General features: G+C 73.9%; 107 protein-coding genes, 1 tRNA gene, 1 pseudogene and 1 riboswitch (1 of these 110 cut by a window edge). Of the genes and pseudogenes, 62 read left to right on the top strand and 47 right to left on the bottom strand.

Going from position 1 to position 112978, the window contains the following annotated elements:
- Positions 1-1922, top strand: partial view of a glycoside hydrolase family 3 N-terminal domain-containing protein gene (locus J7523_RS08380; RefSeq protein ID WP_291884799.1) — the 3' portion only. 367 nt of this gene lie to the left of the window's left edge; 1922 of the gene's 2289 nt are visible here — the last part of the coding sequence; the start codon falls outside the window, past its left edge; its stop codon occupies positions 1920-1922.
- A gap of 113 nt (positions 1923-2035) precedes the next feature.
- Here the strand turns inward: J7523_RS08380 and J7523_RS08375 are convergent, their stop codons facing one another.
- Positions 2036-2623 (bottom strand): DinB family protein, encoded by a 588-nt coding sequence (locus J7523_RS08375; RefSeq protein WP_291884796.1) that lies wholly within the window; start codon positions 2621-2623, stop codon positions 2036-2038.
- Between the two features lie 140 nt (positions 2624-2763).
- On the opposite strand from J7523_RS08375, the gene J7523_RS08370 reads away from it, so the two are divergent.
- Positions 2764-3342: a 1-acyl-sn-glycerol-3-phosphate acyltransferase gene (locus tag J7523_RS08370; RefSeq protein ID WP_291884793.1), complete on the top strand. Its 579-nt coding sequence runs from the start codon at positions 2764-2766 to the stop codon at positions 3340-3342.
- Between the two features lie 34 nt (positions 3343-3376).
- Here J7523_RS08370 and J7523_RS08365 read toward each other — a convergent pair whose 3' ends face one another.
- Positions 3377-4468 (bottom strand): epoxide hydrolase family protein, encoded by a 1092-nt coding sequence (locus J7523_RS08365; RefSeq protein WP_291884789.1) that lies wholly within the window; start codon positions 4466-4468, stop codon positions 3377-3379.
- 95 nt (positions 4469-4563) lie between these two features.
- Here J7523_RS08365 and J7523_RS08360 point away from each other — a divergent pair, with 95 nt between their 5' ends.
- The 7 genes from J7523_RS08360 to J7523_RS08330 all read left to right on the top strand — a co-directional run bounded on the left by J7523_RS08360 (position 4564) and on the right by J7523_RS08330 (position 8738).
- Positions 4564-5196: a TetR/AcrR family transcriptional regulator gene (locus J7523_RS08360; protein ID WP_291884787.1), complete on the top strand. Its 633-nt coding sequence runs from the start codon at positions 4564-4566 to the stop codon at positions 5194-5196.
- A gap of 53 nt (positions 5197-5249) precedes the next feature.
- Positions 5250-6245: an RDD family protein gene (locus J7523_RS08355; protein WP_291884785.1), complete on the top strand. Its 996-nt coding sequence runs from the start codon at positions 5250-5252 to the stop codon at positions 6243-6245.
- Positions 6246-6327: 82 nt separating this feature from the next.
- Positions 6328-6750 carry an SRPBCC family protein gene (locus J7523_RS08350; RefSeq protein ID WP_291884783.1) on the top strand — a complete coding sequence of 141 codons (423 nt, stop codon included), beginning with the start codon at positions 6328-6330 and terminating at the stop codon, positions 6748-6750.
- 104 nt (positions 6751-6854) lie between these two features.
- On the top strand, positions 6855-7025 hold the full coding sequence (locus J7523_RS08345; RefSeq protein ID WP_291884781.1) for a CsbD family protein: 171 nt from the start codon (positions 6855-6857) through the stop codon (positions 7023-7025).
- Positions 7026-7160: 135 nt separating this feature from the next.
- Positions 7161-7679 carry a GyrI-like domain-containing protein gene (locus J7523_RS08340; protein WP_291884778.1) on the top strand — a complete coding sequence of 173 codons (519 nt, stop codon included), beginning with the start codon at positions 7161-7163 and terminating at the stop codon, positions 7677-7679.
- Positions 7680-7930: 251 nt separating this feature from the next.
- A riboswitch (cyclic di-GMP riboswitch) is annotated at positions 7931-8005 on the top strand.
- Between the two features lie 17 nt (positions 8006-8022).
- Positions 8023-8169 (top strand): hypothetical protein, encoded by a 147-nt coding sequence (locus tag J7523_RS08335; protein ID WP_203755657.1) that lies wholly within the window; start codon positions 8023-8025, stop codon positions 8167-8169.
- A gap of 191 nt (positions 8170-8360) precedes the next feature.
- The gene (locus tag J7523_RS08330) at positions 8361-8738 is read left to right on the top strand and encodes an SHOCT domain-containing protein (RefSeq protein ID WP_291884769.1); all 378 of its coding nucleotides are present in this window, start codon (positions 8361-8363) and stop codon (positions 8736-8738) included.
- Between the two features lie 66 nt (positions 8739-8804).
- Here the strand turns inward: J7523_RS08330 and J7523_RS08325 are convergent, their stop codons facing one another.
- Complete coding sequence (locus tag J7523_RS08325; RefSeq protein ID WP_291884766.1) at positions 8805-11375, bottom strand: flippase-like domain-containing protein; 2571 nt, start codon at positions 11373-11375, stop codon at positions 8805-8807.
- 236 nt (positions 11376-11611) lie between these two features.
- Here J7523_RS08325 and J7523_RS08320 point away from each other — a divergent pair, with 236 nt between their 5' ends.
- On the top strand, positions 11612-12199 hold the full coding sequence (locus J7523_RS08320) for an HdeD family acid-resistance protein (RefSeq protein WP_291884763.1): 588 nt from the start codon (positions 11612-11614) through the stop codon (positions 12197-12199).
- Between the two features lie 3 nt (positions 12200-12202).
- Here J7523_RS08320 and J7523_RS08315 read toward each other — a convergent pair whose 3' ends face one another.
- Positions 12203-12433, bottom strand: coding sequence for a hypothetical protein (locus J7523_RS08315; RefSeq protein WP_291884762.1), 231 nt, complete (start codon positions 12431-12433; stop codon positions 12203-12205).
- A 201-nt stretch (positions 12434-12634) separates the two neighbouring features.
- Here J7523_RS08315 and J7523_RS08310 point away from each other — a divergent pair, with 201 nt between their 5' ends.
- On the top strand, positions 12635-14515 hold the full coding sequence (locus J7523_RS08310; protein WP_291884760.1) for a M48 family metallopeptidase: 1881 nt from the start codon (positions 12635-12637) through the stop codon (positions 14513-14515).
- Positions 14516-14521: 6 nt separating this feature from the next.
- Here J7523_RS08310 and J7523_RS08305 read toward each other — a convergent pair whose 3' ends face one another.
- Positions 14522-15448: a CPBP family intramembrane glutamic endopeptidase gene (locus J7523_RS08305; RefSeq protein ID WP_291884757.1), complete on the bottom strand. Its 927-nt coding sequence runs from the start codon at positions 15446-15448 to the stop codon at positions 14522-14524.
- 108 nt (positions 15449-15556) lie between these two features.
- Between J7523_RS08305 and J7523_RS08300 the strand changes: the two genes are divergently transcribed.
- From J7523_RS08300 to J7523_RS08285, 4 genes are read left to right on the top strand one after another with little or no spacing between them, the layout of a single operon-like run.
- Complete coding sequence (locus J7523_RS08300) at positions 15557-16180, top strand: hypothetical protein (RefSeq protein WP_291884755.1); 624 nt, start codon at positions 15557-15559, stop codon at positions 16178-16180.
- The gene (locus tag J7523_RS08295) at positions 16177-16473 is read left to right on the top strand and encodes a transcriptional regulator (RefSeq protein WP_291884753.1); all 297 of its coding nucleotides are present in this window, start codon (positions 16177-16179) and stop codon (positions 16471-16473) included. The genes J7523_RS08300 and J7523_RS08295 overlap by 4 nt, the downstream gene beginning before the upstream one ends.
- Positions 16470-17450 (top strand): ABC transporter ATP-binding protein, encoded by a 981-nt coding sequence (locus tag J7523_RS08290; protein WP_291884750.1) that lies wholly within the window; start codon positions 16470-16472, stop codon positions 17448-17450. The genes J7523_RS08295 and J7523_RS08290 overlap by 4 nt, the downstream gene beginning before the upstream one ends.
- Positions 17447-18223, top strand: coding sequence for an ABC transporter permease (locus J7523_RS08285; RefSeq protein ID WP_291884748.1), 777 nt, complete (start codon positions 17447-17449; stop codon positions 18221-18223). Before J7523_RS08290 ends, J7523_RS08285 begins: the two co-directional genes overlap by 4 nt.
- Positions 18224-18329: 106 nt before the next feature.
- Here J7523_RS08285 and J7523_RS08280 read toward each other — a convergent pair whose 3' ends face one another.
- Genes J7523_RS08280 through J7523_RS08270 form a run of 3 tightly spaced genes read right to left on the bottom strand, consistent with a single transcriptional unit; the run spans position 18330 to position 21441 of the window.
- Entirely contained in the window at positions 18330-20882 is a 2553-nt protein-coding gene (locus J7523_RS08280) for a heavy metal translocating P-type ATPase (RefSeq protein WP_291884746.1), read from the bottom strand.
- Positions 20879-21112 carry a cation transporter gene (locus J7523_RS08275; protein WP_291884742.1) on the bottom strand — a complete coding sequence of 78 codons (234 nt, stop codon included), beginning with the start codon at positions 21110-21112 and terminating at the stop codon, positions 20879-20881. Before J7523_RS08275 ends, J7523_RS08280 begins: the two co-directional genes overlap by 4 nt.
- A gap of 29 nt (positions 21113-21141) precedes the next feature.
- The gene (locus tag J7523_RS08270; protein WP_291884859.1) at positions 21142-21441 is read right to left on the bottom strand and encodes a metal-sensitive transcriptional regulator; all 300 of its coding nucleotides are present in this window, start codon (positions 21439-21441) and stop codon (positions 21142-21144) included.
- Between the two features lie 63 nt (positions 21442-21504).
- Here J7523_RS08270 and J7523_RS08265 point away from each other — a divergent pair, with 63 nt between their 5' ends.
- The 3 genes from J7523_RS08265 to J7523_RS08255 all read left to right on the top strand — a co-directional run bounded on the left by J7523_RS08265 (position 21505) and on the right by J7523_RS08255 (position 23468).
- A complete protein-coding gene (locus tag J7523_RS08265; protein ID WP_291884739.1) occupies positions 21505-21963 on the top strand; it encodes an Rrf2 family transcriptional regulator in 459 nt (152 codons plus the stop codon).
- Between the two features lie 112 nt (positions 21964-22075).
- The gene (locus J7523_RS08260; protein WP_291884736.1) at positions 22076-23017 is read left to right on the top strand and encodes a sulfite exporter TauE/SafE family protein; all 942 of its coding nucleotides are present in this window, start codon (positions 22076-22078) and stop codon (positions 23015-23017) included.
- 217 nt (positions 23018-23234) lie between these two features.
- Positions 23235-23468: a hypothetical protein gene (locus tag J7523_RS08255; RefSeq protein ID WP_291884733.1), complete on the top strand. Its 234-nt coding sequence runs from the start codon at positions 23235-23237 to the stop codon at positions 23466-23468.
- Between the two features lie 35 nt (positions 23469-23503).
- Here J7523_RS08255 and hemL read toward each other — a convergent pair whose 3' ends face one another.
- The 6 genes from hemL to hemE form a co-directional block, all read right to left on the bottom strand.
- Complete coding sequence (hemL, locus tag J7523_RS08250; protein ID WP_291884730.1) at positions 23504-24859, bottom strand: glutamate-1-semialdehyde 2,1-aminomutase; 1356 nt, start codon at positions 24857-24859, stop codon at positions 23504-23506.
- Positions 24856-25821, bottom strand: coding sequence for a porphobilinogen synthase (hemB, locus tag J7523_RS08245; protein WP_291884856.1), 966 nt, complete (start codon positions 25819-25821; stop codon positions 24856-24858). The genes hemL and hemB overlap by 4 nt, the downstream gene beginning before the upstream one ends.
- 56 nt (positions 25822-25877) lie before the next feature.
- Positions 25878-26960 (bottom strand): uroporphyrinogen-III synthase, encoded by a 1083-nt coding sequence (locus tag J7523_RS08240; protein ID WP_291884727.1) that lies wholly within the window; start codon positions 26958-26960, stop codon positions 25878-25880.
- Positions 26957-27976 carry a hydroxymethylbilane synthase gene (gene hemC / locus J7523_RS08235; RefSeq protein WP_291884724.1) on the bottom strand — a complete coding sequence of 340 codons (1020 nt, stop codon included), beginning with the start codon at positions 27974-27976 and terminating at the stop codon, positions 26957-26959. Before hemC ends, J7523_RS08240 begins: the two co-directional genes overlap by 4 nt.
- Positions 27977-28332: 356 nt before the next feature.
- Complete coding sequence (locus J7523_RS08230) at positions 28333-29886, bottom strand: FAD-dependent oxidoreductase (protein ID WP_291884722.1); 1554 nt, start codon at positions 29884-29886, stop codon at positions 28333-28335.
- 7 nt (positions 29887-29893) lie between these two features.
- Positions 29894-30958 carry a uroporphyrinogen decarboxylase gene (hemE, locus tag J7523_RS08225; RefSeq protein WP_291884720.1) on the bottom strand — a complete coding sequence of 355 codons (1065 nt, stop codon included), beginning with the start codon at positions 30956-30958 and terminating at the stop codon, positions 29894-29896.
- 44 nt (positions 30959-31002) lie between these two features.
- On the opposite strand from hemE, the gene J7523_RS08220 reads away from it, so the two are divergent.
- Positions 31003-32253 (top strand): glutamyl-tRNA reductase, encoded by a 1251-nt coding sequence (locus J7523_RS08220; RefSeq protein WP_291884718.1) that lies wholly within the window; start codon positions 31003-31005, stop codon positions 32251-32253.
- Between the two features lie 236 nt (positions 32254-32489).
- Here the strand turns inward: J7523_RS08220 and J7523_RS08215 are convergent, their stop codons facing one another.
- A complete protein-coding gene (locus J7523_RS08215) occupies positions 32490-33344 on the bottom strand; it encodes a hypothetical protein (protein WP_291884853.1) in 855 nt (284 codons plus the stop codon).
- A 921-nt stretch (positions 33345-34265) separates the two neighbouring features.
- Between J7523_RS08215 and J7523_RS08210 the strand changes: the two genes are divergently transcribed.
- Positions 34266-34850 (top strand): hypothetical protein, encoded by a 585-nt coding sequence (locus tag J7523_RS08210; protein WP_291884716.1) that lies wholly within the window; start codon positions 34266-34268, stop codon positions 34848-34850.
- 9 nt (positions 34851-34859) lie between these two features.
- On the opposite strand, the gene purB is transcribed toward J7523_RS08210, so the two are convergent.
- Positions 34860-36335, bottom strand: a complete 1476-nt coding sequence (gene purB / locus J7523_RS08205) for an adenylosuccinate lyase (protein ID WP_291884715.1) — start codon at positions 36333-36335, stop codon at positions 34860-34862.
- A 119-nt stretch (positions 36336-36454) separates the two neighbouring features.
- Here purB and J7523_RS08200 point away from each other — a divergent pair, with 119 nt between their 5' ends.
- The 8 genes from J7523_RS08200 (at position 36455) to J7523_RS08165 (ending at position 42514) form a co-directional block, all read left to right on the top strand.
- Positions 36455-37174 carry a DUF4129 domain-containing protein gene (locus J7523_RS08200; protein ID WP_291884713.1) on the top strand — a complete coding sequence of 240 codons (720 nt, stop codon included), beginning with the start codon at positions 36455-36457 and terminating at the stop codon, positions 37172-37174.
- Positions 37171-37665 carry a hypothetical protein gene (locus tag J7523_RS08195; protein WP_291884711.1) on the top strand — a complete coding sequence of 165 codons (495 nt, stop codon included), beginning with the start codon at positions 37171-37173 and terminating at the stop codon, positions 37663-37665. The genes J7523_RS08200 and J7523_RS08195 overlap by 4 nt, the downstream gene beginning before the upstream one ends.
- On the top strand, positions 37662-38654 hold the full coding sequence (locus J7523_RS08190; RefSeq protein WP_291884710.1) for a MoxR family ATPase: 993 nt from the start codon (positions 37662-37664) through the stop codon (positions 38652-38654). Before J7523_RS08195 ends, J7523_RS08190 begins: the two co-directional genes overlap by 4 nt.
- Positions 38651-39940: a DUF58 domain-containing protein gene (locus tag J7523_RS08185; protein ID WP_291884707.1), complete on the top strand. Its 1290-nt coding sequence runs from the start codon at positions 38651-38653 to the stop codon at positions 39938-39940. The genes J7523_RS08190 and J7523_RS08185 overlap by 4 nt, the downstream gene beginning before the upstream one ends.
- A complete protein-coding gene (locus J7523_RS08180) occupies positions 39937-40491 on the top strand; it encodes a hypothetical protein (protein WP_291884705.1) in 555 nt (184 codons plus the stop codon). Before J7523_RS08185 ends, J7523_RS08180 begins: the two co-directional genes overlap by 4 nt.
- Positions 40476-40652 (top strand): hypothetical protein, encoded by a 177-nt coding sequence (locus J7523_RS08175; protein WP_291884704.1) that lies wholly within the window; start codon positions 40476-40478, stop codon positions 40650-40652. Before J7523_RS08180 ends, J7523_RS08175 begins: the two co-directional genes overlap by 16 nt.
- 90 nt (positions 40653-40742) lie before the next feature.
- Positions 40743-40988 (top strand): hypothetical protein, encoded by a 246-nt coding sequence (locus J7523_RS08170; protein WP_291884702.1) that lies wholly within the window; start codon positions 40743-40745, stop codon positions 40986-40988.
- Positions 40985-42514: a hypothetical protein gene (locus J7523_RS08165; protein ID WP_291884700.1), complete on the top strand. Its 1530-nt coding sequence runs from the start codon at positions 40985-40987 to the stop codon at positions 42512-42514. The genes J7523_RS08170 and J7523_RS08165 overlap by 4 nt, the downstream gene beginning before the upstream one ends.
- Before the next feature lie 61 nt (positions 42515-42575).
- Here the strand turns inward: J7523_RS08165 and J7523_RS08160 are convergent, their stop codons facing one another.
- Complete coding sequence (locus tag J7523_RS08160; RefSeq protein ID WP_291884698.1) at positions 42576-42956, bottom strand: phage holin family protein; 381 nt, start codon at positions 42954-42956, stop codon at positions 42576-42578.
- Between the two features lie 158 nt (positions 42957-43114).
- Between J7523_RS08160 and hisC the strand changes: the two genes are divergently transcribed.
- The 4 genes from hisC to J7523_RS08140 all read left to right on the top strand — a co-directional run bounded on the left by hisC (position 43115) and on the right by J7523_RS08140 (position 48337).
- Complete coding sequence (gene hisC / locus J7523_RS08155) at positions 43115-44182, top strand: histidinol-phosphate transaminase (RefSeq protein WP_291884696.1); 1068 nt, start codon at positions 43115-43117, stop codon at positions 44180-44182.
- A 268-nt stretch (positions 44183-44450) separates the two neighbouring features.
- Positions 44451-45608: a pyruvate dehydrogenase (acetyl-transferring) E1 component subunit alpha gene (gene pdhA, locus J7523_RS08150; RefSeq protein WP_291884694.1), complete on the top strand. Its 1158-nt coding sequence runs from the start codon at positions 44451-44453 to the stop codon at positions 45606-45608.
- Positions 45605-46639, top strand: coding sequence for an alpha-ketoacid dehydrogenase subunit beta (locus tag J7523_RS08145; protein WP_291884692.1), 1035 nt, complete (start codon positions 45605-45607; stop codon positions 46637-46639). The genes pdhA and J7523_RS08145 overlap by 4 nt, the downstream gene beginning before the upstream one ends.
- A 99-nt stretch (positions 46640-46738) precedes the next feature.
- A complete protein-coding gene (locus J7523_RS08140; RefSeq protein ID WP_291884690.1) occupies positions 46739-48337 on the top strand; it encodes a dihydrolipoamide acetyltransferase family protein in 1599 nt (532 codons plus the stop codon).
- 40 nt (positions 48338-48377) lie between these two features.
- Here J7523_RS08140 and J7523_RS08135 read toward each other — a convergent pair whose 3' ends face one another.
- The 3 genes from J7523_RS08135 to J7523_RS08125 form a co-directional block, all read right to left on the bottom strand.
- A complete protein-coding gene (locus J7523_RS08135) occupies positions 48378-48806 on the bottom strand; it encodes a hypothetical protein (protein ID WP_291884688.1) in 429 nt (142 codons plus the stop codon).
- A 3-nt stretch (positions 48807-48809) separates the two neighbouring features.
- Positions 48810-49265 (bottom strand): Rieske (2Fe-2S) protein, encoded by a 456-nt coding sequence (locus tag J7523_RS08130; protein ID WP_291884687.1) that lies wholly within the window; start codon positions 49263-49265, stop codon positions 48810-48812.
- A 189-nt stretch (positions 49266-49454) separates the two neighbouring features.
- Positions 49455-51275: an MDR family MFS transporter gene (locus J7523_RS08125; protein ID WP_291884685.1), complete on the bottom strand. Its 1821-nt coding sequence runs from the start codon at positions 51273-51275 to the stop codon at positions 49455-49457.
- Between the two features lie 282 nt (positions 51276-51557).
- Between J7523_RS08125 and J7523_RS08120 the strand changes: the two genes are divergently transcribed.
- From J7523_RS08120 to J7523_RS08095, 6 genes are all read left to right on the top strand, one after another.
- Complete coding sequence (locus tag J7523_RS08120) at positions 51558-52190, top strand: hypothetical protein (protein ID WP_291884683.1); 633 nt, start codon at positions 51558-51560, stop codon at positions 52188-52190.
- 107 nt (positions 52191-52297) lie between these two features.
- Complete coding sequence (locus J7523_RS08115) at positions 52298-53008, top strand: YcnI family protein (protein ID WP_291884681.1); 711 nt, start codon at positions 52298-52300, stop codon at positions 53006-53008.
- Positions 53005-53700, top strand: coding sequence for a copper resistance CopC family protein (locus J7523_RS08110; protein ID WP_291884680.1), 696 nt, complete (start codon positions 53005-53007; stop codon positions 53698-53700). The genes J7523_RS08115 and J7523_RS08110 overlap by 4 nt, the downstream gene beginning before the upstream one ends.
- Positions 53701-53704: 4 nt before the next feature.
- Complete coding sequence (locus tag J7523_RS08105) at positions 53705-55825, top strand: cytochrome c oxidase assembly protein (RefSeq protein WP_291884677.1); 2121 nt, start codon at positions 53705-53707, stop codon at positions 55823-55825.
- Positions 55826-56042: 217 nt separating this feature from the next.
- Entirely contained in the window at positions 56043-58073 is a 2031-nt protein-coding gene (locus J7523_RS08100) for an alpha/beta fold hydrolase (RefSeq protein ID WP_291884850.1), read from the top strand.
- Positions 58074-58164: 91 nt separating this feature from the next.
- On the top strand, positions 58165-58506 hold the full coding sequence (locus J7523_RS08095; protein ID WP_291884674.1) for a DUF6458 family protein: 342 nt from the start codon (positions 58165-58167) through the stop codon (positions 58504-58506).
- A gap of 63 nt (positions 58507-58569) precedes the next feature.
- Here J7523_RS08095 and J7523_RS08090 read toward each other — a convergent pair whose 3' ends face one another.
- Positions 58570-59274 carry an alpha/beta fold hydrolase gene (locus J7523_RS08090; protein ID WP_291884671.1) on the bottom strand — a complete coding sequence of 235 codons (705 nt, stop codon included), beginning with the start codon at positions 59272-59274 and terminating at the stop codon, positions 58570-58572.
- Between the two features lie 186 nt (positions 59275-59460).
- Here J7523_RS08090 and J7523_RS08085 point away from each other — a divergent pair, with 186 nt between their 5' ends.
- Positions 59461-60495 carry a hypothetical protein gene (locus tag J7523_RS08085; RefSeq protein WP_291884668.1) on the top strand — a complete coding sequence of 345 codons (1035 nt, stop codon included), beginning with the start codon at positions 59461-59463 and terminating at the stop codon, positions 60493-60495.
- A gap of 62 nt (positions 60496-60557) precedes the next feature.
- Positions 60558-60773 (top strand): hypothetical protein, encoded by a 216-nt coding sequence (locus J7523_RS08080; RefSeq protein WP_291884665.1) that lies wholly within the window; start codon positions 60558-60560, stop codon positions 60771-60773.
- A 210-nt stretch (positions 60774-60983) separates the two neighbouring features.
- On the opposite strand, the gene J7523_RS08075 is transcribed toward J7523_RS08080, so the two are convergent.
- Positions 60984-62363 (bottom strand): lytic polysaccharide monooxygenase, encoded by a 1380-nt coding sequence (locus J7523_RS08075; protein WP_291884663.1) that lies wholly within the window; start codon positions 62361-62363, stop codon positions 60984-60986.
- Between the two features lie 271 nt (positions 62364-62634).
- Here J7523_RS08075 and J7523_RS08070 point away from each other — a divergent pair, with 271 nt between their 5' ends.
- Positions 62635-64068, top strand: a complete 1434-nt coding sequence (locus J7523_RS08070) for a GGDEF domain-containing protein (protein ID WP_291884660.1) — start codon at positions 62635-62637, stop codon at positions 64066-64068.
- Between the two features lie 18 nt (positions 64069-64086).
- Here J7523_RS08070 and J7523_RS08065 read toward each other — a convergent pair whose 3' ends face one another.
- A complete protein-coding gene (locus J7523_RS08065; RefSeq protein WP_291884658.1) occupies positions 64087-65952 on the bottom strand; it encodes an NHL domain-containing thioredoxin family protein in 1866 nt (621 codons plus the stop codon).
- A 68-nt stretch (positions 65953-66020) separates the two neighbouring features.
- Here J7523_RS08065 and J7523_RS08060 point away from each other — a divergent pair, with 68 nt between their 5' ends.
- Together J7523_RS08060 and J7523_RS08055 are read left to right on the top strand one after the other, a co-directional pair.
- Positions 66021-66845: a patatin-like phospholipase family protein gene (locus tag J7523_RS08060; RefSeq protein WP_291884656.1), complete on the top strand. Its 825-nt coding sequence runs from the start codon at positions 66021-66023 to the stop codon at positions 66843-66845.
- Positions 66842-67966, top strand: a complete 1125-nt coding sequence (locus J7523_RS08055; RefSeq protein ID WP_291884654.1) for a 1-acyl-sn-glycerol-3-phosphate acyltransferase — start codon at positions 66842-66844, stop codon at positions 67964-67966. The genes J7523_RS08060 and J7523_RS08055 overlap by 4 nt, the downstream gene beginning before the upstream one ends.
- Before the next feature lie 82 nt (positions 67967-68048).
- Here the strand turns inward: J7523_RS08055 and J7523_RS08050 are convergent, their stop codons facing one another.
- The 3 genes from J7523_RS08050 to J7523_RS08040 all read right to left on the bottom strand — a co-directional run bounded on the left by J7523_RS08050 (position 68049) and on the right by J7523_RS08040 (position 71441).
- Positions 68049-69122, bottom strand: coding sequence for a lytic polysaccharide monooxygenase (locus tag J7523_RS08050; protein WP_291884651.1), 1074 nt, complete (start codon positions 69120-69122; stop codon positions 68049-68051).
- 196 nt (positions 69123-69318) lie between these two features.
- A complete protein-coding gene (locus tag J7523_RS08045) occupies positions 69319-70518 on the bottom strand; it encodes an RNA methyltransferase (RefSeq protein ID WP_291884648.1) in 1200 nt (399 codons plus the stop codon).
- 317 nt (positions 70519-70835) lie between these two features.
- Complete coding sequence (locus tag J7523_RS08040; RefSeq protein ID WP_291884646.1) at positions 70836-71441, bottom strand: TetR/AcrR family transcriptional regulator; 606 nt, start codon at positions 71439-71441, stop codon at positions 70836-70838.
- Between the two features lie 123 nt (positions 71442-71564).
- On the opposite strand from J7523_RS08040, the gene J7523_RS08035 reads away from it, so the two are divergent.
- Positions 71565-72875, top strand: coding sequence for a helix-turn-helix domain-containing protein (locus J7523_RS08035; protein WP_291884645.1), 1311 nt, complete (start codon positions 71565-71567; stop codon positions 72873-72875).
- Positions 72876-72962: 87 nt separating this feature from the next.
- Here J7523_RS08035 and J7523_RS08030 read toward each other — a convergent pair whose 3' ends face one another.
- Complete coding sequence (locus J7523_RS08030; RefSeq protein WP_291884642.1) at positions 72963-74111, bottom strand: right-handed parallel beta-helix repeat-containing protein; 1149 nt, start codon at positions 74109-74111, stop codon at positions 72963-72965.
- A 267-nt stretch (positions 74112-74378) separates the two neighbouring features.
- Between J7523_RS08030 and J7523_RS08025 the strand changes: the two genes are divergently transcribed.
- The 3 genes from J7523_RS08025 to J7523_RS08015 all read left to right on the top strand — a co-directional run bounded on the left by J7523_RS08025 (position 74379) and on the right by J7523_RS08015 (position 76999).
- A complete protein-coding gene (locus J7523_RS08025; RefSeq protein WP_291884640.1) occupies positions 74379-75902 on the top strand; it encodes an aldehyde dehydrogenase family protein in 1524 nt (507 codons plus the stop codon).
- Between the two features lie 111 nt (positions 75903-76013).
- A complete protein-coding gene (locus J7523_RS08020; RefSeq protein WP_291884638.1) occupies positions 76014-76403 on the top strand; it encodes a DUF779 domain-containing protein in 390 nt (129 codons plus the stop codon).
- Positions 76404-76459: 56 nt separating this feature from the next.
- Positions 76460-76999: a DinB family protein gene (locus J7523_RS08015; protein WP_291884636.1), complete on the top strand. Its 540-nt coding sequence runs from the start codon at positions 76460-76462 to the stop codon at positions 76997-76999.
- A 15-nt stretch (positions 77000-77014) separates the two neighbouring features.
- Here the strand turns inward: J7523_RS08015 and J7523_RS08010 are convergent, their stop codons facing one another.
- From J7523_RS08010 to J7523_RS08000, 3 genes are read right to left on the bottom strand one after another with little or no spacing between them, the layout of a single operon-like run.
- On the bottom strand, positions 77015-77701 hold the full coding sequence (locus J7523_RS08010; RefSeq protein ID WP_291884634.1) for a GntR family transcriptional regulator: 687 nt from the start codon (positions 77699-77701) through the stop codon (positions 77015-77017).
- Positions 77702-77754: 53 nt separating this feature from the next.
- Positions 77755-79101 carry a glycosyltransferase gene (locus tag J7523_RS08005; RefSeq protein WP_291884631.1) on the bottom strand — a complete coding sequence of 449 codons (1347 nt, stop codon included), beginning with the start codon at positions 79099-79101 and terminating at the stop codon, positions 77755-77757.
- An 11-nt stretch (positions 79102-79112) separates the two neighbouring features.
- Entirely contained in the window at positions 79113-79310 is a 198-nt protein-coding gene (locus tag J7523_RS08000) for a hypothetical protein (protein WP_291884627.1), read from the bottom strand.
- A 233-nt stretch (positions 79311-79543) separates the two neighbouring features.
- On the opposite strand from J7523_RS08000, the gene J7523_RS07995 reads away from it, so the two are divergent.
- Both J7523_RS07995 and J7523_RS07990 read left to right on the top strand, forming a co-directional pair.
- Positions 79544-80794 (top strand): nucleotide sugar dehydrogenase, encoded by a 1251-nt coding sequence (locus tag J7523_RS07995; RefSeq protein WP_291884847.1) that lies wholly within the window; start codon positions 79544-79546, stop codon positions 80792-80794.
- Between the two features lie 160 nt (positions 80795-80954).
- The gene (locus J7523_RS07990) at positions 80955-81872 is read left to right on the top strand and encodes a hypothetical protein (RefSeq protein ID WP_291884624.1); all 918 of its coding nucleotides are present in this window, start codon (positions 80955-80957) and stop codon (positions 81870-81872) included.
- Positions 81873-81888: 16 nt separating this feature from the next.
- On the opposite strand, the gene J7523_RS07985 is transcribed toward J7523_RS07990, so the two are convergent.
- Together J7523_RS07985 and J7523_RS07980 are read right to left on the bottom strand one after the other, a co-directional pair.
- Positions 81889-82812, bottom strand: coding sequence for a transglutaminase family protein (locus J7523_RS07985; protein WP_291884622.1), 924 nt, complete (start codon positions 82810-82812; stop codon positions 81889-81891).
- Entirely contained in the window at positions 82809-85421 is a 2613-nt protein-coding gene (locus J7523_RS07980; RefSeq protein ID WP_291884621.1) for a circularly permuted type 2 ATP-grasp protein, read from the bottom strand. The genes J7523_RS07985 and J7523_RS07980 overlap by 4 nt, the downstream gene beginning before the upstream one ends.
- A gap of 143 nt (positions 85422-85564) precedes the next feature.
- Between J7523_RS07980 and J7523_RS07975 the strand changes: the two genes are divergently transcribed.
- Together J7523_RS07975 and J7523_RS07970 are read left to right on the top strand one after the other, a co-directional pair.
- Positions 85565-85936 carry a nuclear transport factor 2 family protein gene (locus J7523_RS07975; protein ID WP_291884619.1) on the top strand — a complete coding sequence of 124 codons (372 nt, stop codon included), beginning with the start codon at positions 85565-85567 and terminating at the stop codon, positions 85934-85936.
- A 151-nt stretch (positions 85937-86087) separates the two neighbouring features.
- The gene (locus tag J7523_RS07970) at positions 86088-86237 is read left to right on the top strand and encodes a hypothetical protein (protein ID WP_291884617.1); all 150 of its coding nucleotides are present in this window, start codon (positions 86088-86090) and stop codon (positions 86235-86237) included.
- A gap of 39 nt (positions 86238-86276) precedes the next feature.
- Here J7523_RS07970 and J7523_RS07965 read toward each other — a convergent pair whose 3' ends face one another.
- The 3 genes from J7523_RS07965 to J7523_RS07955 all read right to left on the bottom strand — a co-directional run bounded on the left by J7523_RS07965 (position 86277) and on the right by J7523_RS07955 (position 88632).
- Entirely contained in the window at positions 86277-87656 is a 1380-nt protein-coding gene (locus J7523_RS07965; RefSeq protein WP_291884614.1) for an aminotransferase class V-fold PLP-dependent enzyme, read from the bottom strand.
- 85 nt (positions 87657-87741) lie between these two features.
- Complete coding sequence (locus J7523_RS07960; RefSeq protein ID WP_291884611.1) at positions 87742-88431, bottom strand: hypothetical protein; 690 nt, start codon at positions 88429-88431, stop codon at positions 87742-87744.
- Positions 88432-88561: 130 nt separating this feature from the next.
- Positions 88562-88632, bottom strand: a tRNA-Gly gene (locus tag J7523_RS07955).
- 125 nt (positions 88633-88757) lie between these two features.
- On the opposite strand from J7523_RS07955, the gene J7523_RS07950 reads away from it, so the two are divergent.
- From J7523_RS07950 to J7523_RS07940, 3 genes are all read left to right on the top strand, one after another.
- Complete coding sequence (locus J7523_RS07950; RefSeq protein WP_291884608.1) at positions 88758-89360, top strand: N-acetyltransferase; 603 nt, start codon at positions 88758-88760, stop codon at positions 89358-89360.
- A 107-nt stretch (positions 89361-89467) separates the two neighbouring features.
- The gene (locus J7523_RS07945; protein WP_291884605.1) at positions 89468-90451 is read left to right on the top strand and encodes a hypothetical protein; all 984 of its coding nucleotides are present in this window, start codon (positions 89468-89470) and stop codon (positions 90449-90451) included.
- A gap of 134 nt (positions 90452-90585) precedes the next feature.
- Positions 90586-90879 carry a hypothetical protein gene (locus tag J7523_RS07940; protein ID WP_291884553.1) on the top strand — a complete coding sequence of 98 codons (294 nt, stop codon included), beginning with the start codon at positions 90586-90588 and terminating at the stop codon, positions 90877-90879.
- Between the two features lie 54 nt (positions 90880-90933).
- Here J7523_RS07940 and J7523_RS07935 read toward each other — a convergent pair whose 3' ends face one another.
- Positions 90934-91926, bottom strand: a complete 993-nt coding sequence (locus tag J7523_RS07935; RefSeq protein ID WP_291884550.1) for an aldose epimerase — start codon at positions 91924-91926, stop codon at positions 90934-90936.
- Between the two features lie 28 nt (positions 91927-91954).
- Positions 91955-94423: a glycosyl transferase gene (locus J7523_RS07930; RefSeq protein ID WP_291884547.1), complete on the bottom strand. Its 2469-nt coding sequence runs from the start codon at positions 94421-94423 to the stop codon at positions 91955-91957.
- A gap of 318 nt (positions 94424-94741) precedes the next feature.
- Between J7523_RS07930 and J7523_RS07925 the strand changes: the two genes are divergently transcribed.
- The 4 genes from J7523_RS07925 to J7523_RS07910 are packed head-to-tail and all read left to right on the top strand — an operon-like array spanning position 94742 to position 98377.
- Positions 94742-95890: a histidine kinase gene (locus J7523_RS07925; RefSeq protein ID WP_291884545.1), complete on the top strand. Its 1149-nt coding sequence runs from the start codon at positions 94742-94744 to the stop codon at positions 95888-95890.
- A gap of 46 nt (positions 95891-95936) precedes the next feature.
- The gene (locus J7523_RS07920; RefSeq protein ID WP_291884542.1) at positions 95937-96605 is read left to right on the top strand and encodes a response regulator transcription factor; all 669 of its coding nucleotides are present in this window, start codon (positions 95937-95939) and stop codon (positions 96603-96605) included.
- 54 nt (positions 96606-96659) lie between these two features.
- Positions 96660-97235, top strand: a complete 576-nt coding sequence (dcd, locus tag J7523_RS07915; protein WP_291884539.1) for a dCTP deaminase — start codon at positions 96660-96662, stop codon at positions 97233-97235.
- A 2-nt stretch (positions 97236-97237) separates the two neighbouring features.
- Complete coding sequence (locus tag J7523_RS07910; RefSeq protein WP_291884536.1) at positions 97238-98377, top strand: hypothetical protein; 1140 nt, start codon at positions 97238-97240, stop codon at positions 98375-98377.
- A gap of 140 nt (positions 98378-98517) precedes the next feature.
- Here the strand turns inward: J7523_RS07910 and J7523_RS07905 are convergent, their stop codons facing one another.
- From J7523_RS07905 to J7523_RS07890, 4 genes are all read right to left on the bottom strand, one after another.
- Positions 98518-98778, bottom strand: coding sequence for a hypothetical protein (locus tag J7523_RS07905; RefSeq protein WP_291884533.1), 261 nt, complete (start codon positions 98776-98778; stop codon positions 98518-98520).
- Positions 98748-99293, bottom strand: a complete 546-nt coding sequence (locus J7523_RS07900) for a hypothetical protein (RefSeq protein ID WP_291884530.1) — start codon at positions 99291-99293, stop codon at positions 98748-98750. Before J7523_RS07900 ends, J7523_RS07905 begins: the two co-directional genes overlap by 31 nt.
- Positions 99294-99834: 541 nt before the next feature.
- Positions 99835-100191, bottom strand: coding sequence for a VOC family protein (locus J7523_RS07895; RefSeq protein ID WP_291884527.1), 357 nt, complete (start codon positions 100189-100191; stop codon positions 99835-99837).
- Positions 100192-100220: 29 nt separating this feature from the next.
- Positions 100221-102134 (bottom strand): ABC transporter ATP-binding protein, encoded by a 1914-nt coding sequence (locus J7523_RS07890; RefSeq protein ID WP_291884525.1) that lies wholly within the window; start codon positions 102132-102134, stop codon positions 100221-100223.
- A gap of 79 nt (positions 102135-102213) precedes the next feature.
- On the opposite strand from J7523_RS07890, the gene J7523_RS07885 reads away from it, so the two are divergent.
- Positions 102214-102648, top strand: a complete 435-nt coding sequence (locus J7523_RS07885; protein ID WP_291884522.1) for a MarR family transcriptional regulator — start codon at positions 102214-102216, stop codon at positions 102646-102648.
- A gap of 150 nt (positions 102649-102798) precedes the next feature.
- Entirely contained in the window at positions 102799-103410 is a 612-nt protein-coding gene (locus J7523_RS07880; RefSeq protein WP_291884519.1) for a hypothetical protein, read from the top strand.
- 4 nt (positions 103411-103414) lie between these two features.
- Here the strand turns inward: J7523_RS07880 and J7523_RS07875 are convergent, their stop codons facing one another.
- The 4 genes from J7523_RS07875 to J7523_RS07860 form a co-directional block, all read right to left on the bottom strand.
- Positions 103415-104308, bottom strand: coding sequence for a carbohydrate ABC transporter permease (locus J7523_RS07875; protein ID WP_291884517.1), 894 nt, complete (start codon positions 104306-104308; stop codon positions 103415-103417).
- A complete protein-coding gene (locus J7523_RS07870; RefSeq protein WP_291884844.1) occupies positions 104308-105171 on the bottom strand; it encodes a sugar ABC transporter permease in 864 nt (287 codons plus the stop codon). Before J7523_RS07870 ends, J7523_RS07875 begins: the two co-directional genes overlap by 1 nt.
- Positions 105172-105255: 84 nt before the next feature.
- The gene (locus J7523_RS07865; RefSeq protein ID WP_291884514.1) at positions 105256-106530 is read right to left on the bottom strand and encodes an extracellular solute-binding protein; all 1275 of its coding nucleotides are present in this window, start codon (positions 106528-106530) and stop codon (positions 105256-105258) included.
- A 135-nt stretch (positions 106531-106665) separates the two neighbouring features.
- Complete coding sequence (locus tag J7523_RS07860) at positions 106666-108351, bottom strand: glycoside hydrolase family 13 protein (RefSeq protein ID WP_291884511.1); 1686 nt, start codon at positions 108349-108351, stop codon at positions 106666-106668.
- A 103-nt stretch (positions 108352-108454) separates the two neighbouring features.
- Here J7523_RS07860 and J7523_RS07855 point away from each other — a divergent pair, with 103 nt between their 5' ends.
- Entirely contained in the window at positions 108455-109660 is a 1206-nt protein-coding gene (locus tag J7523_RS07855; protein ID WP_291884508.1) for an ROK family transcriptional regulator, read from the top strand.
- A 71-nt stretch (positions 109661-109731) separates the two neighbouring features.
- On the opposite strand, the gene disA is transcribed toward J7523_RS07855, so the two are convergent.
- Both disA and radA read right to left on the bottom strand, forming a co-directional pair.
- The gene (gene disA, locus J7523_RS07850) at positions 109732-110802 is read right to left on the bottom strand and encodes a DNA integrity scanning diadenylate cyclase DisA (protein WP_291884505.1); all 1071 of its coding nucleotides are present in this window, start codon (positions 110800-110802) and stop codon (positions 109732-109734) included.
- Positions 110803-110909: 107 nt separating this feature from the next.
- Positions 110910-112331 carry a DNA repair protein RadA gene (gene radA, locus J7523_RS07845; protein ID WP_291884503.1) on the bottom strand — a complete coding sequence of 474 codons (1422 nt, stop codon included), beginning with the start codon at positions 112329-112331 and terminating at the stop codon, positions 110910-110912.
- Between the two features lie 108 nt (positions 112332-112439).
- On the opposite strand from radA, the pseudogene J7523_RS07840 reads away from it, so the two are divergent.
- Positions 112440-112978: pseudogene (locus J7523_RS07840) on the top strand (hypothetical protein); the annotation flags it as partial.

Below are 112978 nucleotides of genomic sequence, written 5' to 3'. Positions count from 1 at the left end.
CCCTGGCGTGGGGTGCGTCGTTCGACCCGGAGCTCGTCACCGAGATGGGCGCCGTGATCGGCGGCTCGATGCGCGAGCTCGGCATCCACCAGGGGCTCGCCCCGGTGCTCGACGTCATCCGCGACCCCCGGTGGGGCCGGGTCGACGAGTGCATCGCCGAGGACCCGTACGTGGTCGGCACGCTCGGCACGTCGTACGTGCGGGGCCTGCAGTCGGCGGGCGTGCACGCGACGCTCAAGCACTTCGTCGGCTACTCGGCGTCGCAGGCGGGCCGCAACTTCGCGCCGGTGCACGCCGGTCCGCGCGAGGTCGAGGACGTGCTGCTGGTCCCGTTCGAGATGGCGCTGCTCGACGGCAAGGCCGCGTCGGTCATGTCGTCGTACAACGAGATCGACGGCATCCCCGTGGCGGCCGACCCGCGCTTCCTCACCGGCATCCTGCGGGACCGGTGGGGCTTCGAGGGCCCGGTCGTCGCCGACTACTTCGGTGTCGCGTTCCTGCAGATCCTGCACGGCATCGCGGCCGACCTCGGCGAGGCCGCGGGTCAGGCGCTCGCCGCGGGCGTCGACATCGAGCTCCCGACGGGCGACGCGTACCTCACGCCGCTCGCCGAGGCGGTCCGCGCCGGCAAGGTCGACGAGGCGCTCGTCGACCGGGCCGTGCTGCGCGCGCTCGTCCAGAAGCAGCAGCTCGGGCTCCTCGACGCCACGTTCGAGGACGAGCCGCCCAGCAAGGTCGACCTCGACGGACCCGAGCACCGCCGCATCGCGGCTCGGCTCGCCGAGGAGTCCGTCGTGCTGCTGTCGAACGACGGGACGCTCCCGCTGGCCGCGGGTCCCGCGACCGTCGCCGTGATCGGCCCGAACGCCGACCGTGAGGCCGCGCTGTTCGGCTGCTACTCGTTCGTCAACCACGTGCTCGCGCACCACCCCGGTGTCGAGAGCGGCATCGACGTCCCGACCGTGTGGCAGGCCCTCGCGGCCGAGCTGCCCGCCGCGGACCTGGTCTTCGCGCAGGGCTGCGCGGTCGACGACGACGACCGCAGCGGGTTCGACGAGGCCGTGGCGGCCGCCGCACGCGCCGAGGTGGCCGTGCTCGTGGTCGGCGACCACGCGGGCCTCTTCGGTCGCGGCACCGTCGGTGAGGGCTGCGACCGCGACGACCTGGAGCTCCCGGGCGTGCAGCGCGAGCTCGTCGAGGCCGTGCTCGCGACCGGTACCCCCGTGGTCCTCGTGCTCATCACCGGCCGCCCGTACGCGGTCGACTGGGCGCTGGACCGCTGCGCCGCCGTCCTGCAGGCGTTCTTCCCGGGCGAGGAAGGCGGCAACGCGATCGCCGGCGTGCTGAGCGGCCGCGTCAACCCGTCCGGCCACCTGCCCGTGAGCATGCCGCGGTCGGCCGGCGCGCAGCCGTTCTCCTACCTGCACCCGCAGCTCGGTGGCGACGGCGACGTGACGAACCTGCGCAGCACACCCGCGCTGCCGTTCGGTCACGGACTGTCGTACACGACGTTCACGCACACCGACCTGACGGCCGCCCCCGAGGTGCGCTCGGACGGCGAGGTCGTGGCCCGCGTGACGGTCACCAACACCGGGCAGCGTGCGGGCGACGACGTCGTCCAGCTGTACGGGCGTGACGTCGTCGGCTCCGTGACGCGACCCGTCGCGCAGCTCCTCGCGTACCGCCGCGTGCACCTCGAGCCCGGCCAGAGCGCGGTCGTCGAGCTCACCGTCCCGACGACCCGCCTCGCGTTCGCGGACCGCGACCTGCAGCGGATCGTCGAGCCCGGCCGGGTCGAGCTGTGGGTCGGCCCGTCGTGCTCCGCACGCGAGACCGAGACCGCCGTCACCGTCGTGGGCGACGTCCACTACGTGACCATCGCCGACGAGCGCTGGTCGCGTGCGGAGGTCCTGCCCGCCTGAGGCCCGCGAGGATCGTCCGGCGGGCTGGCCGGATGATCCGACCGGGCGGGCGACCCGGATGAGCCGACCGGGCGGGTCGGCTCATCCGGGTCTGCCGTCTGTGCCGAGTCCCGTCAGCGGGCCTCGGCCGCGGCCTCGCGGGCGGCGGCGTCGATCCGCGCGCAGTACGCCGCCCAGTCGTCGCCCGTCTTCCCGGGGATGTTCGGGTCGCCCGGCCCGTTCCCGATCGCGCCGTCGATGCCCTCCCGCACGATGTCCGCGTGGCCCGCGTGCCGCGCGGTCTCGACGGCCATGTGCACGAGGATCTGGTGCAGCGTGACCTGCTCGCGCTCGGGCGGCCACCACGGCACGTGCCCGACGGCGTCGAGCGGGAGCGCCTCGATCGTCGCGTCGGTGTGCGCGTTGGACCGCTGCCACAGATCGAGGATGTCGGCGCGTGACTCGGAGGCGGGTACCCACATGTCGGCGTCGGGCTCGGCGCCGTCGTCGTACCAGGGCATCGGGAAGTCGAAGGGCCGCCCGAACGTCTCGCCGAAGTACCCGACCTGGACGCTCGCGACGTGCTTCACGAGCCCGAGCAGGTTGGTGCCGGTCGGCGTCATGGGTCGCCGGACGTCGTACTCGCCGAGCCCGTCGAGCTTGCGCAGCAGGTCGTCGCGGCGGATCCGGAGGTAGCTGTGGAGGGTCTCCTTCTCGTCCATGCCCAGCCACTCTGCCGCACCCCTGTGACAGGCCGCCCGTCGAGACCGTCGTCCCACGCCTCGGGAGGACGACGCGCCCGGGAGCGTGCGTGGGAGCCGACGGGCCCGGCGACCCGTTACGGTCGCGCGGTGATCGATCGATGAGCCTGCGCCGCACCCTCGCCCGCGCCTACTGGCGCGTGAGCCGGTGGAACCTGGTGACCGAGCGCCTCCCGAAGGACGGTGCCGGGATCCTCGTCGGTGCCCCGCACACGTCGAACTGGGACTTCGTGCTGATGCTCGCGATCGGCGGCGAGGGCGACCTGCGGTTCAAGTGGCTGGGCAAGCACACCCTCTTCAAGGGGGTCGCCGGTCCGGTCATGCGTGGCCTGGGCGGCATCCCGGTGGACCGTCGGGACCCGGCCGGGCTGGTCGACGAGCTCGTGGCACGGATCTCGGCGGGGGACCGGTTCTACCTGGTCGTCACGCCCGAGGGCACGCGGTCCGGCGACGGCTGGAAGTCCGGGTTCTACCGCATCGCGCGCGCGTGCGACCTGCCGGTGACGCTCGGCTACGTGGACCGGACGACGAGGACGACGGGCTTCGGCCCGACGATCCGGCTCACGGGTGACGTGCGCGCGGACATGGACGTCATCCGGGCGTTCTACGCCGACAAGTCTGGTGCCGTGCCGTCCCGCCGGACCGAGCCGCGGCTGCGCGAGGAGCTGTCGGGGGACTGACGTCGCCCGCCGCGGCCCCGCGCCGCCGCGCGGGTCAGCGCAGCCCGTCGAAGAACGCCACGACGTCGCCCGCGAGCACGTCGGGTGCCTGGTGCGCGGCGTAGTGCCCGGGGGTGTCGTAGACGTTCCACCGCACGATGTTCGCGTGGTCCCGGTCGGCGAACCGCCGCATCGACAGGAAGTCGTTCGTCGACCCGGCGAGCGCGGTCGGGGCTGTCGTCGGTCCGGACGGGTGCGTCGTCGTGTGCGCCATCTCCCGGTAGAACCGCACGGACGACCCGGTGGTCCGCGTGAACCAGTAGACGGCGGCGTTCGCGACGACGAAGTCGTCGTCGAGCCCGACGAGCAGCTGCCCGTTCCAGCCGAGCAGCCCGGCGGGGGAGTCGGCGAGCCCGTGCGCGACGGTCTGCGGCGACTGCGACAGCATCACGTTGAACGCGCCGAGGTTCTCCCAGAACCACTGCAGGTGCTCGATCCCCGCCTGTTCCTCGGGCGTGAGGTCGACGAGCTCGGCGGGGTCGCCGGACGGGAACGAGAACAGCTGCGTGACGTGCACGCCGACGACGTGCTCGGGGTCGAGGCGGCCGACCTCGGGGGAGATCATCGAGCCGCCGTCGTTCCCGACCGCGCCGTAGCGCGCGTAGCCGAGGCGCGCCATGAGCTCGACCCAGGCGCGCGCGGTGCGGTGGACCTCCCAGCCGGCCTCGGTCGTCGGGCCGGAGAACCCGAAGCCCGGCAGCGACGGGACGACGAGGTCGTAGCCGGCGGCGGTGAGCGGGTCGATCACGTCGAGGTACTCGACGACCGACCCGGGCCAGCCGTGCGTGAGGAGGAGGGCCGTGCCGGACGGCTGCGGCGCGCGGACGTGCAGGAAGTGGATCTGCTGACCGTCGATCTCCGTCGTGAACTGCGGGTACGCGTTGAGGCGGGCCTCGAGCGCGCGCCAGTCGAAGCGGTGCTGCCAGTGCTCGGCCCACTGGCGGACCTGCGTGACGGGCACGCCGTAGGCGGAGCCGGCGTCCGGGAGCTCGTCGGTCCAGCGGGTGCGGGCGAGGCGGTCGGCGACGTCGTCGAGCTCGGCCTGGGGGACGTCGACGCGGAAGGGACGGATCTCGGTGCGGGACATGGTGACCTCCATTCAATCGGAACGGAACGCATCGTTCCGCGGCAGTTCGAGACTAACGGAACGAAGCATTCCGGTCCAGTGCTATCGTCGACCGCATGACGACGCCCCTCAGCGGCCGCCGCGCCCAGGCGGCCCGCAACGACGACCTGATCCTCGAGGCCGCCCGCGCGGTCTTCATGCGCACGCCCGACGCCCCGATCGCGGCCGTCGCACAGGAGGCCGGCGTCGGCGTCAGCGCCCTGTACCGCCGCTACGCGGGCAAGGAGGACCTCCTGGCGACCCTGTGCGCCGACGGCCTGCGCCGGTTCATCCAGGCGGCCGACGAGGCCGAGCGGATCGACGACCCCGCCGCGCAGCTCGACGCGTTCGTCCGCGGCGTCATCGCGCAGGACGTGCACTCGCTGACCGTCCACCTCGCCGGCACGTTCACCCCCACCCCGGAGCTCGGCGAGCTCGCCGCCGAGGCGACCGCCCGCGGCGACGCGATCTTCCACCGGGCGAAGGCCGCCGGTGTCGTCCGAGACGACCTCGAGACCACCGACCTCGCGATGGTCTTCGAGCAGATCACCGCCGTCCGCCTCGACGACCCCGCCCGCACCGCCGTCCTGCGCGACCGCTACCTCACGCTGCTGCTCGACGCCCTGCGCCCGCAGGCCGCCACCGGCCCGCTGCCGGGCCCGGCGCCGACCGCGGCCGAGCTCGGTGCGCGCTGGGTGCCCCGCCCGTGATCGGCCTTGTGAAAACGGCCCGCTGACCTGGTCCGACCTGTCACGATTCGGCCGTGACGATCCTCGACCAGACCCCGGGCGACGTGCTCGTCGGCGACGTCGACACCCCTGAGCTGGCGTCGTGGGGGAGCCGGGTCGTCGCCGCGCTGCTCGACTCCGCGATCCTCACGGGCACGGCCTACCTGGTGGACGGCCGGCTGCAGGGCGTCTCGTGGTGGCTCTCGTTCTCGCAGGACGACACCGTGCCCGTCGGCCGCACGGTCGTCGTCACCCTTGCCCTGCTCCTGCTCCTGCAGGCCTTCACGGGAGCTACCCCGGGCAAGCGGCTCGTCGGTATCCAGGTGGTCCACGAGGGCACCGGACGGCCCGTCGGCGTGCTGCGGACCCTCGGGCGCCAGGTCGCGCACGTCCTCGACGCCATCTGCTACATCGGCTACCTGCGTCCCCTGTGGAACGAGCGCCGCCGCACGCTCGCCGACAGCGCCGCCGCCACCGACGTGGTGCGCGGGCGTCCGGGGCCGCGCGTCCGTGGCATCGACGTCTGGACCGCGGCGTCCGCCGTGGTGTGCGCGGCGGGTGTCGGCTTCTCCGTCGGCGGGACCACGGGGTCCGACGCGGGCGGGTCGTTCGCGTGCACCGGGACCCAGGCCGAAGAGGCCGGGGTCGAGCTGGTCGACCTGCGGTGGTGGACCTCCGGCTCGACGCCGCGCCTCGGCGTCACGCGCGACGCGCAGCCGGCGGACGACCTGTCCGTCACGTGGACGTTCGCGCAGGACGTCGTCCCGCCCGACGGCACCGTGCTGTCCACCACGGTCGCGTCCGACGACGGCGCGTTCCGCGTCACACGCACGGGCACCGTCCAGAACGGGGCGCTCGTCGGCGAGGTCGGGGTGTCGAACCTCGCCGACGACTGGAGCATCCGTGTGCCGGCCGATGCGGTCGCAGGCGTCGGCCCGCATTGGCGGTGGACGGCGAGCCTCACGCCACCGGGCACCACCACCGAGGTGTGCCCCGTCGAGCGGACCTCGTCCACCCGCACGGGCGGCTGAACGGGCGGCCGTCCCGCGCCGTGGTTACCGTCGCACGGAAGGCACCGCAGCCGGCGGCGACCCGTCCGGAGGGAGCAGCATCATGACGGGAACCCACGTGGCACGCGCACGCACGACGATCGCGGCGGGAGCGGAGGACGTCTGGCGCACGCTCGTCGACCCCGACGCCCGGTTCTTCCTCGGCGCGACGGTCACGAGCACGTACGAGGTCGGCGACCCGATCGTGTTCGAGGGCGAGTTCCAGGGCAAGCAGTTCCGCGACCACGGCACCGTCGAGCAGGTCGAGCGCCCGCGCCTGCTGCGGTACAGCCACTTCTCGCCGATGAGCGGGCAGCCCGACGTGCCCGAGAGCTACCACCACCTCACGTTCACGCTGGACGAGCACGACGACGGCACGACCGTCACGCTCGTGCAGGACAACGCGGCGTCGCAGGAGGAGGCGGAGCACTCCTCGGCGATGTACCGGCAGATGCTCGAGGCGCTGGCGGAGGCCGTGACGGGCTGACGGCCGACCTCCGGATGCGGCCTCGCCGCCTCCGACATAACGTCGTGGGCACGCTCTGGAGGGTCAGGTAGAAGGCCCCCACCGACGGTCGGAAGGTGACACGCATGGGTCTCGACGACAAGATCTCGAATGCCGCCGAAGAGGCGAAGGGCAAGCTCAAGGAGGGCGCCGGCAAGGCGACCGACGACGAGCGCCTCGAGGCCGAGGGCAAGGTGGACCAGGCCAAGGCGAACATCAAGCAGGCCGGTGAGGACGTCAAGGACGCCTTCAAGTAGTCGGCACGTCCCCGGTCCGGCCCCCGTCGTCCGACGGGGGCCGTCGTGCGTCCCTGGTGCGTGAGCGCCGGTGGTCGTAGCGTTCGACCGGGCTCGTGCCCGGCGCTGGGGGGCGCCACGTCGACGGGAGGCGCCATGGAGCGGTCCGTGTCGGTACCGGTGCTCGTCTCGCGGCCGGAGGTCCCGTACGTGGGCATTAGGCGGTCGGTGACGATGTCGACGTTCTCCGAGGTGGCCGACCGGCTGCCGGACGTGCTGGCGTGGATGGACGCCCACTCGCTCGCGCCCGCCGGGCCGCCGTTCTTCCGGTACCACGTCATCGACATGGAGCGGGAGCTGCTGGTCGAGGCGGGGGTGCCGGTCGACGAGTCGATCGCGCAGCCGGGCGGCGACGTGGCTCCCGGCGTGCTGCCCGCGGGGACGTACGCGGTGACGACCCACGTGGGCCACCCGGACGAGCTGGTGCAGGTGACCGCCGACCTGCTGGCGTACGGCGACGCGCACGGGTGGGTGTGGGATCGGCACGAGACGCCCGACGGCGACGCGTGGGGCTCACGGCTCGAGCTTCTCCTCACCGATCCGCGCGTCGAGCCGGACATGTCCCGGTGGGAGACGCAGCTGGCGTTCCGGCTGGCGGACGTCCCGTCCACGTGAGGGCCGCCGCAGCGGGTGAACTCGTGACACGGTTCACCTGCCGCTGGGCCGTCCGGGTGACGTCCGAGAGTGTCGACACTTGGGCCCAGGAGGTGTCGGCGCAGGTGGAATCGTGACCATGACCAGGCGTTTCAGGCATATGCGCTGGACACGGGCGGCATCCGCCCGAGCGGGTGAAAGTGGACGGATGTCCGAGTTTGTGCCGTTGAACCGCTTCCGCGAGGTCTCATCTTGCTCTAATGTCGGCTCTGTCAGCGAAACGGCAAACCCTCCGCAAGGAGGGGACGCAAAGCCACGGGACCCACGAGGTCAGCCGGGCTACCGAACAGGACAGGACGGTCTCATGGACCAGCGCGGCTTCTCAGTCGACCCCACCCCGAACACCCCCTTCGTCCTCCCCACGGCGCGCCTGCAGGCCTGGGCGCAGCTCGCGGCGCACCGCAGCGTCTCGGACCTGGTGCCCGCGCAGCGCGAGCACCTCGCCGCCTGAGGGCGAGCAGCACCACAGCACCTCGAGAACGCCGGTCCCCATCGTCGGGGGCCGGCGTTCTCGCACGTCCGGGCAACGACGACGTCCGACTTCTCCGGTGCGCCCCTCTTGCGTCGTTCGTGCGGTTCTCGGCTAGCCTCCGAATCACCGGGCTCGCCACTCGGGGCGGCTCGCAACCGAGAGAAGGTCGCATGGACAGCTTCTGGAGTTGGTTCTGGCTGCTGATCTGGTGGTTCGTGTTCTTCGCTTATCTCGTGATCCTGTTCCAGATCCTCACCGACCTCTTCCGTGACCACACGCTCAGCGGCTGGTGGAAGGCCGTCTGGATCGTCTTCCTCATCGTCTTCCCGTTCATCACGGCGCTCGTGTACGTGATCGCGCGCGGCAACGGGATGGCCGAGCGCCAGGGGCGCGCCGTGAGGCAGGCCAAGGCCGACACCGACTCGTACATCCGCGAGGTGGCCGGCAAGTCGCCCGCCGAGCACATCAGCGACGCGAAGGCCCTGCTCGACGCCGGTGTGATCGACCAGGCCGAGTTCAACCAGCTCAAGGCCAAGGCCCTCGCCTGACCCGTCCACCCACCTGCCCCGGGCCGGCCGCGTCCGCGTGACGCGCCGGCCCGGTGGCGTGTCCGGCTAGAGGTCGCCGACCTTCTGCAGGTACCGCATCGCGGCCCACCCGAACGGGATGCGCAGCCAGTAGGTGAGCACGCGGAACAGCACCGCGATGGCGCCCGCGACACCCGCGTTGATGCCGGTGACACCGGTCAGGGCGGTGGCGAGCGCGAACTCGATGGTGCCGACGCCGCCGGGGGTCGGCACCATCGCGCCGGCCGTGTTCCCGGTGAGGTAGACGAGCGCGATCTGCACGAGGCTCGCCTGCTGACCGAGGGCGTGCATGGCCGCGTCGAACGCGAACACGTACCCGAGCGTCATCGCGAGGTTCCCGGCGACGGCGAGCGCCAGGCGCCACGGCTGGCTGAGCACCTCGATGAGCCGCGGCCACATCTGCTGCACCGTCGGCATCGTCTTCGACAGCACCCACTGCCGGACCTTCGGGATCAGTAGCGACGTCGCGATGAGCGCTGCGACGATGCCGATGACGAGCAGCACCGCGGGCGAGACGGGCAGCGGCGACTCCGACGTGCCCGACACGATCGACAGCACGAGCAGCAGCCCGAGGGTCACGACGAACTGGCTGACCTGGACGAGGGCCACGGTGGCCGCCGAGAGGCTCGTGCTGACGCCCCGCTTGGTGAGCATCCGCAGGTTGAGCGCAGCGGGTCCGATGCCGGCGGGGGCGGCGAGCGCGACGAACGACGCGGCGGTCTGCACGAGGGTCGCGCGCCACAGCGACAGCTTGACGGGCGAGAACGCGACGAACGCGATCGCGGCCCCGACGAACGTCGACAGGCCGAGCGCGAACGAGAGCGCCGACCAGCGCCAGTCGCCCTCGGCGAGCGCGTCCTTGATGACCTCGACGTTGACGGTCGTGAGGATGACGAAGATCGCGCCGACGGTGAGCACGATCGTGAAGACCGTCCGGGCGCCGAACCGGACCAGCTGCTGCGGCTCGACGTCGGCCTCGGGCATCCGGGCGACGAGCGCGGTCCGCAGCTCGGCGAGCACGGGCTTGTGGGCCCGCATCTCGTCGCGGGTCTCGCGGGGGAGCGTGACGGTCTGCAGCAGCGGGCCGATCGCGGCGATGTCGCTGTCGGGCAGCACCGCGACGGCAGACTCGAGCGCACGCGCGGCGCCGACCCGCAGCGCGAGGAGCGCGATGAGCTGCGTGACGTCCATGCGACGGGCCAGCTCGGACGACGCGACGTCGCCTTGCTCCCATCCGGTCAGCCACACCATGGGCTGCCCGACGACGGCGTCGACGAGCACCACGTCGCTCGTGAGCGCGCGGTGCGCGATGCCGGCGTCGTGCGCGAGCTGGAGCTGGGCCCAGATCTCCCGCAGCACCTGGTCGGTGAGCTGCTCGGGCGCGAGGTCGGCGAGCGGGACCGCGTGGCCGGGGCGCTCCTGCACCAGCAGCATCGACTCGTCGGCCTCGGCGATGCTCAGCAGCTTCGGGGTCCGGACGCCGGCCGCGCGTGCCGCGTACGAGAGCAGCGCGGCCCGCTCGGTGGCCTGCCGCAGCGGCATGACGGACCGGCCCTCGAGCCCGCGCATCCGGATCGAGCGCCACAGGCGGGCGAGCGAGCCGACCACCTGCCGGTCGCGGTCGATGACGAGCACGTCGAGCCGGTCGCCGGTGCTCGTCGACATCTGGTAGACGCGGTGCCGCGTCGACCGGGTGAGCGCGCGCGCCTCGGGCTCGCCGTCGAGGTGCGGCGGCTCCGCGCCCGTGCGCAGGAGGCGCTCGGCCTCGGCGTCGGTCGTGTCGTCGGGCACGCGCGTGAGGCGGACGGGGTCGAACCCCGCGCGACGGACGCCCGCGACGAGGCTCGTGCCGTACGCGCGCGCGGACTGGATGCCGGAGACGTACCGGACCGCCTGACCGGCCAGCCGGCCGGCGAGCAGCGCGATGAGCAGCCCGGGCAGCGACACGCGCGCGGTGATGAGCAGGACGCCCACGACGACCCAGACGAGGTTCCACGACCACATCACGGTGCGCCGGCGGTCGCGCGGCCCGACGGCCGTCAGGAGCGCCGCGAGCATCGCGAGGTACCCGGGCACGGTGAGCACCCACTCGCCGCCGTGCCTGATCGACAGCCCGTGCACCAGGTCCTCGGAACCCAGCTCCTGCACCAGCTCGAACACCAGGAAGTTGAGGACGAGCGCCACCGTCGCGGCCGCGAGCCCCTCGAGGACCTGCCGGCCGAGGCGGCGGATCGCCAGCTCGCCGAGCACGAGCAGCGGGACGGCGAGCGTCACGAGCCCCTCGAGCACCTGCACCGGGATGAACAGGATGCGCTGCAGCAGGGTGGCGAACCCCTGCACGTCCTCCGCGACACCGGCCGTGGTGTGCTGCGCGTACGTGGCCGCGACCATGACGAGGACCACGCCGACCGCGGAGACCACCATGCCGATCAGGTCGCTCGGGTGGTGCACGCGCGTGGCGGGGATGTCGTCGATGCGGACCTGGTCGTCGGGGGTCGGACCCGTGACGTCGACCGCGTCGATGGCGCTCGCGGCGTCGACGTCGTCCGCGACCGCGGGGTCCGCGGCCGCGCGACGAGCAGGCGTCGGCGCGGACATACCGGCGAGTCTAGGCAACCGGCCCGTGCGTGCCCGGGGGATCCGGCGTCGCCCCGGGTCGCGATCGCGTCACAGTCCGGAGCCCGCTCGCCGCGCGGTGCCCGGTGCGTCCGGTTCCGGCGCGTCCGGGGATGTCGGTGCTGGTCCGGAGGGCTAGCGTGGCCGGACGAGGGGCACCGTGGCCGGCGGGGGGTTCCCGCCCGGGGCTCCGCTGGGCTGACGCCCGAGGAGGTCTCATGACCGACGAGCTCGGCACCGACGTCGACGCCCGGCTGCGCGGGATCTGGTGGCTGCCCGTGGTCCGCGGGATCGTCCTGCTGATCGTCGGCTTCCTCATGCTCGCCCACCCGTTCGACACCGCCGTCGCCCTCGTGTGGGTGTTCGGGGTCTTCGCGGTGGTCGACGGCGTCCTCACGCTCGCGCAGTGGTTCTCGAACCGGCACGAGGAGGGCGGCATCTGGTGGGCCGTCCTCGGGCTCGTGAGCGTCGGGTTCGGCCTGGTCGCGATCATCTGGGCGCCGCAGACGGCGAAGGCGATCTTCTACCTGATCGCGATCTGGGTGCTCGTGATCGGCATCCTCGGCGTCATCGCCGCCGCGACGCTCTACCGGGCGCGCGACATCGGGTGGTTCTGGGTGCTCGCGTCCGGGCTGGTGGCGTTCCTCATCGGCCTGCTGATGCTCGTCAACCCGCAGGAGACCGTCGCCGTCGTGATGGTGATCTTCGGGCTGTTCGCGTTCGTCGCGGGTGTGCTGCTCGTGGTGAGCGGCTTCGCGACCCGGGCGTTCGCGCGCGCCGTCGGAAAGGGCTCGGCCGCGATCTGACGGCTACCTGCTGCCGACGTACGCGACGCCGAGGCCGCCGCACAGGAACGCCATCGTGCTGGTGACGACGCCACCGGTCGCGAGAACGGCCGCGGCGGCGTCCGGCCAGTAGATCTGGGCCAGACCGCTCGCGGCGAGCGTGACGGCGCCGAGAACGAGCGTGACGTAGTAGACGGTCCGCCGCACGCCCTCGGGGATGTTCGGCGCGTAGGTCTGTTCCGGGGCCGTGGTCATGGCCGGTCTCCTTCGGGTGGTCGCGTGCACGTCCCGCGGCTCGGGGCGCGTCGCGCGCTCGCTGAGGAGGAGTCCGCGCGCCGGGTCGTGATGCACCCCCGTGCGGTCGTGTTTGCGCCCCGCGCGTCACCGCTGCTCAGTAGGCTCCGCGCACGATCCTCGTGCGAGCGGCGCACGCAGGACGCGGTGCGGAGGACGACGATGGCGACATCGGTGCGGGCAGCGGTGTCGCTGCTCCTGCTGGCAGGCTTCTACGTGGTGGCGTTCGCCCTGGTCGCGGGGCTGGGGTGGCTCGCCGTGCTCGCCTACCGGAGCGGCTCGGAGACCGGCGGGGCCAAGCTCGGGTTCGTCGCGGCGGCCGTCGCGGTGGCGATCGTCGTCGCGCTCGTCAAGGTCGCACGGGCTCGCCCGCCCGCGGAGCCGGGGCTGCAGGTCTCCCGTGCGAACGCCCCCGCGCTGTGGGCGCAGGTCGACGAGCTCGCGGGCGTCGCGCAGACGCGCGTGCCCGACGAGATCCGGCTCGTGCCCGAGGTCAACGCGGCGGTCTCGGAGGACACGCGCATGCTCGGGCTGGTCGGCGGGCGCCGCCGGCTGTACCTCGGGGTGCCGCTCCTGCAGGCGCTCGACGTGTCGCAGCTGCGCTCCGTCCTCGCGCACGAGCTCGGCCACTACTCGCGCAGCCACACCCGGCTCGGCCCGCTCACGTACCGGGGGCGGGCGGCGATCGGCGCGACGCTCGACGAGCTGTCGGGGAACGTCGTCGGGTGGGTGCTGGCCGGGTACGCCCGCCTGTACCTGCTCGCGTCCGCGACCGTGAGCCGCCGCCAGGAGCTGGAGGCCGACGAGCTGTCTGTGCGCGTCGCGGGCCGGTCGGTCGCGCAGGCCACGCTGCGCGAGCTGCCGCTGATCGACCGTGCGTGGGGGTTCTACGGCGCGGCCTACCTCGACGACGGCTGGGAGGCCGGGTACGCGCCCACGGCCGCCGGGTTCTTCGGCGGGTTCGGCCAGTTCCTCGCGGCGCGCGGTGACGAGCTCCAGACGATGCGCCTGGACGCGCCGCCCGCCGAGCAGTCGCGGTTCGACAGCCACCCGTCGATCGCCGCCCGGGTCGCCGCGATGGACCGGATGCCGGACGTGCCGGTCGCGCGTGACGCACGCCCCGCGACGAGCCTGGTGCCCGGCTTCGACAACGCGGCGGCGGCACTCGCCGAGCAGGTCGTCGCGTTCGGCGACCGGGTCCGGCTCGACTGGGAGACGTTCACGGCGACGCGGCTCGCGGCGCAGTCGCAGCGCACCGCCGACTCCGTCTACCGGGTCGCCGCACGCGCCACCGGCCAGAGCCGCGCGACGCTCGCCACGGTGCTCGACCTCGTGGCCGCCGGCCGGCTCGACGAGGTGCTGCGCGGGCTCGGGCTCGACCCCGCCGCCGGTCCCGACGAGGACGGCGACACGCCCGCCGGGCTCACGCTCACGGTCGTCGTGCGCGCCGCGGCCCTCCAGGCGGGCGTCGCGTCGTGGCGGCACTCGTGGTCCGGGCCCGCGGTCGTCGTCGGCCGGGACGGCCAGGAGCTCGCGCTCGACGGCGTCGTCGCGCTCGCCGTCGACCCGGCCTCGGTGCCCGCTGCGCGTGCCGCGCTCGCGGGTCTGGGCATCGACGTCGACCGCGCCGGGCAGCAGTCCGCGGTGGCGACCGCGCACGGCGGCGACGTGGTAGGCGGCCTCGCGACGGTCGACGTCGACGGGACGCCGTCGGAGGTGCTCGTGCTCGACAACGGGTTCGTCGTCGTGCCCAGCACCAAGAGCACCGAGGGTGGCAAGGTGCGGCTCCTGGCGCTGGCCCAGGTGCCGGCCGCCGAGCTCGCCGCGCGCCACCGGTTCGTCTCGTACGAGGACGTCGCCGGCGTCGAGGTGCACAAGCGGACACCCGTGAAGGTCACGGTCACGCTGCACGACGGCACGACCGTCGCCCTCAAGGAGCGGTGGTCGGGCGAGCGGCTGAGCAAGGACAGCGACGACGTGCTGATCGGCGCGCTGCTGTCGGCCGCCCGGTCGGCGACGCTCGACGCGGACGTGCCCGTGTAGGCCCGCTCAGGACAGGTGCAGGGCGTCGCGCCACTCGTCGGGGATCGACGCGTAGCCGACGAACACGACCATGTCCATGATCGTGTGGGCGACGACGAGCGGCATGACGCGCCGTCGTCGGCGGTAGTACTCGGCGAACACCAGGCCCATGACGACGTTCCCGAAGAACGGCCCCCACCCCTGGTACAGGTGGTACGACCCGCGCAGCAGCGCCGACGCGACCACGATCAGCGGGGTCCGCCAGCGCAGGTCGCGCAGCCGCTCCATGAGGTAACCGACGGCGATGACCTCCTCGAGCAGCGCGTTCTGGATGGCCGCGAACAGCAGGATCGGGATCGTCCACCAGGCGGAGTTGAGCGCCTCGGCCTGCACCTGGACCGTGATCCCGAGCGCGCGGCCGAGGGCGTAGAGGCCGAGGCCGGGGACGCCGATCGCGGCGGCGAGGGCTGCCCCGACGCCGAGGTCGCGCCACGGCCGTGTGACGTCGAGGCCGATGCGCCGGACCGCCGAGCGGCCGTTCGCGGACAGCAGGTACAGGGCCAGCGCGACGGGGATGAGCGCGAAGCCGATCTGCAGCACCTGGTAGATCAGGTCGAGCCAGGGCCGGGCCGAGCGGCTCGGGTTGAGCGTGGTGGTCTGGTCGCCGAGCGGCGGGCCCGCGGTGAGGCGGTCGAGGATCGCGACCATCGCGTAGACGCCCGAGCGGCCCAGGGACAGGCCGAGGACGATCCAGATCTCGGTGGTGAGCCGGCGCCGCACGGCCCGGTCGCTCGGGGGCGGTGCCAGGGCGGACCGGCTCGTCTCGGGGCTGCCGGTCCCGGTCCCACGGGCGCCGCCGGTCGTGGGTTCGGCGAGGTCGCTCGTCGTGGGGCCGGCTCCGGCGGGTCCCGACGAGGGCAGCGCGTGCTCGTCGGGAGCGCCCTTGGCCGTCATGCCGCCGAGCCTAGGACCGGTTCCTGGACGTGCGCTGGACGGCGGCTGGGCCCTTGCGCCTCTCGTTTGCCACAAACTACTTTGTGTGACAAACCCAAGGGGGACGCCATGGACGACGAGACCGACCCGGCACCGGCCAGCGCAGCCGAGGCCCTGTCGATCATCAGCGCGCAGCGCCGGGTTGCATGGCAGACCGTGCCGTCGAGCGCGCTGCTGTTCCTCGTCTGGGGCGGTGCCTGGCTCGTCGGGTACGGCGGGCTGTGGCTCTCGGCCGACGAGCGCGGACGCCCCTCGGTCGGCGCCGCCGTCCTGGCCGTCGCGCTGGCCGTCGCAGCGGTCGCCACGACGATCCTGCACTCGGTGGCCCGCACCCGCGGCATCGCGGGCGACTCCGCCCGGCAGGGTGCGCTCTACGGCTGGGCGTGGTTCGTCGGGTACCTGGCGATGGGCTGGATCATCTCGGCGCTCAGCGCCGCCGGCGCGTCGTACGAGGTCGTCGGGCTCGCCGCCAACTCGGTCGCGGCGCTCGTCGCGGGCCTGCTCTACCTCGCGGGCGGGATCCTGTGGCGCGCCACGGCCATGTACGTGCTCGGCGCCTGGATCGCGCTCGTCGGCGCCGCCAGTGCATTCGCCGGTCTGCCCACGTCCTACCTGTGGCTGTCCCTCGCCGGCGGCGGCGGCATGCTCACCGCCGGGCTCGTCGAGGCGGTCCGCCGCCGGGCGGCGCCGTGACCGAGCTCGACCCGGTGATCCACGCGCAGGCCCGTCTCCGGGTCGTCGCGACCCTCGCGAGCCTCGCACCCGACGACCGCATCACCTTCCCGCGGCTGCAGAAGCTGCTCGACATGACCGCGGGCAACCTGTCCACCCATCTGCGTCGTCTCGAGGAGGCAGGGTACGTGACGATCACCAAGACCCACGAAGGACGCACACCAGCCACGTACGTGCAGCTCACGGGCACCGGCCGTGTCGCGTTCGACCGGTACACGACGACCCTGCGCGCCGTGCTCGGGGGTGCGTCATGAGCGTCGTCTCGCTCACGCACGTCACCCGGACGTTCGGACCCGTGGTCGCGCTCGACGACGTGTCGCTCGACGTCGACCAGGGCGAGCTCGTCGGGCTCCTCGGACCCAACGGCGCCGGCAAGACGACCCTGCTGTCGCTCGTCAGCGGCCTGCGACGGCCCGACTCCGGCGACGTCCGGCTGTTCGGCGGCGACCCCCGCTCGGCCGCGTCGCGCATCGGGCTCGGCACGACCCCGCAGGACACCGGCCTGCCGCCCACGCTCACCGTCGGGGAGGTCGTCGACCTCGTCGGCCGCCACTACCCGGCGCCCATGCCGACGTCCGAGGTGCTCGCCCGGTTCGGGCTCGAGGACCTCGTCCGACGCCAGACCGGGGGACTGTCGGGCGGGCAGCGGCGACGCCTGGCCGTCGCGCTCGCGCTCGTCGGGCGGCCTCGGCTCGTGCTGCTCGACGAGCCCACCACGGGGCTCGACGTCGAGGCGCGGCACGTGCTCTGGCAGGCGTTGCGCGAGTACCACGCGGACGGCGCGACCGTAGTGCTCACCAGCCACTACCTCGAGGAGATCGAGGCGCTCGCGGACCGGGTCGTCGTGGTCGGCGGCGGTCGGGTGCTCGCCGACGACTCGCTCGCGGCCGTGCTCGGGCTCGTCGGGCTGCGGCGCGTGGTGCTCACCGTGCCGGCGTCCGTCGTGCTCGACGGGCTGCCCGGGGCGGCCGTTGTGCAGGACGGTGTCGCGGCGGGGGACGGCGGTGACGTGCGGCGGACCGTGCTCGCGTCCGACGCCGACGCGTTCGTGCGAGCCCTCGTGCGGCAGGACGTGCCGTTCCGCGACCTCGAGATGCGCGGAGCGTCGCTCGAGGAGGCGTTCCTCACGCTGACGACGCGGGACGGCGAGGCTGCGGATCGGGACGTCGTCGCGCACCCCGGGACCGACCAGCCCGCATCCGACGAGCCCGCCGAGGAGGTGGCCCGATGACCACGCTGACGGCCCGGCCACGCCCGTTCTGGACGCTCGCCGTCGTGCACGCCCGGTTCCAGTTCGTCGAGACGATCCGCATCCCGATCGCCGTGCTCGGCAACCTGCTCTTCCCGGCGCTGGCGCTGCTGTTCTTCGTCGTCCCGCAGCGGTCCGTGGCCGACGACCCCGTGCTCGCGACCGCCGCCGTCGCGCAGCTCGGCACGTTCGCGGTGATGTCGACGTGCCTGTTCTCGTTCGGCGTCGGGGTGTCCGAGGACCGCGCGCTGCCGTTCGACCCGTTCCTGCGGACCCTGCCCGCCGGTGCCGGGCCTCGGCTCGCCGGGCGTGTGATCAACGGTGTCGTCTGGTCGTTCTTCGCGCTCGTGCCGCTCGTGCTCATCGGCTGGCTGCTCACCGCGGCGACGATCACGGTGCCGCGCGCGCTCGCGGCCGTCGTCATGGTGCCCGTCGTCGCCGTGCCGTTCCTGCTGCTCGGGCTCGCGATCGGGTACCGCCTCACGTCGAAGGCCGCGATCGCCGTCGTCCAGGCGACGCTGTTCCCGCTCGCGTTCGCCGGCGGGCTGTTCCTGCCGCCCGAGATGTTCCCGGGCTGGCTCGACGCGATCTCGAAGCTGCTCCCGTCCCGCGCGGCCCGCGACCTGGCCGTGCAGGCAGTGACCGGCGACCCGGCCTACGCGGGCGCGCTGGTGGTCATCCTGGCCTGGACGGCCCTGTTCGCCGCCCTGGCCGTCCTCGCGTACCGCCGCGACGAGGGCCGCCGCTTCCACTGACCAGCCCCTCGCACGCCGAGTCCGTGGGTTGTCGCCGAGACCGTGGCATACAACCCACGGTCTCGGCTGGAACCCACGGACTCGGTGGACGGGCGGACGGCGGGACTCAGCGGAAGCGGCGCAGGCGGAGGGAGTTCGTCACCACCAGGACCGACGAGAACGCCATCGCGGCGCCCGCGATCATCGGGTTGAGCAGGCCGAGGGCCGCGAGCGGGACGGCCGCCACGTTGTACGCGAACGCCCAGAACAGGTTCTGCTTGATCACCCGCAGCGTGCGCCGGGCCAGCCGGACCGCCTGACCCGCCGACCGCAGGTCGCCGCGCACGAGCGTCACGTCGGACGCCTCGATCGCGACGTCGGTGCCGGTGCCCATCGCGAGGCCGAGGTCGGCCGTCGCGAGCGCCGCGGCGTCGTTGACGCCGTCGCCGACCATCGCGACCCGCGCACCGCCGGCACGCAGCCGCTCGACGACCGCGACCTTGTCGGCGGGCAGCACCTGCGCGATCACGTCGTCGTCCGCGATGCCGACCTCGCGCGCCGCCGTGCGGGCCGCGCCGAGGTTGTCGCCCGTGAGCAGCACGGGCCGCAGGCCGAGGGCCCGCAGGTCCCGGACGGCGTCCGCGGACGACGGCTTGACCGGGTCGCGCAGCACGAGCGTGCCGCGCACCGAGCCGTCCCAGGCGACCATCACGGCGGTACCGCCCGCGGCCTCCGCCTCGTCGAACGGGCCGCGGGCCGCGTCCGTGGCGACGCCCTGGGCGGACAGCCACGCCGGACGCCCGACGAGCACCCGGCGGCCGAGCCCGACGCCCGAGTGGGCCGTGCGGACGACGCCCGAGACGCCGTGACCGGCCTCGGCGTGGAAGTCGTGCACCTGGTCGGCGCCGATGACGACACCGTCGGCGCCGACCGAGGCACCGACCGACGCGCGCGCCGGGACGGCCGCTGCGATCGCGCGGGCGATCGGGTGCTCCGCGAGCTGCTCGACGGCGGCGGCGTACCGCAGCACCTCGTCGCCCGGCGTCCCGTCCACGGGCAGCACGTCGACGAGCGCCATCCGTCCCTCGGTCACGGTGCCGGTCTTGTCGAGCACCACGGTGTCGACCGTGCGGGTCTGCTCGAGCACCTCGGGGCCCTTGATGAGGATGCCGAGCTGCGCGCCGCGCCCCGTGCCGACCAGGAGGGCGGTCGGCGTCGCGAGGCCGAGCGCGCAGGGGCACGCGATGATCAGCACCGCGACGGCGGCGGTGAACGCGGCCTGCGTGCCGTTGCCGGACACCAGCCACGCGACGAACGTCAGGCTCGCGAGCACCAGCACCACGGGCACGAACACCGCCGAGATCCGGTCGGCGAGCCGCTGCACGGGCGCCTTGCCGGTCTGCGCGGCGGCCACGAGCCGGCCGATCTGCGCGAGCCGCGTCTCCTCGCCCACGCGCGTCGCGCGGACCACGAGCGCGCCGGACGTGTTGATCGTCGCGCCCGTCACCTCGTCACCGGGACCGACGTCGACCGGCACGGGCTCGCCCGTCAGCAGCGACTCGTCGAGCGCGCTCGTCCCGGAGACGACGACGCCGTCGGTCGCGACCTTCTCGCCGGGCCGGACCGCGAACTCGTCGCCGACCCCGAGCCGGTCGACCGGCACGCGCTGCTCGGTGCGGACCCCGTCCGGGCCCGTGACCAGCAGCGCGACGTCCTTGGCGCCGAGGTCGAGCAGCGCCCGCAGGGCGTCGCCCGCACGCCGGCGCGACCGGTGCTCGGCGTACCGCCCGGCCAGCAGGAACGTCGTGACGACGGCCGCGACCTCGAAGTACAGCTCGGGTACCGCCGCCTCCATCCCGGTGCGCGGGACGAGCGTCGGGGTCATCGTCATGCCGAGCTCGCCCGCGCCGCCGAACAGCAGCGCCCACAGCGACCAGCCGGTCGCCGCGACGATGCCGATCGAGACGAGCGTGTCCATGGTCGACGCGCCGTGCCGGGCCGCGCGCAGGGCCGCCCGGTGGAACGGCCATGCCGCCCAGGCCGCGACGGGCACGGCCGCCGCGGCGACGACCCACTGCCAGCCCGTGAACTGCAGCGCGGGGATCATCGACAGCAGCAGCACCGGGACGGTGAGCACGGTCGACACCCGCAGCCGGGCCCGCAGGTCGGTGCCTCGGGCGTCGGTGGGGGCGGACGTGTCCTCGTCGGCGTCCATCTCGTGCCCGGGCGCCATCGAGTGCCCGGACAACGCGTGCTCGACGGGGTCCATCCCGTGGTGCGCGACGTCGTGCGTCCCGCCGTCCCCGCCCGGCGCGTGCGCGTGCGCGCCGTGCTCGGAGGCGCCGTGCTCGGGGGCAGAGGCGGAGGCTGGGGCGGGATCCGCCGAGGCTGCGACGGACGTGGTCGTCGCGGCCGGCGGTGTCGTCCGGCGGGAGGTGAGGACGGTCGCGTCGTACCCCGCGCGGCGGACGGCCGCCACGAGCGCGTCGTCGTCCGCCACGGCGCCGTCCTCGGACGGCAGCAGCTCGACGTGCGCGCGCTCGAGCGCGAGGTTGACGGTGGCCGTCGCGCCCGGCACCTGGCCGAGCCGCTTCTCGACGCGCGCGACGCACGACGCGCACGTCATGCCCTCGACGGCGAGGTCGACGACGACCGGGGTGTCCTGGGCGCGGGTGCTCACAGCAGCGACCTCCGAGGGGTGACGACGTAGCCGGCCTCGACGACGGCGGCCGCGACGGCGTCGTCGGCGAGGGGCGCGTCCGAGGTGACGGACACGGTGGACGAGCCGCCGACGACGAGGTCGACCGCGACGTCGGTGACGCCGGGCAGCTCGGACAGCTCGGTGGTGACCGCGTGCACGCAGTGGCCGCAGGTCATGCCGTCGACGCCGAACGTGGTGGTCTGGGACATGGGGGTGCTCGCTTCCTGGTAGGTGGGGTTCAGCTGCGGACGAGACGGGCGATGGCGTCGGCCGCCTCGCGGACCTTCTCGGCGCCGTCCTCGGGCGACTTGCGGGCCGCGTCGACGACGCAGTGGCCCAGGTGGTCCTCGACGAGGCCGATGCTCACGGCCTGCAGCGCCTTGGTGACGGCGGAGATCTGGGTGAGGACGTCGATGCAGTACGTGTCCTCGTCGACCATGCGCGCGATGCCGCGCACCTGGCCCTCGATCCGGCGCAGCCGCTTGAGGTAGTCCTCCTTGGCGGAGTCGTAGCCGGGCTTCTGCGGGTGCTCGCTCATGCTCACCCGAACAGCATACCCCTAGGGGGTATTCCCGACGGACGACGGAGGATGATGGTCGCCATGCGGGTCTCGGCGAAGGCGGACTATGCGGTGCGGGCGTGCGCGGAGCTCGCGGCCAGCCCCCACGGTGACCCGGTGCCCGCGGAGATCCTGGCCCAGGGGCAGGACATCCCGACGGCCTTCCTCGAGCGGATCCTCGGCGACCTGCGCCGCGCCGGCATCGTCGCGAGCGTGCGCGGGCGGTCCGGCGGGTACCGGCTGGCCCGACCCGCCGCGGCGGTGAGCCTGGCCGAGGTGATCCGGGCGGTCGACGGGCCGCTCGTGACGGTGCGCGACGAGCGGCCGCCGAGCCTCTCGTACGACGGGTCGGCGGCGTCGCTGCTCGACGTGTGGGTCGCGCTGCGCACGTCGGTCCGGTCGGTGCTCGACGAGGTGACGCTCGAGAGCCTGGTCGCGGGTGAGCTGCCGGAGCACGTGAAGGCGCTCGCGACGACGGTCGGGGCGTGGGACAACCCCTGATCGGCTGTCCAGATGGCGAGTGGCCGTCTCGATGGGCGAGACTGGTCTTGTAACGGCACCAAGGTGGTCGGAATTATCGACCAATCGTCGTCCCCTGTGCCTGGTGGTTCCCGTGCCCGCTCTGATCCTGCTCGCCCTCGTCGGGTTCGCCGCCCAGCTCGTCGACGGTAGCCTCGGCATGGCCTACGGGGTCACGTCGTCCACGCTGCTCCTGGCCATCGGCACCAACCCCGCCGCCGCGTCCGCGACCGTGCACCTGTCCGAGATCGGCACCACGCTCGTCTCCGGCATCTCGCACTGGCGGTTCGGCAACGTCGACTGGAAGGTCGTGCTGCGCGTCGGCGTCCCCGGCGCGATCGGCTCGTTCCTCGGCGCGACGGTGCTGTCCCGCCTCGCGACCGACGCCGCCGCCCCGCTCATGTCGACCGTGCTGCTCGCCCTCGGCGTCTACATCCTCGTGCGGTTCACGCTGTTCGGGCTCCGCAAGGACCGCCTCCACCTACCGCTGCGCAAGAGGTTCCTCGCCCCGCTCGGCCTCGTCGCCGGGTTCGTCGACGCGACCGGTGGCGGCGGCTGGGGACCCGTCGGCACGCCCGCGCTGCTCGCCAGCGGCCGGCTCGAGCCCCGCAAGGTCATCGGGTCCATCGACACCAGCGAGTTCCTCGTCGCCCTCGCCGCGAGCCTCGGGTTCCTCCTCACCCTGGGGTCGCAGGGGATCGACGTCGTCTGGGTCGCCGCCCTGCTCATCGGCGGCATCGCGGCGGCACCGCTGGCCGCCTGGCTGGTCCGGCACCTGCCCCCGCGGATCCTCGGCTCGGCCGTCGGCGGCGTCATCGTCCTCACCAACACCCGGACGCTGGTCCGCAGCGACGCCGTGGGCCTCAAGGGCACACCGGGAGAGGGTCTGATCCTCGGCGCGATCGCGCTGGTGTGGATCGCCGCGATCGTCTGGTCGGTCCGGGCCTACCGCGCCGAGCGGGCGCTCGAGCGTGAGGCGGAGGAGCTCACCGTCGACCTGCACGAGGCCGCACCCGTCGCGGCCCCGACCGCCTGACCGCTCGGACCTCCCACCCTCCCGCCGCTCTCGCGGGCGGCCCCGCGCTGAGACGGCGCACCCGAAATGTCGCATCCGACCGTTTCGTTCGACATACTCGGTCGCGGTCGACCCGCCACGGCGGGGCCGACCCGGCTGCCGGCGAGCGGCGGTCGCGCACGACGACCGGGCGATCCGGGCGACGGACGATCGTCGACGGTGACGAGAGGCGGGGGACATGGGCGGACGCGATCCGGAACGACCTCGCGAGGAGCGGACCCCTCGACCGGGCGCGGGCGTCTGGAACGACCGGGTCGAGCCCCTGTCGGTCGCGGCGGAGCGTGGCCGTGCGACGGCGTTCTTCGGCCTCGCGGACCTCGTGCTCGGCCCGCCGACGTGGTCGCCCACCCCGGCGGTGCCGTTCCCGCGGCCCGCTCCGAACACCGAGACGGACCCACCGACGCTCGCCTGACGACCCGGTCTCAGGCCCCGCCGGAGCCGCGGGTCTCAGACCCCCGGCGCAGGTGCCGCAGCCGCGGCCCGGGCAGCGGCCGGCAGCGCCGACACGATGCGGTCGACGGCGTCCTCGTCGTGCGCGGCGGACACGAACCACGCCTCGAACGGCGACGGGGGCGCGTACACCCCGGACTCGAGCAGCGACCGGTGGAACGGCGCGTACCGCCACGACTCGGTGGCCAGCACCGTCGCGTAGTCGCGCGCACCGGAGGCCCCGGCCGCACCGAAGAACGTGCTGAACAGGTTCCCGGCCCACTGCACGGCGTGCGGCAGGTCCTCGCCGGCCAGCGCGGACGAGATCTCGGTGCGCAGCTGCGCGGACACCGCGTCGACGTGCGCGTACACGGACGCGTCGGCGAGCCGCAGCGTCGCAAGACCCGCCGCGGTGGCGACCGGGTTCCCGGACAGCGTGCCGGCCTGGTACACGGGTCCGACGGGTGCGAGCTGGTTCATGACGTCCCGGCGCCCGCCGACGGCCGCGACGGGCAGGCCGCCGCCGATGACCTTGCCGAACGTGAACAGGTCGGCCGCCCAGCCCTCGCGCAGGCCCTCGAGCCCCCACCAGCCCGAGTACCCGACCCGGAAGCCGGTGAGCACCTCGTCCTGGATGAGCAGCGCGCCGTGCTCGATGGTGAGGCGGCGCAGGGCCACGTTGAACCCCGGCAGCGGCGGCACGACGCCCATGTTGGCGGGCGCGGCCTCGGTGATGACGGCGGCGATCCGGTCGCCGTGGGTCGCGAACGCCTGCTCGACCGCGTCGACGTCGTTGTACGGCAGCACGATCGTCTCGGCGGCGACCGCACCGGACACGCCGGCCGAGTCGGGCAGCCCGAGCGTGGCGATGCCCGAACCCGCGGACGCCAGCAGCGCGTCGACGTGGCCGTGGTAGCAGCCGGCGAACTTCACGACGAGGTCGCGGCCCGTGAACGCGCGCGCGAGGCGCAGGGCCGTCATGGTCGCCTCGGTGCCCGTCGAGACGAGGCGCACCTTCTCGGCGGCGGGGAGGCGGTGGCGGATCTCGTTGACCAGCTCGACCTCGGCGACCGTCGGGGCGCCGAAGCTCAGCCCGCGGCCGGCGGCCTCCTGCACGGCGGCGACGACCTCGGGGTGCGCGTGCCCGAGCAGCGCCGGACCCCACGAGCCGACGAGGTCGACGTACTCGTTCCCGTCGACGTCGGTGACGTACGCGCCGCGCGCGGAGGCGATGAACGGGGGGGTGCCGCCGACGGACCCGAACGCCCGCACCGGGGAGTTCACCCCGCCGGGGATCACGGCCTGGGCTCGCGCGAACGCCTCGGCGCTCGTCGTGCCGACCGCAGCCAGCTCCTCGACCCCGTTGGGGCTCATCGGTTCTCCTCCGCCAGCCATCCGGCCAGCTCTGTCGCGAAGTACGTGAGGACGTGATCGGCACCGGCACGCCGGATGCTGAGCACGGACTCCAGGATCGCCCGTTCGCGCTCGATCCAGCCGTGCGCGGCGGCGGCCATGATCATGGCGTATTCGCCCGAAACCTGGTAGGCCGCGACGGGAACGGTCGAGACGGCGGAGACGTCCGCGAGCACGTCCAGGTACGACATGGCGGGCTTCACCATGACGACGTCGGCCCCCTCGGCGATGTCGATCGCCACCTCACGGGCGGCCTCACGACGGTTCGCGGGGTCCATCTGGTACGTCCGCCGGTCGCCCACGAGGGCCGACTCGACGGCCTCGCGGAACGGCCCGTAGAACGCCGACGCGTACTTCGCGGCGTACGCGAGGACGGCCGTGTCGTCGAAACCGGCGGCGTCCAGGGCGTCGCGCACGACGGCCGTCTGGCCGTCCATCATGCCGCTGAGCCCCACGAGGTGGGCCCCCGCGGACGCCTGCGCGAGGGCCATCTCGGCGTACCGCACGAGCGTCCGGTCGTTGTCCACGGCACCGTTCGGGGTCAGCACGCCGCAGTGCCCGTGATCCGTGAACTCGTCGAGGCACAGGTCCGCCTGCACCACGAGCGCGTCTCCCACCTCGGAGATCACGTCCCCGATGGCCACGTTGAGGATGCCGTCGGGGTCCGTCGCCTGCGACCCGACGGCATCGCGCACGGACGGGATCGCGAACAGCATCACGCCGCCGAGCCCGGCCTCCGCGGCGCCGACGGCGGCCTTCCGGAGGCTGTCGCGGGTGTGCTGCTCCACGCCCGGCATCGACGTGATGGGTCGCGGCTCGGTGAGCCCCTCGCGGACGAACAGCGGGAGCACGAGCTCGGCGGGGTGCAGGCGCGTCTCGGCGACGAGCCGGCGCATCGGGGCCGTCGAGCGCGTACGGCGCAGGCGGACGCGGCCGGGGTGCGGGACGGGTGAGGGAGTCGTTGCCGGGGTGGGGGTGGTCACGCGATCTCCTCGGGCCCGGGCGTGCCGGGCTGCTGCGGGACGGACGGGAGGGCGGGGGAGACGAGCGTCCCGCCTGCTGCTGGTGGCTGCGGCCGCGCAGCGACGGGTGGGGGCGCGGCGGCGTCCTCCGATCCGGTGACGGCCGGGCGGGTGACGCCGGTGCCGTCACCGGCCCTGCCGACCGTCGTCGAGGCGGTACCGGTCGCGGCGGGAGGTGCCGACGCGGCGTCGGTCGTGCCGTCGGACCAGGTCGCCGCGGCCGTGCGCGTCGGGTCCGCCGTCGCGTCGACCAGCGCGGCGACGAGGCCGGCCATCGTCTGGGTCGCGGCGACGCCGGCCAGCGGGAGCCCGAGCCTGTCGGCCTCGGCGGCCGTCGTCGGGCCGATGGCGACGAGCAGCGTGCCGGCTGGTGGTGGGCCGAGCCGGTCGTGGAGCTCGCGCACGGTGCTCGCGGACGTGAGGAGCGCGGCCCGGATCTCGCCCGACGCCCACGCGGTGCGGACCTCCTCGGGCGGCGGCGGCGCGGCGACCGTCCGGTAGACGACGACGTCGTCGACCCGCCAGCCGCGGGCGCGCAGCCCCTCGGCGAGGGTGGGTGCGGCGAGGTCGCCGCGCGGGAACAGCACCCGCGGACGATCGTCGGGAGCGGGCCAGGCCGCGACGAGCGCCGCGGCGGTCGACTCGCTGCGGGGCACGAGGTACGGCTCGACGCCGGCCTCGCGCAGCGCCCGTGCGGTGCCCGGGCCGACCGCGGCGACCCTGACGCCGCCGGTCGTGACGAGCGCGCCGAGCGTCGTGTCGGCCGCGGCGGCTCGCGCGACCAGCGCCGGGACGGCCGCCGCGCTCGTCACGGCCAACCAGCCGTACCAGCCGGCGCCGAGGGCGAGCAGCGCGTCGTCCAGGTCCGTGAGGTCGTCCGGCGGGACCGTCGCGACGAGCGGCACGAGCACCGCCTCGGCGCCGACGGCCGCGAGCGCGACCGCGGCCGGGCTGCCGCCCGCGACGGGTCGCGGCACGAGGACCCGCCAGCCGGCGAGCGGGCCGGTGGGGGTGGTCGGGGTGCCGGGCCGGTCGATCACCGTGGCGCCCCGAGCTCCGCCAGGTCGGCGGCACCGGCCTCCAGGAGCAGCTCCGCGAGGTTCTCCCCGAGGCTGCGGGCGGCGGCCTCGTCGGTTGCCCTGTCTCCCGCGCCGACCTGCTGCACGAACGCCGAGCGGCGCAGCACCTGCGACCCGTCCGTCCGGGCCACGACGGCCTGGAGCGTGAGCGTGCCGGTCACGTCGTCGAGCTCCGCGAGCGCTCCGACCGGTGCCGCGCAGCCCGCCTCGAGCCTGGCCAGTAGCGCGCGCTCCGCGAGGACGGCGAGCCGGGTCGGGCGGTGGTCGAGCGCGCGCAAGGCGTCCGCGAGCGGGCTGTCCGCGTCGACGCCGATGCCCGTGCCGCGGACCTCGACGGCCAGGGCACCCTGCCCGGGGGCGGGCAGCATGACATCGACGTCGAACACCTCGGTCACCGCGTCGAGCCGCCCGAGGCGGGCCAGACCGGCGCGGGCCAGCACGACGGCGTCGAGGTCCCCGCGCGGCGACGGCTTGTCGGGGTCGGGAGCGGCGGTGCTGCGGGCGCCGGCGACGCGCCCGAGGCGGGTGTCGACGTTGCCGCGGATGTCGACGACCTCGAGGTCCGGCCGTGCGGCGCGCAGCTGCGCGGCCCGGCGCGGCGACCCCGTGCCGATCGTCGACCCGGCGGGCAGCGCGGCGAGCGCGAGGCCGTCGCGCGCGCACAGGGCGTCACGGGGGTCCTCGCGCGGGGGGACGGCGGCGAGCGCGAGCCCGTCGGGGTCGGCCGTCGGGAGGTCCTTCAGCGAGTGCACGGCGACGTCGCACCGGCCCTCGAGCAGCGCGTCGCGCAGGGCCGTGACGAACACGCCGGTGCCGCCGAGCGTGCTGAGCGAACCGGCGAGCCGGTCGCCGTCGGTGCGGACCCGCACGGTCTCGATCTCGACGTCGCCGAGGCGGGCGATCGCGTCGGCCACGTGACCGGTCTGCGTGAGCGCGAGCGCGCTCGCACGGGTGCCGATCCGCACGTTCTGGGACATGGGTCCAGTGTCTCGCGGTGCGGCGGGTCGTGTCGAAGTCCGGCGGCACCGTCGAAATGCTCCCGCCCGACGTTCCCGGCGTCCTGACAGCTTGTCAGAAAATGACCAGCAAGGACGCGCCAAGAATGTGACCCACGCCATTTCTCGCGACGTGATGGCGACACATTGTCAGATCATTCCGGCGCCAAAGGTGACCGACGTCTCCCACTCCCTCCCGCTCAGGCTCGTCGAGTTCGTGGCTTCTCGTCGAGTCCGGTGGTTGCAGGGCACGACCTCGACGAGAAGCCACGAACTCGGCTGGACTCCGCGGACTCGGCTTCGGCGCCGCTGGGGTGGGCGGGGCTGGTGCGGGGCGGTCAGAGGAGGGACTGGGCGGCCCTGCGGGCGTCGGGGACCACCGAGGCCAGGCCGTTGCCCGCTGCCCACGCCCCGCACACCGCGAGCCCCGGGAGCGCTGCGACCTGTTCCCGCACGTGCGCGACCGCCTCCTGGTGGGCCGCGCTCGGCCGGGGGAGCGCCTCCGTCCAGCGCACCACCGCGTGCCCCACGAGCGACTCGCGTCGCAGCGGGACGCCCAGCAGCGTCGACGCGTCGCGCAGGGCCAGGTCGACGAGCGCGTCCCGCTCGGCGGGCAGCGGCGTGTCGTCGCCGGCCCGTCCGAACGACAGCCGCACGACGTGCCGACCGGGTCCGGCGGCGTCCGCCAGCCAGCCCCACTTGGCGGTCGCGTGCGTGAGGGCCTTCGCCCGGACGTCCGTCGCGGCGGGCGTCACCAGCACGCCGGTGCCGCGCGGGGCGGCGTCGAGCGCGGGCTCGTCGAGCACGAGCGTCACGAGCGTGACGGCGGCGCCGGCGTCGAGCTGCGGTGAGCCCGTGCCCGCGTGCGGCGCGACGGCCGCGCCGGCCGGTGGTTCCTCGGTCGTGGGTCCCGCCGCGCCGGTGGCTGCGGCACCGCGTGACGCCGCCGCGCCGAGGAGCTCGGCCGTGGCGGGCGTCGCGAGCACGAGGCGGTCGGCGACGAGCTGCACGGGGTCCGCGCCCGCCGGGCGTCCCGCCACCGTGACACGCCAGCGGGCCGCGCCGCCTGCCGGTTCGGCGTCGGCAGCGGGCGTGCCGTCGTCGTCCCTGCCGCCGGCCACGCGCTCCACGGCCGTGACCTTCGAGTACGTGCGCACCTCGGCGCCCAACCCGGTGAGCTCCGCGACGAGCGCGTCGACGAGCACGTGCATGCCGCCGGACACCCCGAGGATGGCGCTCCCGGCAGGCGCGGCGGCCCGGACCTGCGCGACGGCCCGCGCGAGCGAGCCGCCCGACGAGCGCAGGGCGGCCGGCAGGCCCGGGGCGACGGCGTCGACGGCGAGGTCGTCAGGGTCGGCCGCGTGGACGCCGCCGACGATCGGGCGGACCAGCCGGTCGAGCACGCGACGGCCCATCCGGGCCCGGACGAGCCCGCCGAGGGTCGTCGCGCCCGCGCCGACGCGGGCCGGCAGCACGAGGTCGAGCCGGGCGCGCCACGAGCCGAGGACGCCGAGCGTGCGGCGCACGTCCGACGCGCCGGGCTCCGACGGGATGCCGAGCAGGCCTGTGCGGGGCAGCGGCCCGTCGCCGGACGGCAGGTGCACCCACGAGCCGTGCGGCTGCGGCGGGCGCACCCGGTCGGTCAGGCCGAGCTCGTCGAGCAGGCCCGCGACGACGCCGCCGCGGGTCGCGAACGACTCGGCGCCCGCGTCGAGCGACAGTCCCGCGACCGTGTGCCCGCGCACCGACCCGCCGGGTGCGTCACGGCCGTCGAGCACGAGCGTGCGCAGGCCGGCGGTCGCGAGCTCACGGGCGGCGACCAGGCCCGCGACTCCGGCACCCACCACGACCGCGTCCCACCGGCGCTCACCGGGCGCGCTGACCTGCGACATCACGGTGTCAGAGCGAGTGCACGAGCTGGACGACGCGCGTGAGCACGTCCGGGTCCGTCTCGGGCGGCACCCCGTGGCCGAGGTTCACGACGTGCCCGGGAGCGGCCTCGCCGCGGGCGACGACGTCGCGCACGTGCGCCTCGAGCACCGGCCAGGGCGCCGCGAGCAGCGCGGGGTCGACGTTCCCCTGGAGCGGCGTGGACCCGCCCAGGCGGCGGTTCGCCTCGTCGAGCGGCAGCCGGTAGTCGACGCCGACCACGTCCGCACCGACGTCGCGCATCGCCACGAGCAGCTCCGACGTGCCCGTCCCGAAGTGCACCTTGCGCACACCCAGGTCGGCGATGCTGCCCAGGGCCCGGGCCGACGCGGGCGCGACGTGCGCGGTGTAGTCGGCGAGGCCGAGCGAGCCGGCCCACGAGTCGAACAGCTGCGCGGCGCTCGCGCCCGCGAGCACCTGCGCCCGCAGGAAGGCACCCGTGACGTCGGCGGCCCACTCGGTCAGCGCGGTCCACGTCGCCGGGTCGGCGTGCATGAGCGTGCGGGCGGCGAGGTGGTCGCGCGACGGGCCGCCCTCGACGAGGTACGCGGCGAGCGTGAACGGCGCGCCGGCGAACCCGATGAGCGGGGTGCCGCCGAGGGCGCCGACCGTGAGTGCGACCCCCTCCGCGACCGGCGCGAGCTGCTCGGCGGTCAGCGGCCCGAGGTCCCGCAGCCGCGCGACGTCGTCCGCGGTACGCACGGGGGCGCCCATCACCGGCCCCACGCCCGGCTTGATCTCGACGTCGACCCCCGCGAGCTTGAGCGGCACGACGATGTCGGAGAAGAAGATCGCGGCGTCCACGTCGTGCCGCCGCACGGGCTGGAGCGTGATCTCGGACGCCAGCGCGGGCGTGAGGCACGCCTCGAGCATCGCGGTGCCCTCGCGGGCCGCCCGGTACTCCGGGAGCGACCGGCCGGCCTGTCGCATGAACCACACCGGCCGGCGTTCGGGGCGCTCGCCGGAATATGCGCGGACCAGCGGAGAATTCGTGGTGCGGCCGTCGACGAGCGGGTGCGCGGAAGGAAGGGTCACCAGCCGATTGTGCCGGACAAATGTCGGGGTGATTCAATCGGGGCGTGGTGCTGCTGTCCCTCGTCGCCAGTCACCACGACCTCGACCTCACCGTGCTGGAGCGTCTCTCGTCGGACGTGCACGCCGTGGGCCGGGAGCTCGTGGGCGCGACGTCCTCCGTGACGGGTGCCGTCGTCCTCGCGACGTGCAACCGGTTCGAGCTGTACCTGGAGACGGACGAGCCCGCCGCCGCCCTCGGAGCCGCCGGGGAGGCCGTCGCCGCCCGGTCCGGGTACACCCGCGAGCAGGTCATGTCTCACCTGCGCCCGCTCACCGGCACCGACGCCGGAGCCCACCTGTTCGGGGTGGCCAGCGGGCTCGAGTCCATGGTCGTCGGCGAGCGCGAGATCGCCGGGCAGGTCCGCCGTGCGCTCACGACCGCCCGCCGCGACGGCACCACCACGTCGTCCCTCGAGTCGTTGTTCCAGGCGGCGTCGCGCGTCTCCCGGTCGGTCGAGGCCGCCACCGGGCTCGGTGCCACGGGTCGGTCGGTCGTCGGGGTGGCCCTCGACATCGCCGAGCAGGGCCTGCGTCCCTGGTCCGAGGTCAGCTGCGTGCTCATCGGCACGGGCTCGTACGCGGGCGCGACGCTCGCGGCCCTCAAGTCGCGCGGCTGCACCGACATCCGCGTCTTCTCGCCGAGCGGCCGGGCCGGTCAGTTCGCCGCCGCCCGCGGCGTCCGGTCCGTGCCCGCCGGCGCCGACCTCGCCGCCGAGCTGTCCGACGTCGACCTCGTCGTCGCGTGCAGCGGCGCCGCCGGTGCCGTGCTCGAGGTCGACGCTCTCGCCGCCGCCCGCACCGCGTCCGACCGGCCCCTCACGGTCGTCGACCTCGCGCTCCAGCACGACGTCGACCCGGGCGTCCGCTCCCTCCCCGGCGTCCGGCTGGTCAGCCTGCACACCGTCGCCGAGCACGCCCCCGCGGAGCACGCGGCCGTCGAGACCGCGCGTCGCCTCGTCGCGCAGGCGGCCGACGCGTGGGAGGCCGACCGGCGCGTCCGCGAGTGGAACCCCGCCGTGGTGGCCGAGCGCGTGCGCGTCCTCGGCGGGCTCGCGGAACAGTTGGAGGCCCTGCCCGACGAGCACCGCGACGAACGTCACGAGCGCGCGCTGCGCCGCCGCACCCGCGCGATGCTGCACGGGCCGACCGTCCGGGCCCGGGAGGCGGCGCGCAGCGGCGACGTGGCGTCGTACACGGAGGCGCTCGCCGAGCTCGCGGCCATCCCCGTGCCGGCCGTGGCGGTCCCGACGACCTGACGGTCGCGGGAGCCGCCGGTCGCGCTCCGCGGTGCACCTGTCGGGCCGAGCCTCGGTCCACGCGTCCCGGTCGCCCGTCGCAGCCGCGCGCACGACGAGGGCGATGCCGCTTCCTGCGACATCGCCCTCGGTCGAACAGGTGCGTGCCGGGCCTGGACGGGGGGGAGGGCCAGGCCCGGCACGCGTCTCGCGGGGTCACGGCGTCGTTGGCGCGCCCCTGGTCTGGGTGGGTGCGGTCAGCTGCGCACCGCGTGGTGCTGGTGGGCGGCGGGGCCGGGGGCCCACGTGTGCGGGACGACCTGGTTGGTCTGGATGTCGGTGAGCTCCGCGGCGTAGACCACGGCCTCGTAGACGCCCGCCTCGACCCGGTCGAGCTGCAGGCTCTCGGCGCGGTCGATGTCGTCGCCGAGGTGCGAGATGCGGGCGACGACGTACCGCTGCGAGTCCTGCCACTGGTCGACGACCCGGACGCTCAGGCCGTTCCAGCGGGCCGTGAGGTCCAGCTCGAACAGCTCGGTGACGTCCTCGCGGGCGACCCGGCGGTACCAGCGGCCCGAGGGTGCCTGGTGGAAGCCGGTCTCGGCGAGCGGGGGGTTGGCGAGCGCCATCACGACCGTGTGGCCGCCGTCGACGACGTCCGCCTCGAGGTAGGCGCCGTGCCACTTGGCGACGGGGCCGACGCAGCGGGACAGCGACGCGAGCGCCGGGCGGGGGGCCCCGAGCTGCGCGACGGTCCAGCCGGTGCCGACGTCGCCGTAGCGGGCGAGCAGCGTCTGCGAGCCGTTGTCGTAGATGCGGACGAGCTCCGCGCCCGGGGGGATGCGGGAGTGGCGGAGCCACCACAACGGGAGGATGTAGCCGGGGACGTCGCGGTACTGGAGCTGCGGGGACGACTCGAACCGCAGGACGTCGATGGAGCGGTCGTACGGGCTGAACGGCGAGCCGTAGTAGCCGAGGCCGTGCACCTCGAAGAGCTGCGCCGGCGTGGTGGCGAACGCGACGTCCTCTGCGCGCACCACGTATCCCGCCACACGGTCATGGCCTGCCGTGAGGATCGCCCTGGTCAGAGCCGGGGTGATGGCCTTCTGCATGAGGGTCACGATGGGCATCCTTGCGCCGAGATCGGATGGAACCGGAGGAACCAGACGGATCGGTGCACGATTGTGCAGCGTTTCCAGGGCATCTGTCCAGATTGCCTCACTCCTTCGAGTGAACGCGCAGGTCAGCGGCCATGAGAGCGTTCTTATCGAAACGCTTCACCAACGTGCAGTGCTGGTACGGGGGTGATCCCATGACCTGCGCTTGGGCGGTTCTGGACCACTCCCAGGCAGCCTGCCACAGACCGGTTTGTCCGAATAGACCGTTCGGGTGTCCGACTTCGCCGGGCACCCACCCGAACGACGTCCGCCCGAGGCATGGGCGCCCCTCGACGTCGTCCCGTCCGCTCTTCCCGGCGGCGAGGATCGGCCAGCGAGCCGAACGCGCGGCTGCCAAGGCGATGCGGGCACTGCCGAAGGCGCGAGGGTGCGCCAACAGCTTCGAGCCCGGCACGCTCGTCCTGCTCGCCGACGGGTCGCTCGCTCCGATCGAGGACGTCACCACAGGCACGGCGGTCGCTACGGAGGACCCTGCCACCGGGCTGGTCACCTCAGCGGCCCTCACACGTTCTTCGTGTCGACCGACGGCGGATCGGCGACCGTCCTGGTCCACGACGCCGTCTGCCCGGGCGGGTTCAAGAGCTCGATCGCCCAGGGGCTCGACGCCCGAAGCAAGTTTGTCGGGCAGGTGAAGGGTCTCGAAGCGTGGGTACATCAAGGGTGGCCTGAAGTCCGAGCGCGGGTACACCGACGCGTTCCGTGGCACGGCGCCGATCGAGCTGAAGCCCGAGAACTGCCGCGGAGTCCGACGGGCGAGAGGCAACTCGCCAGATACGAGCGCATCACCGGCCGCAAGGGCGAGCTGTGGGTGTATCGTCCCGGCGCGAACGGCCCATGGTCCTACCGGAAGGTCCGATGATCTCCTACGCGTCGGCTCTCGCTGGCTGCAAGGACGCCCTCGCGGCGCACGGCTTCACGGTCGTGCGGTCCGGCGCCTACGACGTGACGTCGTCTGCACCCGTTCAGGTCATGGTCGAGAGTCCGCCGGGCGAAAGGCACCTGGTCAACCTCGTCTTGCTCGTGGGCGGTCCCGGTGCGGCCTGGGAGCGAGGAGGCCTGACGTCACACGCGTTCCTGGTTCGCCAGGTCGAGCAGCCGCCCGACGCCGAGCCGCGCGGGTACTACGACACCCGCGTCACGTCGGAGGTCGAGCGTTTCGCTGACGACTTCGAGCGGTACACCGTGCCCTTCGTCGACCTGCGTCATGACCCGACGGCCTACGTCGCGGGGTTGCTCGACGGGCGAATCGCGCCGTCGGGAGGGCGGACCGAGGACCGGATCGACCTGGCCGACGCACTCCTGGGGCTCGCCGCCGAGTTCGGCCTCGACGGTGCCCGGAGCCGCGCGATGCAGATCCTCGAGGAGGAGCGGGCACGCTCGGCGGAACAGCGGGAGGCCGTGGAGTTCTTCGCGACGGTGCGCGGCCTCGCTCTCCCCTGAGCCGACGCCTCAGCGCTCCAGGAACTCCACCAGCTCCGCCGCGAGACCCGTGTACGAGCCGGGCGTCAGCGCGGACAGCCGCGCCGCCACGTCGTCGGGCAGCCCGAGCCCGGCGATGAACACGCGCATGTCCTCGGCCGTCAGTCGCCGCCCCCGGGTGAGCTCCTTGAGCCGCTCGTAGGGGTTCTCCATCCCGGTCACCCCGGCGACCGAAGCGGCCCGCATAGCCGACTGCACCGGCTCCCCGAGCACCTCCCAGTTCTCGTCGAGCTCACGCGCCAGCAGGGCCGAGTCGACGTTGAGCGCCCGCAGCCCGCGGCGCACGTTGTCGATCGCGAGCAGCGAGTGGCCGAACGCGGGCCCGATGTTGCGCTGCGTGGTCGAGTCGGTGAGGTCGCGCTGCAGGCGGCTCGTGACGAGCGTCGCGGCGAGCGTGTCGAGCAGCGCGCACGAGAGCTCGAGGTTGGCCTCGGCGTTCTCGAACCGGATCGGGTTGACCTTGTGCGGCATGGTCGACGAGCCCGTCGCACCGGCCACCGGCACCTGGATGAAGACGCCGCGCGAGATGTACGTCCAGACGTCGGTCGCGAGGTTGTGCAGCACCCGGTTGAAGCGCGCGACGTCGGCGTACAGCTCGGCCTGCCAGTCGTGCGACTCGATCTGCGTGGTGAGCGGGTTCCACGTGAGGCCGAGGTGCTCGACGAACGTGCGGCTCACCACCGGCCAGTCGGCACCCGGCACCGCGACGACGTGCGCGCCGTAGGTGCCGGTCGCGCCGTTGATCTTGCCGAGGTACTCGTCGGACGCGATGCGGCGCAGCTGACGGCGCAGCCGGTGCGCGAGGACCGCGAGCTCCTTGCCGAGCGTGGTCGGCGTCGCGGGCTGGCCGTGCGTGAGCGCGAGGAGCGGGACGCGCGCGTGCTCGACGGCCATCGCGGCGACCTCGTCGACCAGCGCCGACGCGGCCGGCAGCCAGACGTCCTGCACCGCGCCGCGGACCATGAGCGCGTACGACAGGTTGTTGATGTCCTCGCTGGTGCACGCGAAGTGCACGAGCTCGCTCACGTCGGGGAGCACCGTCTCGCCGAGCACGGCGGGGGCGTCGGCGAGCCGCTTCTTGAGGAAGTACTCGACGGCCTTCACGTCGTGCACCGTCACGCGCTCGATCTCGGCGAGCTCGGCGACCTCGTCGGGCCCGAACGTCGCGACGACGTCGCGCAGGTACTGCTGCTCGGCGGGGCTCAGCGTCGGGGCGCCCGGCACCACGGAGTGCGACGTGAGGTGGATGAGCCACTCGACCTCGACGTGCACGCGCTCGCGGTTGAGGGCCGCCTCCGACAGGTGGTCGACGAGCGGGGCGACCGCGGCGCGGTACCGGCCGTCGAGCGGGCCGAGCGCGATCGGCGGGGTGGCCTCGGCGAGACGGACGCGGGCGGGCGCGGCGTCGGGCGCAGCAACAGGGGCGGTCACGTCGGGGGAGGCCATGCGCCCATCATCCCATCGCCCCTCCCGACGCTGCGGCGCCGGTCCACGGTGGGAGCGGTGCGTCAGTAGCCTGGCTGGACGCGGACCCGACGGGTCCGACCGTCCGCCGAGGAGCCCCTGTGGCGCAGCCCCGCCGCATGCCGGCCGCCGTCCCCGGTGTGGGCGCGCTCGTCGTCCTCACCGTGCTGGCGTCGGCTGCGGCCGGACCGTGGTCGCTGGACGTCCGGAGCACCGGCCCGCCCGGCCCGGACGACCCGCTCGTCGCGGAGGCACGACGGACGCCCGGCCCGCTCGTCACGCACGCCCCGACGCCGTCCGGCGAGGCGACCGCGTCGCCGTGGGTCACGTTCGTGGTGCTCGTGCTGGGCACGCTGGTCGTCGTCGTGCTGCTGCTCGTGCTCGTCCGGTGGCTCACCCAGCTCCTGCGGGCGCACCTCGCCCCCCTCGCCACGGACGAGTCCCCGCCGTCCGTGGCGTCCGACGACGTGGACGACCGCTGGGTGCCCGCGATGCAGCACGGCGTGCGCCGGGCCACGCAGGAGCTCGACGACGAGCAGCCGCCGGGCGACGCGGTGATCGCGGCGTGGGTCGCGCTCGAGCACGCGGCGGCGTCGGGCGGGCTGGTCCGTGACCGGGCGGAGACGGCCACGGAGTTCACGGTCGACGTGCTCGACGCGACGAGCGCCGACCCGGCCGCCACCCGCACGCTGCTCGACCTCTACCTGGCCGCCCGGTACAGCCGGCACCCGCTGACCGCCGACGACGTGGCGCGTGCCCGCACCAGCCTCGCGACGATCGCGAACGGCCTGGCCGACCGGCGCGAGGGGGCGCACCGATGAGCTGGTGGGAGCGCCGCTGGCAGCCGCTCGCCGCGTTCGCGCTGCTCGCCGGGGGGACGTGGTTCGGCGGACTGCGTTCCTGGTCGCCGGTGCTCGTCGGGCTCGCGGGTGCCGCGCTCGTCGTCGTCCTGCTGCGCATCGACGCCGAGCCCGAGCCCCGGTGGGCGCGTCCGCCGCAGCCGCGCCTGCACGGCGTCCGGGGTGACGTGCAGGACCTCGCGTGGACGATGGTCGGCCGCGACAAGCGGGTCGGCGAGTGGGTGCTGCGTCGGCTGCGGGTCGTCGCGACGGCCCGGCTGGCCCGGCACGGCCTGCGCCTGGGGGTCCCCGAGGACGACGACGCCGTCCGGGAGCTCGTCGGGTCGCGTGCGTTCGCCACGCTCACCCGCTTCTCGTCGCCCCTGCCCTCGCTGCCGGACGTCAGGCACACCCTCGACGTCCTCGAAGCACTCGGCACCCGCCGCACCACGACCCCCGGGAGCACCCCATGACCGTCACCCCGCTGTCCGTCGCCGAGGTCGCCGCGCACGGCCGGGCCGTGCTCGACGAGGTCGCGACGGTGGTCGTGGGGATGCGCGAGCCGCTCGAGACGGCGCTCGCGGCGGTGCTCGCGGGCGGGCACGTGCTGTTCGAGGACGTCCCGGGCCTGGGCAAGACGCTCGCCGCGCGGTCGCTCGCCACCGCGCTCGGGCTCGAGTTCCGGCGGGTCCAGTGCACGCCGGACCTGCTGCCGTCGGACATCACCGGGTCGAGCGTGTTCGACCCGGCGACCACGCAGTTCCAGTTCCGCCCCGGGCCGGTGTTCGCGGGGCTGTTGCTCGCCGACGAGATCAACCGCACCGCCCCGAAGACCCAGTCCGCGCTGCTCGAGGCGATGGCCGAGCGGCAGGTCACCGTCGACGGGCGCACGTACCCGCTGCTCGACCCGTTCCACGTGGTCGCCACCTCGAACCCCGTGGAGTACGAAGGCACGTACCCGCTGCCCGAGGCGCAGCTCGACCGGTTCATGGTGCGGCTCGCCGTCGGCTACCCCGAGCCGGCCGCGGAGGTCGACGTGCTGTCGCGGCGGCTCGCCCGGCGGCAGGAGGTCGCGACCGTCCGGACAGTCGTGGACGCCGCGACGCTGCTGCGCATGCAGGCCGGGGTCGAGGCCGTCGACGTCGACGACGACATCCTGCGGTACTGCGTCGACCTCGCCGCCGCCACGCGGGCCGAGGAGGCGGTCGAGATCGGTGCGTCGCCGCGCGGGTCGCAGGCGCTCGTGCTCGTCGCGCGTGCCCTCGCGGTGCTGCACGGCCGCGACTTCGTCACGCCCGAGGACGTCAAGGCCGTCGCGGTGCCCGCGCTCGCGCACCGGCTGTCCCTCACGCCGCAGGCGTGGGCGGCGGGGCTCGCACCGCAGCGGCTCGTCGCCGACATGCTGCGGCGGGTCGCGGGGCCGACGACGACGCGGCAAGCACCCGTCGGGGACACGGTGTGAGCGCTCGCTGGCCCAGGACGCGGGCGGCGGCCGGTTCGGTGGCCGTCGGCGCGCTGCTGCTCGCCGGCGGCGCCCTGACCGGACGTGCCGACGTCGCGGTGCTGGGCGCCGCGCCGCTCGTCGCAGGGGTGTGGGACTGGCGTCGTCGGCCAGTGGCCGGCGTGTCCGTGCGGCTCACCGCGTCCGAGGGCGTGCCCCAGCCGGGACGGATCGAGTCGGTCGTCGAGGTGGCCGCGCCCGACGGCGTCCCCGGGGTGCTCGTGGGGCTGCGCCGCGGCGGTCGCGAGCTCGCGGAGGTGCTCGTCGCGGTCCGGGGCACCCGCCGGCTGCCGCTCGTGGTGCGGACCGTGCGGACGGGCCTGCAGGAGGTCGCCACCGTCGACGCGCAGGGCATCGGCGCCGGCGCCGCGAGCGTCTCCGTCCCGACCCCGCCCTCGACGCGCGAGACGGTGGTGCTGCCCGGCCGGCGGGCGCTCGGCGCGCTCCCGCTGCCGCCCCGGCTGCGCGGGCTCACCGGTGCCCACGAGTCCCGCCGTCCCGGCGAGGGCGGCGGGCTGCGCGACGTGCACCCGTTCACGCCCGGCGACCGGCTGCGCCGTGTGGACTGGCGGGTCACCGCCCGACGCTCGCCCGACCTCACCGAGCTCTACGTGCGCCGGGAGCACGCGCTCGCGGAGGCCGTCGTGGTGCTCGTGCTGGACTCGCGCGACGACGTCGGCCCCGACCCCCTCACATGGCGCGGCCCGGTCCCGCCGCGCGCGCAGGACCCGACGTCGCTCGACCTCGCCCGGGGAGCGGCGGCGTCGGTCGCCGAGGCGTACCTCGGCCAGGGCGACCGCGTCGGGCTCGACGACCTCGGCACCCGCCGACGGCCCCTCCCGCCCGGCGGCGGGCGACGGCAGCTCGACCGGATCCGGCACGCGCTCGCGGTCACCCGGCCGCAGGGGGAGCCCGCTCTGCGGGTGCGCGCGCCACGGCTTCCGTCCGGCGCGCTCGTGTGCGTGTTCTCGACGTTCCTGGACGACGAGGCCGCGCTGGCCGCCGCGCAGTGGCGGCACCTCGGCCACCGGGTGCTCGCGGTCGACGTGCTGCCGACCCTGCACGTGCGGCACCTCGGCGAACGCGAGCGCATCGCCGTCCGGCTCATCGCGCTGGCCCGCGAGGACCGGCTCGCCGACCTGGCCGACCGGGACGTCGAGGTCGTGACCTGGCGGGAGGCACCCGAGATCGCCCTGGCGACGCTCGCGCGCGGCGCCCGGCGGCGGGCGGGGGCGGGGTCCCGATGAGGCACCCGGTCGCACCGGAGGTCGACGTCCGCATCGGCCGTTGCGTGTCCGGGCTCGGGCTGCGTGTGGCGCTGGGGGTGTTCGGCGGGCTGCTGGTCCTCGTCGCGTTCACGACCGTGGGTGCGGTGCCGCCCGCTGTCGTGCTCGGCGGGTTCGGCGCGCTCGTCGTGGCCACCGCCGCCCGGCCGCGAGCGGTGCTGCCCGGCCTGCTCGTCGGGCTCGTCGGGTTGCGGGTGCTGATCGTCGGGCCGCCGCCCCTGCTCGCGCTCATGGCGCTCGTGCTGCTCGTCCACCTGGTCCTGTGGTGCGCCGCCGTGGCCGCCCGGACGTCGACGCGCGGTCGGGTCGAGGTGGCCGTGCTCGGTGCGATGCTGCGGGACGTGGCGCTGCTGCAGGCCGGGGCGCAGGTGCTGACCGTGGGGGCGGTGCTCGTGTCTGGGGCGTCGCTGGCGGGTGGCGACGTGCTGCGGGTCGTGGCGATCGTCGGGGCGATGCTGGCGGCGGGGTTGGTGCGGTCGCGGCCGGCCGAGGCGTGGTGGCAGCGACGGTAGGGCGTCGCGCGAGGCTCGTCGTCGTCGTCGGCGTGGGCGTGGACGTCGGCGTGGACGTCGGTGCGGGCGTCTGTGTCGGCGTGGACGTCGGTGCGGGCGTCGGTGTCGGCGTCGGTGCGGCCTCGAGCGGGGCGGTCGGCGCGGGGCGCGCGCACCGCTGACGCGTCCACAGCCCTTCGTCGGAACACTCCCCGCACCGGTTCCTCCGGCGTCCCCCCGCGTCGGTCGACGGGCGCCCTAGCGTCCCGGCCATGGATCGGACCGGACCCCACCTCGCTCGCGCGCTCGACGACGTCGACGCCGCCCGCCGCGCGCTCGCCCACGCGCAGCAGGTGCCGTGGGTGTCGGACGCGGCCGACCGCTACCGGGCCGCGCTCGGCGACGCCCTCGCTCACGTGACCGCCGTTCGCACCGCTGTCGAGCACGCCGTCCCGTCCGTCGCGGCGCTCGACGTGGCCGTCGGAGCGGGCGTTCGGGCAGGGGCGTGGAGCTGGTGACGCTGGCCCCGGGATGGGGGTCGGGGTACGAGGTCCTGGGTGGGCGCGGCGCGACGCGCACCGACCTCGACGACCTCGCGCACGCCGTCGACGTGCTCGAGTCCGCGGCGCGGCGGCTCGACGACGCGTCCGCTGCGGTCGACGCCGCCCGACGCGCCGCGGTCGGTCAGCTGATCGCGCACCATGCGGAGGCGGTCCTCGCCGTGGACGCCCTGGCGGCCGCGCGCACCGGGCCGGTCGCTCCCGAGCGCGTCGCCGACGAGCTGCGCGACCTGGCCGGCCGGCTCCGGCGCGTCGTCGGCGTGTACGACCACGCCGAGTCGTGGGTGCACCGACTGGCCCGGTCCGCCGCCGAAGCGGGTGCGGCAAGCACGGCCCGGTCGGGGTTCATGACGAGCGCCGCGCTGGTCACCGCGGGGGTCGCCGCGCTCCGCGACGGAGCCGTGCTGCACGGCGTCCTGACGGCCCTCCGGGAGCGGGACCCCGGCGCCCTCGTGGTGGCGCTCGAACGCGACCTCGCCGACGCGCCCGGGAGGCTGCTCGCCGACGGCCGCACCGAGGTCGCCGTCGACGCGCTCGCCGCCTACCTGATCGCGCTCGCCGGCCACCTCGGCCTGCCCCTGCGGGACGGGGTGCCGGTCGTCGCCCGGGCCGTCGCGGGCGCCCTCCCGCCCGCCGGGCCGACGGTCGTCCTGGCACGGGGGCGCCCGCCACGGCTCGCCACCCCACGAGACGCCGCGGACCTGCTGCGCAACGTCCGCAGCACGTACAGCCCTCCGCACGGCGGCGCCGCGGGGACGCCGGACGGTGCCATCACGATCCAGCGCCTCGACCACCCGGACGGGACCCGGAGCTGGGCGGTCGAGATCCCGGGCACCGAGACATGGTCCGTCAACGCCGCCGCACCCACCGACCTCACGACCAACCTGCGGCTCATGGCCGGCCTGCCCGACGACATGTCGACCGCCGTCGTCGAGGCCATGCGGCAGGCAGGCATCCCGCCCGACGAACCCGTCGCGCTGGCCGGGCACAGCCAGGGCGGCATGGTCGCGATGAAGGTCGCCGCGATGAGCGTGGGGCTGTTCGACGTGCGGGCGGTCGTCACGGCCGGGTCGCCGGACATCCCCGTGCGGGTCCCGGCGGGCGTCGCGACGCTCCATGTCCGGCACGGCGAGGACGTCGTCCCGCAGACGGACGGGGAGCCCGACCGTCCGACGCGCGACACGGTGATCCTTCGTCGCGACCTCGCGCCGACCGCGGACGGCGGGGTGCCGAGGCCCGACGAGTCGCACGCGATCAGCGCGTACGTCGAGACGGTCGACGGCGCGCACCAGGCGATGGACGGGAACCCGGCGCTGCGCGGGTTCGACGACGCGCTCGGCGAGGTGCTCGGGCCGCCGGGCACGACGTCGGCCACCTTCCAGTACCAGGCCACCCGCGCCCCAGACCTCGTGAGCACCGACCCGGCGACGGGTCTACCCCGGCCGCCGATGCTCCGGCCGGCGCCCGTCCCGGACGCGCCATGAGACTCGGCGGTGGCCCGCCGCGTTGCTCAGGGGGCCAGCCGGTCGTGAGACCGGCGGAGGGTCAGTCCCGGCTCTCGGGGATCAGCACCGACAGCACGAAGCTCACGACCGAGATGATCAGCGCTCCGAGCACCGCCGTGCCGAAGTTGTCGATCCGCAGGCCCCACGACGTCTGCTCGGTGATCCACGCGGTGAGCATCAGCATCAGCGCGTTCACGACCAGCGTGAACAGGCCGAGAGTCAGGATGTACAGCGGGATCGAGATGAACGCCACGATCGGCTTCACGATCGCGTTGACGAGCCCGAACACGAGCGCGATCAGCAGGATGATCGCGAACGTCTCCCAGTTCGAGTCCCCGCCCACGATCTCCAGCCCGGACAGGACGAGCGTCGCGAGCCAGATCGCGACGCCGTTGATGAGCACCCGCAGGACGAAGGCCATGCCGCGATCCTGCCACGGGCTCCCGTGCACCGGGGCGGGTGGCCGCCGGCGCGCTGCAGGTCGCGGGCCCCGAACCTGGGCGGCGGGGACGGTGACGGGCGTTGCCCGGGCGGTCGAGCACGCCGAGGACGGCGCCCGCGGGATGGCATGCTGTCCCGGTGAGCCGCGTCCCCCTCCGCCGGGCCTTCGCCGACCTCCCGCCCTACGTCCCCGGCGCCCGGGTCCCGGTCGGGGCCGCCGCGTACAAGCTCTCGTCGAACGAGAACCCGTACCCGCCGCTGCCGTCGGTCGTCGCGGCCGTCGCGGACGCCGCGGTGGATGTGAACCGCTACCCCGACATGTTCGCGACCGAGCTCACCGAGGCGATCGCGGCGTCGCTGCTCGTCGCCCCCGAGCAGGTCGTCACGGGGTGCGGGTCCGTCGCGGTGCTCGGGCACGTGCTGCAGGCCGTGTGCGAGAGCGGCGACGAGGTCGTCATGCCGTGGCGGTCGTTCGAGGCGTACCCCATCGCGATCACGCTCGCCGGTGCGGTCGGCGTCCCGGTGCCGGTCGGTGCCGACGGTCGTCTCGACCTGCCCGCGCTCGCGGCGGCCGTGACCCCGCGCACCCGCGTGATCCTCGTCTGCACGCCGAACAACCCCACGGGCCCGGCGGTGCACGCCGACGAGCTCGCCGAGCTGCTCGCGTCCGTGCCCAAGGACGTGCTGGTCGTGCTCGACGAGGCGTACGTCGAGTTCGTGCGCGACCCGGAGGCCGCCGACGGGCTCGCCGCGCTCGCGGAGCATGCGAACGTCGTGCTGCTGCGCACGTTCTCGAAGGCGTACGGGCTCGCCGGTCTGCGGGTCGGGTACGCCGTCGCACGGCCCCGGCTCGCGACGGGCATCCGCATGGCGTCGACCCCGTTCGGGGTCTCGCACGTCGCCCAGCTCGCCGCCCTCGCGTCGCTGCGCGCGGAGCGCGAGCTCATGACCCGTGTCGACAAGCTGGTCGTGGAGCGGACGCGGCTGCTCGACGGGCTGCGCGCCCAGGGCTGGACCGTGCCGGACAGCCAGGCCAACTTCGTGTGGCTCGCGCTCGGCGACCAGTCGTCGGCGTTCGCGGAGCGGTCCGCGCGGGCCGGTGTGCTGGTGCGTCCGTTCGCCGGCGACGGCGTGCGGATCAGCGTCGGGGAGCCCGAGGCCACCGACCTTCTGCTCGAGGTCGCGGCGGACTCCTCGCCGCGCTGACCTGCGACAACGCCTCGTACGACTCGTCCTCGCCGGCGTGCGAGCGGGTCTGCGCGTGCCTGCGGCGCCCCGCGGGGTGAGCCTGTAGGGACCCGACAACCCGGTTCGTCGAGCATTGTGCGTCCGGTTCCACAGAAACCTACGGTCGCGTAGCCTACGCTGACGTAGGTTCGCCCTTCCGGCCCCGTCGACGACGAAACGGGGGAGCGAGCCACCGACCGGCACCACCCCGGAGCGGCCCCGGCCGCGGCACGCGAAGGAGACCCGCGTGGGCACCACCGGCCACACCACCGGCCCGCTGACAGACGACGGACTCGTGCAGCTGCTCACCCCCGCAGGCGCGCGCACGTCCCACCCGGACTACGACGCCCGCGTCGCGCACCTCGACGCCGACGCGCTGCGCGGCCTGTACCGCGACATGGTCCTGGTCCGCCGGTTCGACACCGAGGCGACCGCCCTGCAGCGCCAGGGCGAGCTCGCCCTGTTCGCGCAGGGCCTCGGCCAGGAGGCCGCGCAGATCGGCTCCGGCCGGGCGCTCGCCGCCCAGGACCACGTGTTCCCGAGCTACCGCGAGCACGGGGTCGCGCACACGCGCGGCGTCGACCTCACGGAGGTGCTGCGGCTGTTCCGCGGCGTCGACCACGGCGGCTGGGACCCGGTGGGTCACGGCTTCCATCTCTACACGCTGGTCATCGGCTCGCACACGCTGCACGCCACCGGGTACGCGATGGGCGTCCAGCGCGACGGCGCGGTGGGCACGGGCGACCCGGACCGCGACACCGCGGTCGTCGTCTACTTCGGCGACGGCGCCACGTCGCAGGGTGACGTCAGCGAGGCGCTCGTCTTCGCGGCCGTGAACAACGCGCCGGTCGTCTTCTTCTGCCAGAACAACCAGTGGGCCATCTCGGAGCCGACGACGACGCAGGCGCGCGTGCCGCTCGCCGACCGCGGGCCGGGCTTCGGGGTGCCGTCGGTGCGGGTCGACGGCAACGACGTGCTCGCGACGTACGCCGTCACGGCCGAGGCGCTCGAGCGCGCACGCAGCGGCGGCGGCCCGACGTTCATCGAGGCGTTCACGTACCGGATGGGTGCGCACACCACGTCCGACGACCCGACCCGGTACCGCTCGTCGGCCGAGGAGGAGTCGTGGCGCCAGCGCGACCCCATCGACCGGCTGCGCACCCATCTCGAGGCGCGCGGCGAGCTGTCGACGGCGTTCGTCGAGGAGCTCGCGGCCGAGGCGGACGCGCTCGGCGAGCGGATCCGCACGACGGTGCGGGGGATGGGTCACCCGTCGCCCGCGTCGATGTTCGAGCACGTCTACGCGACGCCGCACTCGGTCGTGGAGGGCGAGCGGGCCTGGTTCGAGCAGTACGAGGCGTCGTTCGCCGACGGCGCCCGCACCGGCGAGGGGAGCCACCGATGAGCACCACGACCGACGTCGCGACCCCGCGCACGACCGAGACGCCCGGCGGCGTCCAGCGCCTCACGTTCGCCAAGGCGATCAATCTGGGCCTGCGCCGCGCGCTCGAGCAGGACGACAAGGTCCTGCTCATGGGTGAGGACATCGGCAAGCTCGGCGGCGTGTTCCGGGTGACCGACGGGCTGCAGAAGGACTTCGGAGCGCACCGGGTCGTCGACACCCCGCTCGCCGAGTCGGGGATCATCGGGACGGCGATCGGACTCGCGATGCGCGGCTACCGGTCGGTGTGCGAGATCCAGTTCGACGGGTTCATCTTCCCGGCGTTCGACCAGATCACGACCCAGCTCGCCAAGATGCACTACCGCTCGAAGGGCCGCATCACGCTGCCCGTCGTCATCCGCGTGCCGTTCGGCGGCGGCATCGGCGCCGTCGAGCACCACAGCGAGTCGCCCGAGGCGCTGTTCGCGCACACCGCGGGCCTGCGGGTCGTCAGCCCGTCGAGCCCCGTCGAGGCGTACACGATGATCCAGCAGGCCATCGCGTCGCCCGACCCCGTGCTGTTCTTCGAGCCGAAGGGCCGGTACTGGGAGAAGGGCGACGTCGACCTCGACGCGGCACCGTCCGGGCCGCTGCTCGACAAGGCGCGCATCGTCCGCGCGGGCACCGACGTCACGCTCGTCGCGTACGGCCCGACCGTGCAGACCGCGCTCAAGGCCGCCGACACCGCCGCCCAGGAGGGCACGAGCATCGAGGTCGTCGACCTGCGCGCGCTGTCGCCGCTGGACACCGCGACCGTCGCCGAGTCCGTGAGGCGGACCGGCCGCTGCGTCGTCGTGCACGAGGCACCCGTGCTGTACGGGACGGGTGCGGAGGTCGCCGCCCGGATCACCGAGGAGTGCTTCTTCCACCTCGAGGCCCCCGTGCTGCGCGTCGGCGGGTTCCACGCGCCCTACCCGGTCGCCAAGATCGAGCACGACTACCTGCCCGGGCTCGACCGGGTCCTCGACGCCGTCGACCGCGCACTCGCGTTCTGACGGCTCCTGCGCCGCCTCGCCACCACCCCCGGCGAGGCGGCGCAGGCTCCCTTCCCGCATGATCGATCGCAGCCCCCGAACGGCCGAGGAGACCGCACCGTGCCGACGTACCAGCAGTTCCCGCTCCCGGACGCCGGCGAGGGCCTGACCGAGGCCGAGATCGTCGCGTGGCACGTGGCCGTCGGCGACACCGTCGAGGTCAATCAGACGATCGTCGAGATCGAGACCGCGAAGTCGCTCGTGGACCTGCCGTGCCCGTGGAGCGGTGTCGTGAGCGCGATCCTCGTCGAGCCCGGTCAGACGGTCGACGTCGGCACCCCGATCATCGAGATCGACACGGACCCGACCGGCGCCGCGCCGGATGCCGGCGGCGACGTGGTGCGGGCCGAGCACGGTGGGGCCATCGAGCACGGGCACCGCGGGAACGGGCGGCACCAGGGCGTCGAGCCCGGGGGTGCCGACGAGATCGAGGCGGCCCGTGCGAGCTCGCCGACCCCTGTCGTCGCCACGGCACCCGCCGCCCACGAGGGCGGCCGCGCCGCGGCCGGGCTCGTCGAGCGCGCGCCGCAGCAGGAGGTCGCCGCGGGCCTCGCGGGCCACGGGCCGACCGACCCCCGCGAGGCCGCGGGTCTCACGGGGGCCGCGCCGGTCTCGACGGCGGCCGGTCTCGCGGCCGCTCCCGCGCGGGAGTCGGTGCTCGTGGGGTACGGCCTCGCGGACACCGGCGCGGGTCGCCGTCCGCGCGCCACCGAGCAGGCGGCCCCCACGACGGCCGCGACGCCGCCGTCGTCCCGCCACGCGCTCGCCAAGCCGCCGGTCCGCAAGCTCGCCCGCGAGCTCGGCGTCGACCTCGACTCGCTACACCCCACCGGCCCGGGCGGCATCGTCACGCGTGAGGACGTGCTCGAGCGCGCGGCGCAGGCGGAGGCCCGCACGCTCGCGACGTACCCGGGCGACGACGCGCCGTGGCTCGCGAGCGGCACCGTGTCGGTCGACGGCCGCCAGACGCGCGTCCCCGTGAAGTCGGTCCGCAAGCGGACCGCCGAGGCGATGGTGACGAGCGCGTTCACGGCGCCGCACGTGACCGTGTTCCAGACGGTCGACGTCACGCGCACCATGAAGCTCGTCGAGCGGCTGCGCGCCGACCGGGAGTTCGCGGACGTCCGGGTGACGCCGCTGCTCATCGCCGCGAAGGCCCTGATCCTCGCGGTCCGGCGTCACCCCGAGATCAACGCCAGCTGGGACGAGGGCGCGCAGGAGATCATCTACAAGCACTACGTGAACCTCGGCATCGCCGCCGCGACGCCCCGCGGGCTCGTGGTGCCGAACGTCAAGGACGCGCACCGCCTCGGGCTGCTCGACCTCGCGAAGGGCATCGCCGAGCTCACGTCGACCGCGCGTGCCGGCCGCACCAGCCCCGCCGACATGTCCGACGGCACCATCACGATCACCAACGTGGGCGTGTTCGGCATCGACACCGGCACGCCGATCCTCAACCCCGGCGAGGCCGGGATCCTCGCGTTCGGGGCCATCCGGCTGCAGCCGTGGGTGCACAAGGGCAAGGTCAAGCCGCGGCACGTCACGCAGCTCGCGCTGAGCTTCGACCACCGGCTCGTGGACGGCGAGCTCGGGTCGCGGGTGCTCGCGGACGTCGCGGCGACGCTCGCGGACCCGGCGCAGGGTCTCGTCTGGGGCTGACGCCCTCGACGCCCCCACGGGCGGGACGGCGCGGCACGGGTCAGGTGCGGGCCGGACGCTCCACCAGCAGGCCGACGACCCCGAGCACGACCGCCCCCGCCTCGGACACGGCCGCGAGCCACACCGGGATGCCGGTCCAGCGCTCGTGCACGCCGAAGAACCCGCTCGGCGTCGTCGAGATGACGAACGCGGCGAGCGTCGCGAGGCCGAACCCGATCGCGCCGACGAGCGGCAGCCAGTGCCGCCACACGAGCAGCAGGACGCCGAGCACGATCCCGCCGACCCCGTTGAGCAGGAACGCCGGGCCGACGACGGACAGGGCCTTCATGCCGCCGGCCCACAGGTCGAGGTGGACGACCGCGGAGAGCATGACGCACGCGGCCGCCAGCCCCCGGACCACGTCGGACACGGCCGTGGGGCCCGTGTGCCAGGTCGAGGTGGTGCGGCGCGTCGTCGTCGAGGTGGTCATGGGTCAGGCCTTTCCCGCGAGGACGGCACCGTTCGAGACGTGCACGTCGAAGGGCGGCAGCGGTGAGGGTGCGGGACCGCCGGTGTTCTTGCCCTCGAGGTCGTACGTCGAGCCGTGGCAGGGGCAGAGCAGCTGGTGGTCCTTGTCGTCGGGCGCGACGGTGCAGCCCTGGTGCGTGCAGATCGCGGACAGCCCGACGACGGTGCCGGCCTCGGGCTGCGTGAGGAGGATCGGGTTGCCGTCGGCGTCCTGCGCGGAGATCGCGCCGCCGACGGGGATGTCGGCGAGCTGAGCCAGCGCCCCGCCCGCCGCGGGTGCGGACGAGCCGGAGCCGCCGCCGTCGCCGGAGGTGCCCGACGAGCCGCCCGAGCTGCACGCCGCGAGCACGCCGGCGGCGGCGACACCCATGGTGGCCAGCCCGGCGCGGACCAGCACCTGACGGCGGTCGAGACAGCCCACGCAGTCGTGGCCGCCCGGAGGGTGAGGTGAATCGAAGGGATGTGCGTCGGTCGGCGTGCTCTCGGTCAGGGTCATGTCGGCCTCCTCGTCGACGGCACGGCGCCGTCACTGGAAGAAACGACGCCGACCCGGCCAGGGTTCACCCCGGACCGGGTCGGCGCGCGCGATGGTGCGCGTGTGGGGTGCCCGTCAGCCCGTGGGGTCCTGGACCGACTGCTCCGAGCGGGCCACGGCGTCCTGGTCGGCGTTCACGGCCGCGACCCCGCCGACGGCCGTCACGGCGACGGTCGCCGCGTCCGGGGCCTCGGGTGCGTCCTTCGCGGCGGCGTCGGCGCTGTCCTGCTGCATGCGCCCCTGGATGCCCGAGACGTTCCGCAGCGGCAGCTCGGGCAGCAGGAACGTGAGCACGACACCGACCGCCATGACGCACGCGGCGATGAGCAGCACGAGGTCGACGGAGTCGGAGAACCCGTCGAGGAACGGGCGGGCGAGCCGCGGGTCGAGGTTGTTGATGAACGACGAGTCGTCGAGCGACGGCACCGACCCGCCGGTGCCGTGCAGCATGTTCAGCACGGGCGCGTTCGCGGGGTCGGCCTGCACGGCGGGGTCGGCGACGGCCGCCTGGAACTCGGGTGTCTGCGCGAGGCGCTGGAACGCCCGCTGGATGTTGTCGCCGACGGTCGAGAACAGGATCGACAGGAACACCGCCGTGCCGAGCGTGCCGCCCATCTGCCGGAAGAACAGCGACGACGAGGTCGCGACGCCCATGTCCCGCACGGGCACGGCGTTCTGCACGGCGAGCACGAGCGGCTGCATCGTGAAGCCGAGCCCGAGCCCGAACAGGATCGAGATGCCGAAGATCGACGCGAACGACGAGTCGGTGCCGAGCTGCGCGAACAGCAGCGCGCCGACGGCCATGAGCGTGGTGCCGGCGACGGGGAACACCTTGTAGCGGCCGGTGCGCGACGTCGTCTGGCCCGCGATGACCGAGCCGGACATGATCCCGACGGTGAACGGGATGAGCGTGAGGCCGGCCTGCGTCGGCGTCTGGCCCTTGACGATCTGCAGGTAGAGCGGCAGCGTCGCGAGGCCGCCGAACATGCCGAGGCCGATGATCGTGTTCGCGCCCGCGCCGACGGAGAACGTGCGGTTGCGGAACAGGTACAGCGGCAGGATCGCGTCCGCCTTGGCGTACCGCTCGGCGAGCAGGAACAGCGCGACGCCGAGCACGCCGATCGCGTAGCAGCTGATCGAGCGGGTCGACGTCCAGCCCCACAGGCGGCCCTGCTCGGCGACGACGAGGAGCGGCACGAGCGCGACGACGAGCGCGAGCGCGCCCGGCCAGTCGATGCGGTGCTCGACCTTGCGCAGCGGCGGCAGGTGCAGGACGCGCGCGATGACGATGATCGCGACGATGCCGATCGGCACGTTGATGAGGAAGACCCAACGCCAGCCGGTGATCCCGAGGATCGTGTCCGCGCCCGCGAAGAACCCGCCGATGACCGGCCCGAGCACCGACGACGTGCCGAACACCGCGAGGAAGTACGCCTGGTAGCGGGCGCGCTCACGGGGAGCGACGAGGTCGCCGAGGATCGTGATGGCGAGCGCCATGAGACCACCCGCGCCGAGGCCCTGGATGCCGCGGTACACGGCGAGCTGGTACATCGAGTCGGCGGTCCCGGACAGCAGCGAGCCGACGACGAACAGCGAGATCGCGAGCATGTAGAACGGCTTGCGGCCGTAGACGTCCGAGAGCTTGCCGTACAGCGGTGTCGAGATCGTCGCCGTGAGCAGGTACGCGGTCGTGACCCACGCCTGCAGCGACAGACCGTTGAGGTCGTCGCCGATGGTCCGGATCGATGTCGCGACGATCGTCTGGTCGAGCGCCGCGAGGAACATGCCGATCATCAGGCCGCCGAGGATCGTGACGATCTCGCGGTGCGTCGGCGGCGTGAACGCGGCCTGCTCGTCGTCGGGGCGGGTGACGGTGGGGCTACTCTGCTGCGACATCGGGCCTTCTCGTTCGTCGTGCGAGGGGGATGTGGTGCGGGCGGGGCGAGGCCGCAGGTCACGGCGATGGTGCGGACACGTGCTGGAGGGTGCTCCGAGGGCGGACGCTACGGGACGGGTGCGACACGACGCAGCGTGAATCCCGAGCAGACCACCTGTGTCTGCAACATGCAGGGGTATCAGATGTGTTCCCCGTCACTCCTGCGTCCCGTGACCTCGCAGCGCCCGGACGAATCGGTTCAGGGGGACGGGGGTGCGTGCGACGGCGACTACCGTGGCGGGGTGCCCTCGCCGACCTCCGGACCGCTGCGCCTCGTGCGCGCGACCGTGGTCGCCCTCGTCGTCGTGGCCCTCGCGGGCCTGGCGCACGTGCTGGGCGGAGGCGAGCTGCCACCCGCCGTCGTCGTCGCCGCGCTGACCGCGCTGGTGCTCGCCTGCACCGCCGTGCTGACCGCGAGGCGGATCGGCTCCGAGGTCGCGATGGTCGCTCTCGGCGCCGGCCAGCTCGTGCTGCACCGGGCGTTCGAGGCCTTCGCGACGACGACCTGCGCGGGCGTGCCCGTCGCGTCCGGGGGACACGCACACCACGCCGACCACGCGGCGGCGCTGGTGGCGTCGTGCGCCCCGAGCGCGGCACACGGCTCCGGCGGCGTGATGCTCGGCGGGTCCGCCATGCTCGTCACGCACGTCGTCGCGACCGTCGCCGCCGCCCTGGTGATCGCGGGCGCCGACCGGGCCCTCGCGTGGCTCGTCGTCTGGCTGCGGCCCGTCGCCGGCGCACCCTCGACCCCCGTCGTGCCCGCGCTCGGCGCCCTGCCCGTGGCCGTCGCGGACGTGTCGCTCGCCCCCCAGACGTGGCGGGGCGTCGTGCCTCGGCGTGGTCCACCCGCGTGGCACACGCCCGTCGCCCCCTGACACCCACGTCCGTCCGCAGGTCGCTGCAGCAGGGTCGCGTCGGCGCGCCCGACGACACCCGCACACCGACGCCACGTCGGCGTCGACCTGCCCCGAAGGACGACCCCATGCCCTCCCGCATCCCCACCCGTGCGACCCTCGCCCTCGCAGCGGCGGCCGCGCTCACCCTCCTGCCGACCGCCGCGCAGGCCCACGTCCGCGTCGTCCCCGAGTCGACGACCGCCGGCGGCTGGACGGTCCTCACGTTCCGCGTGCCGACCGAGTCGGACACGGCGTCGACGACGTCCGTCACGGTCGACCTGCCGCTCGGCACCCCGCTCGCGCACGTCGCCACGAAGCAGGTCCCCGGGTGGACCGCCACGGTCGTGGAGGCCGACCTGCCCGAGCCCGTCGACCTGCACGGCACGACGCTCACGCGGGCGCCCGCGCACGTCACGTGGACCGCCGACCCGGGCTCCGAGATCGCACCCGGCGAGTTCCAGGAGTTCGCGCTCCAGGTCGGGCCGCTCCCCGACGCCGGCACCGCGCTCGTGCTGCCCGCGCACCAGTCCTACTCCGACGGGACGGTCGTCGACTGGGACGACGCACCGGTCGCCGGGGGCGAGGAGCCCGAGAGCCCGGCGCCCGCCTTCACGACGACCGCCGACGAGGAGGGGGCGCCGGACGTCGCACCCGTGGCGGCGACCACGTCCGAGGCGCACCCGGCAGCCGAGCCCGACGACCTCGGCCGCGTCCTCGGCGCCGCCGGCCTCGGCCTCGGGATCGTCGCGCTCGTCGTGGCCCTCGTCGCCGCGCGCCGTCGCGGGAGCGCCGCGTGAGGCGCGTGCTCCGGGCGGCCGCCGTCGTGCTGCTCGTCGCGGCGGCCGGGCTCGCGGGTGCGTCGACGGCCCAGGCGCACGACGCGCTCGTCGGCACCAACCCCGCCGACGGGTCGACCGTCGACGTGCCCCCGCACCACGTCACGCTCACGTTCACGGAGCCGGCCGTCGCGATCGGCACCGAGGTCGTCGTCACCGGTCCCGACGGGACGGTCGCGAGCACCGGGCCGGCCGAGCTCGTCGACAAGGACGTCCACCAGTACCTGCTCGAGGAGCTGCCGAAGGGGCTCTACACCGTGCAGTGGCGGGTCACGTCGCAGGACGGGCACGCCGTGGACGGGACGTTCACGTTCACCGCCGCCAACGCGATCGGGCTCCCGCGCGACGCCACCGCGGTGCCGGTCGAGACGGCGGCGCCCACCGCCGAGCCGACGCCCGAGGCGGCCACCCCGACGCCCAGTGCGACGCCGGTGGCGGCGCCCTCGCCCGACGACCAGGCCGTCTCGCCCGGCGTGCTGAGCGGAATCGGCGCGGCCCTGGTGGTCATCGGCGCCGTTGTTGCGTGGCTTCTGCTGCGGCGCCCGGCGGCGGCCGGGGCTGCACCGGGCGCGACGCCCGGCCCCCCGGCGGGACCGGGCGGCGCCGGCGCCACCGGGCCGGGTCGGGACGCGCGTCCGGACGACCTACCCTGATCCGATGAGCACCGGCGGCACGAGCACGGCGGCCGGCCGGACGCCGGGTCCCTGGCGCGTCGCCGCGCTCGCGGTCGGCGCGGCCGTCGCGGCGGTCCTGGGCGTGGCGTTCTCGGGCGCGGTCCTGCCGGCGGTCGTGCGCGACCCCGGGGCGCTCGTCCGCTGGGGGCTGCCGCTCTCGTCGACCCTGGCGGAGCTCGCCGGCGCCGTGACGCTCGGCGCGCTCGTGCTGGCCGTAGGGGTGCTGCCGCGCGTCGACGCCACCGCCCGCACGGGTCGCCGGCCCGGCCGCGCGCGCACCGACGGGATCGGGACCGCGGTCGGCACCGCGTACCCGCGCAGCACGGTCGTCGCCGCGGCGGCCGCCGGCACGTGGACGGTCCTGTCGATCGTGCACCTCGTGCTCGTCTACGCGAACGTCGCGGGCCGGCCGTTGGACACCCCGTCGTTCGGCCAGGAGCTCGGCGTCTTCGTCACGCAGATCGACCTCGGGCGGACCCTGCTGCTCGTCACGACGGTCGCCGCGGTGGTCACGGCCCTCGCGCTCGTCGTCGCGGCGCCCACCGGCGCGGCGTGGACGGCGCTCGTCGTGCTCGTCGCGCTGTGGCAGCAGGCCCAGCTCGGGCACGCCGCCGGGGCGAGCGGGCACGACATCGCGACGTCGTCGATGGTCGTGCACCTGGTCGGCGCGGCCGTGTGGATCGGCGGGCTCGCGGCGCTCGCGCTGCTGGTGCGGCGCATCGGCACGGACCTGTCGGCGTCGGTCGCGCGGTACTCGGTGGTCGCGGGCTGGTGCTTCGTCGCGATCGCGGTGTCCGGGCTGGTCAACGGCATGCTGCGCGTCGACACGTGGGCCGACCTCACCACTGCGTACGGGGTGCTGCTGCTCGCCAAGGTCGCGCTGTTCGGGGTGCTCGGGCTGCTCGGCCTGGCGCACCGGCGGTCTGTCGTGCCCCGGCTCGCGGGCGGGTCGGACCCGGCGACGCGCGGCGGCCCGCTGTTCTGGCGGCTCGTGCTCGTCGAGCTCGCGGTCATGGGGGCGGTGTCCGGCGTCGCCGTCGCGCTCGGCCAGACCGCCCCGCCGGTCCCCGAGACGGCCCCCGCCGACCCGTCGCCCGCCTACCAGCTCACCGGCCACCCGCTGCCGCCCGAGCCGACGATGCTGCGCTGGCTCACCGAGTGGCGCTGGGACCTCGTCCTCGCGTTCGCTGCGGGTGCGGGGCTCGTCGTGTACTGGCGGTGGGTGCTGCGGCTGCGGCGTCGCGGCGACTCCTGGTCGTGGGCGAGGGCGGCGTCGTGGACCACCGGCATGGCGTTGTTCACGTGGGCGACGAACGGCGGCCCGAACCTCTACGGCCACGTCCTGTTCAGCGCCCACATGCTGCAGCACATGGTGCTCGCGATGGTCGTGCCGATCTTCGTCGCGCTCTCCGCACCCGTCACGCTCGCCCTGCGCGCGCTGCCCGTGCGGTCCACGCGGCTGCACGACGACGTCTCGCGCGGCCCCCGCGAGTGGATCCTCGTGCTGGTGCACAGCCGCGTCGGCACGTTCCTCGCGCACCCCGTCGTCGCGGCGGCGAACTTCGTCGTGTCGATGATCCTCTTCTACTACACGGGTCTGTTCGAGTGGTCGCTGCGCAGCCCCGTCGGGCACCTCGCGATGGTCGTGCACTTCACGGCGGTCGGGTACCTGTTCGTCAACGCGCTCGTCGGCATCGACCCCGGCCCTCGACGGCTCGCCTACCCCCAGCGGCTGCTGCTGCTGTTCGCGACGATGGCGTTCCACGCGTTCTTCGGCGTCTCGCTCGTCAGCGGCGACGTGCTCCTCGTCGCCGACTGGTTCGGCCTCATGGGCCGACCGTGGGGGCCGTCCGCGATCGCCGACCAGCAGGCCGGGGGCGGCATCACGTGGGGCATCGGCGAGATCCCGACGCTCGCGCTCGCCATCGGCGTCGCGGTCGCGTGGGCCCGGGACGACGAGCGGACCGCCCGCCGCCGCGACCGCCGCGTCGACCGCGAGGGCGACCTCGAGATGGACGAGTACAACGCGATGCTCGCGGGCCTCGCGGCCCAGGACGCGAAGACCCCCTCGCCGGGCCCTCGGACGGGGCACACCCACCCGTAGCCGCACGCCTGGCCCTCGAGTTCGTGAGCTGCAGTCGACTTCGGCAGGGACAACCCACGAACTCGCCTCGGGCCTACGAACTCGTCGAGCGGGGCGGAGCTGCAGAACGGTGGGCCGGCGCGAAGGGTCCCGCGGGGCGTGATGGGATGGGGCGGTGAGCGACGACGCGACGACCACGCCCTTCCACGACCTTGACGACTACGTGGCGATCCCGCGGATGTCCGGCCTGGTGCTGTCCCCGGACGGAACCCGCCTGGTCACCGCGGTGGCGACCCTCGACAGCAAGAAGACGAAGTACGTCACCGCCCTGTGGGAGGTGGACCCGGCGGGCGAGCGACCCGCACGACGGCTGACCCGCAGTGCGAAGGGCGAGGCCAGCGCCGCGTTCACCCCGGCCGGGGACCTGCTGTTCACGAGCGCCCGCCCCGACCCGGACGCGACGGACGCCGACGACGAGCCCCGCCCGGCGCTGTGGCTGCTGCCGGCCGACGGCGCGGAGGCGAGGGTGGTCGCGACCCGGACGGCCGGGGTCGGCGGGGTGCAGGTCGCGGCCGACGCGCCCGTGCTGCTCGTCCAGTCGGACGTGCTGCCGTCCGCGACGGACGCCGAGTCCGACGACCGGATCCGCAAGGAGCGCAAGGACAAGAAGGTCGCCGCGATCCTCCATGACTCCTACCCGGTCCGGTACTGGGACCACGATCTCGGCCCCGACAGCCCGCACCTGTTCACCGCCGAGATCGGCACCGAGGTCGTCGCGCCGCTCGCCGGCGCCACGGACCCGCGGCTCACGCTGCACGACGCGACACCCGACGCCCGCGCCGCGCTCGTCGAGCAGCACGCCGCGATCAGCCCCGACGGGCGCACGCTCGTCACCGGCTGGACGCTCCCGCTCGCGCGCGGCGACCAGCGCTCGCGGCTCGTCGCGGTCGACGTCGCGACGGGGGAGCGGCGCACGCTCGTGGACGACGAGGGCGCCGACCTGGGCAGCCCCGTGATCAGCCCCGACGGCCGGTGGGTCGCGTACAGCCGCGAGACGATCTCGACGCCGCACCAGGCCCCCCGCGTCGAGCTGTGGGTCGTGCCGCTCACGGGCGGCGAGCCGACGCGGCTCGGGGAGGGCTGGGACCGCTGGCCGCACAGCCCCGTCTGGCTCCGGGACTCCGGGGCGGTGCTCGTGGTCGCGGACGACGACGGCCGCGCCCCGGTGTTCCGCATCGACGTGCCGACAGGCGCTGTCACCCGCCTGACCAGCGACGACGCCGCGTTCTCGGATGTGCAGGTCAGCCCGGACGGGCGCACGGCGTACGCGCTGCGCACGTCGTACGCGGCACCGTCGCACCCCGTGCGCATCGACCTCGCGGAGGCGGCCGAGACGGGCGCGCCGGTGGCTGCGACGCCGCTCGTGTCGCCCGTCGCGGAGCTGCCGCTGCCGGGGACGCTCACGGAGGTCGAGACCACCATGGACGACGGCCGCCGCGTGCGCGCCTGGCTCGCGCTGCCGCACGGCGCGGGCGCGCAGGACCCGGCCCCGCTGCTGCTGTGGATCCACGGCGGTCCGCTCGGCTCGTGGAACGCGTGGTCGTGGCGGTGGAACCCGTGGAACCTGGTCGCGCTCGGGTACGCGGTCCTGCTGCCCGACCCCGCGCTGTCGACGGGCTACGGGCAGGACTTCGTGCAGGCCGGCTGGGGTGCGTGGGGGGCCGCGCCGTTCACGGACCTCATGGCGATCACCGACGTGACGGTGGCGCGGGACGACATCGACGAGACCCGCACGGCGGCGATGGGCGGCTCGTTCGGCGGGTACATGGCGAACTGGGTCGCCGGGCACACCGACCGGTTCCGGGCGATCGTCACGCACGCGAGCCTGTGGGCGCTCGACGAGTTCGGCCCGACGACCGATGCGGCCTTCTACTGGGGCCGCGAGATGACGGACCAGATGGCGCTCGACAACTCGCCGCACAGGTTCGTCGACCGCATCGTCACGCCGATGCTCGTGGTGCACGGCGACAAGGACTACCGCGTGCCGATCGGCGAGGGCCTGCGCCTCTGGTACGAGCTGCTCGCCAAGTCGGGCCTGCCCGCCGACGACGAGGGACGCAGCCCGCACCGGTTCCTGTACTTCCCCGACGAGAACCACTGGGTGCTGACCCCGCAGCACGCGGTCGTCTGGTACCGCACCGTCGAGGCGTTCCTCGCGGAGCACGTGCTCGACGGCGCCTCGAAGGGGTACCCGGACGTGCTCGGCTGACCGTCTCGAAATGCGCGATGCTTCTACTCGCGCGAGACTCCCCTGTCAAGAGTCGAACACGACCGGTTCGGCCCGACGGAAGGAGCCCAGCATGGGTATCGGAGGCGGCATCGCCCTCCTCGTCATCGGCGCGGTCCTCGCGTTCGGTGTCCGGGACAGCATCGACGCGATCGATCTCACGATGATCGGGTACATCTGCATGGGCGCCGGTGCGCTCGCGCTGATCCTCGCGCTCATCGTGAACGCCCAGCGCAGCAACACGTCGCACCGTGAGGTCATCGACCAGCGCGTCGCCCCGACCGCTGTGCCGACCGCGACGGCCGTTCCCACCACGCAGGCCCCGGCGGCCCCGGTGCAGCAGGTGCCCGTGCAGCCGGTGCGCGAGGTGCCGGTGCAGCAGCAGAACCCGCCGCAGGCCCCGCCCGCGGTCTGACCGGCTCGGCCAGGTGCCCCGGTGGTCCATGGACCGCCGGGGCACCTGCACGTCAGCGCGAGGTCAGTCCCGACGGGCCTCCTCGACGAGCACCGCGGCGAGGTCGGCGGGCCGGGAGAACATCGCCCAGTGGCCCGTCGGCAGGTCCACGTACGTGACGTCGTACCGGCCCAGCTCGGTGTGGAACGGCGGGCCGCCGTGGGCCATCGGGTGCAGCACCTGCGACGGCAGGCTCGTGCACACGGCCGTCACGGGCACGCCGAACCTCCGTGGGTCGCCCACGTGCACGGGCTCGCGCGCGACGGCGGCGGGATGCGGGACGGCGAGCCGCCGGAACCGCTCGAGCCCCGCGTCGTCGATCCCCTCGATGCTGCTGCCGGCCGCCTGCATCTCGTCCCACGACGGCAGGTCGAGCGCCACGACGTCGGCGGGCAGGTCGGGCGCGAGCGAGGCGCCGTCCTCGAGCGGGCCGGTGTCGAGGAACACGGCCCGACGCACCCGGTCGGGCCGCCGGTCGAGCACCTCACCCAGCACCGCGCCGCCGCCGCTGTGCCCGACCACGACGACGTCGCCGTCGAGACCGTCGAGCACGTCGGTCACGGCTCTCGTGTGGTCCGCGCGGCGCACGGCCGCGACGTCGTCGCCCGGGGCCAGACCCGGCAGCGTCACGGGCACGGGGTCGAGGCCCGCCGCCCGGAGCGGGTCCAGGACGTCGTCCCAGGCCCATGCGCCCAGCCAGAACCCCGGGACCAGCACGATGTGCGTCATCCCGACACCCTCTCGTGGACCACCGACACGGACCCGGCACGGACCCGACACGGACCCGGCACCGACCCGGCACCGACCCCGAAGACGGACGAGACACGTCTCCCGGACCTCCCGCGCGTGTCGGTGTCGCACGGCAGACTGGCCCGCGACCGGGAGGAACCGGTCGGGAACGAGCAGGGGGAACGGATGGACAAGAGCAAGGCGCGTGAGCTGAAGGCTCAGGCGGTGGACTACGCACGCGAGCTGGCGGAGCGGACGGTGCGCCCGTCGGAGCTGCGCACGGCGGACACCGGCTACGAGCCGCCGCTCGCTGTGGGCCTCGCGCCACAGCCGGACGGCTCGTACGCGCTCGCCGTGCGCTACCGGCTGGGCGTGCCGAGCGTGCGCAGCATCGCGCGCAAGGTCGTCGAGCAGGCCGGCCCGACGGTCGACGTGCGGCGCACGGGCCGCATCCGCACGCTCGGCCCCACCACGGGGACGGACGCCGCGGACGGCACCGACCGTGTGCGCCCGCGTCCGCCGGTCATCACCGCCCGGTCGCTCGGCGAGACGGGCCGGGTGCGCCCGCTGCGTCCGGGGGTGTCGATCGCCAACGTCGCCGTCACCGCGGGGACGCTCGGCGCGTTCGTCGAGGTGGAGGGTGCCGTGCACGCCCTGTCGAACTACCACGTGCTGGCCGGCTCGCCGAGGGCCAAGATCGGCGACGTCGTGGTCCAGCCCGGGCCGGCCGACGGCGGACGCGCCCCGCGGGACCGGGTCGGCACGCTGGCCGCGCGCTCGGAGCTTGTGCCGGGGCAGACCGCGACGGTCGACGCCGCGATCGCGCTGCTCGACGACCCGGAGGTCGACGCGACGTACCCTGTCGGCCGGATCACGACGACTGCGGTCGCCGTCGGCGGCGAGGTCGTCGGCAAGATCGGGCGGACGACGGCCGTGACCACCGGTCGCGTGTCGGCGATCGAGGTCGACGGTGTCGTCGTCGGGTACGGCCGGGACCTCGGCGAGCTGAGCTTCGACGACCAGATCGAGGTCGAGGGTCTGGGGTCCGAGCCGTTCTCGCGTGGCGGCGACTCGGGGTCGCTCGTGTACCGCGAGGACGGGGTCGCGATCGGGTTGCTCTTTGCCGGTTCGGAGACCGGGGGCGACAATGGGACAGGGCTGACGTACCTCAACCCGATCGATGCCGTCCTGGACGCCTTCGGCGCCACCCTCGTCCGCTGAGTCGCACCGAGTCTCGTCGGGCCCCGTGGCCAGGGCCGGGGGACGGCGGAAGGCGGTGCACGATGGCGGACCTCGCGCAGGCGCGCGCGGCGAAAGAGCACTTGCGCGCGACCCTCGACGGCAGGTCCGACGTCCGAGGCATCGGGATCACCGCGTCCGGTGACGGGTACGGGCTGCAGGTGAACCTCGAACGCGGCTCCGCGGACGGCGTGCCCCCACGGGTCGACGGCGTGGACGTCCGCGTCCGGGTGGTCGGCACCATCCACGCGAGCGCCTGAACCGACCCGGCCGACCGCGCCGTCCACGCCTCGACTGGACGCGCGCCCATGTCCTGGACGGGCGGCGCCCACTGGTCGGTCGTCCAGGTGTCCACCGGACGGCGCCCCGGCCACGGCTCTCGCGCCGCCCCGCCGACCGGTCGCGCCCCCGGCGGTCCCCTGGGCCCGGCCGCCGCCGCGACCGAGCCCCGGGGAGCGCTCACCCGTCCGTCAGGCGAGCGTGCACGCGGTTCCGTTGAGCGAGACCCCCGTCGGTGCCTTCGGCGTTCCCGTGCCCTGGAACCCGAACGCCACCGACCCGTGGTGGTCGATCGTCGAGTTCCACGCCGCGTTCTTCGCCGACACGGCGGTACCCGACTGCGTCGTCACGCTGTTCCAGGCCTGCGTGACCTTCTCGCCGTTCGTGAACGTCCACGTCAGCTCCCAGCCGCTGATCGCGCTCATGGAGTCGTTCGAGACGCTGATCTGGCCGATGAAGCCGCCGTTCCAGGCGTTCGACGTGTCGAACTTGACGGAGCAGCCGCCCGCCGCGGCCGTGCCCGAGCTGAACGTGAGCGTCGACGAGGCCGCGGAGACGTTCCCGGCCGCGTCGGCCGCCTTGACGTAGACGGAGTACTGCGTGCTCGGCGTCAGGCCGGACAGCATCGCGGACGTCGTCGTGGTCGTGGCGAGCACGGCGTTGGTCGACCCGTCGTACACCGTGTACTTCGTGACGCCGACGGCGTCGCTCGAGGCCGCCCAGGTCAGGCTCGCCGTCGTCCCGCCCGCCGAGGCGAGCACGGGCTTGCCCGGTGCTGTGGGTGCGGTCACGTCCGCCGAGCCCGTCGGGGTGGGCGTGGGCGTCGGGGTGGGGGTCGGCGTGGGCGTGGGGGTCGGGGTGGGCGTCGGCGTCACCGTCCCGCCCTGGAAGACGACGTCGGCGCAGTTGTAGAACGACTCCGGGCTGTCGGTCCGCTCCCAGACCGAGAACAGGATGTGCCGGCCCGACTTGTTCGGGAGCTTCGCGCTCCAGTAGTACTCGGGGCCGGCGGGGCCGCCCTGCCGGATGGGCGGGTTCAGGACGCGGTCGAAGTACGCCGGCTCGAGGTCGGCCCAGCCCAGCGGCTTCGTCTGGTCCCAGCCGTCCTTGGTCACCCAGGTCGTGAAGTAACCGGGGTGGGGCACGACGGCCGCGTACTGGAACGTGATCGTCGACCCGGACTGCAGGGTCGTCGTCGGCCAGCCCGAGGCGGGCGTGTTGAACGTGTCGAACTTCGAGTCCGGGCCGCACAGCTTCCCGTCGGGGATGGTGTCGTGCTTGCCGGCGATGAGGCTGAGCAGGTCGCCGAACCAGTTGTAGAACGGGTAGTTGCTCACGGCCAGCACGTCCTTGCAGCGCTGGTTGGTGGGCAGCACGTTGCCGGCCTGCCCGGCGGCGGCCCCGCCCGCGAGACCGTCCTGGTAGCAGGCGTACGTGCGCGTCTGCGGGAACGTGAGACCGCCGTGGGCCTCGGCGCCGGACGTCGGCAGCACGACGACGAGTGCCGCCGCCAGCCCGGCGATCGCTGCGCCGACGAGACCTCGTCGCCGCAGGGCGTGCGTGGTGGACATGGGGCTCTCCCTGATCGGAAGGCGGCGTCGTTGCCGCTCGGAGGGCTGCTGAGCACCCTGTGCCGGGGTCGGCGGGGCCCAGGCGCGACGGGTGCGCAGTGCCGGGGACGCGCTCAGGGTCGCGATCCGCCGAACAGGCGACAAGGCTGCGAACCGTTTCGGTGCCCGCTGCGCTGGCACGACGCTCGACCGGGGTGCGCGTCGGGTGATCTCATGGACCTCTCACGGCCCGGGGTCGTCGGGTGTCAGCCGAAGGGTCGATGATGGGCGCGTGACGCGCCGGAGCACTGCCGAGGGGACACGCACGGACCAGGAGTCCGATGCGTCGTTCGGTGGTGTGCGCGGCCTCGCGGTTGCGGCGCATCGCCTGGACCGCTGCCGCACCCTGGAGGACGTCGTGCAGGTCACGGCGGCGATCGCGTTCGAGGTGCTCGACGCGCGGGGCGCCGGAGTCTGCCGGATCGAGCAGGACACGTGCCGCGTCCTCGTCGTCGAGCCCTCGCCGTCCGACGCGCGGACCCGGCGGCTCGTGAGCGGCTCTTACCGCGCGGACGACAGGCCGGCGCTGCGGACCCTGATCCGCGACCGGGCGAGCTGGGTCGCGCACACCGTCACGTCCGACGGCACGCCGTTGCTGCCGGGGGACCCCGAGGCGGGCGACGAGGTCGAGTCGGCGATGCTGCGGGACATCGGGGCGGTGTCCGGGATGGCGGTCCCCCTCGTCGTGAACGGTGCCGTGTGGGGGCAGCTGCTCGCGACCCGGGCCCAGGGACGGCCGATCTTCCACGTCGACGACGTCGCCCGGGCCGAGGTCCTCGCCGCGCTCGCGGCCGGAGCGATCGCCCGCGTCGACCTCGAGGCGCAGGTGCGGCACCTCGTCGCGGACGACCCGCTGACGGGCCTCGCCAACCGGCGCGTCGCGGACACGTCCGCCGAGGCCGCGCTCGAGTCCGGCACGGAGACGTGCATCGTGATGTGCGACGTCGACGGGCTCAAGCGCGTCAACGACCAGCTCGGGCACGAGACCGGTGACGACCTTCTGCGGTCCGTCGCCGACGTGCTGCGCCGTGCCGCTGATGCGCTGCCCGGGGCGACGGCTGCCCGGATCGGCGGCGACGAGTTCTGCCTCATCACCGTCGGCCGGCGGCGGGCCGAGGTGGCCGAGGTGATGGCGGCGACGATCGCGGAGTTCCCGCTGCCGCACGGTGCCGCGATCTCGTACGGGCTCGCGTCGACGGCCGTCGCGGGCGCCGTGTCCGCGCGGCAGCTGTTCCGGCAGGCCGACATGGCGCAGTACCGCGCGAAGCGCGCCCGCGCCCGCGCACGTCGGGCCGCCGCCCCGGCCACCGCCGACCCGGCGGTCACCGCGGAGCGGGTCGTCGTCGCGGGATCAGCCGCCATCGTCGCGGCGCAGTCCGGCATCGTGCCGCGGCTGTGTGCGCTCGCGGCGGCCGCCACCGAGACGCTCGGCGGGTCCGGGTGGGCCGTGCTCATGCGCCGGCCCGGTGCGCCCGACGACGAGCCCGCGTCGGCCGTCGCACGCGGCGGCGGCCCGGCCGAGGTCGGGGCCGAGTCGTTCACGACGGTCGTCGGGCACGGGCCGTGGGTCGTCGAGGTCGGGGTGTCCGGCACGGCGGCGACCGGCGAGGTCGTCGACACGTCCCTCGACGCGCTCGTCGCGGTGGCGGTGCTCGGCGCGGGCTGATCCGGTGGCGTCGGCGCGTCAGCCGTGCAGCGGGAGCGCCAGCTCGGCAGGGCCGTCGGCGACGAGCCGCACGGGCACGCCCCAGTCCTGCGCGTTGAGGTGGCACGCCGGGTACTCGATCGCCGGGTCGGCGTCGCAGCTCGCCGCGTGCGCCGTCACGTGCAGCACGCCCTGGCCGACGTCGGGGTTGAGCCGCAGGGTGCGGTGCAGCGGGACGCCGTCGCCGGCGCCGTCGAGCAGCAGCTCGGGCGGGGTCGACGAGACCTGCAGCCGGGTGGACGGGCCGTAGCGGTCGTCGTACTTCTGCCCGGCGGCGGGCGTGAAGACGACGTCGAGCGCGACGTCCCCGGCCGCGAGCTCGGTGACGGGCCGCTGGGTGCGGTGCGCGCCCCCGTCGATCGTCCGCCCGACGCCGTCCGCGAGCGGGACGCGCGTGAGCCGGTGCGCGGCGGACTCGACGACGAGCAGCGCGAGCCCGTCGTCGGTGCTCAGGGTGACGAGCCCGCTCGGCTCGGCCAGGCCGGTCGCGAGCGTGGTGACCTCACGCGTGTCCGGGACGTACCGGCGGACGGCGCCGTTGTACGTGTCGGCGACCGCCACCGACCCGTCGGGCAGCACGGCGACGCCGAGCGGGTGCTGCATGCGGGCCTGGTCGGCCGGCCCGTCGCGGTGCCCGAAGTCGAACAGTCCCTCGCCGACGGCCGTGTGCACGGTCAGCGCGACCGGGTCCACCCACCGCAGCGCGGACGTCTCGGAGTCCGCGAGCCAGATGCGCTGGTCGGCGTCCACCGCGAGCCCGGACGGCTGCGCGAACCACGCGTCGGCGAGCGGCCCGTCGAGCAGCCCCTCGTTCTCGGTGCCCCCGAACGGCCGGACCGACCCCTGGACGGCGTCGAACGTCCACAGCGTGTGGTTGCCGGCCATCGCCACGACGAACGACCCGAGCGCGTCCGACCACACGACGTCCCACGGCGACGACAGCTTCTGCCCGCGCGGACCGGCGACGTCGGCGTCCGTGTTGTCGGCCGCGCCGACCATGTACTGCTCTCCGGTGCCGGCGAGCGTGGTCACGACCCCGTCGGACAGCCGCACCCCGCGCAGCGCGTGGTTCACCGTGTCGGCGACCACCACGTCGTACCCGAGCTGTGCGCGCAGCTCGTCGGGCACCAGGCACAGCCCGTTGGGCTCCGCGAACGACGCGTCCTGCGGACCGCCGTCGGTGAACCCCCGCTCGCCCGACCCGATCCGCCGCACGAGCGTCTCGCCGTCGGCCTCGAGCTCGACGAGGCCGTGGTGCCCGGCGTCCGCGACGAGCAGGCGGCCCTCGGGGAGCGCGACAGCCTTCGCCGGGAACTGCAGGGTGCCCGCGCGCGGCTCGGGCGCGACGTAGGGACCGGAGCCCCGGTGCAGCGTGCCCTTCGCCTCGTGCTCCGCGACCAGGTCCCGGACCAGCACCTCGACGTTGTGCCGGTGCCCCTCGCCGGCCATCTGCGCGACGACGTACCCCTCGGGGTCGATGACGACGAGCGTGGGCCACGCCCGTGCCGTGTACGCCGACCACGTCACGAGGTCCGGGTCGTCGAGCACCGGGTGGTGCACCTCGTACCGCTCCACGGCCGCCGCCAGCGCCACCGGGTCGGCCTCGTGCACGAACTTCGGCGAGTGCACGCCGACGATCACGAGGACGTCGCGGTACTGCTCCTCGAGCTCGCGCAGCTCGTCCAGGACGTGCAGGCAGTTGATGCAGCAGAACGTCCAGAAGTCCAGGATCGTGATCTTGCCGCGCAGGTCCGCGAGCGTGACGGTCCGGCCGCCGGTGTTGAGCCAGCCGCGCCCGACGAGCTCGGACGCGCGGACACGGGGCAGGCGGGCGGTGGCGGTCACCGGACCATTGTCGGTGATGCCCGCGCAGCGGTGGGCCGCGGTCCCGGGCCTGTGCGACGATCCGGAACGTGACGGTCGGATACGTGCTCGGCGGGGGCGGGGTCCGCGGCGCGGTGCAGGTCGGGATGCTCAAGGCCCTGTTCGAAGCGGGCGTGCGCCCGGACACCGTGGTCGGCACGTCGATCGGGGCGATCAACGGTGCGGCGATCGCGAAGGACCCGACGCCGGCGGTCGTCGACCGGCTCGTCGACGCGTGGGCGTCGCCCGCGGCGGCGGCGATCTACGGCGACTCGTGGGCCAAGCAGCTGCGCCGTCTGGCGAAGTCCCGCACGCACCTCAACTCGCCGGACCCGCTGCGCGCGCTGCTCGTCGACATGCTGGGGGAGGGTGTCACGTTCGAGGAGCTCGCCGTGCCTCTGGCGGTCGCGGCGGCGAGCATCGAGAGTGCGGCCGAGCGGTGGTTCGACAAGGGCCCGGTGATCGAGGCGGTGCTCGCGTCGTCGTCCGTGCCGGGGATCCTGCCGCCGACGCTCGTCGACGGGGAGCACTACGTGGACGGGGGCATCGTCAACTCGATCCCGTTGGGCGAGGCCGTCGCGCGCGGGGCGACGACCGTGTACGTGCTCCAGGTCGGCCGCATCGAGGAGACGCTCACAGCACCGGGCAAGCCGTCGGACGTCGCGCGGATCAGCTTCGAGATCGCCCGCCGGCACCGGTTCACGCGCGAGATCGGCCTGGTGCCCGACGACGTCACGGTGCACGTGCTGCCGAGCGGCGGCCCCACGAAGGGCGACGACAAGCTCGGCTCGTACCGCCGGATGGACGCGACGATGGCGCGCATCGACGCCGCGTACGCCGCGTCGGTCGCGTACCTCGAGGGCGTCCGGGCATGAGCTGGCGGCTGCCGCCCCGGTGGGTGCGCAGGGTGGTGCTCGCCCCCGCGGTGGTGCTCGCGGCCGTGCTGCTCGTGCCGACGAGCCTGCTGCTCGTCGTCTTCCTGCTCGGCGCCCTCACGTGGCTCGTGCCCGGGAAGCTCCGGATCCCGCGCATCGCGTGGATGGCGAGCTTCTACGTGCTGTGGGACGCCGCCGTGATCCTCGCGGCGTTCGGCCTGTGGATCGGCTCCGGGTTCGGGGTGTACGTCCACCGGCCCGCGTTCACGCGCGCGCACTACCGGCTGGCCGACCGGATGCTCGTCGTCCTGTTCTGGCAGGTGCGCTGGACGCTGCGCCTCGACATCGAGGTCGTGGACGCCGACCTCGGCGTGGTCCTCACCGGCACGCCCGTGGTGGTCGCGAGCCGTCACGCCGGCCCGGGCGACTCGTTCATCCTGGTCCACGCGCTGCTCAGCTGGTTCGACCGCGCGCCGCGCATCGTCCTCAAGGACACCCTGCAGTGGGACCCGGCGATCGACATCCTGCTCAACCGGCTGCCCGCGCAGTTCGTCACCCCGCGCGGGAGCCGTCGCGCCGGCGCCGCGGGCGGGTCGGACGCCGTGGGCGAGCTCGCTCGCGACCTGGGTCCGCGCGACGCGCTGCTCATCTTCCCCGAGGGCGGGAACGTGACGCCGCGGCGGCGCCTGGCCCGCATCGACGCGCTGCGCAAGGCCGGCCGGTTCCGGCTCGCCGCGGACGCCGAGCAGATGCGCAACGTCATGGCGCCGCACTCCGGCGGGATCCTGTCCGCGCTCGACGAGGCCCCGCAGGCCGGTGTCGTCTTCGTCGCGCACACCGGGCTCGACAAGCTGGTGACCGTCGCGGACATCTGGCGCGAGCTGCCGATGGACAAGCGGATCGTCATGAAGGGGTGGTCCGTGCCGCCCGACGAGGTGCCGCGCGAGCCCGCCGCGCAGGAGGAGTGGCTGTTCGCGTCGTGGCTGCGGATCGACGAGTGGATCTCCGCGAACGAGGTGCCCACCGCCACGGGGCATCACGTCCCGCCCGTCGGACCCGACGCGCCGGCAGCCCATCTCGCGCCCGCGCCCGACGCACCGGCGGACGCGCCGCAGAGCTGAGGGTCGACCCGGCGTGCGCGGAGGGCCGCCCGCGGTGTGCGAGCGGCCCTCCGGGTCGAGCAGGTGCAGGTGCGTCAGATCGTCATGACGCCGCGCACGTGGCCGTCAGCCCCGAGGTGCTGCCGCTGCCGATGTACCCGGCGGTGGCGGTGCCGCCCGCCGCGAGGCTGCCGTTCCAGGCGGCGTTCGTGATCGCGTTCGTGCCGGACAACGTGCCGTTCCACGCCTGGGTGATGGTCGCGCCGTTGACGGTGACCTTCCACCCGCTGACCGGCTTCGAGCCGGCCGTGACGACCACGTCACCGACGTAGCCGCCGTTCCAGCTGTTCGCCACCTTCACGGTCGCCGTGCAGCCGCCGTTGCCGGTGGGCTGCGGGGTCGGCGTGACGGTCGGCGTGGGGGTGGGCGTCGGCGTGATCGTCGGCGTCGGCGTCGGGGTCGGCGTGGTGGGGGTCGGCGTGGGAGTCGGGTTCGGGTTGCCGGTCCCGCCGATGTTCACGTCGCTGCACAGGAAGTACGTCTGGTCCTGGTGGCTGGCCTGCCAGATCGTGTAGATGATCGCGCGGCCCGAGCGGCCGGACGGGAGCGTCACGTCGGTCTGGTAGTCACCGGTCGTGGGGTAGGAGCCGGTCGTCTTGACGAGCTCGAGGTCCCCCCAGCCGAGCGCCTTCGTCGTGGGGTCGAAGCCTGCCTTCGAGACGTAGATCTTCAGCCAGTCCGCCCCGTGCTTCGCCCCGTCGGTGAGCGTGAGGTGGAACGTCGACGCCACGTTCGTCATGTGCCAGTTGCCCGGCGTGTCGAGGAAGTCGTACCGCGCGTCGGCCTTCGGGCCGCCCGAGCAGAGCTGGCCGTCGGGGATGTTCTCCTCGAACTTGCCGGCGAGGCCGTTGACGTACAGGCCGTTCCAGTTCCACATGTCGTCGGGGTTCGTCTTGAACGCCTGGTAGCACATGGGGTCCTGGGTCACGATGTCGCCCTGGTACCACTTGTCCCCGTTGCCCCACCGCTCGTAGCAGCCGTAGTTGCGCGTGGGCGGGTCGGTGACGGACCCGTGCGCGGACGCGGGTGCCGCGGCCACCGAGACGGCGACCACGGGGGCGATCACCGCGAGGGGGATCGCGTAGGCGAGGGTCCGGAGTCGTGCTCGTAAGGACATGGAGGTCTCCTGGTGCTCGGAATGGCGGCCCGTGTCGTCGCTGGCCCGGGGCGTGCTGCGCGCACGCCCCCGCGGAACCACTGAGTCGCACCCCGGTCGTGACCCCGCCGGACGCGTGCAGGTACACCGTGGTCGGGCACCGTGCGGGTGACCACCGCGTAAAGCGTTTAGGAAGAAGGTTTCGACACCTGCGCGGTCAGCGCTTCCCCAGCACGTAGATGCGCGGGTGGTGGCCCTTCGCGAACACCCGGACCGTCGCGCGCGGGGTCCACAGCGCGTCGGCCTCGCGCAGGCAGCGCTCCATCACCGTGATCTCGTGCGTGAGGACGACGAACGTGCCACCGTCCCGCGTCACCCGGTGCGCCGCCCGCAGCAGCCCTCCGTGCACGTCGGCCGCCGTCGCATGCGACCCGTGCAGCGTCCCCCAGGGCGGGTCGGCGTACACCACGTCGAACGGCCCGCCGTCGAGCGCGGCGCTGCCGAGTCCGGTGCTTGTCGTCGAGACCGTGGGCGGCAACCCCCGGTCTCGACGGGAACCACCGGACTCGTCGACCTGCGCCGGAGCGGGGGTCAGGTCGACGGCGAGGGCGTCGGCCTCGATCAGGGTCGTGCGGCGGGTCAGGGAGGCGGCGTCGAGGTTCGCGGCCGCGGCCGTCAGGGCCTCCGGCGCGTGGTCGACGCCCACCGCGGCCTCGGCCGGGCCGGCGAGCAGCCGTTCGACGAGCAGGGTGCCCGACCCGCACATGAGGTTGAGCACCCGGTCGGTCGGCTCGACGCCGCCGAGCCGCACCATCGCGGCGGCGATGGTCGCGTTGACCGCACCCGGGTAGTCCGCGACCCGCCACGTGCGCGCCGACAGGGGCCGCGGCCCGACCCGCACCAGCACGTCCCAGCCGGGGTCCGGCGCACCGGTCGACCGGTCCGCGCCGCGCTGCCCGGCGGCCTGCGCGCGTCCGCCCCGACCCGTCGCCTGCCCGGCCGAGCGCGCCCGGCCCGGTACCGGGGACGTCCCGGACGTGCCCCGGCGGACGCGGATGACGAGCTGCCCGTCCTGCTCGTCGTGCTGCAGCCCGGTCGCCTCACGGATCTGGTCCGCGAGCCGCCGGAACACCGCCGAGTCTGAGCCCGCCGCCTCGAACCGGAACGACGACGACCCGCCTGCCCGCAGCGACGCGTAGACGGCGTCGACGATCCGCGCCAGGTGGTCGCCGCTCGTCAGCGACCGGGGTCGGGGGACGTCGAAGTGCAGGTGGACGAACGCGGCGACCGCCGTACGCAGCCGCAGCACGTCGGCGAGCGGGCCGGTGTGACGGAGGGTCAGCGCGTCGTCGCGGCCTGGCACCGGTGCGGGCGGACGGGCGGGGGACAGGACGTCGGCGACCTCGGCGGCGAGCACGTCGGCGAGGCCGGGCAGGAACGTGAGCTCGACGTCCGTCGGGCGGGGGTCCGGCGTGGTCGCGGGGGTGCGGCCGGGGACCCGACGACGGTCGTCGCGCTGGTGCCCGCCGGTCTGTGGGCGGTGACCGGACGATCGACCCGAGGCGCCCGACGACCCGGCTGCGCCACCGGACGACCGGTCGACACCCGGTCGACGACCCGAGGCGCCCGATGAACGTCCAGCACCCGACGAACGTCCGCCGCTCCGTGCCGCACCCTTGCCCCGTGGCTGCCCGCCGCCGTGCCGTCCGGGTTCGCGTCCCTGCCGCCCCGCGGTCACGCGGGGACGGGCGCGGCTGCGCCGACGGCCCGCAGCACGAACGCCTCGGTCTGGGCGATGGCGCGCTCGCGGGCAGGTCCGTCCTCGGCGACGCCCCGGCCGGACAGGCACGCGTTGACGAGGGGCACGGTGACGTCGAGGTCCTGCTCGGGGAACGCGCCCGACGCGACGCCGGCCGTGAGGATCTGCCGCAGGAGCTGCTCGACGATGACCACGTGCTCACGCACGCGCGCCTGCGAGCCCCGGGAGAGCACGGATCGCAGCTCAGGCCCGGGGGCCACGTGGTAGACGCGTTTGAGCTGTGCCTGTGCCCGGACGTAGGCGCGGAGCTGCTCGACGGGGTCCTCGATGTCGTCGAGCGCGCGCTGCAGGGTCGCCGTGTACTGCTCGGTCTCGTGCGTGATGAACCCGAGCAGCAGCGCTTCCTTGTCAGGGAAGTGGTTGTAGACGGCCGTGCGCCCGACGCCGGCGGCGTGCGCGATGTCGGCGAGGGTGATCGCGTCGAAGCCCTGCTCGGCCATCAGGGTCGACAGCGCCGCGAAGAGCTTCTGCCGGGTCTGCTCGCGGTGCTCGTGCAGGGACCCGCCGATGATCTTGGGCATGGTGACATCGTCCCACGTTCTGTCAGAAAATCCGACCAGCGGATCGCCCGAAGCGTCCGTATGCTCGCAAGACGGGGGCAAACCACGCAGATCGTGCTCGACGAGACGGTCGGGAGGAGCGCGATGGTCGACGCCGTGCGCGCCGCGCACGAACGGTTCGTCACGACGGGCCATGCCCCCGGACGGCACGTCCGCCGTCTCGTCGTGGACTCGTGGCAGCGCAGCGCCCGCAGTGGGGTCGACCCCGAGGTCGCCTCGGCGCCCGTCGACATGACGGGCCGCACGCTCTCCGGCTACCGCCGTCAGCACCCGCTCGCGAGCGCGATGCCCGTCGTCCGGGACCTGCTCGTCAACCCCGGCGCCGACGCCGGCTGGGTCACGGCGCTGACGGACGACGTCGGGCGCATGCTCTGGGTCGAGGGTGACGGGGACGTGCGCCGCCGGGTCGAGGGCGTCGGGTTCGTCGAGGGGTCGGTGTGGCGCGAGGACTGCGCCGGCACCAACGCGCTCGGCACCGCGCTCGTCACGAACCGGCCCGTGCAGGTGGTCGGCACCGAGCACTTCGCCCGCCGCGTCCAGCCGTGGAACTGCGCCGCGGCGCCCGTGCACGCGCCGTCGGGCCGGCTCCTCGGCGTGCTCGACGTGACCGGCGGGTCGGTCGTCGCGTCCACGCTCGCGATGTCGCTGGTGCGGGCGACCGTCGCCGCGATCGAGGCCGAGCTTGCCCGGGTCGCCGGGACCACGCCCGACGAGCAGGCCGTCGCGCTGGTCGCGACGGGTGCCCACCACGCCGTCGAGGCGGGCCTGTCCGTCGAACCTGCGACGATGCCCCCGAGCGTGCCGCTCGCCGGCCCGGCGGCCCGCCTGCGGGTGCTCGGCGCGGGCGAGCCCGTCCTGCGGGTCGGGGGTGTGCCCGTCCGGCTGAGCCTGCGGCACGCCGAGATCCTGCTGCTGCTCGCCGCGCATCCGGCCGGCCTCTCCGCCGACGAGCTCGCCGTGCTGCTCAGCGCGCACGACCTGTCCGACGTCACGGTCCGCGCCGAGGTGTCCCGGCTGCGCCGTTCGGTCGGCCCGCTCATGTCGGCGTCGCGCCCGTACCGGCTCACGGCGCCCGTCCCGACCGACATCGACCTCGTCCGGTCGCTGCTCGACGCGGGGGACACGTCGGGTGCGCTCGCCTCCTACCCAGGCCCGGTGCTCGCGCGGTCGGTGGCCCCCGGCGTCGAGCGGCTGCGCGACGAGCTCACGGCCGACGTGCGGGCCGCGGTGCTCGCGAGCCGCTCGCCCGAGGTCGTGAGCCGGTGGCTCGCGTCCGACCAGGGTGCCGAGGACTGGCAGGCGTGGGAGCACCTCGCCTGGCTGTCCCCGCGCGGCACTCCCGCGCACGCCCGGGCGCTCGGCCGGCTCGACCTGCTGACGCGCCGCCTGGTCTGACCCGGTCGTCGGGCTGGCCTCGTCCGGCAGCGGGCGGCGCTCCTCCGGCGCTCGGCCCGGACCCGCCCGGGGCGGCCGCCGTCCGGGTCACGACCGCCGCGGCACGCAGACCACCCCGGTGCACTGCGGCTCGTTCCCGTTCCCGCGGGCGGTGTTGCCGCCGAGGTCGGTGACCCCCGGCGCGTAGATGCCCCACCCGGTGTTGCCGTCCACCCGGTTGCCGCCGAGCTTCAGCGCCGTCCAGTCCTCGCCCGTGGCCTGGACGACGATGCCATCCCCGCCCCGCACGACGACGTTGTCCTGCAGCACGAGGTCCCACGCGAACGGCGCGACGGTCGCGCTGAACGCGGTGCCGTTGCCGCGGAACGTGGTGCCCTGGATCGTGCCGCCCGCGGGTTCGGCGAGGACGCCTGTCGTGTTCCCGGAGATCGTCGAGCGCTGGATGACGAGGTAGGCGAGCGCCGCGTCCACCGCGGTGCCGCTGCCGCTGATGGTCGAGTCGAGGAGTGTGAGCGACGATGTGCCGGCGACCCGGATGCCGTCGGTGTTGCGTGTGAACGTGCTGGTGTCGACCGTGAAGCCCGTCTCGTAGCCGGACAGCGCCTGCGTGTTCCGCCGGAACGCCGTGCCGCTGATCTGCACGCCCGACGCGTCCGACGAGATGCCCGTGCCGTTGTCCTTGAACGTGGCGCCCTCGACGGTGGCCCGTCCGTACCAGGTGAGGTCGATCCCGGTGCCGTTGCCGCTGAACGTCGTGCGCCGGACCTCGGCCGGCGCCCAGCCCCAGCCGAACGTCTCGCCGTGCGTCTGCAGGCCGACCCGGTTGCCGGCGAGGCGGGCGTCCTCGACGACGAGCGTGAGGGCGGTCGTCTCGGCGTCGGGGTCGGCCCACCGGTTCGTGACGGCGACGTCCCAGCCGCGGAGGGTGCCGTTGCGGACGGTCGCACCCTCCGCCGGCGCGAGGACGCCCGTCCCGGTGCCGTTCCCGACGATCGCGTGGCCCCCGAGGTCCAGTGTGACGCCGGTCGCGAGCTCCAGCGCAGGGTTCGCGCCCGGGCACCGCAGGTCGGCCGTGAGCGTCGTGTCCGCGGTGAGCGTGGCGCCGCACGCGACGGGTGACGCCGACGCCACCGTCGGTGTGGCCGCGACGCCCGCGACGCCGAGCAGCACCGCGGCGAGAGCCCCGGTCGCCGTCGACGTCCGGCGGCTGCCGGTCAGGATCCTCCGTCGTGCCATGACGCGTCCTCCCGCCTGCGAGCGCCCGCCCTCCTGCGAGCGCGACAGTCCATGCAACCCGCTCGACGGTCCCGGACGCCTGCCCGAAAGGTACTGATATCGGGCGAGCTGTCCCTCACGCGCGCCCTCGGCCAGCTGTGAACCGACGGTGCAACGGTCGTGCAACGTGCGCCGACCTACGTTGCGACCAGCACGAGGCAACGACGCCGCGTGCTCGGGTGCCGTGCCACGAGCGAAGGCGCCCGGACGCTCGCCCGAGGAGATGCGATGACCGTCTACGCAGCACCCGGTAGCCCCGACAGCCTGGCCACGTTCCGCGACCGCTACGACCACTGGATCGGCGGCGAGTACGTCGCCCCGGCGTCCGGCCGCTACTTCGAGAACCCGACCCCCGTCACCGGTCGCACGTTCACCGAGGTCGCCCGCGGCGACGGCGACGACATCGAGCGCGCGCTGGACGCCGCACACGGCGCCGCCCGGACCTGGGGCAAGACGTCCGCGACGGAGCGGGCCATCGTGCTGAACAAGATCGCCGACCGCATCGAGGAGAACCTCGAGTCGCTCGCCGTCGCCGAGTGCTGGGAGAACGGCAAGCCGATCCGCGAGATCATCGCCGCGGACCTGCCGCTCGTCGTCGACCACTTCCGCTACTTCGCGGCCGCGATCCGGTCGCAGGAGGGGTCGATCTCGGAGATCGACGGCGACACGATCGCGTACCACTTCCACGAGCCGCTCGGCGTGGTCGGGCAGATCATCCCCTGGAACTTCCCGCTGCTCATGGCCACGTGGAAGCTCGCCCCGGCGCTGGCCGCCGGCAACTGCGTCGTCATGAAGCCCGCCGAGCAGACGCCCGCGTCGATCCTCGTGCTGATGGAGCTCATCGCGGACCTGCTGCCGCCGGGTGTCGTCAACGTCGTCAACGGGTTCGGCGTCGAGGCCGGCAAGCCGCTCGCGTCGTCGTCCCGGATCCGCAAGATCGCGTTCACCGGCGAGACGACGACCGGCCGGCTGATCATGCAGTACGCGTCGCAGAACATCATCCCGGTGACCCTCGAGCTCGGCGGGAAGTCGCCGAACCTGTTCTTCGAGGACGTCGCCCGCGAGAAGGACGACTTCTACGGCAAGGCCCTCGAGGGCTTCGTGATGTTCGCCTTCAACCAGGGCGAGGTCTGCACGTGCCCGTCGCGCGCGCTGGTCCAGGAGTCGATCTACGACGACTTCATGGCCGACGCGATCGAGCGGACCAGGGCCGCGAAGCAGGGCAACCCGCTCGACACCGAGACGATGGTCGGCGCGCAGGCGTCCAACGACCAGCTCGAGAAGATCCTGTCGTACATCGACATCGGCAAGGCCGAGGGTGCGAAGGTGCTGCTCGGCGGCGAGCGCGCCCAGCTCGACGGTGACCTGGCCGGCGGCTACTACGTGACGCCGACGATCTTCGAGGGCAAGAACTCGATGCGGATCTTCCAGGAGGAGATCTTCGGGCCGGTCGTCGCGGTGACGAGCTTCTCCGACTACGACGACGCCATCACCACGGCGAACGACACCCTGTACGGCCTCGGCGCCGGGGTGTGGTCGCGCGAGGCCGCCATCCAGTACCGGGCCGGGCGTGACATCCAGGCGGGTCGCGTGTGGACGAACTGCTACCACGCCTACCCGGCGGCGGCCGCGTTCGGCGGGTACAAGGGCTCGGGCGTCGGGCGCGAGAACCACAAGATGATGCTCGACCACTACCAGCAGACCAAGAACCTGCTCGTGTCGTACTCCGGGACTGCACTGGGGTACTTCTGACGGGTCGTGGGGCCAGACGTTCACCGGGGGGTGCGTCTGGGGGTCCGGTCGGGTGGGGCGAGGAGGGGACGCACCACCCGGCCGGACCGGACTTGCTGGGGAGGTCGGACGATGGAGCTACCTGAACGGGTCGCCGTGACCGAGGCCGCGGCGGACCTGCTGCGGCGCCTGCGCGAGCAGCACGGCGAGCTGATGTTCCACCAGTCGGGAGGGTGCTGCGACGGCTCGTCGCCCATGTGCTTCCCGGCGGGGGAGTTCCTCACGGGCGATGTCGACGAGCATCTCGGCGACCTCGACCTGGGTGACGGCGTGACGGTGCCGGTGTGGATGACGAAGGCGCAGTACGAGTACTGGAAGCACACGCACCTGACGATCGACGTCGTCCCGGGCCGCGGCGCCGGGTTCTCGCTCGAGGCGCCCGAGGGTGTGCGGTTCCTGCTGCGCTCGCGGCTGCTCACGGACGAGGAGTTCCTGGCCCTGCAGGGGGCGGGCGTCCTGTGAGACGTCCGTCGTGGGCAGGTCTGTCGCGCGCGGGATCCACCGTCTAGCGTGCGGGCATGACGAGCGAGACTCCCGCGACCGACATCGAGCCTGACATCAAGGACTGGACCTGGGTCCTGTCCGAGCGCTGCCCCGAGTGCGGATTCACGGCCGCCGACGTGGACCCCCGCTCGATCGGCGGCACGGTCCGCGACCTCACACCGCGGTGGGTGTCGGCGCTGCACCGCGAGGACGCCCGGGTGCGCCCGGAGCCGGCCACGTGGAGCACGCTCGAGTACGGCGCGCACGTGCGGGACGTGCTGCGGGTGTTCGACGAGCGGCTGGCCCTCATGCTCGACCAGGACGACCCGCCGTTCGCCAACTGGGACCAGGACGCGACCGCGCTCGAGGACCGGTACGACCTGCAGGACCCGCGCGTGGTGGCGGACGAGCTCGTCGACGCGTCCGAGGTGATCGCCGCCCGGTTCGACGCGGTCGGCGACGACCAGTGGGAGCGCCCGGGTCGGCGCTCGAACGGGTCGACGTTCACCGTGCGGACGCTCGGGCAGTACTTCCTGCACGACGTCGTCCACCACCTGCACGACGTGCGCGCCTGAGGCCCGGCCGGGTCCTCAGGGGCGCTGCGCGTCCTGCCGGGCCAGGTCGATCACGTCGAGCAGGAACTGCGTGCCGTGCACGCGGAGCGTGGACTCGAACAGCTCGGGGTCGCGCGCGCGGGCCGCGGCGACGATCGCGCCGAACTTCTCGGCATAGAGCTGCCGGGGCACCTCGCGGCCGAACAGGTGGAACGCCCGGTCGACGTGCAGCCGCAGCGGCCCGATCGCTGACGCGACGACGGAGTTGCCGCACCGTTCGACGAGCAGGCGGACGAACCCGATGCCGAACAGCGGGTCGGCGACCGGCTGCGGACCGGCGGCCTCCTCGAAGGCCCGACGTTCGGCGGCCGCGAGCCAGTCGATGTCGAAGTCGTCCAGGTGCGGGAGCGCGAGGCGCCCGGCGAGGCCGATCAGCGAGCCGTAGACGACGGCCGTCTCGGTGAGCAGGTCGAGGTCGAACGGGGCGACGCGGTAGCTGCGGCTCGCCTCGATGCGGACCAGCCCGGCCTCGGCGAGGCGTCGGAACGCTTCGCGGACAGGTGTGCGCGACACCCCCAGGCGCTCGGCGACGTCGGCCTCACGCAGCGTCTCGCCCGGGGCGAGCCGACCCTCGACGATCTCGTGCTCGATCCGGCGGTACACGCCGTCGGCGAGCGCCGTCGTCGACGGTCGCGGGACGAGCGGTGCCTCGGACGCTCGCACGCGACCTCCTGGTGAGACGGTTTCCGCCGACAGCCTAGGGCCGGGGTAGTGGCTCAGGCGGTGACCTCGACGCTCTTGCGGGTGCCCCAGCCCACCTTCGTGACGGTCACGAGCGCGTAGAGCCGCAGGCCGCCGATGACCGTGGCCTGCCACAGGCCGACGAGCGGCGCGCAGGCGAACGTCAGCGCGCGTTGCCACGCGGACTGGTCGCTGCGGCGCAGCGACAGGTACGGCGTCGAGAACAGGAGCACCAGGGCTCCTGCGACGGCCCCCGTCCAGGCCAGCCCGGCCGGGTTCACGCCGTGGCTCGCGATCGCGATGCCCACGAGCACGGCGAGCCCCGCGACCGTCCTCGCCCACTTGAGCAGGTGGACCCAGTACGCCAGGCCCCGCACCGGGAGCTCCTGGAAGCGGCAGGCGGCCCGCAGGTACGACCCGCGCATCCACCGCAGCTGCTGGCGGGCGTGGTGGCTCAGCCGCTCGGGCATGAGCGTGAAGGCGAACACCGAGGCCTGCTGCACCGCGCGCCCGCGCTGCAGCGCGAACATCGTCAGCAGGCTGTCGTCGGACTGGTGCACGGGCCGGCCGAGCAGCGTCTCGCCGAGGTACTGCTCGGCGTTGTCGAGGAGCACGGCGGCCCGGTAGTAGGCGCAGCCGCCGGAGTTCACGAGCACGCACCCCATCGCCGACAGGCCGCCCCGGTCGACCATCTGCCAGGCGCCGAACCAGATCTCCTGCAGCCGGGTCAGGAGGTTGGTCCGGTAGTTCAGGACCAGGATGTGACCGGCGACGGACTGGACGGTGGGGTCCGCGAACCGGGGCATCGCTTCCTCGGTGGCCCGGGCGTCCACGATCGTGTCGCTGTCGACGGTCAGGTAGACGTCGGCGTCGAGCACGTGGTCCGCCCCGGTCATCTGGGCCCGCCGCTTGCCGCCGTTGACCTGCCGGGTCCAGTACCCGGCGACACCGACCTCCTCGCACCGGGCCAGGAACCAGGCCTTGACGTCGGCGTAGTCGCCGCTCGTCGACCCGTCGTCCACCACGCACACGGCGTAGAGCGGTCGCGTCTGCCCGAGCAGCGAGTCCAGGCAGCGTCGCAGCGCGTCGGGGTCCTCGTTGTAGGCGGGGACGAGCGCGGCGACCTTGAGGTCCGCCGTGGGGGAGCCGTCCGCCCGGTCGTGGCGCGGCTGCTGGTCGCGGGCGGCGAGGACGAGCTGCACGAGCACGCAGAGCACGGCGACGAGGTAGACGCCGTCGACCCACGGGTTGCGGTCGACGACCACGATCGCCCACAGGTGGAAGGCGGCGTAGAGCGCCATGGCGACCGCGGTCCCGGTGAGCAGCCAGGTGGCGGCGCCCGAGCTCACGCGTGCCGACAGCTCGTCGTCACGGTTCCGCACGGCGCCGTCGTTCACGACGACGCCTGCTGCGACGTCCGACGCCCGCTGCGCCGACGCGCGAGCCGGAGCAGCACGGCGCCGGCGACGACCAGGACGGCGGCCGACCCGAGGATCCAGGCGGCTCCGGCAGAGCCGGTCGCGGCCAGCCCGCCCGCGGCGGTGCCCGCGAACAGCACCTCGGAGACGATCGGGGAGTTCCCCTCACTCATGGCTCTCTCACTCCTTCTGACGGATGCGGTATACCCAACGACTCCAGGGTGCCGGTGAAGTTCCGAAAGAGCCTGGGACCAAGGGCTCTATTTCGGACTTTCGGTATACCCGTAACGTGGAGGACGTACCCGCCGCTTCGACCAGAGAGAGACAAACCGTGACCACGCAGACGCTCCTCCGCCCCACCGACGACGTCCTGACGTCCTCCGCGCCCCACCGCGACCGGCCGACCGTGTACGACGTCGCGATCGTCGGGCTCGGTTACGTGGGCCTGCCGCTCGCGCAGGAGGCGTGCCGTACCGGGATGGCCGTGGCCGGGTACGACCTGTCGACCCGCGTCGTCGACGGCCTCCTGCAGGGCCGCTCGCACGTGGACGACCTCAGCGACACCGACATCGCGACCATGACGGCGGCAGGGTTCACGCCCGGCACCGACACGTCCGTGCTCGCACAGGCGGCCACGATCGTCATCTGCGTGCCCACGCCCCTGTCGGCCACCGGGGGCCCGGACCTGGGGGCCGTGCGCGGCGCCGTCCGCACGGTCGGCGAGCAGCTGCAGCCCGGCACGCTGGTGATCCTGGAGTCGACCACCTACCCCGGGACCACCGAGGAGCTCGTCGCCCCCATGCTCGAGGAGTTCTCCGGGCTGCGCGCCGGGCGCGACTTCGCCCTCGCGTTCTCCCCGGAGCGGGTGGACCCCGGCAACGCCCGGTTCGGGATCCGCAACACCCCGAAGGTCGTCGGTGGGCTCACCGCGACGTGCACCGAGCGCGCGGTCGAGTTCTACGGCCGGGTCGTCGACCGGGTCGTGCCGGTGCGCAGCACGCGTGAGGCCGAGACGGCCAAGCTGCTCGAGAACACCTACCGTCAGGTCAACATCGCCCTGGTCAACGAGCTCGCCCGCGCCTTCCACGAGCTCGACATCGACGTCTGGGACGTGATCGGCGCCGCCGAGACCAAGCCGTTCGGGTTCCAGGCGTTCCGCCCCGGGGTCGGCGTGGGCGGGCACTGCATCCCGATCGACCCGATGTACCTCAACCACCAGGTCCGCCAGCAGCTCGGCCGCCCGCTGCGGATGGTCGAGCTCGCCCAGGAGATCAACACCTCCCAGCCCGCCTACGTCGTGACCCGCGTCGCCGAGCTCCTCGGCCGCCCCCTGGCCGGCGCGCACGTCCACCTGCTCGGCGTGACCTACAAGGCGAACATCGCCGACGACCGCGAGTCCCCGGCGCACCCCCTGGCCGAGCTGCTCGTCGCCGCCGGTGCGCACGTCACGTTCCACGACCCGCTGGTGCGCGAGTGGGACGTCGCCGGCGTGCAGCGCGTCACGGACGCGGGCCAGGCTGCCGCCGTCGCCGGCGCCGATGCCGTCGTGCTCGTCCAGGACCACGACCAGTACGACGTCGATGCGTTGGCCGGTGCGGCGCGGCTCTTCCTCGACACCAAGGGCAAGGCCACCACCGCGGCGGCGCACACGCTCTGAGCGGCGCGCCGTGAGCGTTGTCCACAGGGTTCGTCCACACCCGTGTGTAGAGCGGGTGAAGCCTGTGGATGACGCCTGTCACCGCAGGTCATCGCGACTCGCCGGGCACCACGCCGAGCCGAAACATGTTGGAATCACCGCGTGTGTAGGGTCCGCCGCCATGAGCCTGGCTGACGTCGCGTTGCCGGTGGGACTCACGGACAGGCACGTGCTCGTCGTGCCGCGGGGCACGGACGTGCTCGCGCTCGCGACGGCATGGTTCCCGGATGCGCAGTGGTCGAGAGCGCCCGTGCAGGCGGGTGTCGGGGGCCGGATGACGGGTGCCCGGTTCCGCGGCATGGCGGCCCAGCCGGCGGCCGGCGCGGCCGGTGTGCTGCGGATCGACGCGTCCGCAGCGCTCGAAGGCCCCGTGCCCCTCGGCCCGGACGCCGCGCGGGAGCTCGGTCAGCAGGACGTCGTCGCGTACGCGCTCGTGCCCGCCGACCCGATGGTGCCGCTCACCGGGGCCGCGCTCGACCTCGTGACCGGCTGGCTCGTCGCCTCGGCCCGGCGGGTCGGCGGCGCGATCCTGCCGGCCGACCGCAGCCGCGTCGTCGTGCCCGACCCCGCGGCGGCCGTTGACCTGACGCTGTGGTCGGCGGTTCCGATGTCGGCGCACGAGGCCGTCCCGCTCGTCCGGCCGGCGCTGCACGGCGCGCGCATCGGCACGGGCGACGTGCCGAGCCAGGGCTACGCGCCCGAAGGGGCGTTCTCGATCACGGCGGTCTTCGAGTACGACGGTGCCGTGACCGTGCGGGCGGACCGGTCGCGGGACGTGCCGATGGTGCTGTCGTCGCTCGACTGGCGCGAGTACGGCCCGTGGGCGTACCACGTGGTCTGGCAGCCGACGTCGCCCGAGGAGCTCACGCTCGACCAGCCGTCACCGCTGCACGTCATCGCCCGCTCGCGCGTCAGCCCCGGGATCGCCCGCGCGACGTCGGCCCTGTGGCGGGCTGTGGGCGGGACGGTGGTCGACAGCGGAGGGTTCCTGGTCACGCCCGACGAGCTGCGCGAGCGGGCGTCGAACATCCCGCGCTGAGCGGTCAGCCCGGCGGTCACTCGAAGGGCACGGACCCCGCAGGCACCAGGTCGACCGCGACGCGCGGGTGCGCACCCTTCCCCTCGGTGAAGATGACGCCCCGCAGCGGCGGCACGTCGCCGTAGTCGCGCCCCCACCCGAGCAGCACGTACCGGTCGTCGACGAGCTGGTCGTTGGTCGGGTCGATCTCCACCCACCCGGCCCCGGGCAGCCACGCGGACACCCACGCGTGCGACGCGTCCGCTCCGCGCAGCTTCTCGCGCCCGGCGGGCGGCCGGGTCTCGATGTACCCGCTGGTGTACCGCGCGGGCAGGCCGTACGTGCGCAGCGCGGCGATCATCAGGTGCGCGAAGTCCTGGCACACGCCGGCGCCCTGCGCGAGCAGCTGCGCCTGGGTCGTGTGCACGGTCGTCGAGCCGGACCGGTACGTGAGCTCGGTGCGGATGCGGTGCGCGAGGTCGACGACCACGGCGGCCAGCGGGCGCCCCGGTGTGAACGTCGGCTCGGCCCACGTGCGCACCTCGTCGACGAGCCGCACGTGCGTCGACGGCAGCACGGCCTCCCGCAGCCCGACGAGGGCGTGCTCGTCGACGGCGGCGACCTCCAGCTCCCCCGAGGCGACGGCGCGGGCGACGTCCTCCCACGGCACGGTCGGCAGCGTGTCGGGGTCGGGGGCGACACGCGAGACCTCGACGGACGACCGCGACGTGACGACGAGCCGGGTGTGCGGGGTCGTGACGCCGAAGAACGTGGTCCGGTTGCCGTAGTAGTCGACGTGCGTGGCCGTGTCGGCGGGAGTCGGGTCGACCACCACGCTCGTCGAGTGCACCACCTGGCCCGGCAGGTCGCGCGGGGTCATCGTCGTGCGACCGTACGAGTCGGTGACGGGCTGCGGGTACTCGTACGTCGTGCGGTGCACGAGGTCGTAGGCGCGGCTCATGCGTCCCACGCGTCCTCGAGCGGGCGGAGGGGTGCGGGGCGGACGAAGTGGACGCGCTCGATCTCGTCGGAGGCGGCGCGCAGCCGCCACAGGATCGAGTCGAGCGTCTCGGCGAGCCGCGTGCGGCGGCCGTCGTCGGACACCGTGGTCGCCGCCGTCGCGGGGTCGAGCTCGGAGAGCAGGTCGACGACGTCGGCCAGCAGGTGCTCGGGCGCCGGCCCGGGGACGGCGGCGAGGTCCTCGCGCAGGCGCTCCACCTGGTACTGCAGCGAGCGGGGGTTCGACGGGTCGAGCAGCAGCAGGTCGAGCACCTCCGCGACGCCGCCGTCGGACTGGTACCGCCGGCGGAACGTGATGGCCGACTCCTGCGTGAGCAGCACGGAGTCGATGACCAGCCGCTCGACGCCGCGCGGACGCCGGTCGACGAGCGTCGCGAGCAGGCTCTCGACGAGGTGCTGCGCGCGCTCGACGCGCCGCCCGGCGTCGAGGAACTGCCACCCGACGTCCCGGACCAGCCCCTCGGCGCTGATGCCCGCGACGGCGAGCAGCCCCTCGAGCACCCGGTCGAGCGCGGGCCGCAGGCCGACAGTGACCGTCTGGGCGTCGGTCGACGCGCCCAGGTCGAGCGTCTCCGCCGACCGCGACCGGCTGCGTGCACGGGCGCGCTCGTCGCGCAGCGCCCGCTCGATGCGCGCGAGCGGGATGAACGTGTCCGTCGAGAGCTGGTCGCGCACGGCCGCGGCGGCGGCGGCGAGCCGGCGGACCGACCGGGCCACCGTGCCGGGTGTGGACGGGTCGAGCACGAGCGCCCGGAACGCGGGCGTGCCGTCGCCCGCGGTGCGCGGGTGGTCGCCGAACAGCGACGCGTGGTGCTCGTCGGACTCGGGCGCGCCGGGGTCGACGTCGGCCGTGAGGGCGTCGATGAGCACCGTCAGCGCGCGGCCGCCCACGGACGCCGGGCGCCGGTGGAAGTCGTCCCAGCGGTCGACGACGACCCGCAGCACGCGCACCTGGTCCTCGGCCCGCTCGGCGTACCGGCCCATCCAGAAGAGGTTCTCGGCGGTGCGCGGCGAGATGCCGGTCGCGGGCCGGCGCGGGCTGACGAGCTCTGCGGGCGCCTCGTCGGGCGCGGGGGCCTCGGTGTCGGCGTGCGCGGCCAGCACCCACACGTCCTTGGCGGTCGCGCCGGTCGCCGAGGAGACGACGTGGTCGTCGGCCACGCGCGCGAGGCCGCCGGCCATCACGGTGTACGACGCGCCGTGACCGACCGCGTACGTGCGCAGGACCGCGGCCCGGGGTCCGGGGGCCCCGGCGGCGACCGGCTGCTCGCTGCCGATCCCGACGGTGCTCTCGTCGACCACCGGGCCGGCAGGCCCGACGGCCTCCTGACCCACCCACGCCCACGGCTCGGCCTCGACGCGCGCGGCGAGCTCGGCACGCTCCCGGTGGCTCAGCGTCCAGCCCAGCACCGCACCCGCGCCGGCGTCCCGGGTGGTGGGCAGCAGCACGAGGTCCGTCATCCGGGTCAGCACGTGCTGCCGGGCGGTCGCGTCGCCGCACCACCACGTCGGCGCCGACGGCAGCGCGAGGTCCTGATCGAGCACCGTCCGGGCCAGCCGCGGCAGGTACGGCAGGAGCGCTGGGCTCTCCAGCACGGACGAGCCGAGCGGGTTGACGATGCTCACGTTCCCGTGGCGGACGGCCCGCACCAGCCCTGGCACACCGAGCCGCGACCCGGCACGCAGGTCGAGGGGGTCACACCACTCGGCGTCGACCCGCCGCAGGATGACGTCGACCCGCTCGAGCCCGTCGAGCCCGCGCATCCACACGCGCCCCTCGCGGACCAGCAGGTCGGTGCCCTCGACGAGCGGCAGGCCCAGCATCGACGCGAGGTACGCCTGGTCGAACGCGGTCTCGGACGCGGGCCCGGACGTCAGCAGCACCACGTGCGGCTGCTCGACCCCGCCGGGTGCGACGTCCCGCAGTGCGAGCCGCATCGCCTGGAAGAACGGTCCGAGCCGCTGGATCGGCGCCTGGCGGTACACCCCGGCCATGACCTGTGCGACGACCCGGCGGTCCTCCATCGCGTAGCCCGCGCCGGACGGTGCCTGCGTCCGGTCGCCGACCGCGCACCACCCGCCGTCGGCGTCGCGCACCAGGTCGGTGGACGTGAGGATCAGCTCGCGCCCGCCGGGCATCCGCAGGCCGTCGACGGCCCGCAGGAAGCCGGGGTGGCTCAGCACGGTGGTCGGCGGGAGGAGGTCGTCCGTGAGCAGGCGGCGGGCGCCGTAGACGTCCTGCAGGACCGCGTCGAGCAGCTCGGCGCGCTGCACGAGCGCGGCGTCGAGACGCGTCCACTCGGGCTCGTCGACGATCACCGGGGTCGGGTCGAGCAGCCAGGGGCGGGCGCCGTCGGGCCGGTCCGTGCCGTACGTGACACCGTGCTCGGCGAGCAGCAGGTCGGTCGCGTCGCGCGCGCGGGCCAGGTCGGCGGGCGTCGGCTCGTCGGCGGGGTCGGTGAGCCACGACCAGTCGGGGGCGTGCACCGGTCCGGCGCCCGCTGCGGGCGCGTCCAGGCGCGGCCGGGGCGACGAGAGCAGGTCGGTCACACCGAGAGTCTCGCTCACGTCGGGCACGGACGTGCAGGTCGGCGCGCTGGACGGACACGGTGGCGCCTGGGCGCGGCGGGATGACGGCCGACCGCGACGGGGCCAGACTCGATCCGGCAACCTGGACGAGCAGGAGGTGGCGCATGGACCCCGCGGCGGTCATGACCTGGGTGGCGGAGTACGAACGGGCGTGGCGCGAGCGCGACGTCGACGCCGTCGGGCGCCTGTTCACCGACGACGCGTCGTACCTGCGCAGCCCGTACGACGACCCGCCGCTGCGCGGGCTCGCGGCGATCCGGGACTTCTGGGCGGACGACACGCCGTTCGAGATGACGGCGGAACCCGTCGCCGTCCAGGGCGACACCGCGGTCGTGCGCGTCGAGGTCCACTACGGCGGCGACCGGCCGAAGGAGTACCGGGACCTGTGGGTCGTGCGGTTCGACGGGGACGGCCGGGCGTCGTGGTTCGAGGAGTGGGCCTACTGGCCGGACAAGGCGTACACGCAGTCGGGGTGACCGACAACTGTCGGATATCTCACACGCTCGCCGCGATCGAGCAGGTCAGCGCGCCGGAGCGTGGCCGGGTGAATGCAGAGCGGACGAACGTCTTACTACGGTGCTCGACGGCCGATGTGAACTGAGAGGCCCGTTGGAAGAGGAGGTCCCCATGGACACCAGCACCACCCCGCGTGCGACCGTCGACACGTTCGAGTCGGCGAACCCGTTCCTCGGAGAGACCGAGACGATCGTCGTGGCCGGCCGCGCCCTCGACGGTCAGCGCATCAACGACGTCCCCACGCAGCGCACGCACGACTGACGGCGACCTTCGTCGACCGCCGTCGCGGCCGTCCGGCACTCAGCCGACGGTCGCGACGGCCCGGCGGACCGCGTCCAGCGTCGCCGCCACCTCGTCCGGCCCGGTGGCCCAGTTGCTCACCGAGAACCGGACCACGTCCCGCCCCCGCCAGCGCGACGGGTAGGCGTACGCGACCCCCTCGTCCCGCAGCGCGGCCGCGACCGCACCCGTCGTCGCGTCGTCCGCGAACGCCACGCACACCTGCGTGTAGACGACGTCGTTGACCACCTCGGCACCCGGCACGTCGGCGAGCCCGCGGGCCAGCGCCGCCGCCCCGTCGGCGAGCCGGTCGATGAGCGCCGCGACCCCGTCGCGCCCGAGCCACGCGAGCACCGCCCACACGGGCACGCCACGCGACCGCCGCGACATCTCCGGCGCCATCTCGTGCGGGTCCGTCGCGCCCTCCGCCGCGACGAGATACGCGGCCCGGACGCCCATCGCGGTGTGCGCGTCCTGCGGTGACGCGACGATCGCGACCCCGCAGTCGTACGGCACGTTGAGCGTCTTGTGCGCGTCCGTCGCCCACGAGTCCGCAGTCGCGTAGCCCTCCATCAGGTGCCTCAGACGAGGGGACGCGGCCGCCCACAGCCCGAACGCGCCGTCGACGTGCACCCACGCACCGGCCTCGTGCGCGACGGCGACCGCCGCCCCGACGTCGTCGAACGCCCCGGAGTGGACGTTGCCGGCCTGCAGGCACACGATCGTCGGACCGTCGTCGGCGGCGAGCGCGTCCGCGAGCGCGTCGACCACGATCCGCCCCTGGTCGTCGGCCGGCACGAGCGTCGCCGCCCCCAGCCCCAGGTACCGCAGCGCGAGGTCGACGGACCCGTGCCGCTCGGTGCCTGCGAGCACCCGCACGCGCGGCGCCCCCTGCAGACCGTTCGCGTTGACGTCCCAGCCGGCCTTCGCCAGCACGTGCTCGCGGCCCGCGGCCAGCCCGACGAAGTTCGCCGTCGTCGCCCCCGTCACGAACCCGACGCCCGAGTGCGCCGGCAAGCCCAGCAGGTCGAGCAGCCACTCCGCGGCGACGTCCTCGACGGCCGTCGTGCTCGGGCTCGCGTACCGCATGCCGCCGTTCTGGTCCCACGCGCCGGTCAGCCAGTCCGCCGCGAGCGCCACCGGGTACGTGCCGCCGATGACCCACCCGTAGAACCGCGGCGACTGGCTCGCCAGCAGCCCCGGCTCGACGGCGTCCGCGAGCCGCTCGATCACCTCGCGCGCGTCCTGCGTGGTCTGCGGAAGCTCACGGCCGAGCGCGTCCTTGACCGTGTCCGCGTCGACGCCCGGCGGGATGGGCCGTTCGGGCATCTGGTCGAGCCAGTCGAGCCCACGGTGCAGCGCCGCCGCCAGCGGGTCGCGGTAGTCGTCGCGGGGGGTCATCGGGCGTCGTCGCCCGTGCCGGGGTGCATGCCTCGGAGTGTTCTCGCGTCCTGGACGGCCGTCAACGGCAGACGGCTCGACGGCGTCAGCTCGCCTGCGCCTCCACGAGCCCGCGCCACGTCGTCGACCCGGCGCCCTCGTGGTCCTCGCGCGGCGACACCATCGCCCGACAGGTCGCGACCGCGTCGCGCAGCATGGCCACGAGGTCCTCGTCGCAGTGCGGACCCATCGCGACGGCCGCGAGCGACACGTCCACGACCCCGCGCGGGAGGTCCCGCGTCCGCCGCGGACGGCCCATCGCCTTCGTGAACCGCTCGGCCCACGCGGCGTCGAGCGGGACCGTCGTGAGCGCGTCGACCGTCGTGCGCCGTCGCGCCCCGGCCGGACGCCCGTCGACCGGCTCCAGAAGCTTGTCGAGCGTGATGAGCGCGACCGCGAGGACCCGGGCGTCCTGCACGCGCGCGACCGGCAGGGCGTGCCGCGCCGCGACGTCCGCGATCTCCAGGGCCCACGCCGGGTCGTCGCTGGTGGTGCCGACCAGGTCCGGGACCAGGTGCGTCAGGCCCGCCCGCGAGCCGTCCTCGACGAGGTCGTTCACGCTCCTCGCCAGGTGTGCCAGCAGCGGATGGGTGCACGTGGGGTGGTCGCTCCAGCGCTCACCCGCGAGCACGCTCGTCCACTCCATGAGGCAGCCGCCCTGCTCGGGGCGGCGATGCCTGCCGGGCCGCAGCTCGGGCAGGGCGTCGGGGATGCTGGGGGCGGGACGGGTGCGCATGGTGACCTCCGACCGGTGATCGGGCCAGTGTCCGTCCGTCGCGCGCTGAGGGCAACGGGTAGGGCACTCCGTCGGGGAAGAACGGAAGCCGCACATCGTCGGTGATGTGCGGCTTCGGCGGTGCGTCCGGAGCGGGTGACGGGAATCGAACCCGCGCTATCAGCTTGGGAAGCTGATGTTCTGCCATTGAACTACACCCGCATGTCGATCCCAGCGGCACGAGGCGCCCTGGTCGGCCCGGTCAGCATACCCGGGACGCCGCACGCCGCGAAGCCGGTCCGGATTTCGCGGTCGCCCGCTCCCGACGATGTGGGAGCCTCGACCCCATGCCCGCCGCGCTCCGCCCGTACCACCCGTCCGACCTCGGTGCGATCTACCGGATCTGCCTGCTCACCGGTGCCGCCGGCGGCGACGCGTCGGGCCTGTACCGCAACCCCGACCTGCTGGCGCACCTGTACGCCGGTCCGTACCCGGTCGCGGACCCGGGGCTGACGTTCGTGGTCGTCGACGAGCTCGGTGTCGTCGGGTACGTCGTCGGCACCGCGGACACGTTCGGGTTCGAGCGGTGGCTCGACGAGCGCTGGTGGCCGACGCTGCGCACGCAGCACCCGCGGGTCGACGACCCCGGCGACGGCACCGAGGACCACGTGCTCATCGACCGCATCCACGACTGGAAGGCGGCCGACGACACCCTCTACGACACGCACCCCGCGCACATGCACATCGACCTGCTGCCGCGCGCGCAGGGCCAGGGCTGGGGGCGACGGCTGATCGAGACGCTGTCGGGCGCGCTGCGCGAGCGGGGCGTGACCGGTCTGCACCTCGGCGTCGACGCCAGGAACACCGGCGCGATCGCGTTCTACGAGAGGGTCGGCTTCCAGCGGGCCCGCAGCCACGACTGGGGCGCGACCCTCACGCTCGACCTCTGACGGGCCCGGCGCGTCCTCGCCCGCCGGTCGCCGGGCCGCCGGTCCCTTGCGCGGGCGCGTGCCCGATCAGGCACGACGACGCCGATCGGGACCCCTAGCCTGGCGCCATGCCGTGGGCACACTCCCCGCGCCAGGACGAACCCGCCGCCCACCGCGTGCCAGCGGTGCGTCGCGGGGCGACGCCCGCGGGCGGGCTCATGGCCTTGCAGGCGTCGGCCGGGAACCGCGCGGTCAGAGATCTCCTCGCTCCCACGGTGCAGCGCGACCTCGCCGCCTACACGCGCGAGCACGTCGAGGTCGAGTCCCCGATGGCCGCGGAGGGGCCACCGACCATGGAGACGACGTCGGCCGACGCGCCGGGGATCGAGGTGGCACTGCGCCCCCTGATCAGCGCCGGCAAGGTTGGCACCAAGATCGTGCGCGACATGCGGCAGTTCTGGAGCACGGGCGCGACGCGCGCCGACCTCGTCGCCGCGCTCTCGGCGGCGTACCCCGCGGCCGTGACACGGATGGTCGACGGCCTTCTCGACGAGCACCGGATCACCCTGTACTCCGCCGACCAGACCACGATCATCCCGGGTCTCATCTGGGACACGAGGATCGCGAGCAGCGCCCAGAACACCGAGACCCAGACCCGTCGCGGCCTGACGAACGCGGAGCTCACCGCCGCGACCTCCGTCTACGGCTCGAGCCTGGCGTACGACACCATCGTGCTCGAGGACGCGCCGGTCATGGCGATCGGCGGGTACGCCCGGACGACGCCCTGGACCGTGAACTTCCCGACCGGCACCCTGGCCGGCGGCGGCCCGGACATGCCGTGGCTCATCCACGAGCTCGGTCACAGCTGGCAGTACGCACGCGGCGTGGGCCTCTCTACGACGCTGTACCACGCGATCCGCGGCGTGTACGCGTACGGCGGGGAGGCGGAGCTCCTGCGCCGGACGGCCGCGGGTCAGACGCTCTCGTCGTTCAACACCGAGCAGCAGGCGGACATCGCGTCCGACGCGTACCGGGTGCTCAACGGTGCGCCGGGGAACCGGGCCGCGTACGCCCCGTACCTCGCCGAGTTCCGGGCGGGCGCGTACCGGTGACATGGTCGCGTCCGACGGTGTCGTCGCCCCGGACGAGGAACGGCCGCTCGTCCGACCGGACGGGCACGCGCAGGTGTCGGTGGGCCGTGCTGGACTGACCTCCGCACGGACGGACGACGACCACGGAGGCGGCGATGGGCAGCACGATCGAGCTGGTGCGGTTCACGGTGAGCGACGAGCGCGTGCAGGAGATGCTCGACGCCCGGGCGCGGATGATCGACGAGTTCCGCGCCGAGCGCGACGGGTTCGTCGACTCCCGGCTGATCGGCCTGCCGGACGGGCAGTGGCTCGACGTCATCGAGTGGCGCACGTCCGCCGACCTCGACACGTCACGCGCCCGCGGGGCGGACCTCCCGGGCTTCGCGGCGTTCCTCGCGACGGTCGACACGGTCGTCGCCGACGAGCGTGGGGACCTCGCCGGCCCCTGACGGGCCGGGCCGGGCGCGGGCGGTGGTCGGGCGGGACGGGGCCGACGACGCCCGTCAGGCGCGGGCGGTGAGCGTGAACGCCCCGGAGCGCTCCTCGCCGGGCTCCAGGACGAACACCCCGGTGCCGGGCACGCCACGCGCGTGCAGCGCGAAGCCGCCGTTCACGTTCGTCACGGGCTCGACCGCGAAGTACGAGCGGCGCCGCGGCGCGTACACGACGAGGTGCGAGTAGATGGGGTCGGCGTGCAGGTCGACGTCGACCCCGGCGTCGTCGTACCGGATGCGGATCGGCGCACCGGGGTCCCAGCCGGTCAGCACGTCGTCGACGAACCGAGAGCCGAGCGGGCGCCCGTCGCGGAAGTCGGCCCGGGCCGGGATGTCGCCGGCCGGACCGGAGGCCATGGCGTCGACCAGCGAGTAGCCCTGCCGCAGCGGCACCTGCAGCAGGGGGTTGCCCGGCGTGGTCGGACCCGGCGTCCCCACCGGGAGCAGCGAGCGCTGCAGGTACGGGTGGTGCCCGAAGCCGGCGGGGAACGACTCGCAGTCGATGTTCCGCAGCGACGTCCCGACGGTGAGCCGGTTGCCCGCGAGCGCGTACGTGATCTGCGCGCGGAACTTCCACGGGAAGTTGATGCCGACCAGGTGCGACGTGTCGAGCTCGAGGACGACCCGGTCGTCGAGCTGCTCGACGACGTCCCAGGCGTGGTGCCTGGACGCGCCGTGGATCGCGGTGCCGTCGGCGCCGTTGCGCTGCAGCTGCCACGTGCGGCCGGCGAACGCGAGCAGGCCGTCGCGGATCCGGTTGGACCACGGGACCATCGGGAAGCTCGCGCACTTCTCGGCCTCGCCGAGCGAGGTGCGCCGGGTGGGTCGCAGCAGGTCGCGCCACACGCCGTCGGGCGTGCGGATGCGACCTGCTGCGAGCGACGCACCGGTGCCGGGCACCACGTCGAGCTCCCATGACGAGCTGCGCAGCGTGAGGACACGCTCCGTCGCCCCGCGCGAGGCGAGGAAAGTAAGCGCTTCGACGTCCTGCACAGCCGTCATGATGCGTGACTCCGTCGACCCGCGCGGGTCAGACGGTGACCTCGACCCGCACGGTCGAGCCGGCGGGCGCGTAGGGGACGTGGTTGCCCTCGACCGGCGTGCCGTCGACCGTCAGCGACCCGCGGGCGCCGCGGGCGCCCGAGTTCGTCACGTGGATCTCGTACGTGGCGCCGCGGGCCACGCGCGTGACCGTGAACGACGGCACGTCGGGGCCGATCTGCGGGTCGACGACCAGGCCGTCGTAGTCGGGGCGGACGCCGAGCAGGTACTGCGACACCGCCACGAAGTTCCACGCCGCCGTGCCGGTCAGCCACGAGTTCTTCGCCTCGCCGGCGCGCGACGCCTCCTTGCCCGCGATCATCTGGGCGTACACGTACGGCTCGAGGCGGTGCGTGTCGGAGATGTCCTCGCGGTACGCGGGGGTGATGCGCTTGTAGTAGTCGAACGCGCGGTCACCGCGGCCCACGACGGTCTCGCCGATGATGACCCACGGGTTGTTGTGGCAGAAGATGCCGCCGTTCTCCTTGTACCCGGGCGGGTACGTGGAGACCTCGCCGAGCTCGATCTGGTACGTCGTGTACGCGGGGTACTGGAGCACCAGGCCGTGCGGCGTGCCGAGCATCTCCCCGACCGAGTCGAGCGCCTTGATGGCGGGCGCCTCGGTGTCGTCGGGCCCGCTGCCGACGCCGATGCCGGCCATGGTCGCGAAGCCCTGCGGCTCGATCCAGATCTTGCCCTCGGGCTTCTCGTCCGTCCCGACCTTGTTGCCGTAGTAGTCGTACGCACGCAGGAACCACTGGCCGTCCCAGCCGTGCTCGAGGACGGCCTCGCGGACCTCGTCCACGTGCTTGCGGGCGGCTGCGGCGACGTCGTCCAGCCCGCGGCGCTCGGCGAGCTCGGCGTACTCGGCGCCGTACAGCACGAACTGCGCGGCGATGAAGACGGACTCCGCGACGCCGCCGGCCTGGTTCTCGGTGGTCTGGAACGACTCGCCGGGCGTGGTGGAGAAGCAGTTGAGGTTGAGGCAGTCGTTCCAGTCGGCACGGCCGATGAGCGGCAGGCCGTGCGGGCCGCGGTTGTCGACCGTGAACTGGAACGAGCGCGTGAGGTGCTCGAACAGGGACACCTCGGAGCCGGGCTCGTTGTCGAACGGCACCTGCTCGTCGAGGATCGAGAAGTCGCCGGTCTCCTTGACGTACGCGGCGACGCCGGCGATGAGCCACAGCGGGTCGTCGTTGAAGCCGGAGCCGATGTCGTTGTTCCCGCGCTTCGTGAGCGGCTGGTACTGGTGGTACGCGGAGCCGTCGGGGAACTGGGTCGACGCGATGTCGATGATGCGCTCGCGGGCACGCTCGGGGATGAGGTGCACGAAGCCGAGCAGGTCCTGGTTGGAGTCGCGGAAGCCCATGCCGCGGCCGATGCCGGTCTCGAAGAACGACGCCGAGCGCGACATGTTGAAGGTGACCATGCACTGGTACTGGTTCCAGATGTTGACCATCCGGTCGAGCTTCTCGTCGTCGGACGTCACCGAGTACGTGGACAGCAAGTTGGTCCAGTAGGACTGCAGGGCGTCGAACGCGGCGTCGACCTGCTCGGTCGTCGCGAAGCGGCCCAGCAGCGCGTGCGCGGGCGCCTTGTTGATGACCTGGTGGGCGTCGTCGGCCCACTTCTCGTCGTCCGGGTTCTCGATGTACCCGAGGACGTAGGTGAGCGTGCGCGACTCACCCGGCTCCAGCGTCACGTCGACCGAGTGCGACCCGATCGGGTACCAGCCCGACGCGACCGAGTTCGCCGACTTCCCGGCGCGCGGCACGGCCGCCTCGCCGAGCCCGTTGTACGCCCCGACGAACGTGTCGCGGTCCGTGTCGAAGCCCGTGGCCTGGGTGTTCACGCCGTAGACGGCGTAGTGGTCGCGACGCTCGCGGTACTCGGTCTTGTGGTAGATCGCCGAGCCGTGCGGGGAGTCCCGCTCGACCTCGACCTCGCCGATCGACAGGTTGCGCTGGTAGTTCGTCTGGTCGTCCTGCGCGTTCCACAGGCAGAACTCGGCGAACGAGAACAGCGTGACCGTCTTGGCCGCGTCCGAGGTGTTGGTCAGCGTGACCTTCTGGACCTCGGCGTTCTCGCCGAGCGGCACGAAATACAGCGTCTCGACGGACAGCCCGCCGCGCTCGCCCGTGATGCGCGAGTAGCCGAGGCCGTGCCGGGCCTCGAAGTGGTCGAGGTCGGCCTTGACCGGCAGCCACGACGGGGTCCACACGTCGCCGCCGTCGTGCACGTAGAAGTAGCGGCCGCCCGCGTCGGCGGGGATGTTGTTGTAGCGGTAGCGCGTGAGGCGGCGCATCTTGGCGTCGCGGTAGAACGTGTAGCCGCCGGCCTGGTGCGAGATGAGCGAGAAGAACTGCTCGTTGCCGAGGTAGTTGATCCACGGGTAGGGCGTGTGGGGCGTCGTGATGACGTACTCACGTGCGTCGTCGTCGAAGTGGCCGAACCGCATGGACTTGCCTCTCGAGTGCGCTGAGCGTCAGCGACGGGGGTTCCGCACGCGCACGCCGGCACCGCTGCCGGCCACGCGCCTGGGGCCGACGCGACTTCTGGTCGTTGCGAGAGCGCTCCCACGCGATCTCACGGAGAGAGCATAGCCGTCGGTCCGCCCCGACGGAACGGCCGTCGTCACCCTTCCGTGGCGGGGCTTCGGCCGGTCGGGGAGCGGTCGGGACAGGGGCGCGGCACCGCCGGCGCGGCGACCGAGGTCCTACGGACCCCCTACCGAGGTCGGTCGACCAGGTCAGGGCACGTTCCTACGCTCGGAGCCATGACGACCCTCCCGCAGCCCGACTGCCCGCCGGGGACCGCCGCGCGGGTCCCCCTGGCGAGCGTGGTGCCGGCCCTCGCCGGCCTCGCTGTGCTCACGGGTCTGGCCACGTGGACGGCGATCACGCAGGGGTCGTCGGCCGTGCCGGCGGCGGTCGACGTCGCCGTCGGCCTCCTGTCGCTCGGCGCCCTCCTGCTGGTGCGCGACAGCCCGCTCCCGGCTGGTCTGCTGCTCGGGGCGCTGGCCGCGGTGAGCCCCGCCGCGACCCCCGCCGCGACGGCCGGCACGCTCGTCGCCGGGCGGCTGCACCCGGTGCGGCTCGCCTGGCCCGTGGCCGCCGCGAGCGCCGTCGGGCACGCGGTCCAGGCCATGGTGCGTCCGCCAGGAATGCTGGTGGGCTGGTGGCTGCTGTGCGACGTCGCCGTGCACGCCGCGCTGCTCGGCTGGGGCGCGTACGCGCGGACGCGCGCCGAGCTCGTGGCCGCGTGGCGCGAGCGGGCCGTACGGGCGGAGCGTGAGCAGGCGCGACGGGTCGACGAGGCACGGATGGCCGAGCGGACCCGGATCGCGCGCGAGATGCACGACACCCTTGCGCACCGGCTGTCGCTGCTCGCGACGACCGCGGGCGCGCTCGAGTACCGCCCGGACCTCACGCCCGACCAGGTCGCGCATGCGGCCGGGGTGGTCCGGGCGAGCGCGGGGGAGGCGCTCGCGGAGCTGCGGGAGGTGATCGGGCTGCTGCGGTCCGGGCCCGACGAGCTGCGGCCCGTGCCCGGCGTCGGCGACCTCGGCGCGCTCGTCGAGGAGTCGCGGCTCGCGGGCACGGACGTGGTGCTGTCGGCGCCCGACGACCTCGACGTCCCGGCCGCGGTCGGGCTCGCCGTCTACCGGGCGTGCCAGGAGGGCCTGACGAACGCGCGGCGGCACGCGCCCGGCAGCCGCGTGCGGATCGACGTGACGCGGTCGGAGGACGGCGTCGCCGTGCGGGTCGACGACCGCGGCGGCACGCGAGGACGTCGCAGCGCGGACGGGTCGGGGACCGGGCTCGTCGGGCTCGCGGAGCGCGTCGAGCTGCTGGGCGGGCACCTCGACGCCGGGCCGACCGAGGACGGGTTCGTGCTCACCGCGTCCGTGCCGTGGTCGCGATGACGGGCACGATGACGGGGAACGACGACGACGGCGAGGGGGGCCCGCGGTGACGAGTGAGGTGCCGCGCCAGGCGGTCAGGGTCGTCGTGGTCGACGACGACGCCCTGGTCCGGTCCGGTCTGGCGCTCATGCTCGACGGCGCCGACGGGATCGCGGTCGTCGGCCAGGCGGCGGACGGCGGCGAGGTGCCCGCGGTGCTCGATGCGCACGCCGCGGACGTCGTCCTCATGGACCTGCGCATGCCGGGTGTCGACGGGATCACGGCGACCCGCACGGTCCGGGCACGGCCGCACCCGCCCGCGGTCGTCGTGCTCACCACGTTCGACACGGGTGACGAGATCGACGGCGCGATGGCTGCGGGCGCGAGCGGGTACCTGCTCAAGGACACGCCGCCCGCCCGGATCGTCGAGGCGGTGCACGCCGCCGCCGCGGGTGAGCCCGTGCTGTCACCGCGGGTCGCCCGCCGGCTCATGGACACGACCGCCCGAACGGGTGGCGCGCGCGAGGACGCACGCGCGGTGCTGAACCGGCTCACCGCACGTGAGCGGGACGTGGTGCTGGCCATCGGGCGGGGCTCGTCGAACGCGGAAGTGGGCCGTGACCTGTACCTGAGCGTGCCGACCGTGAAGTCGCACGTGTCGAGCATCCTGCTCAAGCTCGGCCTGGAGAACCGGACGCAGATCGCGCTGCTCGTGCGCGACGCGGACCTGGGGTGACCACGGGCCGGAGCGGGGGCGTAACCGCACAGACCGACCGACTACCTTTACCCCGTGCTGCTCTCCGACCGTGACATCAGGGCCGAGCTCGAGTCGGGCCGGGTGGCCCTCGAGCCCTACGACCCGGCCATGATCCAGCCGTCCAGCATCGACGTGCGGCTCGACCGGTTCTTCCGGCTGTTCGACAACCACAAGTACCCGGTGATCGACCCGTCGATCGACCAGCCCGAGCTCACGCGGCTCGTCGAGGTCGAGCAGGGGGAGTCGTTCGTGCTCCACCCCGGCGAGTTCGTGCTCGGCTCGACGTACGAGCAGGTCACGCTGCCCGACGACGTCGCGGCGCGGCTCGAGGGCAAGTCGTCGCTCGGTCGGCTCGGGCTGCTGACGCACTCGACGGCCGGGTTCATCGACCCCGGGTTCTCCGGGCACGTCACGCTCGAGCTGTCCAACGTCGCGACGCTGCCGATCCTGCTGTGGCCCGGCATGAAGATCGGGCAGATGTGCTTCTTCCGGCTCTCGTCCGCGGCCGAGCAGCCGTACGGGTCGTCGGCCTACGGCTCCCGCTACCAGGGGCAGCGTGGCCCCACCGCGTCGCGGTCCTGGCAGAACTTCCACCGCACCGAGGTCTGAGCATGACGACGCCGCGCCTGGCCGCCGCCGACCCGCAGCTGCGCCAGCGTCACCTGCTCGCGCTCCCCGAGGGGATCGAGTCGGACGAGGTCGAGACGCTCGCCCTCAGCCGGTTCGGGAGCGCCCGGTGGGAGGAGGCCGAGGAGGAGGCGCCGCAGACCCGCGGGATCATGCGCCCCGTGACCGCAGCGCTCGGCATCCGGTCGGTCAACGCGACCACGCCGCCGGCGCCGGCGCTGCGGCTCGCGCGCCTGTCGCGGCTGCGCGGCCCGTACCGGGTCGAGGCCGAGGACTGCGTGAGCCTGGGCCTGCCGCCCGGGACCGTGACGGTGTACGACCTGGACTGCCCCAAGGAGCGCGGCCGGCCGCCGTACCCGGGGGGTGACCGCGACGGCCTCAAGCGCGCGTTCCCCGACGGGATGCCCGTGCGCGAGGAGGAGCGGGTCGTGCAGTGGCTCGTCGCCGCCGCGCGAAGGCTCGGCGGTGCGGTCCGGATCGGCGGGTCGGGGGCGATCCTCACGCCCGACATCGACGCGGCGATCGACCTCACGGTCATGGCCGACCGCTGGCTCGAGCCCGCCGAGGCGCTCGCCGTGGTGCAGTCCGTGGTGTCGCGGGCCCGGCTCTCGGAGCCCACGCAGTCGTGGTCGGGCCCGATGCCGGGTGCCGGCCGGGCGTCCGAGGGTGTGCCGAGCTTCCTGCCGGAAGCGGGGGGCCGCGGGCTGCGTGCGGCCCTCGAGCGGCACGGCGTGCAGGACGAGGCCGAGCGGGCGCGCCTGCTCGCCGAGGCGGCCGCGTTCGACGAGCTCATGATCGCGGACCCGCCCCGCGCGGAGTCGTACGGCGTGCTCGTCGACCTCGCGGTGGACGGGATGATCAGCGTCGAGGCGTGCTTCGAGGCCGAGGTGCCGCCGCTCATGCGGACGCTGCCGTGGACCGCGAACGGTGTGGTCGCCTACCGCGTGCACTGGGAGCCGCTGCTCGTCGAGGAGCTCGAGGCGGAGAAGCCGTCGTTCGAGCACCGCGTCGCGCGTGGTCGGGCCGCCCCTCAGGTGCAGGCCGTCGCCCGGGCGCTGCACGCGGCGCTCGGCGGCGAGATCGCCGACGAGGCCGACTTCCTGGTGGACCCCGCGGACCTCTGACTCGTCAGGGGTGCGGGTTCGGCTTCACCACGCACCACTCGTTGCCCTCGGGGTCCTGCAGCACCTGGAACGCTACGGGAGGTGGCGGACGCGGCAACGGTCACCCTCTGGAGTGGAGGGTGGCCGTTGTGGCTTGCGTGCTACGCAGTGGTGCGTCGTCGTGCGCGGCGGCGGGCGAGGACCTGGTTCAGGGTCAGGGCCAGGCCGGTTGCGACCGCGACGTACAGAGCGCTCAGGACCGCCGTCCGTGTGCCGGCGCCGGTGACCGCCCGGAAAATGCCGTATCCGACGGCGATCAGGACGATGACGGTCCCGAAGATCCACATGTCACGTCGAGTCATGACGCGCTTGTCGCGCGGGTGTGCTTCGGTCACCACGACGACGGCCTCGACGATCTGCACTGCACAGTGGACCCCCCTGTGACGTTGTACCAGTAGAGGTTACGCCCACCTGAGCAGATGCCGTTGCGGATCAGGTAGTTCCCGGTGACAGTGATTGCAACGGTGATGACGGCGCACGCGATCTGTCCGACGATCGGGATCGCACACAGAGCGAAGCCTGCCGCGGTTGCGCCGAGGTTGAGGATCAGGTTCTGGTCTTGCGTGTTGAACGTGAGGATCTCGCGGCCGCCGCAGTAGCAGTAGGCGAGGTCCGGTTCGACGGTGGACGCCGTCGTCGTCGTAGCGGCGACGAGGGCCGCCCCGTTGGAGGCCGACTGCGCCTCGAACGTGCCGAGCGACGGCAACGTGATGGAGAAGCCCTTGCCGTCGCTGTACGTGTTGGCGGTGCCGCCGTTGACGCTCTCGTGCGGGACGTCGCGCTCGAGCTGGGTGAGCGCAGCGACGATGTTCTCGTGGGTCATGAGCGTGGACGCACCGGGGTACAGGGCGTCCAGTTCGGCGTTCGTCAGCGTCATCGCCGGCCCGTTGCCGAGGAGGGGTTGGTGACGCCGGTGCCGGTGAGACTGGTACCGGACGGTGATGATGCCTGGACTGCGGCCTGGCTGATGCCGCTGGTGGCGACCACTGCGGTGATCGCGATCGCGGCGGTCAGGACGCCGCGGGTTGCTCTACGTGCGGTCTGTCGAAGGACGGTCGTTCCCCCTTGCGTCAGATGTGACCTCGACTGAGGTCACGGGGACCGTATCGGCGACGACAGGGCGGCACGCCGCTATCCACAGGCCGCTTTGCGGTTTCAGGCGTGTCGTCCGCCGATACGCCCGATCGGGCAGGGTTTCGGGAGGTGTGGATCAGCACGCGTGGGTGGTGGCGGTCCCAGACGCACGCGCAGCGGTGCACGCTTGGACTCGGCCCGCCGCCCTCGCTGACCGGCGGCGGCATCGTCGCGGCGCAGCACGCCGCCCCGGTCGGGACGACCGTCAGGTCGAGGCGGTCAAGCGTGCTTTATGCGCGGCGACGAGGCCGACTTCCTCGTGGACCCCGCGGACCTCTGACGCGTCAGGAACGCGGGTTCGGCTTCACGACGCACCACTCGTTGCCCTCGGGGTCCTGCAGCACCTGGAACGTGCCCGGGCCGTCGGAGTGCACCGGGCCGAGGCGGGTCGCACCGAGCGCCTCCGCCTGCCGCGTCGCCGTCTCGATGTCGTCCACCAGCACGTCGAGGTGCAGGCGGTTCTTCACCACCTTGCCCTCGGGCACGCGCTGGAACGACAGCTGCGTCCAGCCCGGCGGGTAGATGTAGTGCCAGTCGTCGTCGCGGGCTTGCGGCTCGCCGCCGAGCACGCCCGCCCAGAACCGGGCGAGCAGTCCGGGGTCCGCGCAGTCGACGACGACCTCGTCGACGGTACCGATCATGCGCCGCAGGCTACGGGCGGACCCGCAGGTCAGGCCAGGGCAGGTTCGTCGTCGTGGCCGCGGAACTGCGTCCGGTACAGCTCGGCGTACAGGCCGCCGCGGTCGACGAGCTCGGCGTGCGTGCCGTGCTCGACGACGCGACCGTGCTCGACGACGACGATCGCGTCGGCCTGGCGGACCGTGGACAGGCGGTGCGCGATGACGAGCGACGTGCGGCCGTGCAGGGCCTCGTCGAGCGCGACCTGCACGGCGGCCTCCGACTCGGAGTCGAGGTGCGCGGTCGCCTCGTCGAGGACGACGACGTCGGGCGCCTTGAGCAGCAGCCGCGCGATGGCGAGCCGCTGGCGCTCGCCGCCGGACAGCCGGTAGCCGCGGTCGCCGACCACGGTGTCGAGGCCGTCGGGCAGCGACTCGACGAGGTCCCACACGTGCGCCTGCCGCAGCGCGCGCTCCAGGTCGGCGTCGGTCGCGTCCGGGCGGGCGAACCGCAGGTTGCCGGCGATCGTGTCGTGGAAGAGGTGGGCCTCCTGGCTGACCACGCCGACGGTCGCGCGCAGCGACTCGAACGTGACGTCGCGCAGGTCCTGACCGGCGACCCGGACCGTGCCGGCCGTCGGGTCGTACATGCGGCTGACGAGCTGGGAGATGGTCGTCTTGCCGGCGCCCGACGGCCCGACGAGCGCGACCATGTGCCCCGCGGGGACGGTGAAGGAGACGCCGGTGAGGGTGTCGTGCGTGACGTCGTGCCGCAGCGCGGCGACGGACTCGAGCGACGCGAGCGACACGTCGTCGGCGCCGGGGTAGCGGAACGTCACGTCGTCGAGCTCGACGGACGCGCCGCGCGCCCGGACGGCCGTGCGCAGGTCGGCGGCGTCCGGCTTCTCGGCGACGGTCGGCTCGAGGTCGAGCACCTCGAGCACCCGCTCGAAGCTGACGAGCGCGGTCATGACGTCGACCTGCACGTTGGACAGGCTGGTGAGCGGCCCGTACAGGCGGCCGAGGTACGCGGCCATCGCGACGACGACGCCGACCGTGAGCTCGCCGCGGATCGCCATCACGCCGCCGAGGCCGTAGATGACCGCGATCGCGACGGACGCGAGCGTCGTCAGGCCGACGCGGAACCATGTCGACAGCAGCGCCCGCCTGACGCCGATGTCGCGTACCCGGCGGGCGCGCTCGGCGTACGCCTCGGACTCCCGGGCGGGGTCGCCGAACACCTTGACGAGGTGCGCGCCGGCGACGTTGAACCGCTCGTTCATGGTCTGCGCGGCGTCGGCGTTGAGGTCGTAGCTCTCGCGCGTGATCGTCGCCATGCGCTTGCCGAACCACCGGGCGGGGAAGACGAACGCGGGCAGCAGCACGAGCGACAGCGCGGTGAGCTGCCACGACATCGAGAACATCGCCGCGAGCACGAACACGACCGTGAGGCCGTTGCTCACGGTGTTCTGCAGGGTCGACGTGAACGCCTGCTGCGCGCCGAGCACGTCGCCGTTGAGCCGCTGCACGAGCGCGCCGGTGCGGGACCGGCTGAAGAACGCGAGCGGCATGCGCTGCACGTGGTCGAACACCGCGGTGCGCAGGTCGAGGATCAGGCCCTCGCCGACCTGCGCCGACACCCACCTGTCGGCGACGGACAGGCCGGCGCTGAGCAGCGCGAGCGCGACGACCACGGCGGCGATGCCGAGCACCAGGCGGGTGTCGGAGTTCGCGATGCCGTCGTCGATGAGCGTGCGGAACAGCATCGGGGTGACGGCGCCCGCCGCGGCCTCGAGCGCGATGAGCAGCAGGAAGAACGCCAGACGGCCGCGGTACGGGCGCGCGAACGTGAGGATCCGGCGCAGCGTGTCGCGCGTCAGCTTGTGGTCGCTCACCGAGCGGTCCTTGAAGAAGCCGCGCATGGTGGTCGCGCCGCCGCGCCCGGGGGCGGGGTGGTTCATGGTCATGGTGGCCTCCGTCCGTCCTGGCCGATGCTGAGGTTAACTCACTATGTCGGTACCTCACAACCGAGGTAGGCTCACCGCCGTGATCACGCACGACGACCCGGGGGAGTTCCTCGAGCTCCTGTACGCCGTGGTCCGTGGTCTGCACCGCGACGCCGCCCACGCCGGCTCGCCGCTCGGCACCACGCCCGGCCAGGTCCGTCTGCTGCGCACGCTGTCCCGCTGCGACGGTCCCCGTCGCCTCGGCGAGCTCGCCGCCGCGCTCGACGTGGCACCGCGGTCCGTCACGTCCAAGGTCGACCAGGCCGAGGAGGACGGCTGGGTCCGCCGGGTCGACGACCCGCACGACCGGCGCGCCACGCTCGTCGAGCTCACCCCCGCAGGCCGCGCGGTGCTCGACGAGATCGCCGCGCGGCGACAGAGCGGCGCGGCCGAGCGGCTCGCGCGCCTGGACGCCGACGAGCGCGCGGCCCTGCTCGACATGCTGCGGCGGATGGGCGCACCCGGACCCGAGTGAGCCGGCCAGGTTGCGGGACCGCCGGCGGCGGGCCGGCCCGGCTCCGGTAGGGTCCGCGCGTCGCGCCGACTCACCCGCTGCCACCGACCTAGGGTGGTCGCGCGTCGACGAGGACGGCGACACGCGCGCGGCGACACGACGGGGGGACCGATGAGCCAGGCACGACCCGGCGGGCGGCTGCCCGCACGCGTCTACTGGGTGCGCCGGTTCGTGGTGCTCGGCATCCCGCTGCTGCTGATCGTGCTCGTCGTGTGGCTCGTCGCGGGTCGCGGCTCGGGCGGGGGAGGTACCCCGGCGGCGGCCGCCACCGAGACGACAGTGACCGAGCCGACGCCCAGCCAGACCAAGGCGAGCACGGGCGGCATCCTCGAGTGCACGCCCGACCACCTCGCGCTCACGGTCGCCGCGGCCGCCGAGTCGTTCCCCGCGGGCGTCAACCCGGCGTTCGCCCTCACGATCACCAACACCGGCACCGAGCCCTGCCTGGTCGACGCGGGCGAGGCACACCGGCAGATCGTCGTCACGTCGGGCGACGACCGCGTCTGGTCGAACCAGGACTGCGTCGCCGCCGGCACCGAGACCAAGTCGCTGCTGCTCGCGCCCGGCCCCGGCGGCGCCGACGCGCAGCAGCTCGCGTGGAACAGGATCCGCTCCGCCGCGGGCTGCCCGGACGGGCTGCCCGCACCCGGGGCCGGGACCTACTCCCTCGCGTTCGCGCTCGCCGGGGCCACCGCCCCGCCCGTGGTGTTCGGCCTGGGCTGACCGGCTACTTGATGGCCCCCTGCGTCACGCCGGCCATGACCCAGCGCTGCGTGAACAGGTAGACGATGATCGCCGGCGCCATGGCCATGAGGTACGACGCGAACGCGACGTTGTAGTTGCTGCTGAACTGCGTCTGGAAGATGTTCTGCAGCACCGGCAGCGTCTGCAGCGTCGAGTTCGCCGTGATGAGCGACGGCATCATGAAGTCGTTCCACGAGGCGAGGAACGCGAAGATCGCGACCGTCGCGCTCATGGGCGCCATCATCGGGAACACCACGTGCCGGAACACCATCCACGTGGTCGCGCCGTCGAGGCGTGCGCTCTCCTCGAGCTCCTCCGGCAGGCCCCGGATGAACGCCGTGAACAGCAGCACGCTGAACGACAGCTGGAACATCACGTGGAGGATCGCGACGCCGACCGGGTTCGCGAGCCCGACCATGCCCGTGAGCTTGACCTGCGACAGCGCCAGCACCGGGAACGGCAGGAACATCGCGGCGAGCAGGTAGAAGAACGACCAGCGGAACAGCCGGCGGTCCCAGTTGCGGGCGATCGCGTACGCCGCGAACGCCGCCAGCATGACCGTGCCGACGACCGTGACGGCGGTGACGAACACCGAGATGGCGAACCCACGCGGGAAGTTCGTGAGGTTCCACGCCTGGACGAACCCGTCGACGCTCAGCGGGGACGGCAGCGAGAACACCCGGCCGTCGACCGACTGCGCCGTCGTCTTGAACGCCATCGTCAGCGTCGCGTAGAGCGGGACGAACACCGCGAGCGAGCAGACGACCAGCGTGATCGTCGCGCCCCAGCTCGGGCGGTCACCGCTCGCGCCGAAGCGACGGCGGCGGCGGACCGGCACCTGGCCGGGCGTGGTGGTGAGCAGCGTCTGGGCAGTCATCAGAACGCGTTCCTTCCGCGAGTGAGGCGCAGCTGGAGCACGGCCAGGACCACGGCGATGAGGAAGAAGATCGTCGCGTTGGCCATCTGGTAGGCGTAGTCGCCGCCGGTGAAGCCGGAGAAGATCGTCATGGCGATGCTGCGGGTCGCCGTGCCGGGACCGCCGTTGGTGAGGCCGACGATGATGTCGTAGGCGTTCAGGTAGTTCTTGAAGCCGATCACCATGTTGATCACGACGTACCCCGCGACGAGCGGCAGGGTGATCGAGAACAGCCGGCGCGCGGCCGTCGCGCCGTCCATCGACGCCGCCTCGTAGACCTCGCCCGGGATCGACAGGATGCCGGCGATGTAGATGAGCAGCGCGCTCGGGATCGCCTGCCACGCCGTGACGATGACGATCGTGACCCACGCCAGGTTCGGGTTGGCGAGCAGGCTTGTCTCGAGCGCCGTGATGCCGACCGCCTGCCCGAGCTGCGGGAGCGAGTTCGAGAACAGGAAGTTGAAGACGTACGCGATGACGATGCCCGAGATGACCATGGGCAGCACGAACACCGCGCGCAGGGCGATTTTCGCCCGGATCTTCGCCGTGAGGCCGACCGCCAGCAGGAACGCGACGACGTTGACGAGCACCACGGTGACGAGCGCGAACCCGATGGTGAACGCGTACGACGCGCGGATCGCCGGGTCCGAGAACAGCGCGACGTAGTTCGTCAGGCCGGTGAACTCGAACTCGCCGAAGCCCACGGAGTTGGTGAAGCTCAGCGTGATGCCCATGATCGCCGGCAGCGTGATCGCGAGCGTGAACAGCAGGAGCGACGGCAGGAGGAACAGGTAGAACGTCAGGGAGGCGCGCGGCCTCCGCATCCGGACGAGCGCGGGTGCCGCGACGTCGCGGCCCGGCGCCCGGGTGACGGCTGCTGTAGCCATGAGAGGTCTCCGTTCGGGTGGTCAGGAGCGGTATGCCAGCCGGCGCCAGTCGGCGTCGAGCGTGCGCAGCACGGGCTCGGGAGGGTCGCCGGCCGCGAGCGACTGCGTGTAGTTCTGCAGCGGGATGGACTGTGGGACGAGCTGCGAGGCACCGACGTAGAAGTCCGCGCGGTCGTAGTACTCCTTGAGCTCGACGAGCGTCGGGTTGGTGACCGGCGTCGCGTCCGTCGTCACGCCGAAGCCGAGCGCGTGCGCGTTGTACGCGTCGATGACGTCGGGCCGCATGAGGAACTGCAGGAACTCGCGGGCCGCCTCCTTCTTGCGCGAGCCCTCGGGGATCCACAGCGCGAGGTCGATGTTGACCCGCACCTTGCGGTCCGCCGGGTCGTCCGTCATGGGCAGCGGGAACGCGCCGACGTCGAGGTCGGGGCTCGTCTTGGCGATCTCCCCGATGGCCCACGGACCCTGCAGGTACATCGCTGCCTCGCCCTTCGCGAACGCGAGGTTCCCGTCGCCGTACCCACGGCTCGCGGCGTTCTCCTGCGAGTACGTCACGACCTGCTGCATCTGCTCGACGGGCGAGAGGAACTGCTTCTCGAACGACACCGGCGACCCCGGCCCGACCTCGGTGCCCTGCCGCTTGAGCTGGTTGAAGAACTTCGTGGTGTCGACCGTGCCGCCGACCGAGTAGTCGAACGGCCCCTGCGCGATCGTCCACGGGTCCTTGAACGTGCTGTAGATCGGTGCGACACCGGCCCCGCGGAGCGTGTCGCACACGGCGAGGAACTCGTCCCACGTGGTCGGCACCTGCACGCCGTGCTGGGCGAAGATCGTGCGGTTGTAGAGCACGGCCGCCGCCATGAGCGAGTACGGCAGCACGCTCGTGCGGTCCGGGTAGGTGGCCGTGACGTCGATGAGCGGCTGCAGGTCGGGGCGGATCCGCTTCGCCTCCGGCAGGTCGCTCAGGTCGCTCAGCGCGCCGCGCTCGACGTAGCGGGAGATCTCGAAGTTGTAGTTGAGGCACCCGATGTCGGGCGGGGTCTCCCGCACGAACGAGCCGGCCAGGTTCGACGTGAAGTCGTGCCGCACCCGGACGCGGTCCTGGGTCTGGTGGAACTGGTCGATGAGGTCGTCGAAGTAGCCGATGACCTCGGGCTTCGACTGGAAGAACACGATCTCGGTCGGTGCGGAGCCCGACGGGCGCGCGCACGAGGCGAGGGCCAGGCCGGCGCCCGCGGCGACCGTGCCGCGCAGGAAGCTGCGGCGGCTCAGCTCGTGCGACAGCAGCGGTGTCATCGGGCCGGGGCTCGGGGGCGCCGGGGATCGTGAGGTCCGGAATCTGGGCACAGCGTCGTCTCCCATCGGGTGTCGCCCGACGGCGGTGGGTGCCGCCGTCGTGGGACGGGCGCCGCAGCGCCCGCCCCGACTCACTCAGCCGTCCTGCTCGGTACCGTTCTGGCCGCTGCTCTGCAGCCACACCGTCGTCTCGGCGGGCACGCTCCGCCCGTCGACCGGGGAGCTCGCCACGAGCACCCGCCCGGGCGGCAGCGGCACGGGCTCGCTCCCGAAGTTCGTGACGGACGTCCACCCGCCGGGCCGCGTGAAGGCGACCACGGTGGCCGGCACGTTCGTCAGCCACTCCAGCGTCTCCCCGGTCTGCAGTCGCCGCCGCTCGGCGAGCGCCCGCCGGTAGAAGCCGAGCGTCGAGCCGGGGTCGGCCTCCTGGCTCTCGACGGAGAACCGGTCGAAGTCCGCCGGCACGGGCAGGTGCGCGAGCTCGTCGCCGAACCCGAGCGTCGGTCCGTGCGAGGCCCACGGCAGCGGCACACGGCAGCCGTCGCGGCCCTTCTGCGCACCCTGCGAGCGGAAGAACGTCGGGTCCTGCAGCACGTCCGCGGGAAGGTCCGCGACCTCCGGCAGGCCGAGCTCCTCGCCCTGGTACAGGTACGCCGACCCGGGCAGCGCCAGCGTGAGCAGGGTTGCGGCGCGGGCCCGACGACGTCCGCGCTCCTCGTCGGGGCGCGGCTCGGCGCCGTCGTGGCGGAGCCAGGCCTCGAGGTCGGTGCCGTCCGGCAGGGCGTACCGGGTCGCGTGGCGGACGACGTCGTGGTTGGACAGCACCCACGTGGAGGACGCGCCGGACTCGCGCGCCAGCGCCAGGTTGTTGTCGATGATCTTCGCGAACGTCGGGCCGTCCCAGGTCGCCTCGAGGAGGTCGAAGTTGAACGCCTGGCCCAGGCCCTCGGGCGACGCGTAGCGCGAGCGGCGGTGCGCGGGCACCCATGCCTCGGCGACGGCCGTGCGCGGCGGGTCGTACTCGTTGAACACCTGACGCCACTCGCGGTAGATGTCGTGCACCTCGTCGCGGTCCTCGAGCGGGTGCGCGCCGCCCCAGATGTCGGCCTTGAGGTCCGCCTGGCTGGGCAGCGGCTCCGTGAGGTCCTTGGCGAGCGCGTGCGCGACGTCGATGCGGAAGCCGTCGACCCCGCGGTCGGCCCAGAACCGCAGCGTGGTGCGGAACTCCTCGCGGACCTCGGGGTTCGCCCAGTTGAGGTCGGGCTGCTCGGGTGCGAACAGGTGCAGGTACCACTCGCCGCCGCCGACGGGCTCCCACGCGGGTCCGCCGAACGCCGCGGTCCAGTCGCTCGGCGGCAGCTCGCCGTGCTCGCCGAGGCCGCGGCGGAAGACGTAGCGCTCGCGTTCCGGCGAGCCCGGCTCTGACGCGAGGGCCTGCTGGAACCACACGTGCCGGTTGGACGTGTGGTTGGGCACGATGTCGACGATGAGCCGGATGCCCGCGGCGTGCAGTGCGGCGCGCATCTCGTCGAACTGCGCGAGCGTGCCGATGCGCGGGTCGACGTCGCGGTAGTCGTCGACGTCGTACCCGCCGTCGGCCAGCGCCGACGGGTAGAAGGGGCTCAGCCAGACGGCGTCCACGCCGAGCTCCCGCAGGTACTCGACCTTGCCCGTGATGCCGGGCAGGTCGCCGATGCCGTCGCCGTTCGAGTCGGCGAAGCTGCGCGGGTAGATCTGGTAGACGACCGCCTGCCGCCACCACGTGGCGTCCTGGCGGGGCAGTCCCGCGGTCGTGTTCCCGAGCACCGACAGAGCCGTCACGCGTTCCCCCTGCTATGGAGTCGTTGGTGGTGGAGTCCTTGATGTAGGACCTAAATTTAAGTCCTGGCACTAGAGTGGCGGCGTCGAGGGAGGAGGTCAAGGGGTGGCGAAGATCCCGGTGTCGTCGCGGCAGCTGCGCGACGTCAGCACGCGGCTCGTCCTCGACCACGTGTGGGACACCGACGAGGTCACCGGCTCCGCGTTGATCCAGGCCACGGGCCTGTCGCGCGCGACCGTGCACGACGTGTGCGACGAGCTCATCGCGCAAGGCTGGCTCGTCGAGCTCGACAGCGTGCGCGAGAACGAGAAGGGCCGGCCCGCCCGCCGGTACGCGTTCGCGGCCCGCGCCGGGGTCGTCGTCGGCGTCGACGCCGGGCAGCACCGCATCAGCGCGACCGTCACCGACCTGCGCGGTGCGTCGCTCTCGCGCACGGTGCTGCCCGTCGGGCCCGACGACGGCACCCCCGACCGCCGGCTCGCACTCATCGAGCAGGCCGCGCTCACCGCGCTCGCGGACGCCTCCGCCGAGCCCTCAGCCGTCCTCGCCGTCGCCGTCGGCGTCCCCGCGCCCGTCGACCGCGACGGACGCACCGCGTTCCGGGACAACCCGTTCTGGGACCTCATGAACCCCGACATCACCGGACACCTGCGCTCGCGGCACGGCTGGACCGCGCTCACCGACAACGACGCGAACCTCGCCGCCGTCGCGGAGCACTGGCGTGGTCACGGCCGGGACGTGCGCTGCCACGTCACCCTGCTCGCCGGCGAACGGTTCGGCGCGGGCGTCGTCGACGACGGGCGGCTGCTGCGCGGCGCCCGCGGCGGCGTCGGGGAGATGCGCTACCTCGACCTCGTCGAAGGCGTCGGGTCCGCCGACGGCATCGCCGCGCTCGTCCGCGACGACGCCCGCGCGCAGCTGCACCGGCTCGACGGCGACGCCGGGTCGTCGCTGCAGGACGTCCCCGTGGCGACCCTCGACGCGACCCACGTGTTCGCGGCGGCGCTCGACGACGACCCCCTCGCCCTCACCGTCGTCGAGCACGTCGCCGCCCTCGTCGCGCGGGTCGTCGCGACGTTCGCGAGCATCTACGACCCCGAGCGCGTCATCATCGCCGGGGCCGTCGCCGAGTCCTGCGAACCGCTGCTCGCGCTCGTGCGGGACCAGCTCGACCGGTACGTCGACCCGCCCGGCATCGAGGTGCTGGCGTCGGGCCTCGGACGGGACATCGTGACGGTCGGCGCGGTGAAGCGGGCGCTCGACCACGTCCGCGAGCACGCCCTGGAGATCACCCCCGCGGCGCTCGGCTGACGTGCCGTCACCGACGCACCGACGACCGGGAGACCCCCGGCGCCACTGGTCGGGCCGGTGCGGGGCGAACGTCAGACGTACCGCTCGAGGATGCTCGACTCGGCGAGCCGGGACAGCCCCTCGCGGACGGCCCGGGCGCGCTGCTCGCCGACGCCGTCCACCGCCATGAGGTCCTCGATGCCCGCGGCCAGCAGCTTCTGCAATCCGCCGAAGTGGGTGACGAGGCGGTCCACGATGGTCCCCGGCAGGCGCGGCACCTTCGACAGCAGGCGGTACCCGCGCGGACCGGCCGCGGCGTCGAGCGTGTCGCCGCCCCCGGGCAGACCCAGGACGCGCGCGATGTGGGCCATGTCGAGCAGCTCGGTCGAGTCGAGCTCGGCCAGTGCGGCGAGCACCTGGTCGACGTCGCGGCGGGACGTGTCGAGGTAGTCGCGGATCACGAGCGCACGGTCCGAGCCGAGGCCGCCGACGAGCTCGTCGAGCTGCAGCGTGAGGAGGCGGCCGTCGGTACCGAGCTCGACGACGTAGCCCTCGATCTCCTCGGAGATGCGGCGCACCATCTCGAGCCGCTGCACGACGGCGCAGACGTCGCGGACCGTCACGAGGTCCTCGATCTCGAGCGCCGACAGCGTGCCGCTGACCTCGTCGAGGCGGGACTTGTAGCGCTCGAGCGTCGCGAGCGCCTGGTTCGCGCGGGACAGGATGGTCGTCGAGTCCTCGAGCACATGCCGCTGGCTGCCCACGTACAGGGCGATGATCCGCATCGACGCCGACACCGAGATCACCGGGAAGCCGGTCTGCTTCGCGACCCGCTCGGCGGTGCGGTGGCGGGTGCCCGACTCGGACGTCTCGATGGTCACGTCGGGCAGGAGCTGCACGGCGGCCCGCACGATGCGGTCGCCGTCCACCACGACCGCGCCGTCCATCTTGGCCAGCTCGCGCAGGCGGGTGGCCGAGAAGCCGACGTCGAGCACGAAGCCGCCCGAGCAGATGCTCTCGACCGTCGGGTCGAACCCGAGCACGATCAGGGCGCCCGTACGGCCGCGCAGGATCCGCTCCAGACCGTCGCGAAGCTCGCCACCGGGCGCGACGGCGGCGAGCGTGGACCTGAGCAGGTCGTCGGGGACGTGCGAGTGCGGCACGGATGCATGGTAACGAGCGCTGTCCAGCGGGTTGTCCGCGACCCGCGAGCGCACGGCTGTCAGTTTGCTGAACGTGCTGGTCGGGACCCTGCTCAGGGCCGCCGCGCTCACATGCCCACCGCGCCGACCGCCTGGGCCAGGTCCGACGCCGTCACGACGCTGATGCCGTCGGGCGCCGTGAACCCGTCGAGCGCACCCGCGGGCACGATCGCGCGCGTGAAGCCGAGCCGGGCGGCCTCCGCGAGCCGCCGGCTGACGCCGGACACCGTCCGGATCTCGCCGGCCAGCCCGACCTCGCCGACCGCGACGAGACCGCGCGGCAGCGCGACGTTCTCCCGCGAGCTCACGGCGGCGAGCGCCAGTGCCAGGTCCGCCGCGGGCTCGACGACCCGGGCGCCCCCGACCGTCGACACGTAGACGTCCTGGTCCGCGAGCCGCGCACCCAGCCGACGCTGCAGCACAGCGAGGACCATGGCGAGCCGGCTCGAGTCGATGCCGCTCGTGGTCCGTCGCGGGTTGGGTACCGCGCTCGGGGCGACGAGGGCCTGCACCTCGGTGGCGAGCGGTCGGCGCCCCTCGAGCGTCACGGTGAGGCACGTGCCCGGCACCGGCTGCTGCGCCTGCGACACGAACAGCCCGCTCGGGTCGGCCAGTCCGACGATGCCGCGCTCTGACAGGTCGAAGCAGCCGACCTCGTCCGTGGGGCCGTACCGGTTCTTCGTCGCGCGCAGCATGCGCAGCCGCGAGTGACGTTCGCCCTCGAACTGGCAGACCACGTCGACCAGGTGCTCGAGCGTGCGAGGCCCGGCGACCGACCCGTCCTTGGTGACGTGCCCGACGAGCACCACCGGCATGTCGCGCGACTTCGCCGCGGCGATGACCGCTGCCGTGACCTCGCGGACCTGCGCCACACCGCCCGCGGTGCCCTCGATCGCCGCCGACGCGATGGTCTGCACCGAGTCGAGCACCAGCAGGTCGGGCTGGACCTGCTCGATGTGCCCCAGCACCGTCGCGAGGTCCGTCTCGTCGGCCAGCAGCAGCTGCGGGTCGAGCGCCTCGATCCGCCCGGCGCGCAGCCGAACCTGGGCCGACGACTCCTCGCCCGTCACGTACAGAACGCGCCGGCCGGTGCGGGCCGCGCGCGCGGCCACGTCCAGCAGCAGCGTCGACTTGCCCACGCCCGGCTCGCCCGCCAGCAGCACCACCGCGCCCGGGACGATCCCGCCACCCAGCACGCGGTCCAGCTCGTCGACGCCCGTCGGCCTGGCGCGGGCCGTCTCGACGTCGATCTGGTCGATCGGGCGGGCCGGAGCCCGCGTCGGGGCTGTCGCCACCGTGCGCGGCGCGCCGCCACCCGGACCGACGTCCTCCGTGACCGTGCCCCACGCCTGGCACTCGCCGCACCGGCCGACCCACTTGGTCGCCGTCCACCCGCACTCGCTGCAGCGGAACGGCGGGCGGGCCGTGCGGTCGGCACGCTTCACGGTCGTCGAGGTCACGCGCCGCACGCTAGCCGGTGGGTCCGACATGCCCGGGGATCGCCGCGTCCGAGTGACGAACCGGGGTCTCCGCCTGCGACGCTGGGTAGGCTGCGGCCGTCCGGCGCTCGTCGGGCGCACGAGCCAAGGGGGAGCCCGATGACCGACAACGGCCAGCCTGGACCCGACCCGGCACCGCGCGGGAACCGTCCCGTGTGGGCGCCGACCGGTGCCGAGGCCACCCCGTCGCCGGCGGCCCCGCCCGCCCCTGCGGCACCCGCTCCGGCCGCGGTCGTGCCCGCTGCGCCTGCTCCTGCGCCTGCTCCTGCGGCTGCGCCGTACATGGGATACCGGGCCGCGCCGCCCGTCGTGCAGCCCACCTCCGCCGCCCAGGCTGCAGCGGCGTCGGGCACCGCTGCCCCGCTCGCGCAGCGCACGCCGGCCGCCGAGACGAGCAGCCCGGCGCCCGCGTGGGTCCCGCCCGCGCCGCCCCTCCCGGACGCCCAGGCCGCGCCCGACGTCCGGACCGTGCCCCCTGCCCCGGCCGCGTCGCCTGCCCCGGTCGCGCCTCCTGCCCCGGCCGCGCCTCCTGCCCAGGTCGCGTCGCCTGCCCCGGTCGCGTCGCCGGCTACCTTCGGCGCCCCGGTCGGTCAGCCGGCTCCCCACGTCCCGACCGGCCCGGTCGCGCAGCCCACGCT

It is taken from the genome of Cellulomonas sp., assembly GCF_017744555.1.
Lineage (GTDB): Bacteria > Actinomycetota > Actinomycetes > Actinomycetales > Cellulomonadaceae > Cellulomonas.
The sequence above is the reverse complement of the archived record's forward strand: the minus strand, read 5'-3'. Positions and strand labels throughout refer to the sequence as shown.

Bases quoted from the DNA above. Each gene is read 5' to 3' on its own strand.
- J7523_RS08340 (WP_291884778.1), top strand. From the start codon at position 7,161: ATGGAGCGGTCCGTGTCGGTACCGGTGCTCGTCTCGCGGCCGGAGGTC.
- J7523_RS07970 (WP_291884617.1), top strand. From the start codon at position 86,088: ATGGACACCAGCACCACCCCGCGTGCGACCGTCGACACGTTCGAGTCG.
- J7523_RS07975 (WP_291884619.1), top strand. From the start codon at position 85,565: ATGGACCCCGCGGCGGTCATGACCTGGGTGGCGGAGTACGAACGGGCG.
- J7523_RS07900 (WP_291884530.1), bottom strand. From the start codon at position 99,293: ATGACGCTGACGAACGCCGAACTGGACGCCCTGTACCCCGGTGCGTCC.
- J7523_RS07950 (WP_291884608.1), top strand. From the start codon at position 88,758: ATGCCCGCCGCGCTCCGCCCGTACCACCCGTCCGACCTCGGTGCGATC.
- J7523_RS07925 (WP_291884545.1), top strand. From the start codon at position 94,742: ATGACGACCCTCCCGCAGCCCGACTGCCCGCCGGGGACCGCCGCGCGG.
- J7523_RS07930 (WP_291884547.1), bottom strand. From the start codon at position 94,423: ATGCGGTTCGGCCACTTCGACGACGACGCACGTGAGTACGTCATCACG.
- J7523_RS08325 (WP_291884766.1), bottom strand. From the start codon at position 11,375: ATGTCCGCGCCGACGCCTGCTCGTCGCGCGGCCGCGGACCCCGCGGTC.
- J7523_RS08290 (WP_291884750.1), top strand. From the start codon at position 16,470: ATGAGCGTCGTCTCGCTCACGCACGTCACCCGGACGTTCGGACCCGTG.
- J7523_RS08310 (WP_291884760.1), top strand. From the start codon at position 12,635: ATGGCGACATCGGTGCGGGCAGCGGTGTCGCTGCTCCTGCTGGCAGGC.
- J7523_RS08300 (WP_291884755.1), top strand. From the start codon at position 15,557: ATGGACGACGAGACCGACCCGGCACCGGCCAGCGCAGCCGAGGCCCTG.
- J7523_RS08265 (WP_291884739.1), top strand. From the start codon at position 21,505: ATGCGGGTCTCGGCGAAGGCGGACTATGCGGTGCGGGCGTGCGCGGAG.
- J7523_RS08105 (WP_291884677.1), top strand. From the start codon at position 53,705: ATGAGCACCGGCGGCACGAGCACGGCGGCCGGCCGGACGCCGGGTCCC.
- J7523_RS08030 (WP_291884642.1), bottom strand. From the start codon at position 74,111: ATGGCACGACGGAGGATCCTGACCGGCAGCCGCCGGACGTCGACGGCG.
- J7523_RS08100 (WP_291884850.1), top strand. From the start codon at position 56,043: ATGTCCGGCCTGGTGCTGTCCCCGGACGGAACCCGCCTGGTCACCGCG.
- J7523_RS08090 (WP_291884671.1), bottom strand. From the start codon at position 59,274: ATGACGCACATCGTGCTGGTCCCGGGGTTCTGGCTGGGCGCATGGGCC.
- J7523_RS08370 (WP_291884793.1), top strand. From the start codon at position 2,764: ATGAGCCTGCGCCGCACCCTCGCCCGCGCCTACTGGCGCGTGAGCCGG.
- J7523_RS08000 (WP_291884627.1), bottom strand. From the start codon at position 79,310: ATGAGTGAGGGGAACTCCCCGATCGTCTCCGAGGTGCTGTTCGCGGGC.
- J7523_RS08135 (WP_291884688.1), bottom strand. From the start codon at position 48,806: ATGACCACCTCGACGACGACGCGCCGCACCACCTCGACCTGGCACACG.
- J7523_RS08350 (WP_291884783.1), top strand. From the start codon at position 6,328: ATGACGGGAACCCACGTGGCACGCGCACGCACGACGATCGCGGCGGGA.
- J7523_RS07865 (WP_291884514.1), bottom strand. From the start codon at position 106,530: ATGACACCGCTGCTGTCGCACGAGCTGAGCCGCCGCAGCTTCCTGCGC.
- J7523_RS08375 (WP_291884796.1), bottom strand. From the start codon at position 2,623: ATGGACGAGAAGGAGACCCTCCACAGCTACCTCCGGATCCGCCGCGAC.
- J7523_RS08095 (WP_291884674.1), top strand. From the start codon at position 58,165: ATGGGTATCGGAGGCGGCATCGCCCTCCTCGTCATCGGCGCGGTCCTC.
- J7523_RS08015 (WP_291884636.1), top strand. From the start codon at position 76,460: ATGACGAGCGAGACTCCCGCGACCGACATCGAGCCTGACATCAAGGAC.
- J7523_RS08230 (WP_291884722.1), bottom strand. From the start codon at position 29,886: ATGTCGCAGGTCAGCGCGCCCGGTGAGCGCCGGTGGGACGCGGTCGTG.
- J7523_RS08330 (WP_291884769.1), top strand. From the start codon at position 8,361: ATGGACAGCTTCTGGAGTTGGTTCTGGCTGCTGATCTGGTGGTTCGTG.
- J7523_RS08035 (WP_291884645.1), top strand. From the start codon at position 71,565: ATGGTCGACGCCGTGCGCGCCGCGCACGAACGGTTCGTCACGACGGGC.
- J7523_RS08270 (WP_291884859.1), bottom strand. From the start codon at position 21,441: ATGAGCGAGCACCCGCAGAAGCCCGGCTACGACTCCGCCAAGGAGGAC.
- J7523_RS07985 (WP_291884622.1), bottom strand. From the start codon at position 82,812: ATGAGCCGCGCCTACGACCTCGTGCACCGCACGACGTACGAGTACCCG.
- J7523_RS08170 (WP_291884702.1), top strand. From the start codon at position 40,743: ATGGATCGGACCGGACCCCACCTCGCTCGCGCGCTCGACGACGTCGAC.
- J7523_RS07890 (WP_291884525.1), bottom strand. From the start codon at position 102,134: ATGACCATGAACCACCCCGCCCCCGGGCGCGGCGGCGCGACCACCATG.
- J7523_RS08335 (WP_203755657.1), top strand. From the start codon at position 8,023: ATGGACCAGCGCGGCTTCTCAGTCGACCCCACCCCGAACACCCCCTTC.
- J7523_RS08160 (WP_291884698.1), bottom strand. From the start codon at position 42,956: ATGGCCTTCGTCCTGCGGGTGCTCATCAACGGCGTCGCGATCTGGCTC.
- J7523_RS08115 (WP_291884681.1), top strand. From the start codon at position 52,298: ATGCCCTCCCGCATCCCCACCCGTGCGACCCTCGCCCTCGCAGCGGCG.
- J7523_RS08190 (WP_291884710.1), top strand. From the start codon at position 37,662: ATGACCGTCACCCCGCTGTCCGTCGCCGAGGTCGCCGCGCACGGCCGG.
- J7523_RS08275 (WP_291884742.1), bottom strand. From the start codon at position 21,112: ATGTCCCAGACCACCACGTTCGGCGTCGACGGCATGACCTGCGGCCAC.
- J7523_RS08125 (WP_291884685.1), bottom strand. From the start codon at position 51,275: ATGTCGCAGCAGAGTAGCCCCACCGTCACCCGCCCCGACGACGAGCAG.
- J7523_RS08020 (WP_291884638.1), top strand. From the start codon at position 76,014: ATGGAGCTACCTGAACGGGTCGCCGTGACCGAGGCCGCGGCGGACCTG.
- J7523_RS08315 (WP_291884762.1), bottom strand. From the start codon at position 12,433: ATGACCACGGCCCCGGAACAGACCTACGCGCCGAACATCCCCGAGGGC.
- J7523_RS07880 (WP_291884519.1), top strand. From the start codon at position 102,799: ATGAGCCAGGCACGACCCGGCGGGCGGCTGCCCGCACGCGTCTACTGG.
- hemC (WP_291884724.1), bottom strand. From the start codon at position 27,976: ATGTCCCAGAACGTGCGGATCGGCACCCGTGCGAGCGCGCTCGCGCTC.
- J7523_RS08075 (WP_291884663.1), bottom strand. From the start codon at position 62,363: ATGTCCACCACGCACGCCCTGCGGCGACGAGGTCTCGTCGGCGCAGCG.
- J7523_RS08360 (WP_291884787.1), top strand. From the start codon at position 4,564: ATGACGACGCCCCTCAGCGGCCGCCGCGCCCAGGCGGCCCGCAACGAC.
- J7523_RS07895 (WP_291884527.1), bottom strand. From the start codon at position 100,191: ATGATCGGTACCGTCGACGAGGTCGTCGTCGACTGCGCGGACCCCGGA.
- hemL (WP_291884730.1), bottom strand. From the start codon at position 24,859: ATGAGCCCCAACGGGGTCGAGGAGCTGGCTGCGGTCGGCACGACGAGC.
- J7523_RS08210 (WP_291884716.1), top strand. From the start codon at position 34,266: ATGATCTCCTACGCGTCGGCTCTCGCTGGCTGCAAGGACGCCCTCGCG.
- J7523_RS08285 (WP_291884748.1), top strand. From the start codon at position 17,447: ATGACCACGCTGACGGCCCGGCCACGCCCGTTCTGGACGCTCGCCGTC.
- J7523_RS07875 (WP_291884517.1), bottom strand. From the start codon at position 104,308: ATGACTGCCCAGACGCTGCTCACCACCACGCCCGGCCAGGTGCCGGTC.
- J7523_RS07945 (WP_291884605.1), top strand. From the start codon at position 89,468: ATGCCGTGGGCACACTCCCCGCGCCAGGACGAACCCGCCGCCCACCGC.
- J7523_RS08145 (WP_291884692.1), top strand. From the start codon at position 45,605: ATGAGCACCACGACCGACGTCGCGACCCCGCGCACGACCGAGACGCCC.
- J7523_RS08345 (WP_291884781.1), top strand. From the start codon at position 6,855: ATGGGTCTCGACGACAAGATCTCGAATGCCGCCGAAGAGGCGAAGGGC.
- J7523_RS08055 (WP_291884654.1), top strand. From the start codon at position 66,842: ATGAGCTGGCGGCTGCCGCCCCGGTGGGTGCGCAGGGTGGTGCTCGCC.
- J7523_RS08305 (WP_291884757.1), bottom strand. From the start codon at position 15,448: ATGACGGCCAAGGGCGCTCCCGACGAGCACGCGCTGCCCTCGTCGGGA.
- J7523_RS07870 (WP_291884844.1), bottom strand. From the start codon at position 105,171: ATGCGGAGGCCGCGCGCCTCCCTGACGTTCTACCTGTTCCTCCTGCCG.
- radA (WP_291884503.1), bottom strand. From the start codon at position 112,331: ATGTCGGACCCACCGGCTAGCGTGCGGCGCGTGACCTCGACGACCGTG.
- J7523_RS07940 (WP_291884553.1), top strand. From the start codon at position 90,586: ATGGGCAGCACGATCGAGCTGGTGCGGTTCACGGTGAGCGACGAGCGC.
- J7523_RS07935 (WP_291884550.1), bottom strand. From the start codon at position 91,926: ATGACGGCTGTGCAGGACGTCGAAGCGCTTACTTTCCTCGCCTCGCGC.
- purB (WP_291884715.1), bottom strand. From the start codon at position 36,335: ATGGCCTCCCCCGACGTGACCGCCCCTGTTGCTGCGCCCGACGCCGCG.
- J7523_RS08180 (WP_291884705.1), top strand. From the start codon at position 39,937: ATGAGGCACCCGGTCGCACCGGAGGTCGACGTCCGCATCGGCCGTTGC.
- J7523_RS08085 (WP_291884668.1), top strand. From the start codon at position 59,461: ATGGACAAGAGCAAGGCGCGTGAGCTGAAGGCTCAGGCGGTGGACTAC.
- J7523_RS08040 (WP_291884646.1), bottom strand. From the start codon at position 71,441: ATGCCCAAGATCATCGGCGGGTCCCTGCACGAGCACCGCGAGCAGACC.
- J7523_RS08320 (WP_291884763.1), top strand. From the start codon at position 11,612: ATGACCGACGAGCTCGGCACCGACGTCGACGCCCGGCTGCGCGGGATC.
- J7523_RS08195 (WP_291884711.1), top strand. From the start codon at position 37,171: ATGAGCTGGTGGGAGCGCCGCTGGCAGCCGCTCGCCGCGTTCGCGCTG.
- J7523_RS08365 (WP_291884789.1), bottom strand. From the start codon at position 4,468: ATGTCCCGCACCGAGATCCGTCCCTTCCGCGTCGACGTCCCCCAGGCC.
- J7523_RS07960 (WP_291884611.1), bottom strand. From the start codon at position 88,431: ATGCGCACCCGTCCCGCCCCCAGCATCCCCGACGCCCTGCCCGAGCTG.
- J7523_RS08255 (WP_291884733.1), top strand. From the start codon at position 23,235: ATGGGCGGACGCGATCCGGAACGACCTCGCGAGGAGCGGACCCCTCGA.
- J7523_RS08050 (WP_291884651.1), bottom strand. From the start codon at position 69,122: ATGTCCTTACGAGCACGACTCCGGACCCTCGCCTACGCGATCCCCCTC.
- J7523_RS08215 (WP_291884853.1), bottom strand. From the start codon at position 33,344: ATGCAGAAGGCCATCACCCCGGCTCTGACCAGGGCGATCCTCACGGCA.
- J7523_RS08025 (WP_291884640.1), top strand. From the start codon at position 74,379: ATGACCGTCTACGCAGCACCCGGTAGCCCCGACAGCCTGGCCACGTTC.
- J7523_RS07990 (WP_291884624.1), top strand. From the start codon at position 80,955: ATGAGCCTGGCTGACGTCGCGTTGCCGGTGGGACTCACGGACAGGCAC.
- J7523_RS07910 (WP_291884536.1), top strand. From the start codon at position 97,238: ATGACGACGCCGCGCCTGGCCGCCGCCGACCCGCAGCTGCGCCAGCGT.
- J7523_RS08080 (WP_291884665.1), top strand. From the start codon at position 60,558: ATGGCGGACCTCGCGCAGGCGCGCGCGGCGAAAGAGCACTTGCGCGCG.
- J7523_RS07965 (WP_291884614.1), bottom strand. From the start codon at position 87,656: ATGACCCCCCGCGACGACTACCGCGACCCGCTGGCGGCGGCGCTGCAC.